Origin of the sequence: Paraburkholderia sp. GAS333, from assembly GCF_050435665.1 — a bacterium.
In the GTDB taxonomy this organism is placed as follows: Bacteria; Pseudomonadota; Gammaproteobacteria; order Burkholderiales; family Burkholderiaceae; genus Paraburkholderia; species Paraburkholderia fungorum_A.
The window spans coordinates 1-115,343 of the sequence record NZ_JBNDKS010000006.1 but is presented as its reverse complement, the minus strand read 5'-3'; the positions used below and the strand labels follow the sequence as shown (position 1 = coordinate 115,343).

102 protein-coding genes and 1 riboswitch (1 of these 103 running past the window's edge) are annotated in these 115,343 nt (G+C 63.7%); of the genes, 56 read left to right on the top strand and 46 right to left on the bottom strand.

Annotated features, from left to right (window positions below):
- The 7 genes in view from ABH945_RS27810 to ABH945_RS27780 are tightly spaced (at most 49 nt apart) and all read left to right on the top strand, a layout consistent with a single transcriptional unit that may run on beyond the window.
- Window positions 1–1,409: the 3' portion of a hypothetical protein gene (locus ABH945_RS27810; protein WP_429252694.1), read on the top strand. Its footprint begins 274 nt before the window's first position; 1,409 of the gene's 1,683 nt are visible here — the last part of the coding sequence; the start codon falls outside the window, past its left edge; its stop codon occupies window positions 1,407–1,409.
- The gene (locus ABH945_RS27805; RefSeq protein WP_083380157.1) at window positions 1,394–1,966 is read left to right on the top strand and encodes a low molecular weight protein arginine phosphatase; all 573 of its coding nucleotides are present in this window, start codon (window positions 1,394–1,396) and stop codon (window positions 1,964–1,966) included. Before ABH945_RS27810 ends, ABH945_RS27805 begins: the two co-directional genes overlap by 16 nt.
- Window positions 1,963–4,227: a polysaccharide biosynthesis tyrosine autokinase gene (locus ABH945_RS27800; protein WP_074771378.1), complete on the top strand. Its 2,265-nt coding sequence runs from the start codon at window positions 1,963–1,965 to the stop codon at window positions 4,225–4,227. The genes ABH945_RS27805 and ABH945_RS27800 overlap by 4 nt, the downstream gene beginning before the upstream one ends.
- On the top strand, window positions 4,224–6,377 hold the full coding sequence (locus ABH945_RS27795) for a glycosyltransferase (RefSeq protein ID WP_429252693.1): 2,154 nt from the start codon (window positions 4,224–4,226) through the stop codon (window positions 6,375–6,377). The genes ABH945_RS27800 and ABH945_RS27795 overlap by 4 nt, the downstream gene beginning before the upstream one ends.
- Before the next feature lie 49 nt (window positions 6,378–6,426).
- On the top strand, window positions 6,427–7,467 hold the full coding sequence (locus ABH945_RS27790) for an EpsG family protein (RefSeq protein WP_429252692.1): 1,041 nt from the start codon (window positions 6,427–6,429) through the stop codon (window positions 7,465–7,467).
- A gap of 6 nt (window positions 7,468–7,473) precedes the next feature.
- Window positions 7,474–8,637: a glycosyltransferase gene (locus ABH945_RS27785; protein ID WP_083380156.1), complete on the top strand. Its 1,164-nt coding sequence runs from the start codon at window positions 7,474–7,476 to the stop codon at window positions 8,635–8,637.
- Window positions 8,634–9,815: a polysaccharide pyruvyl transferase family protein gene (locus ABH945_RS27780; RefSeq protein ID WP_429252691.1), complete on the top strand. Its 1,182-nt coding sequence runs from the start codon at window positions 8,634–8,636 to the stop codon at window positions 9,813–9,815. The genes ABH945_RS27785 and ABH945_RS27780 overlap by 4 nt, the downstream gene beginning before the upstream one ends.
- A gap of 93 nt (window positions 9,816–9,908) precedes the next feature.
- On the opposite strand, the gene galU is transcribed toward ABH945_RS27780, so the two are convergent.
- On the bottom strand, window positions 9,909–10,790 hold the full coding sequence (gene galU / locus ABH945_RS27775) for a UTP--glucose-1-phosphate uridylyltransferase GalU (RefSeq protein ID WP_429252690.1): 882 nt from the start codon (window positions 10,788–10,790) through the stop codon (window positions 9,909–9,911).
- 390 nt (window positions 10,791–11,180) lie between these two features.
- On the opposite strand from galU, the gene ABH945_RS27770 reads away from it, so the two are divergent.
- The gene (locus tag ABH945_RS27770) at window positions 11,181–11,411 is read left to right on the top strand and encodes a flagellar transcriptional regulator FlhD (protein WP_074771372.1); all 231 of its coding nucleotides are present in this window, start codon (window positions 11,181–11,183) and stop codon (window positions 11,409–11,411) included.
- Window positions 11,412–11,750: 339 nt separating this feature from the next.
- Here ABH945_RS27770 and ABH945_RS27765 read toward each other — a convergent pair whose 3' ends face one another.
- The 8 genes from ABH945_RS27765 to ABH945_RS27730 form a co-directional block, all read right to left on the bottom strand.
- A complete protein-coding gene (locus ABH945_RS27765; RefSeq protein WP_429252689.1) occupies window positions 11,751–12,998 on the bottom strand; it encodes an enolase C-terminal domain-like protein in 1,248 nt (415 codons plus the stop codon).
- Between the two features lie 51 nt (window positions 12,999–13,049).
- The gene (locus ABH945_RS27760) at window positions 13,050–14,342 is read right to left on the bottom strand and encodes an MFS transporter (protein WP_074771370.1); all 1,293 of its coding nucleotides are present in this window, start codon (window positions 14,340–14,342) and stop codon (window positions 13,050–13,052) included.
- A 98-nt stretch (window positions 14,343–14,440) separates the two neighbouring features.
- A complete protein-coding gene (locus tag ABH945_RS27755; protein WP_429252688.1) occupies window positions 14,441–15,208 on the bottom strand; it encodes an SDR family oxidoreductase in 768 nt (255 codons plus the stop codon).
- A 120-nt stretch (window positions 15,209–15,328) separates the two neighbouring features.
- Entirely contained in the window at window positions 15,329–16,051 is a 723-nt protein-coding gene (locus ABH945_RS27750) for a FadR/GntR family transcriptional regulator (RefSeq protein WP_253189833.1), read from the bottom strand.
- 223 nt (window positions 16,052–16,274) lie between these two features.
- Complete coding sequence (locus tag ABH945_RS27745; RefSeq protein WP_429252687.1) at window positions 16,275–17,654, bottom strand: tripartite tricarboxylate transporter permease; 1,380 nt, start codon at window positions 17,652–17,654, stop codon at window positions 16,275–16,277.
- Complete coding sequence (locus tag ABH945_RS27740) at window positions 17,654–18,193, bottom strand: hypothetical protein (RefSeq protein WP_429252686.1); 540 nt, start codon at window positions 18,191–18,193, stop codon at window positions 17,654–17,656. The genes ABH945_RS27745 and ABH945_RS27740 overlap by 1 nt, the downstream gene beginning before the upstream one ends.
- Window positions 18,194–18,267: 74 nt before the next feature.
- Window positions 18,268–19,203 carry a hydroxymethylglutaryl-CoA lyase gene (locus ABH945_RS27735; protein ID WP_429252685.1) on the bottom strand — a complete coding sequence of 312 codons (936 nt, stop codon included), beginning with the start codon at window positions 19,201–19,203 and terminating at the stop codon, window positions 18,268–18,270.
- Window positions 19,196–20,482: a hydroxymethylglutaryl-CoA reductase, degradative gene (locus ABH945_RS27730; protein ID WP_074771366.1), complete on the bottom strand. Its 1,287-nt coding sequence runs from the start codon at window positions 20,480–20,482 to the stop codon at window positions 19,196–19,198. The genes ABH945_RS27735 and ABH945_RS27730 overlap by 8 nt, the downstream gene beginning before the upstream one ends.
- Before the next feature lie 164 nt (window positions 20,483–20,646).
- On the opposite strand from ABH945_RS27730, the gene ABH945_RS27725 reads away from it, so the two are divergent.
- Window positions 20,647–22,032 (top strand): PLP-dependent aminotransferase family protein, encoded by a 1,386-nt coding sequence (locus ABH945_RS27725; RefSeq protein ID WP_429252684.1) that lies wholly within the window; start codon window positions 20,647–20,649, stop codon window positions 22,030–22,032.
- A gap of 108 nt (window positions 22,033–22,140) precedes the next feature.
- Here the strand turns inward: ABH945_RS27725 and ABH945_RS27720 are convergent, their stop codons facing one another.
- The 4 genes from ABH945_RS27720 to ABH945_RS27705 form a co-directional block, all read right to left on the bottom strand.
- Window positions 22,141–22,428, bottom strand: a complete 288-nt coding sequence (locus ABH945_RS27720) for a hypothetical protein (RefSeq protein WP_429252683.1) — start codon at window positions 22,426–22,428, stop codon at window positions 22,141–22,143.
- Between the two features lie 102 nt (window positions 22,429–22,530).
- The gene (locus ABH945_RS27715; RefSeq protein WP_429252682.1) at window positions 22,531–22,689 is read right to left on the bottom strand and encodes a hypothetical protein; all 159 of its coding nucleotides are present in this window, start codon (window positions 22,687–22,689) and stop codon (window positions 22,531–22,533) included.
- Window positions 22,690–22,788: 99 nt separating this feature from the next.
- The gene (locus tag ABH945_RS27710; RefSeq protein WP_074771363.1) at window positions 22,789–22,986 is read right to left on the bottom strand and encodes a hypothetical protein; all 198 of its coding nucleotides are present in this window, start codon (window positions 22,984–22,986) and stop codon (window positions 22,789–22,791) included.
- A gap of 120 nt (window positions 22,987–23,106) precedes the next feature.
- On the bottom strand, window positions 23,107–23,655 hold the full coding sequence (locus ABH945_RS27705; protein ID WP_429252681.1) for a hypothetical protein: 549 nt from the start codon (window positions 23,653–23,655) through the stop codon (window positions 23,107–23,109).
- A gap of 441 nt (window positions 23,656–24,096) precedes the next feature.
- Between ABH945_RS27705 and ABH945_RS27700 the strand changes: the two genes are divergently transcribed.
- Window positions 24,097–24,303, top strand: coding sequence for a type II toxin-antitoxin system VapB family antitoxin (locus tag ABH945_RS27700; RefSeq protein ID WP_429252979.1), 207 nt, complete (start codon window positions 24,097–24,099; stop codon window positions 24,301–24,303).
- Window positions 24,300–24,680 carry a type II toxin-antitoxin system VapC family toxin gene (locus ABH945_RS27695; protein ID WP_429252680.1) on the top strand — a complete coding sequence of 127 codons (381 nt, stop codon included), beginning with the start codon at window positions 24,300–24,302 and terminating at the stop codon, window positions 24,678–24,680. Before ABH945_RS27700 ends, ABH945_RS27695 begins: the two co-directional genes overlap by 4 nt.
- On the opposite strand, the gene ABH945_RS27690 is transcribed toward ABH945_RS27695, so the two are convergent.
- Window positions 24,677–25,576, bottom strand: a complete 900-nt coding sequence (locus tag ABH945_RS27690; protein ID WP_429252679.1) for a LysR substrate-binding domain-containing protein — start codon at window positions 25,574–25,576, stop codon at window positions 24,677–24,679. The two genes, ABH945_RS27695 and ABH945_RS27690, sit on opposite strands and share 4 nt — an antisense overlap.
- 188 nt (window positions 25,577–25,764) lie before the next feature.
- On the opposite strand from ABH945_RS27690, the gene ABH945_RS27685 reads away from it, so the two are divergent.
- The 4 genes from ABH945_RS27685 (at window position 25,765) to ABH945_RS27670 (ending at window position 29,643) form a co-directional block, all read left to right on the top strand.
- Window positions 25,765–26,316: an L-2-amino-thiazoline-4-carboxylic acid hydrolase gene (locus tag ABH945_RS27685; protein WP_429252678.1), complete on the top strand. Its 552-nt coding sequence runs from the start codon at window positions 25,765–25,767 to the stop codon at window positions 26,314–26,316.
- Window positions 26,309–27,586 carry a Zn-dependent hydrolase gene (locus ABH945_RS27680; RefSeq protein ID WP_429252677.1) on the top strand — a complete coding sequence of 426 codons (1,278 nt, stop codon included), beginning with the start codon at window positions 26,309–26,311 and terminating at the stop codon, window positions 27,584–27,586. The genes ABH945_RS27685 and ABH945_RS27680 overlap by 8 nt, the downstream gene beginning before the upstream one ends.
- Before the next feature lie 72 nt (window positions 27,587–27,658).
- Window positions 27,659–28,372 (top strand): cysteine hydrolase family protein, encoded by a 714-nt coding sequence (locus ABH945_RS27675; protein ID WP_074771357.1) that lies wholly within the window; start codon window positions 27,659–27,661, stop codon window positions 28,370–28,372.
- A gap of 59 nt (window positions 28,373–28,431) precedes the next feature.
- Entirely contained in the window at window positions 28,432–29,643 is a 1,212-nt protein-coding gene (locus tag ABH945_RS27670) for a branched-chain amino acid ABC transporter substrate-binding protein (RefSeq protein WP_429252676.1), read from the top strand.
- 37 nt (window positions 29,644–29,680) lie between these two features.
- Here ABH945_RS27670 and ABH945_RS27665 read toward each other — a convergent pair whose 3' ends face one another.
- The 12 genes from ABH945_RS27665 to ABH945_RS27610 form a co-directional block, all read right to left on the bottom strand.
- Window positions 29,681–30,691 (bottom strand): MxaL protein, encoded by a 1,011-nt coding sequence (locus tag ABH945_RS27665; RefSeq protein WP_429252675.1) that lies wholly within the window; start codon window positions 30,689–30,691, stop codon window positions 29,681–29,683.
- The gene (locus tag ABH945_RS27660) at window positions 30,688–31,230 is read right to left on the bottom strand and encodes a tetratricopeptide repeat protein (RefSeq protein WP_429252674.1); all 543 of its coding nucleotides are present in this window, start codon (window positions 31,228–31,230) and stop codon (window positions 30,688–30,690) included. The genes ABH945_RS27665 and ABH945_RS27660 overlap by 4 nt, the downstream gene beginning before the upstream one ends.
- Window positions 31,227–32,213, bottom strand: a complete 987-nt coding sequence (locus ABH945_RS27655; RefSeq protein ID WP_429252673.1) for a vWA domain-containing protein — start codon at window positions 32,211–32,213, stop codon at window positions 31,227–31,229. The genes ABH945_RS27660 and ABH945_RS27655 overlap by 4 nt, the downstream gene beginning before the upstream one ends.
- Entirely contained in the window at window positions 32,210–33,178 is a 969-nt protein-coding gene (locus ABH945_RS27650; protein WP_429252672.1) for a calcium incorporation protein MxaA, read from the bottom strand. Before ABH945_RS27650 ends, ABH945_RS27655 begins: the two co-directional genes overlap by 4 nt.
- Window positions 33,175–34,038: a VWA domain-containing protein gene (locus ABH945_RS27645; protein WP_429252671.1), complete on the bottom strand. Its 864-nt coding sequence runs from the start codon at window positions 34,036–34,038 to the stop codon at window positions 33,175–33,177. Before ABH945_RS27645 ends, ABH945_RS27650 begins: the two co-directional genes overlap by 4 nt.
- Before the next feature lie 13 nt (window positions 34,039–34,051).
- Window positions 34,052–35,071: an AAA family ATPase gene (locus ABH945_RS27640; protein ID WP_429252670.1), complete on the bottom strand. Its 1,020-nt coding sequence runs from the start codon at window positions 35,069–35,071 to the stop codon at window positions 34,052–34,054.
- Window positions 35,072–35,291: 220 nt separating this feature from the next.
- On the bottom strand, window positions 35,292–35,840 hold the full coding sequence (locus tag ABH945_RS27635) for a DUF3280 domain-containing protein (protein WP_429252669.1): 549 nt from the start codon (window positions 35,838–35,840) through the stop codon (window positions 35,292–35,294).
- A complete protein-coding gene (locus ABH945_RS27630; RefSeq protein ID WP_074771348.1) occupies window positions 35,837–36,847 on the bottom strand; it encodes a LysR family transcriptional regulator in 1,011 nt (336 codons plus the stop codon). Before ABH945_RS27630 ends, ABH945_RS27635 begins: the two co-directional genes overlap by 4 nt.
- A gap of 13 nt (window positions 36,848–36,860) precedes the next feature.
- Window positions 36,861–37,625, bottom strand: coding sequence for a hypothetical protein (locus ABH945_RS27625; protein ID WP_429252668.1), 765 nt, complete (start codon window positions 37,623–37,625; stop codon window positions 36,861–36,863).
- Entirely contained in the window at window positions 37,622–38,533 is a 912-nt protein-coding gene (locus tag ABH945_RS27620) for a substrate-binding domain-containing protein (protein ID WP_074771346.1), read from the bottom strand. Before ABH945_RS27620 ends, ABH945_RS27625 begins: the two co-directional genes overlap by 4 nt.
- 34 nt (window positions 38,534–38,567) lie before the next feature.
- Window positions 38,568–38,987 (bottom strand): c-type cytochrome, encoded by a 420-nt coding sequence (locus ABH945_RS27615; protein WP_074771345.1) that lies wholly within the window; start codon window positions 38,985–38,987, stop codon window positions 38,568–38,570.
- 186 nt (window positions 38,988–39,173) lie between these two features.
- Window positions 39,174–40,976 (bottom strand): methanol/ethanol family PQQ-dependent dehydrogenase, encoded by a 1,803-nt coding sequence (locus tag ABH945_RS27610; protein ID WP_253189888.1) that lies wholly within the window; start codon window positions 40,974–40,976, stop codon window positions 39,174–39,176.
- Between the two features lie 491 nt (window positions 40,977–41,467).
- On the opposite strand from ABH945_RS27610, the gene ABH945_RS27605 reads away from it, so the two are divergent.
- A complete protein-coding gene (locus ABH945_RS27605) occupies window positions 41,468–41,866 on the top strand; it encodes a 4a-hydroxytetrahydrobiopterin dehydratase (protein WP_074771343.1) in 399 nt (132 codons plus the stop codon).
- Here the strand turns inward: ABH945_RS27605 and ABH945_RS27600 are convergent.
- Complete coding sequence (locus ABH945_RS27600) at window positions 41,829–42,152, bottom strand: hypothetical protein (RefSeq protein WP_429252667.1); 324 nt, start codon at window positions 42,150–42,152, stop codon at window positions 41,829–41,831. The genes ABH945_RS27605 and ABH945_RS27600 overlap by 38 nt on opposite strands.
- Before the next feature lie 47 nt (window positions 42,153–42,199).
- On the opposite strand from ABH945_RS27600, the gene ABH945_RS27595 reads away from it, so the two are divergent.
- From ABH945_RS27595 to ABH945_RS27560, 8 genes are all read left to right on the top strand, one after another.
- Window positions 42,200–43,225, top strand: a complete 1,026-nt coding sequence (locus ABH945_RS27595) for a beta-ribofuranosylaminobenzene 5'-phosphate synthase family protein (RefSeq protein WP_429252666.1) — start codon at window positions 42,200–42,202, stop codon at window positions 43,223–43,225.
- 199 nt (window positions 43,226–43,424) lie between these two features.
- Complete coding sequence (locus tag ABH945_RS27590) at window positions 43,425–44,351, top strand: NAD(P)-dependent methylenetetrahydromethanopterin dehydrogenase (RefSeq protein WP_074771340.1); 927 nt, start codon at window positions 43,425–43,427, stop codon at window positions 44,349–44,351.
- Window positions 44,352–44,354: 3 nt separating this feature from the next.
- Window positions 44,355–45,587 carry an ATP-grasp domain-containing protein gene (locus ABH945_RS27585; RefSeq protein ID WP_429252665.1) on the top strand — a complete coding sequence of 411 codons (1,233 nt, stop codon included), beginning with the start codon at window positions 44,355–44,357 and terminating at the stop codon, window positions 45,585–45,587.
- Window positions 45,562–46,590: a methenyltetrahydromethanopterin cyclohydrolase gene (mch, locus tag ABH945_RS27580; protein ID WP_429252664.1), complete on the top strand. Its 1,029-nt coding sequence runs from the start codon at window positions 45,562–45,564 to the stop codon at window positions 46,588–46,590. The genes ABH945_RS27585 and mch overlap by 26 nt, the downstream gene beginning before the upstream one ends.
- Complete coding sequence (locus tag ABH945_RS27575; protein ID WP_429252663.1) at window positions 46,587–47,633, top strand: ATP-grasp domain-containing protein; 1,047 nt, start codon at window positions 46,587–46,589, stop codon at window positions 47,631–47,633. The genes mch and ABH945_RS27575 overlap by 4 nt, the downstream gene beginning before the upstream one ends.
- Entirely contained in the window at window positions 47,626–48,546 is a 921-nt protein-coding gene (locus ABH945_RS27570; protein ID WP_429252662.1) for a triphosphoribosyl-dephospho-CoA synthase, read from the top strand. Before ABH945_RS27575 ends, ABH945_RS27570 begins: the two co-directional genes overlap by 8 nt.
- A 126-nt stretch (window positions 48,547–48,672) precedes the next feature.
- On the top strand, window positions 48,673–49,182 hold the full coding sequence (fae, locus tag ABH945_RS27565) for a formaldehyde-activating enzyme (protein ID WP_074771337.1): 510 nt from the start codon (window positions 48,673–48,675) through the stop codon (window positions 49,180–49,182).
- 153 nt (window positions 49,183–49,335) lie between these two features.
- Window positions 49,336–49,746 carry a hypothetical protein gene (locus tag ABH945_RS27560; RefSeq protein ID WP_429252661.1) on the top strand — a complete coding sequence of 137 codons (411 nt, stop codon included), beginning with the start codon at window positions 49,336–49,338 and terminating at the stop codon, window positions 49,744–49,746.
- A 140-nt stretch (window positions 49,747–49,886) separates the two neighbouring features.
- Here ABH945_RS27560 and ABH945_RS27555 read toward each other — a convergent pair whose 3' ends face one another.
- Window positions 49,887–50,381 (bottom strand): dihydroneopterin aldolase, encoded by a 495-nt coding sequence (locus ABH945_RS27555; RefSeq protein WP_429252660.1) that lies wholly within the window; start codon window positions 50,379–50,381, stop codon window positions 49,887–49,889.
- 411 nt (window positions 50,382–50,792) lie between these two features.
- Between ABH945_RS27555 and ABH945_RS27550 the strand changes: the two genes are divergently transcribed.
- The 3 genes from ABH945_RS27550 to ABH945_RS27540 are packed head-to-tail and all read left to right on the top strand — an operon-like array spanning window position 50,793 to window position 54,813.
- The gene (locus tag ABH945_RS27550; RefSeq protein ID WP_074771334.1) at window positions 50,793–52,811 is read left to right on the top strand and encodes a sigma-54-dependent Fis family transcriptional regulator; all 2,019 of its coding nucleotides are present in this window, start codon (window positions 50,793–50,795) and stop codon (window positions 52,809–52,811) included.
- 53 nt (window positions 52,812–52,864) lie between these two features.
- Window positions 52,865–53,452, top strand: coding sequence for a flavoprotein (locus tag ABH945_RS27545; protein WP_171910387.1), 588 nt, complete (start codon window positions 52,865–52,867; stop codon window positions 53,450–53,452).
- On the top strand, window positions 53,431–54,813 hold the full coding sequence (locus tag ABH945_RS27540; RefSeq protein ID WP_429252659.1) for a DUF6513 domain-containing protein: 1,383 nt from the start codon (window positions 53,431–53,433) through the stop codon (window positions 54,811–54,813). Before ABH945_RS27545 ends, ABH945_RS27540 begins: the two co-directional genes overlap by 22 nt.
- A gap of 32 nt (window positions 54,814–54,845) precedes the next feature.
- Here ABH945_RS27540 and rpe read toward each other — a convergent pair whose 3' ends face one another.
- The 7 genes from rpe to ABH945_RS27505 form a co-directional block, all read right to left on the bottom strand.
- Entirely contained in the window at window positions 54,846–55,550 is a 705-nt protein-coding gene (gene rpe, locus ABH945_RS27535; RefSeq protein WP_074771331.1) for a ribulose-phosphate 3-epimerase, read from the bottom strand.
- 21 nt (window positions 55,551–55,571) lie between these two features.
- Window positions 55,572–56,609, bottom strand: a complete 1,038-nt coding sequence (gene fba / locus ABH945_RS27530) for a class II fructose-bisphosphate aldolase (protein ID WP_429252658.1) — start codon at window positions 56,607–56,609, stop codon at window positions 55,572–55,574.
- Between the two features lie 124 nt (window positions 56,610–56,733).
- On the bottom strand, window positions 56,734–57,606 hold the full coding sequence (locus ABH945_RS27525) for a phosphoribulokinase (protein WP_074771329.1): 873 nt from the start codon (window positions 57,604–57,606) through the stop codon (window positions 56,734–56,736).
- Between the two features lie 49 nt (window positions 57,607–57,655).
- On the bottom strand, window positions 57,656–58,768 hold the full coding sequence (locus ABH945_RS27520) for a class 1 fructose-bisphosphatase (RefSeq protein ID WP_429252657.1): 1,113 nt from the start codon (window positions 58,766–58,768) through the stop codon (window positions 57,656–57,658).
- A gap of 26 nt (window positions 58,769–58,794) precedes the next feature.
- Complete coding sequence (gene cbbX / locus ABH945_RS27515) at window positions 58,795–59,775, bottom strand: CbbX protein (RefSeq protein WP_429252978.1); 981 nt, start codon at window positions 59,773–59,775, stop codon at window positions 58,795–58,797.
- An 82-nt stretch (window positions 59,776–59,857) separates the two neighbouring features.
- Window positions 59,858–60,286 carry a ribulose bisphosphate carboxylase small subunit gene (locus ABH945_RS27510; RefSeq protein ID WP_074771326.1) on the bottom strand — a complete coding sequence of 143 codons (429 nt, stop codon included), beginning with the start codon at window positions 60,284–60,286 and terminating at the stop codon, window positions 59,858–59,860.
- A 54-nt stretch (window positions 60,287–60,340) separates the two neighbouring features.
- Window positions 60,341–61,840: a form I ribulose bisphosphate carboxylase large subunit gene (locus tag ABH945_RS27505; RefSeq protein ID WP_074771325.1), complete on the bottom strand. Its 1,500-nt coding sequence runs from the start codon at window positions 61,838–61,840 to the stop codon at window positions 60,341–60,343.
- A gap of 234 nt (window positions 61,841–62,074) precedes the next feature.
- Between ABH945_RS27505 and pqqA the strand changes: the two genes are divergently transcribed.
- The 3 genes from pqqA (at window position 62,075) to ABH945_RS27490 (ending at window position 63,863) form a co-directional block, all read left to right on the top strand.
- On the top strand, window positions 62,075–62,386 hold the full coding sequence (gene pqqA / locus ABH945_RS27500; protein ID WP_366487155.1) for a pyrroloquinoline quinone precursor peptide PqqA: 312 nt from the start codon (window positions 62,075–62,077) through the stop codon (window positions 62,384–62,386).
- A gap of 106 nt (window positions 62,387–62,492) precedes the next feature.
- Window positions 62,493–63,095 carry a DUF447 domain-containing protein gene (locus ABH945_RS27495; protein WP_429252656.1) on the top strand — a complete coding sequence of 201 codons (603 nt, stop codon included), beginning with the start codon at window positions 62,493–62,495 and terminating at the stop codon, window positions 63,093–63,095.
- An 18-nt stretch (window positions 63,096–63,113) separates the two neighbouring features.
- Complete coding sequence (locus ABH945_RS27490; RefSeq protein ID WP_074771322.1) at window positions 63,114–63,863, top strand: (5-formylfuran-3-yl)methyl phosphate synthase; 750 nt, start codon at window positions 63,114–63,116, stop codon at window positions 63,861–63,863.
- Between the two features lie 68 nt (window positions 63,864–63,931).
- Here ABH945_RS27490 and ABH945_RS27485 read toward each other — a convergent pair whose 3' ends face one another.
- The 3 genes from ABH945_RS27485 to ABH945_RS27475 all read right to left on the bottom strand — a co-directional run bounded on the left by ABH945_RS27485 (window position 63,932) and on the right by ABH945_RS27475 (window position 66,878).
- Window positions 63,932–64,522 (bottom strand): aspartate kinase, encoded by a 591-nt coding sequence (locus tag ABH945_RS27485; protein ID WP_074771321.1) that lies wholly within the window; start codon window positions 64,520–64,522, stop codon window positions 63,932–63,934.
- A 188-nt stretch (window positions 64,523–64,710) separates the two neighbouring features.
- Window positions 64,711–65,820: a hydantoinase/oxoprolinase family protein gene (locus ABH945_RS27480; RefSeq protein ID WP_429252655.1), complete on the bottom strand. Its 1,110-nt coding sequence runs from the start codon at window positions 65,818–65,820 to the stop codon at window positions 64,711–64,713.
- On the bottom strand, window positions 65,817–66,878 hold the full coding sequence (locus ABH945_RS27475) for an ATP-grasp domain-containing protein (protein WP_429252654.1): 1,062 nt from the start codon (window positions 66,876–66,878) through the stop codon (window positions 65,817–65,819). The genes ABH945_RS27480 and ABH945_RS27475 overlap by 4 nt, the downstream gene beginning before the upstream one ends.
- Before the next feature lie 14 nt (window positions 66,879–66,892).
- Between ABH945_RS27475 and ABH945_RS27470 the strand changes: the two genes are divergently transcribed.
- From ABH945_RS27470 to ABH945_RS27415, 12 genes are all read left to right on the top strand, one after another.
- Window positions 66,893–67,639, top strand: coding sequence for a HisA/HisF-related TIM barrel protein (locus ABH945_RS27470; RefSeq protein WP_429252653.1), 747 nt, complete (start codon window positions 66,893–66,895; stop codon window positions 67,637–67,639).
- 283 nt (window positions 67,640–67,922) lie between these two features.
- On the top strand, window positions 67,923–69,341 hold the full coding sequence (locus ABH945_RS27465) for a formylmethanofuran dehydrogenase (RefSeq protein WP_429252652.1): 1,419 nt from the start codon (window positions 67,923–67,925) through the stop codon (window positions 69,339–69,341).
- The gene (locus ABH945_RS27460; protein WP_429252651.1) at window positions 69,338–71,032 is read left to right on the top strand and encodes a formylmethanofuran dehydrogenase subunit A; all 1,695 of its coding nucleotides are present in this window, start codon (window positions 69,338–69,340) and stop codon (window positions 71,030–71,032) included. Before ABH945_RS27465 ends, ABH945_RS27460 begins: the two co-directional genes overlap by 4 nt.
- A 12-nt stretch (window positions 71,033–71,044) precedes the next feature.
- A complete protein-coding gene (gene fhcD, locus ABH945_RS27455) occupies window positions 71,045–72,004 on the top strand; it encodes a formylmethanofuran--tetrahydromethanopterin N-formyltransferase (protein ID WP_429252650.1) in 960 nt (319 codons plus the stop codon).
- Window positions 72,001–72,831, top strand: coding sequence for a formylmethanofuran dehydrogenase subunit C (locus ABH945_RS27450; protein WP_429252649.1), 831 nt, complete (start codon window positions 72,001–72,003; stop codon window positions 72,829–72,831). Before fhcD ends, ABH945_RS27450 begins: the two co-directional genes overlap by 4 nt.
- Before the next feature lie 145 nt (window positions 72,832–72,976).
- Window positions 72,977–73,549, top strand: coding sequence for a cytochrome b (locus ABH945_RS27445; RefSeq protein WP_429252648.1), 573 nt, complete (start codon window positions 72,977–72,979; stop codon window positions 73,547–73,549).
- Window positions 73,546–74,553, top strand: a complete 1,008-nt coding sequence (locus ABH945_RS27440) for an alpha/beta fold hydrolase (RefSeq protein ID WP_429252647.1) — start codon at window positions 73,546–73,548, stop codon at window positions 74,551–74,553. Before ABH945_RS27445 ends, ABH945_RS27440 begins: the two co-directional genes overlap by 4 nt.
- Window positions 74,550–75,488, top strand: a complete 939-nt coding sequence (pqqB, locus tag ABH945_RS27435; protein ID WP_429252646.1) for a pyrroloquinoline quinone biosynthesis protein PqqB — start codon at window positions 74,550–74,552, stop codon at window positions 75,486–75,488. The genes ABH945_RS27440 and pqqB overlap by 4 nt, the downstream gene beginning before the upstream one ends.
- Window positions 75,489–75,603: 115 nt before the next feature.
- A complete protein-coding gene (gene pqqC, locus ABH945_RS27430) occupies window positions 75,604–76,344 on the top strand; it encodes a pyrroloquinoline-quinone synthase PqqC (protein WP_429252645.1) in 741 nt (246 codons plus the stop codon).
- The gene (gene pqqD / locus ABH945_RS27425; protein WP_074771310.1) at window positions 76,341–76,664 is read left to right on the top strand and encodes a pyrroloquinoline quinone biosynthesis peptide chaperone PqqD; all 324 of its coding nucleotides are present in this window, start codon (window positions 76,341–76,343) and stop codon (window positions 76,662–76,664) included. The genes pqqC and pqqD overlap by 4 nt, the downstream gene beginning before the upstream one ends.
- 4 nt (window positions 76,665–76,668) lie before the next feature.
- Complete coding sequence (gene pqqE, locus ABH945_RS27420) at window positions 76,669–77,907, top strand: pyrroloquinoline quinone biosynthesis protein PqqE (protein ID WP_429252644.1); 1,239 nt, start codon at window positions 76,669–76,671, stop codon at window positions 77,905–77,907.
- 2 nt (window positions 77,908–77,909) lie between these two features.
- Complete coding sequence (locus ABH945_RS27415) at window positions 77,910–78,572, top strand: response regulator (RefSeq protein ID WP_074771308.1); 663 nt, start codon at window positions 77,910–77,912, stop codon at window positions 78,570–78,572.
- Here ABH945_RS27415 and ABH945_RS27410 read toward each other — a convergent pair.
- Complete coding sequence (locus tag ABH945_RS27410) at window positions 78,542–79,540, bottom strand: ATP-binding protein (RefSeq protein ID WP_429252643.1); 999 nt, start codon at window positions 79,538–79,540, stop codon at window positions 78,542–78,544. The two genes, ABH945_RS27415 and ABH945_RS27410, sit on opposite strands and share 31 nt — an antisense overlap.
- 234 nt (window positions 79,541–79,774) lie before the next feature.
- Between ABH945_RS27410 and ABH945_RS27405 the strand changes: the two genes are divergently transcribed.
- Window positions 79,775–82,147: a TonB-dependent receptor gene (locus tag ABH945_RS27405; RefSeq protein ID WP_429252642.1), complete on the top strand. Its 2,373-nt coding sequence runs from the start codon at window positions 79,775–79,777 to the stop codon at window positions 82,145–82,147.
- Window positions 82,148–82,232: 85 nt separating this feature from the next.
- Here ABH945_RS27405 and ABH945_RS27400 read toward each other — a convergent pair whose 3' ends face one another.
- Window positions 82,233–83,339 carry a beta-propeller fold lactonase family protein gene (locus ABH945_RS27400; RefSeq protein ID WP_074771305.1) on the bottom strand — a complete coding sequence of 369 codons (1,107 nt, stop codon included), beginning with the start codon at window positions 83,337–83,339 and terminating at the stop codon, window positions 82,233–82,235.
- A 163-nt stretch (window positions 83,340–83,502) separates the two neighbouring features.
- Between ABH945_RS27400 and ABH945_RS27395 the strand changes: the two genes are divergently transcribed.
- From ABH945_RS27395 to gph, 5 genes are all read left to right on the top strand, one after another.
- Window positions 83,503–84,384, top strand: coding sequence for an energy transducer TonB (locus ABH945_RS27395; RefSeq protein ID WP_429252641.1), 882 nt, complete (start codon window positions 83,503–83,505; stop codon window positions 84,382–84,384).
- 86 nt (window positions 84,385–84,470) lie between these two features.
- Complete coding sequence (locus ABH945_RS27390; protein ID WP_074771304.1) at window positions 84,471–85,235, top strand: MotA/TolQ/ExbB proton channel family protein; 765 nt, start codon at window positions 84,471–84,473, stop codon at window positions 85,233–85,235.
- Complete coding sequence (locus ABH945_RS27385; protein WP_429252640.1) at window positions 85,226–85,648, top strand: ExbD/TolR family protein; 423 nt, start codon at window positions 85,226–85,228, stop codon at window positions 85,646–85,648. The genes ABH945_RS27390 and ABH945_RS27385 overlap by 10 nt, the downstream gene beginning before the upstream one ends.
- Window positions 85,649–85,772: 124 nt before the next feature.
- A complete protein-coding gene (locus tag ABH945_RS27380) occupies window positions 85,773–86,591 on the top strand; it encodes an HAD family hydrolase (protein WP_429252639.1) in 819 nt (272 codons plus the stop codon).
- A complete protein-coding gene (gph, locus tag ABH945_RS27375; RefSeq protein WP_429252638.1) occupies window positions 86,585–87,250 on the top strand; it encodes a phosphoglycolate phosphatase in 666 nt (221 codons plus the stop codon). The genes ABH945_RS27380 and gph overlap by 7 nt, the downstream gene beginning before the upstream one ends.
- A gap of 126 nt (window positions 87,251–87,376) precedes the next feature.
- Here the strand turns inward: gph and ABH945_RS27370 are convergent, their stop codons facing one another.
- Window positions 87,377–88,186 (bottom strand): SDR family NAD(P)-dependent oxidoreductase, encoded by an 810-nt coding sequence (locus ABH945_RS27370; RefSeq protein ID WP_429252637.1) that lies wholly within the window; start codon window positions 88,184–88,186, stop codon window positions 87,377–87,379.
- Window positions 88,187–88,365: 179 nt separating this feature from the next.
- Here ABH945_RS27370 and ABH945_RS27365 point away from each other — a divergent pair, with 179 nt between their 5' ends.
- A complete protein-coding gene (locus ABH945_RS27365; protein WP_429252636.1) occupies window positions 88,366–89,313 on the top strand; it encodes a GlxA family transcriptional regulator in 948 nt (315 codons plus the stop codon).
- Window positions 89,314–89,322: 9 nt separating this feature from the next.
- Here ABH945_RS27365 and ABH945_RS27360 read toward each other — a convergent pair whose 3' ends face one another.
- The 4 genes from ABH945_RS27360 to ABH945_RS27345 all read right to left on the bottom strand — a co-directional run bounded on the left by ABH945_RS27360 (window position 89,323) and on the right by ABH945_RS27345 (window position 95,011).
- Window positions 89,323–89,718 (bottom strand): tautomerase family protein, encoded by a 396-nt coding sequence (locus ABH945_RS27360; RefSeq protein WP_429252635.1) that lies wholly within the window; start codon window positions 89,716–89,718, stop codon window positions 89,323–89,325.
- A 150-nt stretch (window positions 89,719–89,868) separates the two neighbouring features.
- Window positions 89,869–92,988, bottom strand: coding sequence for a bifunctional diguanylate cyclase/phosphodiesterase (locus ABH945_RS27355; RefSeq protein ID WP_429252634.1), 3,120 nt, complete (start codon window positions 92,986–92,988; stop codon window positions 89,869–89,871).
- A complete protein-coding gene (locus tag ABH945_RS27350) occupies window positions 92,985–93,779 on the bottom strand; it encodes a substrate-binding periplasmic protein (protein ID WP_429252633.1) in 795 nt (264 codons plus the stop codon). The genes ABH945_RS27355 and ABH945_RS27350 overlap by 4 nt, the downstream gene beginning before the upstream one ends.
- Window positions 93,780–94,120: 341 nt before the next feature.
- Complete coding sequence (locus ABH945_RS27345; protein ID WP_429252632.1) at window positions 94,121–95,011, bottom strand: phosphodiesterase; 891 nt, start codon at window positions 95,009–95,011, stop codon at window positions 94,121–94,123.
- Between the two features lie 30 nt (window positions 95,012–95,041).
- Here ABH945_RS27345 and ABH945_RS27340 point away from each other — a divergent pair, with 30 nt between their 5' ends.
- The 6 genes from ABH945_RS27340 (at window position 95,042) to ABH945_RS27315 (ending at window position 103,175) form a co-directional block, all read left to right on the top strand.
- The gene (locus ABH945_RS27340) at window positions 95,042–95,413 is read left to right on the top strand and encodes a hypothetical protein (RefSeq protein ID WP_429252631.1); all 372 of its coding nucleotides are present in this window, start codon (window positions 95,042–95,044) and stop codon (window positions 95,411–95,413) included.
- 286 nt (window positions 95,414–95,699) lie between these two features.
- On the top strand, window positions 95,700–98,504 hold the full coding sequence (locus ABH945_RS27335) for an ABC transporter permease subunit (RefSeq protein WP_429252630.1): 2,805 nt from the start codon (window positions 95,700–95,702) through the stop codon (window positions 98,502–98,504).
- Window positions 98,501–99,202, top strand: coding sequence for an ABC transporter ATP-binding protein (locus ABH945_RS27330; protein WP_074771295.1), 702 nt, complete (start codon window positions 98,501–98,503; stop codon window positions 99,200–99,202). Before ABH945_RS27335 ends, ABH945_RS27330 begins: the two co-directional genes overlap by 4 nt.
- Window positions 99,203–99,298: 96 nt before the next feature.
- Complete coding sequence (locus ABH945_RS27325; protein WP_429252629.1) at window positions 99,299–100,519, top strand: ABC transporter substrate-binding protein; 1,221 nt, start codon at window positions 99,299–99,301, stop codon at window positions 100,517–100,519.
- Window positions 100,516–101,928, top strand: coding sequence for an LLM class flavin-dependent oxidoreductase (locus tag ABH945_RS27320; protein ID WP_429252628.1), 1,413 nt, complete (start codon window positions 100,516–100,518; stop codon window positions 101,926–101,928). The genes ABH945_RS27325 and ABH945_RS27320 overlap by 4 nt, the downstream gene beginning before the upstream one ends.
- The gene (locus tag ABH945_RS27315) at window positions 101,925–103,175 is read left to right on the top strand and encodes an acyl-CoA dehydrogenase family protein (RefSeq protein WP_429252627.1); all 1,251 of its coding nucleotides are present in this window, start codon (window positions 101,925–101,927) and stop codon (window positions 103,173–103,175) included. The genes ABH945_RS27320 and ABH945_RS27315 overlap by 4 nt, the downstream gene beginning before the upstream one ends.
- A 506-nt stretch (window positions 103,176–103,681) precedes the next feature.
- Here ABH945_RS27315 and ABH945_RS27310 read toward each other — a convergent pair.
- Window positions 103,682–113,758, bottom strand: coding sequence for an autotransporter-associated beta strand repeat-containing protein (locus ABH945_RS27310; protein WP_429252626.1), 10,077 nt, complete (start codon window positions 113,756–113,758; stop codon window positions 103,682–103,684).
- A 691-nt stretch (window positions 113,759–114,449) separates the two neighbouring features.
- Window positions 114,450–114,533: riboswitch (ZMP/ZTP riboswitch) on the top strand.
- Between the two features lie 21 nt (window positions 114,534–114,554).
- Here ABH945_RS27310 and ABH945_RS27305 point away from each other — a divergent pair.
- Entirely contained in the window at window positions 114,555–115,187 is a 633-nt protein-coding gene (locus ABH945_RS27305; RefSeq protein ID WP_074771291.1) for a LysE family translocator, read from the top strand.
- Window positions 115,188–115,343: the final 156 nt, after the last annotated feature.

Sequence of the window (115,343 nt, the reverse complement as noted above, 5' to 3'; positions counted from 1 at the left end):
CCGCCGGCCGCTATGGTCTGTCCGGAACGATCGACACGGCGCCGTGGATCAAGCTGCGCTCGGTGGGCGGCGTACTGCTCGACTTTTCTCTCCTGCCAGCCGGGTGGGATGGCTTGACGTGCAGAAACGAAACGACGCTTCCCGCGACCGCGTTGCGTTTTCCCGGCGACCGTTCGCCGTTTCTCGACGGCTCGGGCGGCACGATCTCGATACTCGGTCCCGGTAGGGAGCGTTCAGAGGGATCGGGCATCGTCATGGGCAACCGGCAGGCCGGATTCTCCGGCGCTGTACGCGATGCCGGTGGCCACAACGTCGTGGTGACAGGTTGGCGGGGTGCCTTGCAGATCGATCCAATCAATACCTATCTGACCGCCTGGTTTTCGTCGCGCTTCGAACAGAATCGCGACAGCAGCATTTATGTCGCACCGGGCGTGGGTAGAAGCGTGAACAGCGGGGAGCGGATGACCTTCGTCGACTGCACGTTTGCGGGTTCGGAACGCGCCGTCGACATCAACTCCGACAGCATGGATTTCGTCTTCGACGCGTGTTCGTTCGATTTCAACGGCGACGTGGTGCATTTCGGCGCCCACGCGCGCTACGGTACGGTGGCCATGAGCCATTGTCATGTCGAAGGAATCGACGGCCTGCTGGTCAACGCGACCGCCGCGGGCGAGCGTCTTCGCGTCGTGTTACGCGACTCGATCGTCCTGCCGAGACACTGGAAGCGCAAAGACCTCATCAATGCACCGCGTCGCCTTGTTGCCGGAACTGCGAAATTCGCCGCTTCGGGCGTCGAATGGCGTTTCGAAGCTCCGGAACAGAACACATTGACGGCGCTGATAGGCGACGAAGTGCCGGTCGAGTCATTGCAGACGATGAGCTTCCAGAAAACTCCTGCGTTGCCGTGGCGGGGCCGCCTGAGCAACCCCGATAGCGACTTCTCGTTCGATGGAGCCGGTACGCCCATGGACAAACTAAGCCATTGGAGCACGTCTAGCGCATCCGTCCACCTGGCGAGCGGCGAGCTGGTCGTCACAAATCCGCCACCCGTAGGCGACGCCGTGGTCAGATCGACGCAGACACTGCAAGTCTCGTTTCCGGAACAGAGCGACTCACCCTTCTCGTTGACCACGCGTCATGCTTTCCCGGTCGGGCCGGGCGAGACCGTATCGGCTGCCTGTATGGCAAATGCTACGGGTACGACGGGTCGCACGAACTTCTCGTTCCAGTTTTTCGCCGCAGCAGCCGTCCCCGTCGGCACAAGTGAAGTCAAAAGCACCACAAACCCGCTTCCGCTTGCACAAGCAACCGTCCCTGCCGGTGCCTCCGAGGCTCTCCTCACGGTGAGCTTCAGCGGTTGGACAGGGAAGCTCGAGATTAATGAACTGGCCATATGGCGTTCGTCGTGACGCCTGGCGCGCAAGCACCCCGTCGAGTCGACCACGTCTCAACACAAAGAAAGCAAAACCAGATGATTTCCAATGTTCTAACGGTGTGTCACGGAAACCTTTGCCGCAGCCCGATGGCTGCCGCCATGCTCAAGAGCCGCGACGAGACGCTTCAGGTACGTTCGGCCGGACTCGCTGCCGAGGTAGGACAGCCGGCAACGAGCGAAGCGGTCGCGGCATTGACAGAAATCGGCATCGACATACGCTCGCATCGCGCCACGCAGCTGACCCGCCAGCTGGCGAACGAGGCCGATCTGATTCTCACCATGACCTCCGCACAATCGCGCAGTCTGCAATCGCTTTATCCGACCATGCGGGGTCGGATTTTCACGTTGTGCGGCTTCGACGGTATCGATATCGACGACCCGTTCGGCTTACCACTCGCCGCATTCCGCACCTGTCGCGAAGCGTTGAGAAGCGGCGTCGACTATTGGGCGCATCGACTGAACGATCTGAATGAGCCGATCAGCGAGCGTGTGCATTCCGATGCAGTCTGCCGGCGCGGAGGTGTTCAATGAACCCGCCGTATGCTCCGCATGATGTGCGTACCGTCGAAAAGGAATTCAACCTGGCGGCCATGCTCGACGTGTTCTTGCTCTACCGACGCATGATGCTGTGGATTTTCGGAACCGTGTCGGTGTTGGGTATTGCAGCGGTATTCCTGTCGGACCCGCAATATCAGGTCAATATCATTACTCAAGTCGACGAAGGATCTGCCGCGACAACCGCTTCGTCGCTGCTGGGTCAGGACCTCTCGTCGATGCTCGACGTGAAGTCGTCTGCCGATACCGAAATGCAGGTGTTGCAATCACGCCTCGTCGTAGCCTCGGCGGTCGATAACCTGCGCCTCGATATCGAAGCATCGCCCGCGCGCTTTCCGTTGATCGGTCGTGCAATCGCACGATCGAATACGGGGCTAACCCGCCCGGGCTTGCTGGGAATCGGCGGTTACACGTGGGGTGGCGAGCGTGCAGTCGTCAAGCGCTTCGATGTCCCCACCGAACTGGAAGGAGAACCCTACCGCCTGATCGTGCTCGACGGCGGCCTGTACCGCCTCTCGGGAACTGGGCTGGCGCGCGACGTGATTGGGCGGGTCGGCACAAGCGAAACCTTCATCAGCGACAACGGGCCGATCACGCTGGAGATCAGCGATATCCATGCGGCGATCGGCGCCCGTTTCAAGCTCATCCGGCAATCGCGTCTCGAAGCGATCGATCAGTTGCAACGTAGTCTTTCCATCAGCGAGCTGGGCAAAGATTCGAACGTGCTACAGGTCAAGCTGCGCGGCAGCGATCCGGTATTGATCACCGCGATCCTGAACGATATCGCACAGCACTATGTCCACCAGAACGAAGACCGTAAGGCAGAGCAGGCCGCGCGTTCCCTGACGTTTCTGCGTGGTCAGGTGCCTGATTTGCGGCAGAAACTCGACGCAGCCGAAAGCGCTTACTCGGTGGTGCGGACCAGGCTGGGATCGGTCGATCTTGATGGCGAAGCCCGTGCCGTGCTGCAACAGTCGGCCGACAACGAAACCGCAATCAGCACGCTGCGACAAAAGCGTGCGGATGCGTTGACGCGTTTCGAACCGAACAATCCGACCGTGATCGCGCTCGATCACCAGATCGAGGTGTTGCAATCGCAATCGGCGGGATTCAATCAACGTATCGACCACCTGCCCGAGACACAGCGCCAGGTCGTGAAAGTCCAACGTGACGTCAAGATCGCCAACGATCTGTACGTCGGCTTGCTCAATAACATCGAACAGTTGCAGATTCTGGAGGTGGGACGAATCGGCAATGTACGCGTGCTGGATAGCGCACTGCTGCCCGATCAACCGATTCGTTTGTGGCGGCCCGTGCTGTGCGTGGTCGTGATCGTGCTGGCCTTCTTCGCAGCGGCGGGCACCGCGTTCGCGCGCGATCTGTTGTTCCGCGGAATTTCCGACCCGCACGAAATCGAGGAGCAGACCGATCTCAGCGTGTTCTCCGTCGTCCCGATGGCAAACCGCCGCGGGTTCCGCTGGACTGCGCGTGGACGCCGCAAAAACAGTCCGCATCGGCCGCTGGCATTCGTCGACCCAGCTGACCCGGCGATCGAGAGTTTGCGTAGCCTGCGTACCGCCCTGCAATTCTCGCTGGCCGATTCCGCCAACAATGTTGTGATGTTCACTGGGCCGGCGCCGAATATCGGAAAATCGTTTATCGCGTGGAACGTCGCGGCCGTCCTCTCACGTACCGGAAAACGGGTTCTACTGGTGGACGGAGACTTGCGGCGCAGCGGACTGAGCCGCGCTCATGGATGCTATTCGGCGGCCGGACTCTCGGATGTGATCATCGGGAACTGCACGCTCGACGCGGCGATCCGCAAGATCGAGCGCTCGACGCTCGACTTTCTGCCGAGCGGCTCGCTGCCGGCCAATGCCGCCGATCATTTGAGCAAGCCGGGTGTGGCGGACCTCTTCAAGACGTTCGCCGAACACTACGACATCGTGATCGTGGACACCGCTCCGCTTCTCGCGGTACCCGACGCCGCGATTCTCGCGCCCTATTCCAGCGGCAACGTCTTCCTGGTTGCGCGCGCCTCCATCACAAAACCCGCGGAACTGGAGGAATGCGCCCGGCGTCTGCGTCAGGTCAACGTCGAAGTGAAGGGTGTCGTGCTCAACGGCATCGATCGCCACGCAGGCCGTTTCCGCTACGGCTCGAGCTACGGAAGCTACCACTACGCAAATTCACGGGGAGAAGACCCTCGTCCCGTGATCGACGAGGTGGTGCAATGACGCAGCGGCGCCGCGACGCCTGGGCGGCGTCTTTATTGTCGGTTAGCGCACTGGGATCGGCTGCGCTCGCGTTTGCGGTTCAGGCCGTGCTGGCGCGCGTGCTCTCCTCGTCGGCGTATGGGCAGTTCGCGGCCGCGCTGGCGGTCGTGACGATCATTGCGCCGGCGGTCGGCTTCGGTGTGCCGTCTTTCTGGCTGAAGGCTTACGGTACCGAAGGCTGGGCCGCTACACGCTGGATGGAGGTGTCGGTACGGTTCATCACCCGCAGCGCGCTCGCGTGCGTCGCCGCGGCCGTGTTGTGGGCGTGGCTCGGTACGGCCGATGCCCGCACCGGCCAACTGTTGCTGTCGATGCTCCCGGTCGTGCTGACGCAGGGCGCCATCGAAATGGCTTCCGCCAGGCTGCAGCTCGAAGAGAAATTCAGCCGTGTCGCGATGTGGCAGATCCTGCAGCACGCCGGGCGGCTCCTGCTGGTCGTGGCTTGCTGGCGCGCCGGCGCAAATAGCGAAGCGATGGCGCTCGGCTTCGGTTGCATTGGACTGGTCATCACGTTCGGTGCGTGGCGCTCGATCGCCGCGCTGCGGCGCGGTGCGGCGGAACTGGTCGGACACGGACCGAACTCCGCCGCGTCACGCCCGCAGACGATGCCGCCGTCACCGACGCTCACCGAACTCTGGCGTAACGTCATGCCGTTTGGCCTGTCCAGCCTGCTGTTTTATGCCTATGGACAAAGCGGCATGGTGATCGTGTCTCACCTCGGCACCGCGTCGGATGTTGGTATTTATAGCGTCGCCGTCACGATTCTGAGTGCGCTCTATCTGCTGCCGACGGTGCTGTTCCAGAAACTGCTGATGCCGCGTTTGCACCGCTGGGCCGCCTCCGGCGACGCACGCCTCGAACGGACGTACCGCGACGGCAACAAGTGGATGTTCGCGTCGGGAATCGTCCTGGCCGGGCTGGCAGCATGGCTCGCGCCGCTCGTCGTGCCCATTGTGTTTGGGCGGCACTACGCGCAATCGGCCAGCGTCGTCGCGCTCATGACGATCAGCACGCCATTCAGGTTTCTCACCGTCAGCGCTTCGTCGGTGATGACCACTCGCGATCTGATTCGCGTGCGCAATCGCTGCGCGTTGATCGCCCTGCTCTTCAGCGTGGTGGCAACCATCTTCGGAGTGTCGCATGCGGGCATCATGGGTGCCGCCGTCGCATCGGTCGCGGGCGAAGTTGTGTGGGCTGTGTTGTCGGTGCTGTGCGCGCGTCACTTTCTCGCTCGCGCTCGCAGCAGGCAGAAAGCCGCTACGGGAACTCGCACCGTCCCGGCCGGCTTGCCTCTCTCGCGCTCCCGCTCGATCCCGGTCAGCGTCATCATTCCGTGCTTCAACTGTGGCGCGACGATTGCGCGAGCGGTCCAGTCGGTATTTCTGCAAACGTCGCGGCCGCACGAGTTGATTCTGGTCGACGACTGCAGCACGGACGGCACCCGCGCACTTCTCGCCGATCTGGTGACGCAGTACCCCGCCGACTGGATTCGCGTGATCCTCCAACCGCGCAATGCGGGCCCTGGCGCAGCGCGCAATGCCGCTTGGCGCGCGGCCACGATGCCTTACATCGCGTTCCTCGACTCGGATGACAGCTGGCATCCCGCGAAGATGGCAATCCAGTACGGCTGGATGTCGGCTCGCCCACATGCCGCTATCACCGGCCATCCGGTCGCGCAACTGGAACCGCACCAGCGCGCCGACGCGCAGCCGTGGCCTCCCGTTACGGTGCCGCGCCAAATGTCCCGGCAGCGGGTGCTGTTCTCGAACCGCTTCACGCCGTCCAGCATCCTCATGCGCGCGGATGTCGAAGCCCGCTTCGACGAAACGAAGCGGCATGCCGAAGACTATTTCATGTTGCTCGAAGTGGTTCTGGTGGATAAGGGCGAAGCCTTTCTGTTTCCGTTTCCGCTCTCCTACGTCTATAAGGCGCAGTTCGGCGCCCAGACCGGCCTGAGCGCGCAGCTCTGGAAAATCCAGCAAGGCGAACAGGACAACTACCTGCGATTTCGCCGGCGAGGATCGATCAGCCACGTGGAGTGGCTGTGCTTCTCGCTTCTCAGCGCCGCGAAGTACCTCCGGCGTTGCCTGCTGTCGCGGAAGTTGACATGAGCAATCGATCCGCACCCGACGCGCTGCACCGACATGCAAGGCAGGCGCCATGAGCTATTACCTCTTGCCGCTATTGATCTTCTACTTCGGCGTAGCGCTGTGTATCGCCTATGGCGGCACCAACCCCGTCGTCATACTCACCTGCTCGCTGCCGATCGTCGCGCTGGCCGTTCTGCGCGGTCACAGCGGCACCGATACCGCCGCGTATTACCAGGCTTTCACGGACCTCGGTCAAGGCAATGGATATGGCGCCGAGCCGCTATTCAATGCCTATGCACAATTGCTCTGGTCCGTCGATCCCGACCCCCGCTTCGTCGTCAACAGTATCTCGATGACAACCGCCCTGCTGCTGCTCTGGTCGGTTTCCCGCAGCCGCTATGGCATCTGGTTCGGCGGATTGGTCCTCGTACCGGGCATGTTCTACGAACTGACCATGAACGTGATGCGCTTCGGTCTCGCGTCGGCCATCTTTCTTGTCGCAACTCGCGTGGCGCCGCACCAAAGGCCGCTGCGATACCTCATCTTCGCGCTGATCGGCACCTGCGTGCACTTCTCATCCGCACTCCTGTTCCTGCTTTTCATTGCAACGACGCGGCGCGGACACACGCTCATGCTCGTCGGCGTCGCGGTGGCGGTCATCGGTATCTCGCTCGTGATGCCGGACTACTTCGCCGACAAGACCAGTCTTTACACCGGCATAGCGGCCCCCAATGCCTCGTCGGGTCTGCTGTTCCTGCTGATCCAGTTACTGATGCTGGCTGTGATGCTCATTTACAGACGGCAATTCGCGATTCCGCCCATTGGCTGGCTGATTTGCGCGTTACTGGCAATGGTGCTTTACGCCATGACGCAGGTCACTTACGCGGGCATCCGTTTCCAGCTGATTCTCGTGAACCTGATGCTGGTCGTGATGTGGCGTCAGTTCGCTCCGCCCAGCGGCCGAATGAAGGCGAACCTCGGAATGTGGCTATTCATCATTGGACTAGTCGCGCTCGCGGGACGAATCCACAACATGTCCGATGAGGAAGGTCAGGGTGAGTCTCCTTTCCTGCCTTATCAGGCGGCTCCAGCCATTCAGGAACTAGGGTGATCGACTATGCGACAGAAAATCGTACACGTAACAGAAGCACTGGGCGGAGGTGTGCTGCATTGCGTCGTTCTGCTCGCCAATCGCCAGGTCGCGGCAGGAGATGAGGTTGTAGTGCTGCACTCTGTCCGGCCGGATACGCCGACGGTCGGCAAGCTCGACAGTCTGTTCGATCCCAGAGTCCGACGTGAGATGGTGGACATGCGCACGCAGATCGGCGTCCATGATCTCGTGAGCATTGTGTTGCTTGTCGGCAGCCTGTTTCGCGAGCGCGCGGATATCGTCCATCTCCACTCGTCGAAGGCGGCGGCACTCGGGCGCGTCGCCGCGCGTCTGCTCGGTATCAGCTCGCGTACGATTTATTCCCCGCACGGGTTTGCCTTTCTCAAGAAGGACATCTCGCCACTCAAGAGCAAAGTCTATCTACTGGTCGAGCGGTGGCTTCACGCGATGGGTGGACATATCGTCGCGTGCTCCAAAAGCGAATTGCGTTATGCACGCATGCTTCTGCGACGGACGGAACGCACAAGCCTTGTAGAAAATGCGGTGAAACTCGACGGGTTTAATCCTGACCATTACAGGCAACCCGCCGAGCAGGTAGTCATTTGCACGTCTGCACGCGTAACCTATCAGAAGGCGCCGTGGCGATTCACGAATCTCGCGCAGCGGCTTGCCGGCCTACCGCGCACCCGCTTTGTCTGGTTCGGTGACGGCGAGGCCGACGCGATCGATCAATGGGTCGATCGCGAAGCGGTTCAGATCAGCGGCTGGATTACCGCGCTCGAACTCAGATTGCGACTTCTGGAGTGCGACATCTTCGTGTTGCCCTCGTTGTGGGAAGGCATGCCTATCGCACTGATTGAAGCTCAGGCAGCTGGATTGCCGGCTGTAGCCAGTCGGATAGTGGGCAATCGCGACGTGATCGTCCACGGCGTGACCGGGTTTCTTGCCAATAACGACGACGAGCTGGAGTACTACACCCGCCTGTTAATCGTCGACGCAGCGCTGCGCAAACAAATGGGTACGGCCGCGCGTGCCCATGCGCGCGACCGTTTCGGCGATCAGCAACTTTTCCGCGCTTATGTCGGCGTGTATCGACGTCTGCTGACGCCGGGGCATTCCCCACACTCGCGGCCCCGCGCACAAGCACTGTTAAATGAGGCCCTGAAATGAACACACCTGAAGTCGACGCCCCGCCCCGCGTCTCACCGGACCTGCGCCCCACTCAACGCCTTCATCGCGACCTGCAGGCAATCACGGCCGTCCGCGAAACACGCATCGCGTTCTTCGGATTCTACGGGCGTCATAACTTTGGCGACGATCTATTCGGCTATCTGCTGCAAGCAATTTCAGTCAGAACACCTGGTATCAAGCCGCTGATCGTGGGGGCGTCCCCTGCACAGGAATTGACGTATCTGTTCCACCTGCCTCTCGCTCGCAGATTGTGGACGCGTAGTGGCACACTAGGCGCCGCAGCACGGTCGCTCACCTATGTCGCGGCTATATGGCAAGCAAGAGCCGCCGTGTTCGGCGGAGGTTCGCTGTTTGGCGCCCACGCCTCGCTACCGTTTGCAAGGTTGATTATCAATATGGGACGCCGCCTCAATCGCCCGGTCGCGGCGCTCGGCGTGTCGGTCGGCCCCTTTAGCACGACTGAACGGCAACAGGCATTCGCGGAGATCCTGAGGGCCGTGCCTCGAATTGCGGTTCGCGATGAAGCATCGGTGCAGGCGGTTAAGGATGCGACGGGCTCGAAGCCTGCCAACCTTCGGGATCTCGCGTTCTCGCTTCCAGCAGTTTACACGCCGACGCTCAGTGGAAAGTCGCGGCGCACACTCGTGGTGTCGATTCACTTACGACAGTACATGGACGCAGTTCTTTCGATTCTCGCCGCGGTCGACAGACTAGGTCTCGTCGATCATGTGATATTCGCTTCTCTGGACGACGAGAGTGTCGCAGTCACGGGAGACATTGCGCGCCTGTTCTCGCCTTCAAATGTCTCGGTCGCCCGCTTTCAATATGGAGATTCGATTACCGGGGTCATTGATCTGCTCGCCGGAGCGACCTGCGTCGTGACTTCGAAGTTGCATGGCGCGATCGTCAGTTTTGTGTACGACGTCCCTATCATGCTGTTTTGCTACCAGTCCAAATGCTCTGAGTTCTTGCGCGACAACGCATTACGCGGTCCGCAGGAATCCCAACCGGCCAACGAGGTCTGTGTCGCGCACGTGACGGACCTGTTGTTTCGCGGTCGTCAGAGTCGCTATTCGAAAGCCGGATGGCACCTTGACCAGTTCACTCGCTTTGTCGCGGATATCGTGCGCGATGAAGCGAGTGAGCGGTCCGTCTGAATCACCTGCCGGGATGAGCGGGCGCCGAATCTGCAGAAGGCGTCCTTGCTTATCTCGCCGCCCGCCCCCTGCGGAGTTCGGCAAACCTCGATCCTATTCGTATAGCTCGGTCATTCTCCCAGCAAGATAGTCACGGAAGTCTATTGAGACTTCGGGATGGCGAAGCGCGAATTCCACTGTCGCCTTCAGATAGCCCAGCTTGCTGCCGCAGTCGAAACGCGTGCCTTTGTACCGGTACGCGAGGACCTGCTCATCATTGAGCAGCGATTGAATTGCGTCGGTCAATTGCAATTCACCGCCGCTACCCGGCCGCAGTGCACGCAAATGCTCGAAAATTCGCGGCTTGAGCACGTAGCGGCCCACCACGCCGTATCGGGACGGCGCGTCGGCGGGCATCGGCTTCTCAACAATACCGGACAGCTTGAAAACATTGTCTTCCCATTGTTTGCCGTCGATCACGCCATAGGACCCGGACTCCTCGGGTGCGATCTCTTCGACACCCAAAACCGACGTATGGTAGTGATCGAAAACGTCAATCATCTGACGCAGTACCGGCGGCTTGCCATCCAGCAGATCGTCCGCCAGCACGACGGCAAACGGACTGTCGCCAACGAGCTTTTCCGCGCACAACACCGCGTGCCCCAAGCCCAGCGCCTCCGCCTGGCGAACATAGAAGCAATGAACATGACTCGGCTTGATACTGCGCACGAGGGAGAGCAGCTTTTCTTTGCCGCGTGCCTCCAGTTCCGCTTCGATCTCATACGACTTGTCGAAGTGATCCTCGATGGCTCGCTTGCTGCGCCCTGTCACGAAGATCATCTCTGTGATGCCCGCCGCGATTGCTTCCTCGACGGCGTATTGAATCAGCGGTTTATCGACGACCGGCAACATCTCTTTGGGACTTGCTTTGGTCGCGGGAAGAAAGCGTGTACCGAGACCGGCAACGGGGAATACAGCTTTCGTTACGTTAAGCATTGGCTTGAATCTCGCGTGTGAAATGGTCGGTGTTTATTTGGAAATACAGGCTCTCTAATAAAAAGAACCTGCCCGCGTGAATCGAAAAAGCCGGGCAGGTTGAACCGAGGCCATAGGATTCGCGGGGGCGAATCCAGTGCCAGTATCTCCCTCCCGCAGGTAAGTCAGGTGAAGACCTGTCGGATCACACTGATCGAATGACGGAACGCTACACAATTCGCCGCGAAAAGCTCAGAGTTCATTTCTCTCGAGTATCCATAGCGAGACTTGAATGGCGGATCGCATCAAGGTTTTGTCAGAAACCGGCCAACTGGCGCGGATAAACTGCGAAGGAGCGTATCGCCGGAGAGTCGACGGTGATGGGCACATCAACCTTCGTATAAGGCAACAATGTTGAACGATCTGGAAAGCCTGCGGGCAATTGCCGCCTTCAATCAATCGTACCTGCTGCTAGCTCAGCGCATGCTGGGCGACGATGCCGAGCACGCAAAGTCGGCACTCGGTCTGTCGGATTCAATGGCCACCCGAATCCGCTCGTTGACCCCCGCTGAGATTGAGATACTTGCTGACAGCGGCGAACTGATCTGTCAGTTTCGGGCCGACGCCACATCTCTGGGCTGACTTGTTATTGGGCGTTGCCGATCAACCGTTGAGCGTGATGGATTCATGATCCGTCTGCAGCAGACGGATCATGTCGTAGGTCGGAAAAATACGAAATCGATACCGCCGCGCGGCTGCTCGGACGGATGAATCATCATCCATCGCACGCGACATCATCCTTTTCAAGCGATTAACACCTTCTGTTAATACACTATGACGATGTCGGGAGCCGACTAGGGAGCGTGGCGGGATGTGCACCATGAGCATGCGCGCAGGCGACCGGTGTCGACAACAAAGGACATCGCGTAATGACCGAAACGCCACCACGCACGCCCCCCCGGATCGCACTTCAAAGCACGATCACGGCGTTTGCAGCGTCCCGTCTTTCAATCTCGTCTGGGTCCACGTCGTGACGGTATTCTCACAGGGATATTTCGCCGCCTCGGTTTCGTCAATATCCACGCCGAGCCCTGGTTTGTCGTTGGCATAGACATAGCCGTCGCGAAACTCCGGAAGCCCCGGAAATACATCGAGCAACGCGGCTCTCGGCCCTTTGAGCTCCTGAATCACGAAGTTCGGCGGCTCTGTGCCGGACCACTCCTGCACGCCGAAATTGCGCGACGCAAGGTCGATGTGGATGTTGGCCGCGTGCGCCAGCGGCGACATGTCACCGGGTCCGTGCCACGCCGTCCTCACGGCGAACTGCTCGGCGAAGATCTGCAGCTTGCGTCCCGCCGTAATGCCGCCGATCTGACTCAAATGCACGCGGATGTAATCCACCAGCCGTTCGGTGATCAGGAAGCGCCATTCATAAGGATTGTTGAACAGTTCCCCCTGAGCCAGCGGCGTGGTCGTTTTCGCGCGCAACTGGCGCATCCATTCGCCCTCCTCCAGCGGGATCGCGTCTTCGAGAAAGAACAGGTCGTACTGTTCCAGCTCGCACGCGAAACGGATCGCTTCGACCGGTTTCAACCGTTCGTGAACGTCGTGACACAGCGCGACGTCGAAGCCGATCTTGCTGCGAATGCCGTCGAACAGTTTGAGCGTCTCGCGCATGTATTTCCTGCTGTCGAGATATACGCCGTCCGCCGATCCAGCGGGTGCACCCGCCGGCGCGCGACCGTAGCCGCCCCCGCCATATCCGCCGCTCTGACAGCGGATATGCGTGATGCCCTGCTCCCGATACTTCTGGATGTTCTCGCATAGCTCGTTCAGATCGCGGCCGTCGGCATGCCGGTAAATCGGCACAGCTTCACGGCACTTGCCGCCGAATAGCTGATACAGCGGCATATTCGCCTGCTTGCCCTTGATATCCCACAACGCCATATCGACGCCGGAAATCGCGTTGTTCTCGATCGGCCCGTTACGCCAGTACGCGTTCTGATGCATCAGTTGCCATAGCTCTTCGATCGCTTCGGCATCGCGGCCGATCAGCAACGGCCGCAAATACTCCTCGATGAGACACTTCACCGCCACGTGCCGGTAAGCGAACGTCGCGCACCCAAGCCCGACCAGACCTGGCTGGTTCGTCTCCACCTTCACGACGATCAGATTGATGCCTTCCGGCGCGGTCAGGATGACCTTTACATCGGTAATCAGAGTTGCCATTTCAGCCTGCCAAAAACGAATCAAGGGGAACAGATGTGCTCAACCGGAGCCTTACGTGCGATGCAGCGAGAGCGGCGCTTTATCCTTCGCGCGCTGACCGGAATGCGCAGGCACGGTGATCATCAGAATTACGGAGAGCAGCAAGCCGGCCGCCATGAAGATGTACGACGCCGCGGGGCTGCCGGTCACACCGTTCAGGTAACCCACCACCCACGAACCCGCGAACGCACCGAGTGCGCCGCACGCATTGATCAGGCCGATCGCGCCACCCAGCACGTTGCTCGGAATCAATTCGGGGACCAGCGCGAAGAACGGGCCGTAAGGCGCATACATGGTGGCCCCCGCGACGACCAGCAGCGCGAACGAAATCCAGAAATGCGAGCCACCGACCAGGTACGACGCGACGAACGCGATCGTGCCGACCAGAAGCAGCGGCCACACGAACAGCTTGCGGTTGCGCGTCTTGTCCGACAGCCACGACGCGAGCAGCATCAGAATGATGGCTGCGAGATACGGCACGGCGGCCAGCCAGCCGACCGAGACGATATCGATCGTCGAGGCGGCCTTGAGAATCGACGGCAGCCACATGATGAAGCCGTACACGCCGATACTCCACAGCGCGTGAATCGCGCAGAACTTCATCACGATCGACGAGCGGAACGCCGCCTTGTAGTCGCGCACCGGTGCGATATCGGCCTGCTCCGCTTTCAGACGTGCCGCGAATTCGGTCTTTTCGGCGTCGCTCATCCAGGGCGCGTCGGCCGGACGATCCTTCACGGTGAACCACCACACCACTGCCCAGATCAGCGCCGGGGCGCCTTCGAAGACAAACATCTCGCGCCAGCCGAAACTGCGAACCAGATAACCCGACACCACCGACATCCACAGCACCGTCACCGGGTTGCCGAGAATCAGGAAGGTGTTGGCACGCGAGCGTTCACTGCGCGTGAACCATCGGCTGATGTACATCAGCATCGACGGCATCACGGCGGCCTCCACCACGCCGAGGATGAATCGCAGCGCCATCAGCATCGGAATATTGCTGACCATGCCGGTGGCGGCCGCGCACACGCCCCACAGAATCAGGCTGAAGAAGATCAGTTTCTTGACGCTGTTGCGCTGCGCGTAGATCGCGCCTGGCACCTGAAACAGACAGTAGCCGAGAAAGAACAGCGAGCCGATCAGCGACGACGTGCCGTGCGTGATGCCAAGGTCTCTATCGATCCCGGCTGCGGCGGCGAAGCCATAATTCGCGCGATCGAGATAGGCCAGGCTGTAGGTGATGAAGATGATGGGCATCAGATACCACCATCTTTGAGGTGCTACGGGTTTGACGCTTTCCATGATGTCTCCGGATCGGTACGGCGTATACAAAGGTTGAGCGCGCGCGAGTCGATTTATTTGTTCTGCTGGACTTGCGCGAGCCTGCATTCGAAGCAGCGTCAGAGCACGGCCAGCCAGCCGCCATCGACGTAGATGATCTGGCCGTTCACATAGCTCGAAGCAGGCGAAGCCAGATACACCGCGGTGCCGACCAGTTCTTCCGGTTTGCCCCAGCGTTGCGAAGGATTGCTGCTCTTGACCCAGGCATCAAAGGCGGCGTTTTCGATGAGCGGTTTGTTCATGTCGGTCAGGATGTAGCCCGGACCGATCGCGTTCGCCTGGATGTTCGAGGCCGCCCACTCGGCGCTCATCGCGCGGGTCAGCATCTTGATGCCGCCCTTCGCCGCGGTGTACGCGCCGACGGTCGCCCGCGCGCCCTCGCTGGTGAGCGAACCGATGTTGATGATCTTGCCACCCGTACCGCGCGCGATCATGCGTCGTGCCGCCTGTTTCGCGACGATGAACGCGCTGGTCAGATTGGTATCGATCACGCGCTGCCAGTCGCTCAGTTCGAGATCGACGAGCGGTTTGCGGAACTGGATGCCGGCGTTATTCACGACGATATCGATCTGCACGCCGTCCTTGTCCCACTGTGCGAAGGCCTCGGCGACGGCCGCTTCATCGGTGACGTCGAAAGCGCGTCCCAGTGCGTTGTGCCCTGCGCGGCTCAACTTGCCGACCGCTTCGGCGACCGTATCCGCACGCGTGCCGTTGAGCACGACGCTCGCGCCGGCCGCCGCCAGCCCCTCGGCCAGCGCGTAGCCGATGCCGCGCGCCGAGCCGGTGATGAGTGCCGTGCGGCCTTTCAGATCGAATAATTGGGTCATGCTGTGAGTCCTCTGTGTTCACAAAAAAGGCGCGAGTGCGCCCGTCGCGATCGCTTGGGGTTGTCTGGATCGTCGCGTTTCAAAGTGGGTGGGTTGCGCTGCTGGCGAAACCTGATTGCGTCAGGACGGTGTGCCGTTCGCGGTGTCGTTCAATGCGGCGCGGTCCTCGAAATCCTGCTCGGCGCGCTTGATCAGCGTCAGCACGGCCTCTTCCGCGGCCTGCGGATCGCCCTGCTCGATCGCCACGCACAGCGCCTCGTGCATCGGCAGAGAACGGGCCGGGCCGCCGGCAATCTCGGAACTGAGCTCGAAGCTCGTGCGCAAGATCGCCGACAGCGCGTTCTGCATCTGCTGAACGAACTGGTTGTGACAGGCGGCCAGAATGGCGCCGTGAAATGCGAGGTCGGCAGGCACATAGTCGCCGTGGCCGGCCACCGCCCGCTCCATCGCCTTGAAGGCGCGGCGCACGGCGATGCGATCTTCCGGCGTCGCGCGCTTCGCGGCGAGCCTGGCCGCGTTCGGCTCGATGATCAGACGCAGTTCCATCAGATCTTCGATCAGGCCCGGCTCGATTGCGCCGGCGCGCGCGCGCCACGTGATCACGTCGGGATCGAACAGTTGCCATTGCGCGCGCGGCAGCACGATGGTGCCGTAGCGGCGGCGCACCTGCAGCATGCCCTTGGCCGACAGCGACTTCATCGTCTCGCGGATCGTGATGCGGCTCACCTGCATCTGTTCGGCGAGCACGGGCTCGGCTGGCAGGATGTCGCCCGGCATGAATTTGCCCGAACAGATCTGTTCGCCGAGCTGATTCAGGACCTGTCTGTGTAGCGTCGCCACCATTTTATCTCTATGTCATACGTATGATGTAGAAAGATAGGCGTGACGAAGGCTCCCTGCAACCAGGGATGACCCTCAAAGCATTTCCGTTGCTTCCCACCGATGCAATACGTCGCGGCGGCAAGCAAACATTATTCTGACCGGCTCCGGCTCAGTCGAACGTGCGCGCCGAATACTGTTTGAAGCAAAGCAGATATGCGCTAGAGGCGATTGCCAGTCAGAACAGTCAGAACAATCTGGCAATCGCCGGGACGCTCAACACGGCGACGTAGTAGCCCATGAACTGCACGCCCGCGTTAAATGCGAACAGCCGCGACAGCAGGCCGCCGAACAGGCCCACGGTGAGAATGACGGCCAGCCCGAGCAACTGTCCTTCCCAGAAGCTGATCACGACGATCAGTCCCGAGAACGTCGCGATAATCGCTTCGTGACTCAAACGACGCGCGACGAACGATGCCGCCCGGTGCGCATAATTCATGGCGAGCGGATACGCGATCAGCGCAGCGAGCAGGACCGACAACAGTCCATATCCCAGGAACTCGTGAACCGACATCAACGTATGCAGGTTGTTGATGTGCCCGGTTGCTGCGTCCACGGAGAAGCGCGGAGGCGCATTGAACAGCGGCGCGGCCGGCCCCGCCGCGACCGGACTCAGAGGCAAACCGAACGCAATCAGCGGAATCAGCGCTTCCGCGATATAGGTCGCTTCCGTCACGCCGTTGCGGGCCGCGATCACGGTGGTCAGCCGCTGATACGCATGCTTGACACGTGTGCCGACCAGTTCCCCCATCACCACGGTCATCGCCACCGGGCTGAACACGAAGGTCGCGCTCGACACGGCAGCCGTCGCCATCGTCCACGCCGTCTGCTGCCTGTCTAGCACGCGGAACGGATTGGGAAAGTAACCGCGCCACGCCTTCAGGTCCGGCGCAAGCGAGAAGGTCGATACATGCGGACGGCGCATCCGGTTCCGCTCGGCCGGAGAAAGAATCGAAAAGAGATCGGCGACGAGCGGGCCGATTGCGATTCCGAGGAAGTAGCTAACACTGAGCTTTACGCCGTATTTTCCGGTCAAACCCTGCAGGCCGACGATCAGAAGCACGAACGGCAACAGCAGCAGCACCGACGCCCATCGTCCGGCGGAAAAGTACGCGATGACAACCGCCGCAACGAGGAACACCCAAGGGGCCGCTTTGGAGATTGCGCTACCGAACGGTGCCAGCAGCACGGCGAACAGAACCGCAAGCGGTACCGCCACAAAAGCCGCGATGATCCCGCCGGAGATCATCTTGCGTAACGCAATATGCGGCACGCCGAGCGCGCGCAACATCGTCGCCTGCTGCAGCAACGGTGCGGCCATCGTATCGCCGGGTATGCCGAGCAGCGCGGTAGGGATGGCATGGGTCATGTGTTTCGCGACCGCGCCCGACATGAAAAACGTGAATACGCCAGCGGGCGGCACACCCAGCAGCGCAACAAGAAGTGTCAGCGGAGCGATGGTGGTCGTCTCGTCCGTGCCGGAAATCAGGCCGATACCGGCGAATACGATCGCGCCGAGCAGGCCCATCGACAGCGCGATTACCAGCTGGTGAAGAAGCGGGTCCATCAGTGTGCTCCTTTGCTCATGGCCAGATCGGCCGGACGGTTGGCTTCGTCGATATGCCGCTCATGCGCGTGCTCGCGCTCGTAGGCAGCGAACAGATCAAGCAGACCGAGTTCGTCCATTTCGGCTCGCGCGGCCGGCGAGAGATCCGCCACCGTGCCGAGTCCGCCGGATTCCGCAGCAAGCTGATCGAGTACTCTCATGCGTTCGGCAGGATTGACCGCGTGCTCGACAACCTCGCGCTTCGGTTTGAACAGGAACGCGCAAACCACGCCCGCCACGAGGCAGCCGGCGAGGCCGACCAGCATCGCGTACGCGCGAGCAATCGCCGCGTCGGGCACGAATGCCGACAGCAGCCGTTGACCCGCGAAGAATGCGCCGATGCTGATGCCCGTCCCGAGAACGACCGACCATGCAAGGTGTCGCAGATCGACTGTGTCGCCCCAGACTTCGACGAGTTCGAGTGACGACTCCGTTGCCGGATCGTCATGACGCTGAGTCGCGGTGGCCGGTGCCGCCGCGTGAGCGCGATAGGTTTCCATCTGTCTCCTCCGGATCGTTGTCGGAGTTGCAATTGACCGGCCGCGCGACTGGGCGCACTGTGCCGGCTCTTCGTCTATACGTTATTCGACATCGTGCGAGCGCGGCGCGCCGCCATCGCGCGGGCCACTCGCGACGACGTCACCCTGCCGAGCGCCGTCGAAATAAACTCACCTGCTTCGGCAAGCGCAGCGAGATCGATACCCGTGTGCAAGCCCAGTTCATCGCACAGGTAAACCACGTCTTCGGTCGCGACGTTGCCCGTTGCGCCGGGTGAATACGGGCACCCGCCGATACCGGACACCGAACTATCGAAGCTCGCCATACCTGATTGCAGCGCGGCGTACACATTCGCGATGGCCATTCCCCAGGTGTCGTGGAAATGGCCCGCAAGGGCCGATAACGGCACATCTTTCGAGCACGCTTCGATCAGACGTCGGGTCTTCGCAGGCGTGCCCGTTCCGATCGTGTCGCCGAGGCTGATCTCATAGCAGCCCATCTGGTAGAGACGTGACGTCACGCGCGCGACCTGCAACGGATCGATCTCGCCCTCGAACGGGCAGCCCAGCACGCAGGACACGTAACCCCGCACGCGCACGCCCTCCTGCCGCGCCCTCTCTACGACCGGCTCGAACCTGTCGATGCTCTCGTCGACCGAACAATTGATGTTCTTCTGCGAGAAGCTCTCCGATGCCGCTGCGAACACGGCAACCTCGTCACACCTCGCCTCCAGCGCCGCGTCGAAGCCTTTGAGATTCGGCACGAGCGCCGACAACACGACGCCCTCCCGACGCTCGATCTCGCGCAGCACCTGGGCGCCGTCGGCCATCTGCGGGACCCATTTCGGCGAAACGAACGCGGCGGCTTCGATCGCGGTGACGCCCGCCTGCACCAGTCTGCGGATCAGTTCGACCTTCGTCGCGGTCGCCACAAACGAAGGCTCGTTCTGCAAGCCGTCGCGCGGACCGACCTCGACGATTCTGACCTTGCCGGAAGCGGGCAGGTCAACCATGGCGGGACCCCGCGAGCAGTTCCACCGCGTAGTCGGTGCGCACGTCCTTCGCCGCGACCATCTGCTTCACGACCCAGTCGACGTCGGCGCCGGTCGCGCCCGCCGCCATCGCGATGTTGCGTGCATGCAGCGCCATATGGCCGCGTTGAATCCCCTCGGTCGACAGCGCGCGCAACGCACCCATGTTCTGCGCGAGACCCACTGCAACGGCGATTTCTCCCAACTCCTGCGCTGATTTCACGTCCATGATTTTCAGCGCAAGACGCGCGAGCGGATGCGTCTTCGTCGCGCCGCCGACCAGACCGACGGGCATCGGCATCTCGATCGTGCCGACCAGATCGCCGTTAGTCGCCTTCTCCCATGTCGTCAGCGACGTGTATCGACCGCCCCGGCTTGCATAGGCATGCGCGCCCGCTTCGACCGCGCGCCAGTCGTTGCCGGTCGCGACGATCACCGGATCGATCCCGTTCATGATCCCTTTGTTGTGCGTCGCGGCCCGGTAGGGATCGATCGCCGCGAACAGATAGGCATCGACCACACCGTCGATCACTTCTTCGCCCGAATACTCCTTCGTTCTGAGCGTGTCGGCCGAATAGCGGACCTGCGCGCGCGCGAGGCGCAGGTCCGCGAGATTCGACAGAATCCGCAGGCGCACCTTGCCACCGGTGATTTCCTCAACCCGCCCTGCGACGGATTCGGCCATCGTGTTGACCGTGTTCGCACCCATCGCATCCCTCACGTCGACGATCAGGTGCGCAACGATCATCGCGCCACGCGGCGTGTCGGGAAACACGTGCACTTCGATGTCCTTGCAGCCGCCGCCCAGACCGATCAGAACCTTGTCGCGGCTGTTCGCCAGTTCGATCAGTTCCTCCTTGTGTTTCAGCAACGACAGGCGGGCGCCGTACGGGTCGGACACGCCGAGAATCTGAACCTGCGCGCGCATCAGCGGGCCGGTGCTCGACGTGCGGAAGCCGCCCGCTTCACGAGCAAGCTTGGCCATGAACGATGCCGCCGCGACGATCGACGGCTCTTCAACAGCCATCGGCACGATCACGTCCTTACCGTTGATCTGGAAGTACCCGGCCACCGCCATCGGCAATTCGAAGGTGCCGATCACGTTTTCGATCATGCCGTCCGCTATTTCCACCGGCAGTGCCCCCGGCTTCGCGAGTTGCGCGTACTGCGCGTCGTCGAGGCCGACAGCCTTGGCGACATGCGTCCAGCGTTCGCTCGGAGAGAGTGCGCGGAAGTTCGGGAGGGCTGAATCGATCGTCATTTACGTCTCCATGTGTCATCAATGCCACGTCGTGCTGTCGGACTTGCGGCGGTCTGTAGATGCACGAATAATAAAGACCGTGTACCCATATAAAAGGTACAGTCTGGATCGACAGTTAATCATCTGTACCCGGTACAGTCCGCGTACCTTGCAGGGCAATAACCATGAATCGGCGTGAAAAGACGTCCCTGTCGGGATCGATGGCGGACAATCTGGCAAAACAGATCGAAGAAGGTCTGTTGCCGGCAGGATCGAAACTGCCGTCCATCAGGGAATACGCTGAGGCGTCGGGCTGCTCGAAGAACACGGTCATCAGCGCATTCGACATCCTGACCGCGAACGGGCTGATCGAACCGCGACGCGGTTCCGGCTTCTTCGTTGCGAGACGGGTTAAAGGGCACAGCGAAGTCGAGGAAGCGTCCACCCTCGACCGGGCAATGGACGTCGTCTGGCTGATGCGCGAACAGTTGCAGGTCAAACCCGACGTGCTAAACCTCGGCGAAGGATTCCCGCCGGTCGAATGGCTCGGCGAGACGCGCCTCGATCAGTACCATCAGCGCGTGGTGCGCACGGGCGTCGCGTCGCTTTTCCGTTACGGCAGCCGCTACGGATACCTGCCGCTGCGGCAGTCGCTTCAGCAGAAACTGGCCGCTTACGAGATCGAGGCGAACCCGTCTCAGATCGTCCTGACGCATGGTGCAAACCAGGCCATGGACATGGTGATCCGCTACTACGTGCGGCCGGGCGATACGGTTCTGGTCGACGATCCCGGTTATTACGCGCTGTTCGGCAAACTGAAGCTAAGCGGCGCGAACATCGTAGGCGTGCCTCGCGACGTGGATGGCCCGAACATTCCCACACTCGAAAAGCACCTCGGCACATACCGGCCCCGGCTGTTCTTCACGCAGTCTGTCGGACAGAATCCCACCGCGACGGATACGAGTGCCGCCAAGGCGCACCGCATCCTGCAGCTTGCCGAGATACACGATCTGACCATCGTCGAAAACGATGCGCTCGCCGATTTGCGGCCCCGCTCGCTCACGCGGATTTCGACGCTCGACCAGTTGCGTCGCACGATCTATATCGGCAGTTTTGCGAAGTCGGTGTCGGCTGCGCTGCGGGTCGGATTTCTCGCGTGCAACGCCGACCTTGCCAGCGATCTCGCCGACGTCAAGATGCTCACGCACGTGAGCAGTTCGGAATACTGCGAACGCACGCTTGACGCGATCATCAACGACGGTCACTTTCTTCGGCATACCAATCATTTGCAGGAGCGTTTGCAACGCGCGACGGCCACTGCCGTCGACGCACTCACCAGACTCAATGCCGATATCTACAAAGTGAGCGACCGGACCATGTATCTGTGGGCGTCGCTGCCCGGCCATGTCGACTCGATGAAACTGGCACAGGCGCTCCTTAACCATGGCGTGATTCTCGCCCCGGGCGCCGTCTTTTCTCCGTCGAGCGATCAGGTGTCCGCGTATTGCCGCTTCAATGTCGCCTATCTCGCCGACAAACGTTTTGCCGCAGCGTTAAGTGCGATTGCATGACGGACACCGCTAAGGCTCACAGTCCAGGCGTGCCGTCGATCGCGACGGCCAGCGTGTCGACGGCGGGCATGATGCTCTCGGCCGATTCGCGCGAGGACAGTGGCCGCGTTAGATTCCAGGTAGCGCGTCAGCCTTCTCCGTCTGCTTACGGCTGGCCACATAGCGTCGCTGTTCCCCGTTCAACCGGTCGAGTCGTTCGAGCAATGCTCTCGACTGTTTCTGGAGGCTGGCTGGCAGCAGCGGTATAGCGAGCACAGCTCCGATCCTTGAGCGCCAATAGTCGAGGCTGATCCCTCCGTTAGTCCCATCGGCCGATATCCGGTCATTCCTGTGCTCGAGATGAATCAACACGGCGCGGATGTGCGCCAGATCCTTTTCTGCAAGTGCGTGGCTCACGTCTGATTCCTCAACTTTTCCGCCGACTCCAGACATTCCGCGCCTTGTATGTGGCCCACAAGGGAGCGGCGTGCCCTGTTTTCGATGCGCTTGCGAAGCGTGTTACCGGTGCGGCCGCGTCCATCGACACCAGTCGTGGTGATCGAGATTCCGTAGAAGATCCGCGCGCCGCCGTTCCCGCCGGTAGTGAGCCGCTACGCCTGCTGCGGCGATGACCAGCGCGATCGTGCCAACCGCGATTCCCATCCAGGTTTGCTCCACGTCTGCCTCCTTGCGTCACATGAGTTTCCGGCTTTGTCCAGGCCAGACCGGGACTGCGACTTCAGTCCGTGTGGACGACAGAACTTCTTCTGTTGACAGTCAACGCACTCCCGCGATGGCGCGCAAAATCGCCTGTCCCCTGACGGTTATGCGTGGCAGCGGCAGGCTGGTATCGGACGACGCGGTATCGACCAGCTCCAATGCGCGCAATGCGCCCAGTTCCGCATGGTCCGCTCCGATACGTTCGGGCGAATCCTTGATGATCAGCAAGGTAGCCAGCTCGTGAAGACTCAGCATGTTTTCCTATCCAGAATGTTCTGTGCGGAGACGACAGGCAGATCTACTTGCCGGTCGCGACACCGCAACGCGTGAAAGTGGATTCCGAAAAATTCGTGGGACTGCCGGCGGGATGACCGGCTAGCGACGGCCCCGGGGAGGAGCCCGGCGCTTCGGCTCGGCCGGTGCAGGGTGCCGGGCGCGACTGGGATCGGCAGAAGCCGTATCCTGGGCGGCGGCGGATGATCGAACAGCGACGTCGCCGCCTGACGTGGATGGCGCAGGACTCACCGCGCTCAACATCGCGTCGACGCTCCGGGCGCTCTTCGCGATTCCGTCGAGCAAGGTATGCGCCTCGCGCGCGCCATTTTCGTCGCCTGCGTTCGCAGTCAGGTTCAGGTCGACCGTGGTGGTTGTCAGTACGTCAATCCAGCCTTGCGTGTAATCGGCGATCTGCGAAGCCAGCGTGGGCAATGTGTCGGCCTGGGCGCGGACCACCTGCTCCAGCGTCCGCGCTTGCAGCAGACACTCCCAGTGGCGCGCCGCGCTCGCGAGCATCAGTCCATATGTTCTGAAGTTCAGGCGCGCCAGTTCGACAGATCTGGAAAACAGATCGCCTGGTACACAGGCAACAGCAGTCGTACAGGTGTCGTATGTCGTCGGAAATGGCATCTTCTCTCGAGTGCTCATGATGTCTCTCAGGTTTTCGCTGACGGGGTGCTGCTACCTGCTAAGTCGGCAGACAGCTAGCTCTCCCAAATCAAATCGCCCTCTGGGTCGCAACCAGGCCGATTTAGAGTGTTTATTCTATCTTTGTGAAAGCGACGTCAATATTACGAACTACCCCAGGATTTTCCCCACTATATGGGATTTACTTCTCTATGCTTGCTGCAGAGCACAACGAAAATTGAACCCGGGCATTCGGCTCTGCGCCCGCACTTTTCAACCGGCTGGAATTGCCTTTGTCTATGACTTTGGCTGCAGAGTAGTCCCCCCGCGCTCCCCACTTTCACAGTCAATCAGCGTGGGGCAATTCCGATTTCTCGTGGACAGGATGGCTTAGCCATTGAGCCATCCAGTACCGAATGATGCTAAAATTGATGCACCATGGCATCACTTTTGAGGCGAAAAATGCGAACTACCGTGTCGATCGACGACAACCTTTATGAGCGCGCCCTTGAACTTGCTGATCCCGACATGGACAAGTCCGACTTGTTCCGCGTAGCGATGCAGACCTTCGTGCGCGTACAGGCTGGAAAGCGACTCGCCGCTCTGGGCGGCACTGTTCCGGAGATGGCTGACATCTCGCGCCGGCAGTCGGAGCCAGCAGCTCGATGAGCGTCCTCGTCGATACTTCTGTATGGGTTGATCACTTCCGTGGTTCCAACTCAAGACTGGCTCAACTTCTCTTTAGCGATCAGGTGCTAACGCATCCGGTCGTGCTCGTAGAACATGCATGCGGCACTCCACCCGCACCACGAGCGCGTACATTGCGCGATATCGGACTGCTGGAGCACGCGAAACACGCGACATGGGCAGAGGTAATGGAGTTGATCGAAGCAAGACAGCTTGACGGTCGAGGCTGCGGCAGTAGCGACATCACGCTTCTCGCATCGACCTTGATAACACCCGGCGCATTGCTCTGGACGCTAGACAAACGACTTGCCCAACTTGCAGGAGAAGTTGGCGTCGCTTTTATGCACGACATTCATTAGCAGCGATTCATCTCGCTCTGAATCCATTGCGCGAGGCGTCGTGCGCCGACAGGTAACTCCGTGTCGGTACGCATGCACAAGTAGTAATCGCGACCATCATCCAGTGTCGCTTCGGATAAACGAACCAGCTCCCCCGACGCGAGCTCGCGTTCAATCAGCGGCGCGCGCAGCAGCGCAATGCCTAGTCCTGCCTGCGTCGCGTTCAGCGTGAGTTGACCATCCTCGAAAAGAGGCCCAATTGCGTGATGCACGTTCGGCACGCCCTGCTGGCGCAGCCACGCGACCCATGTCGCTCGATCCTCGTCGTGAATGAGCGGCAGCGCGGCGATGTCGGCCGCGTTTCTGATTGGCCCATGCTGCTTCAGAAACGCGCGACTGCACACCGGCACGACCTGACCGGACAGCAACCTCGTGCGCGTATAACCCGTCCACTCGCCCGCGCCGAACCGGATCGAAATATCCGATGCGTCGCTGTGATAGTTGCGGTGATGCGCATACGACACGTTCACGTCCACGTCTTCGTTATCGGCGAGAAACGCGCTCAGCCTCGGGATGAACCAGCCAATGCCGAAAAGCGGAATCAGGCTGATCGTTACCTGCCGTAGCGCGGTGCGGCTTCGCACCACGCCTGTCGCGCTCCGCAGTACGGAAAACGCGGCGCTGATCGAGCGATAGTAGTCGCGGCCTTCGTCGGTCAGCACGAGCGCGCGACCTTGTCTGCGAGTGAGTGGCGTTTGCACGAAGCTCTCGAGGAGCTGCAACTGGTGGCTGATCGCCGACGGCGTGATGTCGAGTTCCGCACTCGCCAGGGTGACCGAGCCAAAGCGCGCAAATGCCTCGAAAGCGCGCACCGCACGCAGCGGCGGGTCATCCTTCAATTGTTCGATATTTTTCATGTATTGAATTATAAGTCAGATATCGGAGACACGTCACAACTCGTCGCACCCCGTCAGCATCGCGTAAAAAGCCCGTTTTTAGCGAGCTAATATCAAATTCGTCTGTCTATCTAATTATTTTTCATTTTGATCCAGTCAATCGACAACGTAATATTTCTCAAATATAAAGTTACCCACGCCGGACCTTCATGACCAACACAGCAAGCACTCCGATCGCTGCCCCCGCAGACAGCGACGATCGCCTCGGCATTCTGGCGCGCCGCCGTATCGAAGCGGAAATCATCAAACCCATCTATCAGATCCTCAAGCGCGATCTCGGCACCGAAAAAGCGCAGGCCGTGATCGGCGAGGCAGTACGGGGAGCCGCAGTGGCCGCCGGAAAAACGTTCGCTGCGCAGGAAAAAAACGGCACCAGCATTGCTTCGTTCATCGCCCTGCAGGTGCTGTGGGAAAAAGACGACGCGTTGAACGTTTCGGTGCAGCGCGAAGACGCCGTGCATTACGACTACGACGTGCACCGCTGCCGCTACGCGGAGATGTATCACTCAATGGGACTCGGCGAGATCGGACATCTTCTGAGTTGCGCGCGCGACGCGCTTTTCATCGAGGGCTACGACCCTCGCATTGAACTCACGCGCACGACCACGCTAATGCAGGGCGGACCGCGTTGTGACTTCCGCTATCGGCTGAAAGACGACGACGCGAGCGCGCGACTTTCTGTGGAGCACGGCGATGACTGACGCACTTGCCGTTTCCAGGCCGACGCTACTGCCTCGCGTTGACGGCGCACGCCTCTGGGCTTCGCTCGACCGTATGGCGCAGATCGGCGCGACGCCGAAAGGCGGCGTGTGCCGTCTCGCGCTGAGCGAGCTGGACCGGGAGTCGCGTGACCTGTTCGTCACGTGGGCGAAAGAAGCGGGCTGCCAGATTCGCGTCGACCGGATGGGCAACGTTTTTGCGCGGCGTGCCGGTCGGCAGGCAGATGCAGCGCCCGTCGTCACCGGATCGCACGCCGATTCGCAGCCCACCGGCGGCAAATACGACGGCATTTATGGCGTGCTCGGCGGGCTTGAGGTGATTCGTGCGCTGAACGATGCCGGCATCGAAACGGAACGACCCGTCGACGTCGTCATCTGGACCAATGAAGAAGGCTCGCGCTTCGCCCCGGCCATGATCGCCTCGGGTGTGTTCGCGAACGCTTTCTCGCTCGATTTCGCGTTATCGCGAAAGGACGCGGCGGGCACGACTCTGGGTGAGGCACTGCAGGCAATCGGCTATGCAGGCAGCGAGCCGGTTGGCGGCTTTCCTGTTCACGCGTTCTTCGAATTGCATATCGAACAGGGAGCGGTGCTGGAGCGCGCAGGCAAAACGATCGGCGTGGTGACGGCTGGCCAGGGGCAGCGCTGGTACGAACTGACGTTTCGCGGCACCGACTCTCATGCGGGCACGACGCCGATGGACCTGCGCCGCGACGCGCTGGTCGGCGCCGCGCGCGTGATCGATTTCGTCGATCAGCTCGGCCGGCAGCACGCACCGAATGGCCGGGCAACCGTCGGGATGATCGAGGCGCGTCCGAATTCGCGCAACACGGTGCCGGGCGAGTGCTTCTTCACGATCGAATTCCGTCACCCCGAAAGCGCCGTGCTCGATGCAATGGACGCCAGCATGCGTGAGGCGGTGCAGCGGATCGCTTCCGCGCAGCTTCTCGACGCCGAGATCACGCAGATTTTCGACTATGCGCCAGTGCCGTTCGCGCCCGAATGCGTAGATGCCGTGCGGCACGCTGCGCGTACGCTGGATCTGCCCTTTCAGGACATCGTCTCGGGCGCAGGACATGACGCGTGTTACATGGCGCGTGTGGCGCCGTCGGGGATGATCTTCATTCCTTGCGTAGGCGGCCTGAGCCACAACGAAGCCGAGGCTATTACGCCGGAATGGGCGACAGCGGGAGCCAACGTGTTGCTTCACGCCGTGGCTCAAGCGGCGGGCATCTGTTCCGTCGACATCTAGCCCGCGCATGAGCCGCGCACACCTTATTTCATCACAGCGTCGCTCGCGTGACGCTCACCAACAAGCTTCGATATGACTTCCCTACCTGCAGACCGCGTCGGTGCAGCGCCTTACGCATTTCCGCTGAACCGGGCGGTATCGGCTGCCACGACGGCCCTGATCGTGATCGACGTGCAAGGCGACTTTTGCGCGGAAGGCGGCTACATGGCCGGCTTCGGCTTCGATCTCACCGCGCTGCGCAAGCCTATCCCCAACATTCAGGCGCTGCTCGACGCGTGCCGCGCAAGCGGCATCACGGTCTGCCATACGCGCGAGACGTTCTCGGCGGATCTGTCCGATGTGCAGCCTCATCGTCTCTGGCGTGGCGCGGACGGCCGCGGCGTGGCCGTGGGCGATAGCGGTCCGAACGGCCGCTATCTGATCAAGGGCGAGCCATGCTGGGAGATCGTTCCAGAAGTTGCACCGCTCGCCAACGAAGCCGTGTTCAACAAACCCTCGTACGGCGCATTTTCGACGACGAATCTCGACACGTTCCTTCGTGAGAAAGGGATTCGGGATCTGATCTTCGCGGGCCTCACCACCGACTGCTGCATCCACACGACGGTGCGCGAAGCGCTCGATCGCGGCTACGACACGCTAACCGTTTCCGACGCCACGGCAGCCGGAACCGAGGACGTTCACGAAGCTGCATTGCGTCTGCTGATCAAGAAAAGCGGCGTATTCGGCGCGGTGGCGGACACCGCAGCCGTGCTGGAAGCGATTCGTCACGTCACACCCGCGCACTGAAGCGCCGCAGCATCGCACGCGCCATTCATCGAACTCAGCCTCGCCGCTCATACAACGATATGTCAAACCACACTTCCAAACCCGCTACGCCCTTCTACAAGCTGCTGACGCTCGCGCTTTCAGCCGCCCTGCCGCTGCTCGCAGCCAACCCGGTTCAAGCCCAGGGGACGTCGCCTGATGCGAACGACACACGCACGATCCTGATCGGGATCGCCGGACCGCTGACCGGCCCCTCCGCCCGAATCGGCAAGGACCTGGAAAACGGTGCGCAACTTGCGATCGATGACGCCAACGCGAAACATCCCACGCTGAACGGCAAGCCTGTCAAGTTTGCCTTGACCTCCGTCGACGATGCCTCGGACCCGCGTACCGCTGTGACGGTCGCCCAGCAACTGGTCGATCAGCACGTGGTGGGCGTGGTCGGGCACTGGAACACCGGTTGCAGCATTCCGGCTTCGCGCGTCTACAACGCGGCACACATTCCGGAAATCGCGCCCGCCTCCACGGGCCATCAGTACACGCTGCAAGGGTATGACACGTCGTTTCGCATCATGGGTCACGATGACCTGAGCGGCGCGATCACCGGCGCCTATGCGGTCAAGACGCTGAAGGGCAAAAGCATCGGCGTGATCGACGACCGCACGGCGTTCGGATCGGGTCTTGCGACACAGTTCGTCAAGGGGGTCGAGGCGAATGGCGGCACGATCGCCGCTCACGAGTATGTGGACGACAAGACAATCGATTTCAGTGGCGTGCTGACTGCGCTCAAAGCCAAACACGTCGACGTGCTGTTCTTCGGTGGACTCGATACCGAAGAAGCCCAGGTGGCGCGTCGCATGAAGCAGTTGAACATCAAGGCTACGCTGCTCGGTGCGGGCGGTACGAGCCATACGTTCGTGCAACTGGCGGGCGCCGGCGCCAATGGCGTGATCGCGCTCGAACCGGGCCGGCCGCTCGAAGAAATGCCCGGCGGCAAGCAGTTCGATGCAGCGTATCGGGCTCGTTACCATCATCCGGTCGAGTTGCACGCGCCGTTCGCCTACGACGCCGCCGCCACGCTCGTCGAGGCCGTCGAAAAGACTCAGTCGACCGATCCCGCCAAGCTGACAGCAGCCGTCCATGCGATCAGCCGCCAGGGCGTGACCGGCACGATTGCGTTCGACGAGCAAGGCAACCTGCGCAATCCGGCTTTCACGATTTTCAAGGTAGTGGACGGCGAGTGGAAGATCGAAAAGCTGCTCGGCGGAGAGACCGCTTTGGCCTCGAAATAAGTTGCGTTTTTCGCGTGAGGACTCAGCACATGAGTCCTCACGCCGTGGGATTCGGCTTTGCACCCCGTCTCCCCGAAGCTGTGTAGAAGCCGCGGGTCCTTATCCATCGACGCCGCAACCCTCCCCAAACAGCGTCCGGCATGAACCGCGCAATCAGCAGCACCAGCGCGATCAGCGCGGGCACCCAGCGCAAATCCGTCGGCACCTGCTCGCGATGCGCGAGGCGCGCGTCGAGCATCGCATCGCCCAACGCAGTCGGCGCCCATAACCGCCGATAGCCAAGGCCAGTCTGGCCGGCTACGAACGCGAGATACTGACCGTGCAACGCAGACTGTTCCTCGTGCGATTCCGCCTGCGCATCGGCACCTGAAGCTGCGGGAACCTGGATCACATCATCGGCCTGCCAGTATCCGATCCGGTTGCCGTTGCTATCCGACTTCGGAATCGCCGCAGGCTGATCGCCACCTACGCCGATCAGCCATCCATCGATCCGTGCCGGATTGATGTCCGGCATCAACGCACGCGACGACGGAAGCGGCGGCGCCTCCTGCCCATCGGTCGCGAATACGATCGCAATGCCATGACCCGCGTCCCTGGCGACGCGCACCGCCGAATACACTCCCCCCTCGGCGATCCGGCTCCAGTTGGTCCAGCGCATGCGGCCGTCGATGCCGTCGAGCGACATCAGCAGCGCGTCGTAGTTCGCGCACACCTCGAGCGGCGACAGCAGCAGCAAGGTCCGCTGCCCCGTGAAAATGCTCCACCCGACTTTCGAGCCGCACGGTAGCCGTCCGAGCGCGTCGCGCATCGCTGCCTGAGCGAATTTGAGGCGGCTCACCGGCGCGCCGTTCAGCACGACATCCTCGACGTCCATGCTCTGCGTGATGTCGAACGTGACGATGTACTCGAACGTATTGCGCGGCAACGTCATGTCCGGCATCGCGACCGCCGCCACCAGCGCTCCGAGCGCGAGCGGCGTCAGCCAGTGACGCAGGTTGCGAAAGCCGCGACCGGCGCGAGTCGCCGAACCTGTGCGTGTCCCGCTCATGGCAGATCCTGGCTTTGCGCGCCGCGCAGCTTCACGTTGTGCTGCTCCTTGACGTCGGGCTTATCTAGCACGACGGGCGTTTCCGGCGCGAGCCACAACGCACGCTCAAGGTTGTAGCGCGCGTTCCAGTCATCGGGCGCGACGCGCAGCAGCAGCCGGTAACGCGTCTTCGCCTCGCCGATCATCGCGAGAGACCTGACGCCGTGCGCCGCGCCGTCGCCCCGGCCTTCGCGCAAATACATATTGCCGAGGTCGAACAGCGCGATGTGACCGAGATCGTCAGGATAGTCGTGGATCAGGCTTTCGTAGATGCGCGCGGCCGAATCGTAATGGCCGGCTTTCGACAGCGCAGTCGCGCGCGCCAGAAGAACCTGCGGCGCTTCATCGGCGCTCGGGTTTTCGCGAGCGTCGGCTCCGGCCACAGCAATCTCACGATTCACACGCACGGCATGCCAAAGCTGAATGCCGTCATAGAGCGCAAAGCCGGCGCACACCAGTGCGAGCGTCGCGAAGATCGCATGAATGAAGGTTCGCGTCATGCCCAGCTCCTGACCTGCAGCACACGCATCGCCATCAACAGCACGGCGCAAACCAGCGCGACGACGAAGCAATACGGGCTCCAGTCCTGACGCGGCAAATGCTCGATGAACGAAGTCGGCGCATTCTGCTGCCGGTTGATTTCAGCGATGGCCGCCATCATCCCTTTCGCGTCGCCCGCCTGAAAAAGCCGGTAAGGCGTGACGAGCGACAGAAAATAACGATGCAGTTCCGCCTCCGCCGACACCTCGCCCGCCGGTAGCGCCGCGTTCAGATCGGGGCTGTAGACACCGCTGCGCAGATAGATGAAGTACAGCGAGATCCGGCTGCGCAGCAGGCTCTCGCGGATGCGGCGCTGGACGGTCTCGTCGAGTCGCGCGCCGCCGTCGGACACCAGCACGATGGCGCGTCGGCCCGACGACGCGCGTCCTTCGAACTGATCGAGCGCGGCCAGCATGCCGCGGTCGAGTTCGGTGTCGGGCGTGCCTCGACCGATCGCAGTCGCGGCAATCGCTTCGTCGATCGCGCGATGGTTGTACGTGAACGGCATCGCCAGCACCGGGCTCGTGCCGAACATCATGAACGCAAGCCGGTCGTTCGGTCGCTGGCTCACGAACGTCTCCAGCGACGCCCGCGCGACCTTGTTCTTCGAGTCGCCGCGCGGCGACTCGACGCCGGGGCTCGCCATCGGCTCGTCCATGCTCGCGCTGCGGTCCATCAGGATCAGGATCTGCGCGCCGCTGCCCGTGCGCAGCACCTGCTGCTGCGAGCGCCCCGGCCCGGCGAGCCCGACGACGATCGCCGCGATCGCCAGCACGCCGCACGCGCGCGCAAGCAACGTGGCCCAGCGTCCGGCGGGATCGGGCGGCAACCAGGCGACGCTCGAAAACGAAAGCGTGTCGCTGCGCCGCCGCAGCATCGGCAGCACGGCGAACGGCAGCAGGATCAGCATCCACGCAGAGGAAAAATCGAGCGTCGCGATCATCGCTGATGACGCCGTTCGGCCTGATACAGCGCGCGACACAACGCTTCGAGTGGAAAATCGGCAGCGCCCGGCGTGGGCTTGAAAAAGCGCTCCGCCGACATCCGGTAGAAATGGTCGAGCTGCGCGCGCAGCGGTTGCAGATACGGCGCGCGCGCAATGAGACCGGCCAGCGAACCGGCGTGCACGACTTCGCCCGCGGTTTCGTTCAGCGCACGATGCATGCAGAACCAGGCATCCGGCGATGCCGCGCCTTGTGCGCCACCCGCGCCGCGCCCACCATTCGCGCGGTCGAACCGGCGCATCTGGCGCAACTGTCGCCACGCACGCGCAAACGGCAGGCGCTGTGCTTCGCGCCAGTTGCGCCAGCACCACCAACCCGCCCACGCTGCCAGCGTCGCGAACAGCAGACCGAGCGACCATCCAAGCCGCCGATACAAGCCATCGGTATCGACGGGCGGCGCCATGCGATCGGGCCGCATCGGTTGCAGATCGCCGTCGCCGAACACGTCGGCAGGTGTCAGCGGACCGACGCTTGCGGGCCATTCGGCGACCTGCAATTGGGTGCCGTTCGCCGCACCGAGCGTGAGCGCGGGCAGCGCGATGCGCGTGAGCGTCTGCGGCGCGTTGACGATCTGATAGTCGATCACCATCCAGCGCCGACCGTTCGCATCCGTTTCAACAGAGGCCGGCCGACGCTCGAGCCACAGCCCGGTGCGCCCGACCGACGGCGGGCTGACCGAACCGAGGTCGGCGCCGTTTGCCTGCAGCAGCACACGTTGGGTCAGCACGTCGCCCAATACGTGGCCAAAAGCGCGCGGTTCGTCGACGGTTGCGATCACGGGCGCGGGTGCGGCCGTGACGGGCGCAGGCGCATAGCCGACGCCCAGCAGCGCTACCATCGGCGCGCAGCGAGTCGCCTGACACAGGCGTCCGCCGATCGCGTGAAGAAGTGCGCGAGGCCTCATGTGGCCGCCTCCAGGAAGTAACGCGACATCGCTTCCGGATCGAAACTACCTTCGATATAAAACGGCGGCATGCCGCGTGACCCGAAGAGCCGCGCCAACGTCGCGCGCCGCTCCATGACGCCGCGCTGCCAGCGCTCGCGTACGCTCGCGCGCAGCCACACGCTGCGCTCCTCACCGGATTCCGCGTCGTTGACGGCCAGCAGCGGACCGCGCGCGGGCGGCGCAATTTCGGCTTCGTCCCACACGACGACCGGCACCACGCACGCATGAATCAGCAGATCGAGCACAGCGGGCATCGACGCAAGCGGCCAGTGAAAATCGGAGACGACGAACACGAGCGCCTGGCGGCCGGCCAGCCGCGTCGCGCAGCGGCGCAATCCTTCCGCGCCACTGCGTCCGGCCTCGCGCGCGGCGCACGCGCGCAGCATCGTCGCGAGCAGGTTGCCGGTGCCCCGGCCGTAGCGCTCGGGCATGAACAGATCGTCGCGCGGGGCCGAGTCGAAAGCCTGCATGCCGAGCCGGTCGCCGACGCGAAACGCGCTGAAACCGAGCGCCTCGACGAAGTCCGCCGCGATCTCCAGCTTGCTGAGCCGCGTGCCGAACTGCATCGACGCCGACACGTCGACGATCACCACCACGGGAACCGCCACGCGCTGCAGATTGACCCGCACGAGCCATTCGGAGCGCGCCGCGCGCACGCTCGCGCGCAAATCGAGGCGACGCGGATCAGGATAGTCGAACAGGCGGCCGTGCATCGCGAACTGCTGGCCCGCGCCGAAGCTCGCGCCCGGATGCGAGCCTGGCCGCGCGCCGCTCGCACGCGTCGGCAGACGATAGTGAAATTCCGCGATCCCGTTCATGGCCGTGTGCGCATCAGGGAACCGCGACTTTCGCCATGATCTGCGCGATCAGCGCCTCGGCCAGTTCCTGACGACGCAACTCGTAGATCGGCGTAAAGAACACACGATGACCGAGCGCCGGCATCAGCACTTCGTGCAGGTCCTCCGGAATCAGATGCGAGCGCCCCGCGAGCCACGCGACCACACGCGCGGCTCGCAGCAGCGCGCTCATGCCGCGCGGGCTCGCGCCTGCGAGGATCAGTTGCTGCATGTCGACGCCTTCGAGTTCGATGCCGAAACGCTGCGGCGCTTCGGTCGCCTGCCAGATGTCCAGCGCGTAACGCTCGATCGTCGGGCTCGCCTCCACGTCGTGCTGAATCCATGCGCCGACGCTGTTCAGTTGCTCCCATGGCACGAGGCCGGGTGTCAGTTGCGCAAGCAGCGCATCCACGTCATGGAACATTGTCTCGAAGATCAGCGAGCGCCGGACGTCGGCATCGGCGGGAGTCGGCATGTTCAGCTCGAACAAAAAGCGGTCGCGCGCGGCGGAAGCCAGCTCGAAGGTTTCTTCTTTCTCGACCTTGTTGCGGTCGGCGAACACCGTCATGTGCGGAAAGCGGTATTCGCGGTCGAACGCCCACACCGAACGCTCGGCCATTGCACGCAACAGCAGCGACTGCACCTGCGGACGCGCGCGGTTGATCTCGTTGAAGAAGAACGTAGTCAACTGGTCGCCGTGGCGCAGCAGCGGACCGGGGTCGATGCGCGGCTTGCCGTCGGCGTCGACATAGGTGTGATAGACAAGGTCGCCCGGCATCAGGTCGATCGTGCCTTCCACCCGCTCGAATTCGCCGCCGACGACGCGCGCAAAGGCGCGCAGCACGGTGGTCTTGCCGACGCCGACACCGCCTTCGAGCAGCACATGGCCCCGGGCGAACAGCGCGACGTTGATGAGCCGCAGCATCTGCTGCTGGCCGATGACGACTTTCGCGACTTCCTTCTCGATCTGAAGTGCGTGAAGACGCCAGTCCTGAAGCTGTTCGCCAGAACCCATCGATGCGATCTCCTCCGTGTGGCCTGCTCGAGCCTGGGTCGTTATCGTGGCTTGCGTGCCGTGTCGTATCGGCGCTGCCTCTCAACGCTTTGCGTGCCGGCATCCGTTCAAGCATGCTTTGTGCCGGTCTCGAAGAGGCGCGCGGCGGTCCGTGCGAACGTGGCCGGCTGATCAGGCTGTCACGGCGTTTGGGGACACACTGTGCCATTTGCGGCCGGTGTCATCGGTGCACGCTGTCCGGCGAAACATCCTGCGACGATTGATCGACGAGCAGGCCGACGAGCGCTGTTGCACCGCGCCGCCATGACAGATCGGTGTTGCCGCGAATGTCCACCGAGCGCTGGAACAGCATCCTGCCGCTCGCCACGTCTTCCACGCGCAGATTCAGATTGAGAATCAGGTTGCTGACTTTCTGCACCCAGCACACGCCGACCTGCCCGACCCCCAGTGCGCGGCCGACCTGTCTCGCGCAACCGTCGCACGTCGCCAGATCCTGCTCCGCTTCGAGCTTTGCGATCAGATCGGCGGCACGGCTCGCATCCGCGACGCGATAGCGCCCGCTCGCCTCCAGCTGCGCGCGCAGCGCATCGCTGATCATGCCGATGCGCGCGTGCTGGATGCGGTTGGTATCGGCGTCGTTGTAGGCGGCGTTGTCATCGATCAGCGTGCAGTTCATCACCGCGATCGAAACCGGCTCGGCCCATCCGCTCGATATCAGCAACGACGCGCCGACGCCTGACATCACCCGCACCAGCCAGCGCCGGCTCATTCGCCCGCTCCTGTGTCGGCTCGAAGGTGCGTCGCCGCGCCGACGAACGGCGCGTACTCATGCTCCAGATGCGTGGCCGTGTGATCGAGCAGAAACTGGCGAAACACCACGCTTGTCGGCGACAGCTGTTTCGTGCGCAGATGCACGATCTGCCACGTGCGCTCGATCGGCGTGCCGTTCACGTCGAGCAGTGCAATCTCGCCAGTGCGCAACTCCAGCAGCAGCGTATGCAGTGAAATCAGGCTCACGCCCATGCCGGCCATCACCGCCTGCTTGATCGTTTCGTTGCTGCCGAGCGTGACGATCTTCGCGGGCGTGAACAGATGCTGGCGGAACATCGCTTCGGCGGCCATCCGCGTGCCGGAGCCGGGCTCGCGCAACAGGAACGTATCGTCGCGCAATTCCTGCAGATCGAACCGGCGCGCCGCGCGCAAAGCATGCGTGAGCGGCGCGACCACCACCTGCGGGTGCCTCGCCAGCGGCTCGGTGGTCGTATCGAGTTCGGGCGGCGGACGGCCCATGATCGCAAGATCGATCGCGTTGTCCTGCAGCAGTCTCAGCAAGGCATCGCGATTGCCGACCGAAAAATGCACGTCGACTTTCGGATAAAGACGCGAATAAAGCGCGAGCAGTTTTGGCGCGAAGTAAGTCGCCGAACTGACGATCCCCATGTTGATCGAGCCGCTGTCGGCGTGTCTGAGCGAGAGCATCGCGTCCTCGGCGTCCTTGATCTCGCCGAGGATGCGGCTCGCGTGATGCGTCAGCATCTCGCCCGCCTCCGTCAGCGTGAGCTTGCGCGCGACGCGTTCGAACAGGCGCAGGCCGATCGTCTCTTCGAGCTGATGAATCTGCATCGACACGGCCGGCTGCGTCAGATGCAGCTCCTCTGCCGCACGCGCAAAACTCGTGTAGCGGCTCGCGACGACAAAAATCTGCAACTGGCGCAGCGTCAGCGAGCGGATGAAGTTCAGCTTGATTGCGTTCGTCGCGAAGCGCGCGCTCTGCATGGGAAGCAGCCGCTCAGCGGCTGGCTCTCGGCGCATTCGACGACTTCGGCGGCGCGGTTGCCGGCGACGGCAATTTGCGCAGCACCGACTGGAAGCTCAGCGTCTCCGAATGCACAGGATGCGCGAAGTCGTTGTTCGCGCCGGGCACGTCGGTGCGAATCTGCAGCACCTGCCCCGGCACCGCATCGGCGATCAGGAAGGTATAGCGCTTGCCCGTCAGCTCCGCGAAGCGCGCCGCGTTCGGGTCGTTCAGATACGGCTGCACGACGACGCGATGCGCGCTGACAGATTTGCCGCCGGTTTCGCTCGTCACGTTCTCGATCTGCGGACCGGCCGCGAGCGCGAGGCGCAGCCGCTGCTGGAAGTAGCGCCGCTGTCCGCCCGTCAGCCCCTGCATCTCGGTGATGTCGCGTTCCAGAAAATAGATGATCACCGGATTGCACTGCAGACCGCCGCTCGGCAGCGGCACGCTGCCGGTATGGTCCGACACCTGAGCGTCACCCTTTGCGTTGTCCGGGCTCACCACCAGCACCTTGACCACGTCGGCACTGCGCGACGGCTGCTGCGAATCGATCATCGCGTAGTCGAGTTCGGTTTGAGCGGCGACGCCGTGCAGATGATCGGTCGTGAAGATCAGATGTTCGGCGGCCGTGATGTCGCTGCTGCCGGCCGGGTCCGCAGCGCGTGCGGCCGGCACGACGCACGCGCCGCTGAGCGATGCAGCGATGACGAACCGTGCTGCGACCGAACGCAGCCCGCTGCTGCGCGCAGCGGTCATGGCGAAGCGTCGCCGGACTTCGGACCCGGCACGTCGACCGGCTTGAGCAACGGCACCTCGTAGCTCGTCAGGATGCTGTCGATCTTGTCGTGATTCGCGCCGATCCATTGATCCACCTTGTCTTTCCACGCTTTTTCGCCGTAGCGCACACCCATCGAGATCGTGTAGTCGAAGCGGATGCCGGGGCCCGGCGGAAAAGGCACCAGCCGCACGGAGTCGCCGGCGCGCCTGGCGAAATAGCCCGCTATCGGCCCCCAAAGGAACACCACATCGACATTGCCCTTCGCAAGATCCTGCTCGATCATCTGACCGGGATATTCCTGCGGATCACCGCTTTGCACCTGATACGAAACCGCCTGATCGATCAGACCATGGCCGAGCAGCCAGTCGACCGCGGGGGTCTGCGAGAAGATCCCGAAGCGCAGTTTGTGCAACTGATCGGGCGGCAGCTTGAGAAGATCGTCGGGCGTATGGATACTGGCGAACTCGGGCCGGTTCGGAAACACCATCGCATACGTCGAGCGCAGATACGGCTGCGTCGTCGACGTCATGTCATAACCCTTCGGCACGCCGATGATCAGGTCGCACCTGAAGCGGTCACCGCTCTCTTCCTTCTCGCGCAACGTGTGGCGCACGAAGCCCATGCGCTGCGGAAAATACGTGTATTCGAGCTTGTAGCCGAAGTCGCTCGCCATCTGACTCGCGATCCGGTTCTCGTAGCCTTCGCCCTTATTGTTCGACAGGGGCATGTTGTTCGGGTCCGCACAGACTCTGAGGACGCCGTCCGCGCCGTCGTTATTCGGCAACGCAGGGCCGTCTGCCTGCACGGCCGCGCTCGCGAGCACGGCGCAACACAAGGCGGCCGCGCTGAGCGCGGCATGCACGGACATGCTTCTGGTTTGACGCATGATGATGCCTCCGGAAGAGTGGCGGCGCCGGCTTTTATTTGGAATCGATGGCCTGCAGATCGCCCGGCTTGATCTGTCCGTCTGAGCGTCCTTTCAGGTACGCGTAGAGGTTCTCCCAGTTCTTCTGCATCATCTGGCTCGTGCTGAAGTCGGGCATGCCTTTGGCCACCCGTCCGCCGAACACCGTGCGATGGAATTCATCCTTGTCGAGTGTCTTGAACGCGTCGATCAGCGAGGGTCCAACCATGCCCTGCTGCTGCGCGCCATGGCAACGTTCGCACGCGAGCGCACGCCATGTCTTCCACCCCTGCAGTGTGTCGGTGTCGACCTTGCTGCCGTCGACCACCTTGTACGCGACCTGCGCGATCGACGGATTGGTTTGCGCGTACCCGACGGGCAGCAGGAGGAGTGCCGCGGGCAGTGTCACCAGCAACAGGAATGATCGGCCTTTCATGCACATGTCTCCTTCAAGATAAGCGGCGCCCCGCTGCGTTCGACCGACGCATCGGCACAGATTCGAATAGGGGCGCGCTCAGGATGATGCTTCGATTCGTATGGAAACCGAAGCGTCTGCCGGTGTGCTGTTTGCAACTCATGCACCGGCAGCCGTTCGGATCCCATGGTGGTTTGCGTGGCTCGTTCAGCTCTTTTCGCTCGGAATCGCGAACACGAAGAGCGTGCCGCCGAGCGCGGTGTACTTCGCGAGTTCACGATAACCGCCGACCGCGCCCAGACCTTCAGTCGACTTTTCGAGTCCCGCCGCCATGCCGATGCCGGCCCAGCCGCCAATGCCCGAATACACGCCGACATACTGCTTGCCCTGATACTCGTACGTGAAGACGTTGCCGATGATTCCGGACGGCGTCTTGAAGCGCCACAGTTCCTTGCCGTCCCTGATGCGCACGGCCTTCAGATAGCCTTCGAGCGTGCCGTAGAACGCGACGCCGCCGGCCGTGGCAAGCACGCCCGACCACACCGAGAACTTCTCCGGCTTCGAGTAGACGATCTTGCCCTTGCTCGCATCCCACGCGATGAAGTTGCCCATCGCGTTGTTCTCGTTCGGGCCCGGATACATCGACAGCGTGGCGCCGACATACGGCTGTCCCGACACGTAGTCGACTTCGAAAGGCTCGTAGTCCATGCAGACATGGTTCGTCGGCACGAGGAACAGGTTCGAGTTCGGATCGAACGCAGCCGGCTGCTGGTCTTTCGAACCGAGCGCCGCCGGGCAGATGTTCTTCACGTTGTGATCCGAGCCTGCCGCCTGGGTCGAGTACGCCGCGTTGCGGATCGGCAAACCGCTCTTCAGATCGACGCGGTCGGCCCAGTTCACCGCCGGGTCGTACTTCTGCGCGACCAGCAGCTGTCCGGTTTCACGATTGAGCGTGTAGCCGAAACCGTTGCGATCGAAGTGGACGATCGAAGGCACCTTTTTGCCGTCGATGTTCAGATCGGAAAGGATCATTTCGTTGACGCCGTCATAATCCCATTCGTCGTGCGGCGTCATCTGGTAGACCCAGCGTGCCGTGCCGGTATTCAGGTCGCGCGCGAAGATCGACATCGACCATTTGTTGTCGCCCGGACGTTGCGACGGGTTCCATGTGCCCGGATTGCCAGTACCGTAGTAGATCAGGTTGAGCTTCGGGTCCCACGCATACCAGCCCCACGTGGTGCCGCCGCCCAGCTTCCACTGATCCCCCTTCCACGACTTGAGCGACGAATCCGCGCCAACCGGCACCATCTGCCCGTCGACATACGTCATGGTCTTTTGCGGATCGATCAGCATTTCGTTGTCGGGGCCGGTGCTGTAGGCAGTCCAGGCCGGCTTGCCGGTCTTGATGTCATAAGCGATCAAGCGCCCGCGCACGCCGAATTCGCCACCGGAAATCCCGGTCAGCACCTTGTCGCCGAAAACGTGCGGCGCATTGGTGTTGGTTTCGCCCGCCTTCGGATTACCGTTTTGCGCGGTCCATACCACGTCGCCCGTCTTCGCGTTCAGCGCGACGAGTTTGGTGTCGGCCTGTTGCAGGAAGATCTTGCCGTCGCCGTAAGCGAGGCCGCGATTCACGGTGTCGCAGCACATCACGGAGACGACCTGGTCATCCTGTTTGGGCAGGTATTGCCAGAGGAACGTCTGGTCCTTCAGGTTGATTGCAATGACCTTGTTGGGAAAGGGTGAATGGATATACATCGTGTCGCCGATCACGAGCGGCGCGCCTTCATGGCCGCGCAGCACACCGGTCGACATGGTCCATGCGACCTGCAGCTTGCCGACGTTGTTCTCGTTGATCTGCTTGAGCGGGCTGTAGCGGTGATTCGCATAATCGCCCGCCTGGGCCGCCCAGTTAGATGGATTTTTCATCAGGCTGTCGAGCTGCGGATCGGCCTGAGCGACGATAGAGCTAAAGGCTGCCGATGCGAGGATCGCGAGCCCAAGAACCATGTTGCGTAAGTTCATGTCTCCTCCAGAATTGTCCTGCTGTTCAACTCACGAATGACCCACGCTACCTCGCATGCATCGTGCGCGCCTTCTCGAGTGCAGGTAACGATCAACGCGCTGTCCCGATTCGATGTCGGGCTCCGCGGCGCATGAACGGCGAACGCATATTCCATGCCGATTGAAGTGCTCGCCACATGTCTCGCGGTTCGTCGCGTTCGCCGGGGGCGCGCGCCGTATCGCCAGCGCGGCGCGAGCCGTGCGCGCGAGGCGCCGCTGCGTCGCACGCTGTGCCACGCGCGAGCCGATTGCGCCACCCGGCGCGACACATACTGTGTCATGCGGGTGAGACGAAGCGTGTCCTTTGCGAGGCACGAGTCGAAGCACCAGGCGACCCGCGAATCGATGCGCAACGCAAGGCAGGACGCAACGCGACTGGCTCGCCACTTGCATCGCGATGAAGTTCGGCGGCAACGCCCGCTTCCGAGGAGAACATCATGGCAAACACGGAACATGTCTATTCCGACGACGAGGTGCGCGCGCGCCTCACGGGTGCGCTGCAGCACTGGTATCTCGAAGACGGCTGGCTGCGGCGCAAGTACCGCACCGAGGGCTGGAAGGGAACGCTGATGGTGGTCAATACCGTGGGCCATCTCGCGGAGGCTGCCTGGCATCACCCGGATCTGACGGTGTCGTATGCGTTCGTCACCGTGAAGCTCAAGACGCATAGCGCAAAAGGCATCACGGACAAGGATTTTGCGCTCGCCGGGATGATGGAATCGGTGATCCAGTGGCAGCCCGGACGCGAGGACGGCCCGCTGGAAGGCACACCCTCCGACGATCAGCGCTTTCGCTATATCAAGTACGACGCAGCGAAATCCGCGCAGGGCGAATGAGCGGTGCTGCGCGGTAGTGCGGATCGGCGGTGCTGTCCAGCAGCAGCCTGCCTGGGTCTCTGACACCGGCGATGAAACAACGTGTGACACAGTGCGCCTCCCGCGTCACACAGCGTGTACGCACCGGCGGCAGAAAATCGCGACGCAAGCGGGCTTGCGCCTGGTATGGCTTCTGCTTGATCTCGCCCGGCGCGTAGCCGCAGCGGGCCGCGCCGCCGCCATAGGTGATGACATGCGTGATGACATGCGCAGGAACGCGCGCCGTGTCGGCATTTTTCCGGCCCAACCCAGTCCGGCCAAACCCTGTTCAGCGCACCCACAAGGACACTTGCGATGCCGCTTCAGTTTCGCCGCGTTCCGCCCCACACGGCCATCACGATCGACGCCCCCGCGCGCCTGCATCTGGGATTTCTCGATCCGAACGCATCGCTCGGACGCGCTTTCGGCAGCCTCGGCCTCGCGATCGACGCGCACGGCACTCGCGTCGAAGCACGCCTTGCCGAACATCAGCAGATCAACGGTGCAATCGGCGACGCCGAGCGCGAACGGATCGCACACTGTCTCGCGCAACTGCAGGCCGCCTACGGCCCGGCGACGCTCGCGATCGACGTGCGCCACGCGCCTCGCGCACACACCGGCCTCGGCTCCGGCACTCAACTGGCGCTGGCAGTCGGCACCGCGTTCACGCAACTCGTCGGCCAGCCGGCCAGCACGGTGGAGATCGCCTCGCTGCTTGGGCGCGGCGCGCGCTCGGGGATCGGCATTCTTGGCTTCGAGTCGGGCGGATTGCTGCTCGACGGCGGCCCGGCCAGCGGGCTGCATCGCGGCGTTCCGCCGTTGCTCGCGCGTCAGCCGTTTCCGGACGAGTGGCGCGTGCTGCTGGTCAGCGATCATTCGCGCGAAGGCTTGCACGGCGTCGAAGAGCGCCGCGCGCTCGCGTCGCTTGCGCCGTTTCCACAGAGCCTCGCCGCGCACCTGTGCCATCTGGTGCTAATGCAGATTCTGCCCGGCGTCGCCGAGCGCAACTTCGCGCCGTTCGCGCTCGCGCTGACCGGGATGCAGCAGACCATCGGTGAATACTTCGCCAGCGCGCAAGGCGGCGTGTTTGCGAGCCCCGAAGTCGAGTTGGTGTTGCGCGCGGTCGCGGCCGAGCGCATGGCCGGAATCGGCCAGACATCGTGGGGACCGACGGGTTTCGCAATTCTCGCGAGCATGCACGATGCCAATGGCGCACTTGCCACTGCCCGGCACATCGCGCGTGCGTTGCCGCATATCGAATGCACGGTCGTCGCCGGCAGAAACAGCGGCGCGGCGATACGCAACAGCGCTGCGCACACGCGACGGATCGACGCTGCATGAGGCACCGCGCGCAGGGAGACGAGGCCGCTGATGTCGCTGCTGCAATCAAGGCGGCGGAAAGCGCGGTTTGCGGCCCAACCGGGACGCCGGTCGCGCAGCCCGTCCCGGAGACGAGGTACAAGCGCCGACCCTACGCGCCCCGCCAGGGCCGCCACCCCGGCCGCGACATTGTCACTGAAACCGAAACGAGCCTGAGCCCATGTCCGAAACCATTGAAAGACCGTACATCCTGCACATGTTCACGGCCACGCCGCAGATGAGTCCGTTCGACGTCAACATGGCCGCTGACGCGGGCTATCAGGTGATCGTGCCGTATTGCAACGTGCAGCCCGGCATGGTCGCGAATCTGACGCAGGACGCAATTTTCTCGCGCGGTCCGAAAGGCGTGTCACGCACCGGCATCTTCATCGGCGGGCGCGACGTGATGCAGGCCGCCGACATGCTCGACAGCGCGCGTCAGGCGATGGTGCCGCCGTTCGAGGTCTCCGTGTTCGCCGATCCGAGCGGCTCGTACACGACGGCGGCCGCCGCCGTCGCGCTGGTCGAACGGCACCTGGGCAAACAGTTCGGCATGGAACTCGGCGGCAGACGCGTGCTGATTCTCGGCGGCACCGGCGCGGTCGGACGCGTGGCGGCGGCCATGGCCGCCTCGCGCGGCGCCGACGTGACGATCGCGAGCCATCACGATCAGGCGCGCGCGCTCGGTGTGTCGGCGGAGATCGACCAGCGCTTCGGGATCGTCACGAAAGGCATCGGCGTGACCACGCCCGAGGCGTTGCGCGGTGCACTGGCCGACGCCGAGATCGTGCTCGCGACCGCGATCGCGGGCGTTCAGGTGATGTCCTCCGCCGACCTCGGGTTCGCGAAACGCCTACTGATCGCCGCGGACGTCAACGCTGTTCCGCCGGAAGGCATTGCCGGCGTCAACGTGATGAACGACGGCAAGCCGATCGAAGGCCTGCCGGATGCGGGCGCGGTCGGCATCGGCGCGCTCGCGATCGGCAACGTCAAATACCAGGTCGAGCACCGGCTCTTCATGCGCATGCGCACCGGCGGCAAACCCGTCTACCTGGGCTTTCCGCAGGCGTTCGACGAAGCCCGCACGGTCGCGGCCGGCCTCGGCTGAGCCGTGCAAACCTCCCTTCTCCAACCGTCCGCCCACGCGCCTTTTGTCGCGGTCGCCGGGCTGTCCGCGCGCCAGCTGGCGCAGTCGGCGGCGCGCGCCGGGCTGCGGGTTGCCGCGTTCGATCTGTTCGGCGATTGCGATACGCGTGAAGTCGTCGATGTATGGAGCCACATCGGCACGCTCGACAACAACCCGCTCGCCATCGATCCCGAGCGGCTCGCACTCGCACTGACTCGCGTCGCGCGGCTGCCGCGCTTCATTGGCTGGATCGGCGGCGGCGGACTTGAGCCGCTGCTCGCGCAACTGCACGCCACGCCGGGTTTGCCGCGCTTCATCGGCAACTGCGCCGAAGCGAGCGCGGCGGTGCGCGAGCCGGCGCGTTTTTTTGCGCTGCTCGACGAATTGCGCATTGCGCACCCGGCGGTGTCGTTCGAGCGGCCAGAGTCGACGCAAGGCTGGCTGTACAAGCGAGCGGACGGCTGCGGCGGCACGCACATCCGGCGGCTGACGGCGCCCGGCGCGCAGAGCACGTCGGCTCACGGCTATTTTCAGCGGCTCGCGAGCGGCCGGTCGCTGTCGACGCTGTTCGTGAGCGCGCAAGGCCGCGCGCACCTGATCGGCTTTGCCGAGCAGTTGACGGTCACAATCGGCGAGCTGCCGTTCGTGCACGCCGGATCGATCGGTCCGATCGATCTGCCGGCGCCTGTCGTCGCGCGCGTGCAGGACGCGCTCGACGCGCTATGCGCGCGCACCGGACTGAGCGGGCTGAACAGCTGCGACTTTCTGCTCGACGGCGACGGCTTGGCCGTGCTCGAAATCAACCCCCGCCCTTCATCGACGATGGGGCTCTACGAAACCGTGTCGCCCGATGCGTGGCCGCGCGGGCTGCTCGCGTGCCACCTCGACGCCTGCCGCTTCGGCCGCCCGCCGCCGCTCGCCAGCGTCGCGCTCGGCCGCCATCCACGCTGGCGAGCCGGACAGCACGTGCTGTTCGCGACGCGGCCGTTCACCGTGTCGGACGCGTTCAGCCATGCCTGTCTGCGCGATCCGCGCTGTTGCGACATACCGATGCCCGGCACCCGCATCGAAGCGGGACAACCGGTCTGCACGCTGCTCGTGCGCGCGGCCACTGTCGACGCCGTGCGGCGAGCACTCGACGCGCAGCGCGCGCTGGTTCTGCAACGAATCGAAACCTGCGAAGAATTCCATCATGTCTGCCTCCGATCTCACGTCTGATCTCCCCGCATCCTCCGCCGCGCCCAGCGTCAACGCGCTCAGCGAGCGGCTCGTCGATCGTCTGACCGGGGACGCGGCGCGCCTCGGCGTCGCACTCACGACGACAGCAGCGGGCACCGTGATCGCCGACGCGGGTGTGGCCGCTCGCGGCAGCATCGACGCGGGCGTGCTAATCGCGCGCATCTGCATGGGCGGACTCGGCCACGTCGCGGTGCGTTCTAATCTGGACGCGACACCGCTGTGGCCGACGATGATCGATGTGCGTACGTCGTCGCCGGTGCTGGCCTGCCTCGGCAGTCAATACGCAGGCTGGAGCCTCGCCGCGACGAAGGAGCAGACAGGCGGCAAGAAGTTTTTTTCTCTCGGCTCCGGACCGGCGCGTGCGCTCGCGCTCAAGGAGCCGCTGTTCGCCGAACTCGGCTATCGCGACCGTCACAAGCGCGGCGTGCTGGTGCTCGAAGTGGACCGCTTGCCGCCGCAGGTCGTCATCGACAAGGTGCTGCACGATTGCGGCCTCGCGCCCGACGGCCTCACGCTGATCGTCACGCCGACACAGTCTGTCGCGGGAACGGTACAGGTGGTGGCGCGTGTCGTCGAAGTTGCGCTGCACAAGACCCATGTGCTTGGCGTGCCGCTCGACGAAATGGTCGAAGGTTCGGGGTCCGCGCCGCTGCCGCCGCCCGCGCCCGACGGCATTCAGGCGATGGGCCGCACCAACGACGCGATTCTGTACGGCGGGCGCGTCCACCTGAGCGTCAGGAGCGACGAAGTCGCACGACGCCTTGCCGTCGAATTGCCGGCGTCGAATTCGCGCGACTACGGACGGCCGTTCGCCGATATCTTCACGGCGTTCAACTACGACTTCTACCAGATCGACCCGGCGCTCTTCGCGCCCGCCGAAGTGTGGGTCAGCAGCCTCGAAAGCGGCGCGACCTATCACGGCGGCCAGCTCGACGGCGCGCTGTTGCAGGCTCAATGGGGCGGCCGGCCCGTCGCGCCATGACACTTACGCCGGCGGGCACGCGCATCGCGATCATGACCGACGAAACCGGCTGGCACACAGGCCGCCTGAAAAAAGCGTTTCGCGCACGCGGTGTCGACGCGCGCTGCGTCGATCTCGCGGATTGCCGCATCGATACGACATGGCAACCGCACGGACTCGTCGTGCCCGGCTTCGGACGCACGCTGCCGGATGCCGTGTTCGTGCGCGGCATCGCGGGCGGCACCTTCGAGCAGGTGACGCTGCGTCTGGGCATCCTGCATGCGCTGCGCGAATCCGGCGTGCCGGTCTACAACGATGCGCGTGCGATCGAGCGCAGCGTCGACAAATCGATGACGAGCTTCCTGCTGCACCGCGCGGGCGTGCCGACGCCGGCTACGTGGGCCGCCGAATCGGCCGCGTTCGCAAAACGCGTATTGATGCGCGAGGCGGCGGCCGGCCGTCAGGTCGTGCTCAAGCCGCTATTCGGCTCGCAGGGGCAGGGGCTCAGACGACTCGGCGCGCGCCGTGGCGGACTCTCAGCGTTACCGGCGCTCACGCGTTATCAGCAGGTGGCTTATCTGCAGCGTTATGTGGCGGGCGGGCGACCGGGATTCGACTGGCGCGTGCTGGTGATCGGCGATCGCGCGGTCGCGGCGATGCGGCGCGTCGGCGGCAAAGGCTGGATTCATAACTTCGCGCAGGGCGCGGTGTGCGAGCCCGTTGCGCTCGACGGTCCCGACGAATTCGCGGCGCCTCTCGCGCAAATCGCCGTACGGGCAGCCGCCGCGCTCGGCCTCGACTACGCGGGTGTCGACCTGATTCCCAATCCCGACGACCCCGCCCGCCCGTTCGTGCTCGAAGTGAACGGCGTGGCCGCGTGGCGTGGCCTGCAATCGGTCACATCGCTGGATATCGCGGCGGCGCTCGTCGACGATCTGCTCGTGCGCAAACTCGCCTCCCGCGCCTCTTTTGACTCGCAACCCTGTCAGGCCTCCGGCCCTGCCGACGACACGGCGAGCGTCGGCACAGCGCCGCTCGCCGCCGTGAGTGCGCGTCGTGCGTGACAGCGCGGCACTTCCATCCGCTGTCGTTCGCGCGGCTTTCGTGGACGCCTGCACGCTCGACGTCGTCACGCCGAAACCGGGCAATGTCAGCATGCAAAGCCCCGGTCACGGGATGCGCGCAGAGCAGTTTCTCGCCAGCGCCGAGGCCTCGGCGGATGCGCTGCTCGTACCCGGCGCGCCGGTCGGACAACGCATTCTCGATGCGGTCAGCCGCACACGCGACACGGTCGGCTGCAATACGAATCTGGGCATCGTGCTGCTCGTCGCGCCGCTCGCCGCCGCGCTCGAACACTGCGTCGCCCCGCTGTCGGTGCCAACGTGGCGGGCGTCGGCGGAGCACGTACTCGCGGCCCTCGACCTCGACGATGCGCGGCTCGCGTATCGCGCGATCGCGCTCGCGAACCCCGGCGGCCTCGGCGACGCTCCCGAACAGCCGGTGCAGGCCGCGCCGAGCGTCGGTCTGCGCGACGCGATGCGGCTTGCGAGCGAGCGCGACAGCATCGCCCGTCAGTATGCAAACGGTTTCGCCGATATCTTTGAAACGGGACTCACGGCGTATCTCGCTGAACGGGCGCGGCATGAACCCGATGCCCGTCACGCTGCCGAAGCCGCGATGCTCAGTGTTTTTCTCGCGGTACTCGCCCGCTGGCCCGACTCACACATTGTGCGCAAGCACGGCGAGGCGCTGGCGCAGAGTGTCACGCTTGCGGCACGCGAGCACGAAGCGCGCTGGCGCGACGCACCGCATCGGGCGGGAAGCGCGCTCGCAACGGCGCAACTCGACGCGTGGGATGCCGATCTCAAGCGCCGCGCGATCAACCCCGGCACCAGCGCGGATCTCGCGGTAGCGACGCTGTTCGTCGCGGGCTGCATCGAGCGCGCCGGCAACGACGAATCGCATCGACGTGCATAACGCACTGGCACGGAACATGTTAGTTAGTACCGCCGTGCATCCGGTACGTCGCTGTGCAATGCAGGTTCGGGACACATGCACCGGCAGCCAATCAGCAGGTCCGTAACCACTCATCGGAGGAACAGAATGGCCAAGATCAACCGCGTCATGATCGGAGAGTCGCTTGTCGGCGACGGCAACGAGGTCGCGCACATCGACTTGCTGATCGGACCGCGAGGTTCTGCCGCGGAAACCGCGTTCTGCAATGCGCTCACGAACAACAAGGATGGCTTTACGTCGCTGCTCGCCGTGGTTGCGCCCAATCTGCTCACCAAGCCGAACACGATCCTGTTCAACAAGGTGACGATCAAGGGTGCGAAGCAGGCTGTGCAGATGTTCGGCCCCGCTCAGCACGCAGTGGCCCTCGCGGTCGCCGACAGCGTCGAGGACGGCACGATTCCGCAGGACGAAGCCGACGATCTGTTCCTGTGCGTCGGCGTGTTCATCCACTGGCAGGCGGATGACGACAAGAAGATCCAGCAGTTCAACTATCAGGCAACCCGTGAAGCGATAAAACGTGCGGTAAACGGCGAGCCGAACGCCGCGGAAGTGGTCGCGAAGAAAGGCACGGTCGCGCACCCGTTCGCACCGAATTGACGACACGCAAGCGGAGGATGTGGCTTCGCGTGCGCTTGCGCGGTCGCGTCCTCTGTTTCCGGTAAACCGTTTTCGCTGTTTGTGCGCACCGTCACCGCAAAGTCAGCGCGCAACGTTCGTGACGCAGGTTCAATGCTCCAGCAGAGGCATGAGATGACCACCAGATGTCGCCCGCTGTTCGTAATCGCCTGCTTCGCGCTGGCGGCCCCGCTCGCATGGGCGGATGGCGATGCGCCCAGCGCGCCCGCTCCGGCCGGCGGCTATAACTATCCGACCCAAGGCCGCGTGGAGTATGTGCTGACCTGCATGGACGACAACGGCCACGATTTCGCCAACGTCTACAAGTGCTCGTGCGTGATCGACAAGATGGCTGCGGCACTCCCCTACGACGATTTCGTCGCACAGTCGACCTTTTCCAAATACGCGACGCTCGGCGGCGAGGGCGGCAATGAATTCCGCGTCGATCATGCAAAGGCGCAGACGAAGAAATTCCGCGCGCTGCAAACTACCGCTTACCAGGCCTGCGGTCTCGGTCCGCAAAAAACGCCGACCGCTGCGAAGTAAGTAGTCGATACGTGCGGATGCAGATCGGATGGACTTCCGAGGTACTTCCGAGTTACGTCAATACGTGCACGTGAAAATGCATGCCGCGACGCAACGCCGGAAATATGTGCGGCGTCGCGTCGTGCTTTGTTCAGCGTCGTTCAGTTCGGCACCAGCCCTTTTCCTAACGACGCATAGCTGACCACACCGGCATGGCTCGCGCGAAGGTCGTCGCGACGCCGCTCGATCTGCACGCCAACGGCATCCACGTCGTCGAATTTTGCGGGCTTCGCGAGCGAAACGCGGACCCAGTGCGCACCGAAATCGTCGATCAGCAATCGCGCGACCGTTTCGGCGAGCGCTTCGAGCAACTGTACGCGGTGCGTTGCGAACAGCGCGAGCACGGCTTCCCGCACCGCAGCGTAATTGATCGTGTCGGCAATCTGGTCGGTCGTGCACGCACGGATCGACGGCACGCCGATCGCGAGATTCAGGCGAACCGGCTGCGGTACATCCAGTTCGCTCGCGTCGATACCGATGATGGTCTGGCCCGTGAAATTTTCGATGAAGACGATGTCCATGCACCCGGGCAGCGCGCCGGGGTCGGCGTGGCTGCGAGAAAAGGCCGCAAGGCGGACGGTATCGATACGATCCATGGTGTGGGTTCTCCGCCGCGCCGCGGCCCGGACTAAAAATGATTTAAGGGTTAATACTGTTTTTCCGAATTGACCGACTGCGATGAAACTGCGCACCTTTTCACGGCACACAGTGTGCCAATCCTGCAACAGGCTGGTTCAATCAGGTTCGCTAACGAAACAGCTCATTAGCAAAAGCAAATATCGGGCACAGTGGGTCGCGATAATGCGACTTCCTGTTGAACCAAACCGACATCGGGCGTAAAGTTTTAATGAAATTTTAAACAGCCGCCTGAGAGAGGCCGGTCGCGTGGGCGATGCGAACATACGAATTGCGAATATATTCGCAGCGCCTGGGGAATACAGGATTGATAAAGCAGCATGCGTGGCTTCCTGTAAGAAGCCCGAAATGCGGCAACGGAGACAAACCCCATGTCGTTGATCGCTGACAGCAATACGCATGTCCGAGAGGTGTTCAACGTGGTCAATCATCAATTGACCACGCGCCCGACGAGCGCACCCGTCGCCCAATCCTGGACGCGCTGTATTAACGAATTTCAGCTCGATCCATCCCGCTTCGTCGTTCCTCCCGTCCTCACGCAGTACGAACTAAATGCGCGACGCGAAGCGCTTGGCGACCTGATCGCCTGTTCGAAGCTGGAGATGACGACGCTCTACCAGCAACTGGCCGATCCCGAACTCGCGGTCGTGCTGGTCGATGCAGGCGGCGCGATCGTGCATCAGGTGTCGTCGGTGCCATTTGCCGAGGCCGTCGCCGACGACGGCTTTCGGGTAGGCGCAGTCTGGAGCGAACGCGAAGCCGGCACTAACGGCATGGGCACATGCCTCGCCGAGCGCGACTGTATTGCCGTCTGTCAGCACGAGCACTTCTATCCGCGCTATACGTCGCTTACCTGCTCCGCCGCGCCGATCTTCGACGACAGTGGCGAAATAGCCGGCGTGCTCGACGTCACCAGCCGCTCGAAGCTGCTGCAACAGCATTCGCTGGTACTCGTCGGCATGTCGCGGCAGATGATCGAGAACCGGCTGCTGGATGCGCGTTATCGCAACGCAAACATGATCCACTTCCACAGCCGCCCAGAATTCGTCGGCACGCTGCACGGTGGCAAGCTCGCGGTCGCCGACGACAGCACGGTGCTTGCCGCCAATCGCAGCGCGCTGTTTCAGTTGGGTTTCCGCTCGCTCAGCGAATTGCGCGGTCGCCGCATCGACGAAGCATTCAACGCGACGCTCGAGGACATGATCGCGCGCAGCATTCGCGGCTCGTTCCATCCGGTCACGGTGTATAGCGCCAACGCGACGAACCGCTTCTTTCTGGTCGCGCAGACGCCGCAGAACAGCAGCGGCCGCGTGATGCGCAGCAGCGCGCCCGAAAAACGTCCACCCGCGCCGAAGCTCGACGAGATCGCGCACCTCGAATTCGGCGATCCGCGTATGGCCTCGCAAATCCAGCTCGGCGCACGCGTGATCCAGCGCAAGATTCCAGTCGTGCTCCGGGGCCAGACCGGCACCGGCAAGGAAGTATTCGCGCAGGCGCTGCACAGCATCAGCCCGCATCGGGGCGGACCTTTCGTGCCGGTCAACTGCGCGTCGCTGCCTGAGAATCTGATCGAGAGCGAACTGTTCGGCTATCGCGCCGGTGCTTTTACCGGCGCGCAACGCGAAGGCCGGCGCGGCAAGATCGTGCAGGCCAACGGCGGCACACTGTTTCTCGACGAAATCGGCGACATGCCGCTGGTTTTGCAGGCGCGTCTGTTGCGCGTGATCGAAGAACAGGAGGTCACGCCGCTCGGCGCCGAAACGACCGTCAAGGTCGACTTCCAGCTGATCAGCGCGAGCCATCGAAATCTGCTCGAACTGGTGCAGAGCGGGCAATTCCGCGAGGATCTGTATTACCGGCTCAAAGGGGTCGAACTGAACCTTCCTGCACTACGCGACCGGCTCGACAAGCTGCCGCTCATCCATCATCTGCTCGCGAACGAAACCGACGATCCGCCCGAACTGACACCGCAGGCGGAACATGCGTTGCTGACGTACGCGTGGCCGGGCAACATCCGGCAGCTACGGCACGTTCTGCAAATGGCGATCGCGCTGTCGGACGGTCAGCCGATCCGCTGCGAAGACCTGCCGCCCGAAATCACACAGCGCGCGTCGGCGCTCGACATGCCGACCGCGCTCGGCCTCGCCACCGCCGACATGGACGCGCATCTCGCCGACGACGCCGACATTTCGGCGCTCAATGCGATCCAGCTGAACGAGCGCGAAACGGTGCTGTCGCTGCTCGACGAGCATCGCTGGAACGTCAGCAATGTCGCGAAGGCGCTCGGCATTAGCCGCAATACGCTGTACAGGAAAATGCGCCGGCTGCATATCCGGCTATCGCACGAAGGCTCGCCGTCCGACGGAATGCCGCTCGATCTCGACGCATGAGCGCCCCGTCCAGCAACAAGTCCAGTGATGAACCGGCTTGCGAGAACGCACCCATGCCCACGCGCGATCTCTCTGATTTCAGGGAAGACGCGCGCTTTGCGTGGTGTGTGACCGGTTCCGGTCATCAGCTCGAAGAATCGATTGCGCTCGCGCTGCAATTGCCGCGCGTCGACCTGTTTCTGTCGGCGGCTGCCGAAGAGGTGTTGCCGCTGTACGGTTGGCCGATCGAGCGTCTGCGCGATAAATTCCGCGTACTGCGCGATAACAGCGCGAGCGGCGTGCCGGTCGGCATGCTCTATAACGGCATCTATCACACCGTCGTGATCGCGCCCGCGACCAGCAATACGGTCGCCAAATGCGCATTCGGCATCTCCGACACGCTGCCGACCAACATGTACGCGCAAGCCGGCAAGCAGTGCATTCCGGGCATCGTCTTTGCATGCGACACCGAGCCGACCGTGATCACGGCGAGCCCCAAAGAATGGGTCGAACTGCGTCCACGGTCGATCGAACTCGACAACGTAGAACGCCTGTCGCGCTTCGAATATACGACGCTCGTGCGCTCGCTCGACGAACTCAGGGCGGCGCTCGATCAACGTCTGTCGGCACTCGATCTTGCATGGACCACATCCTCTTCCTGACCGGGCGGCTCGCCGAACCGAGCCTTCTGCGCGTGCTCGACGGCATGGCGCCGACGCCATTCAGCTGGGAAGTCCGCGAAATCGGCCTGCAGGTAGCCGCGTTGATGACAGCCGAGATGATCCTGCGCCGCGTGCCGGCGCCGTTGAACGCGCAACGCGTGATCGTGCCGGGCCGTTGCCGCGGCGAACTCGAACAGCTTTCCGCGCACTACGGCGTGCCGTTCGAACGCGGTCCCGATGAGGTGAAGGATCTGCCGCAATATTTCGGACGCAAGGTGAAGCGGTTCGATCTGAGCCGCTACGAGACGGAGATTTTTGCTGAGATAGTCGATGCACCAAGGCTCGATCTCGACGGCATCGCGCAACGGGCGCGCGATTACGCCGCGCAGGGCGCCGATGTAATCGACCTCGGCTGTCTGCCGGAAACGCCGTTTCCGCATCTCGAAGACGCGGTGCGGCGGCTGAAGGCCGAAGGTTATCGCGTGAGCGTCGATTCGATGCGCAGCGACGAACTTGTGCGGGGCGGCCGCGCGGGCGCCGACTATCTGATGAGCCTGAGCCTCGACACGCTATGGATCGCGGACGAAGTGCCGTCCACGCCGATCGTCGTCGCACGCGAGCCGGCCGACCCCGCTTCGCTCGACACCGCGATCGAACAGCTCGCTGCGCGCGGCCGCACGTTTCTCGCCGATCCGATTCTCGATCCGATCCCATTCGGGCTGGCAGCGTCGATCGCGCGCTATGTGCGGTTGCGCGAGCGCTATCCCGATCTGGCGATCATGATGGGAATCGGCAACGTCACCGAGTTGACCGAGGCCGACACCAGCGGTATCAACGCGGTGCTGCTGGGCATGGCCGCCGAGTTGCGGATTGCAGCGGTGCTGACCACGTCGGTGAGCCTGCATGCACGGCGCGCGCTGCGCGAGGCCGACGTCGCGCGTCGCGTGATGCATGCTGCGCGCGAAGCCCAGGTGCTACCCAAAGGCATCAGCGGCGATCTCGCAACGGTCCACGCGAAGCGCCCGTTTCCGTACAGTCCCGATGAAATCGACGAATTTGCGCGCGGCGTGCGCGATCCGAATTTCCGCGTGCAGATCAGCACGGACGGCATCCACGTCTACAACCGCGACGGTCACCGGCGCGCGGACGATCCGTTCGCGCTCTTTCCGCAACTCAATCTCGACGCCGACGGCGCGCACGCTTTTTATATGGGCGTGCAACTTGCGCGCGCGGAAATCGCGTGGCGGCTCGGCAAGCGCTTCGATCAGGATCAGCCGCTCGATTGGGGCTGCGCAATCGATCGGCCCGAAGAAAACCTGTCTGCCTGGTGCGCGCCCGGCGAGACGCTGAAAAAGCGCTGACGCGGGTCGACGGGCTCGCACGCGGCGCGTCGTCAGCCGAGCGCCGCGCCTTCGATTTCGACGACGGTGTCCAGTTCCGCGCGCAGCCTCGCGACCGCCTGCTTGCGATCGGCCGCGCCGAACACCGCCGAACCCGCGACGAATACATCGGCGCCCGCTTCGGCGATCCGCGCGATATTCGCCGCATTCACGCCTCCATCGACTTCGATCAGCAGCGTCCGGCCGGTGCGCTGCATCGTCGTATCGACCCGCCCGCGCAACAGTCGCAGCTTGTCCAACGTTTGACCGATGAAGGCCTGACCGCCGAAGCCCGGATTGACCGACATCAGCACGACCAGGTCGAGCATCTCGATGACGTGATCGAGCACCGCGAGCGGCGTCGAAGGATTCAGTGCGAGCCCGGCGCGCAAACCGTGCGAGCGGATCAACTCGATCGTACGATGCACATGCAGCGACGCCTCAGGATGAAAGCTGACCGAATTCGCCCCGGCCTCGGCGAATGCGGCGACCAGCGGATCGACCGGCATCGTCATCAGATGCACGTCGAACGGCATCGTCGAATACGGCCGGATCGCCGAGCACACCAGCGGGCCGACCGTGAGGTTAGGCACGTAGTGGTGATCCATCACGTCGAAGTGCAGCCAGTCGGCGCCGGCCGCGCTCACGTCGCGGACTTCGTCGGCGAGACGGGCGAAATCCGCCGACAGCAGCGACGGCGCAATCAGAAATTCGCGCATCACGTTCTCCTTCGTGGCGGCTCAGTGGTAGCGGTGCGCCATCGCGTCGAGCGGCAGCGGCTTGATGCGGGCCGCCTGGCCCGCGCAGCCGAACGCCTCGAAACGCTCGACGCAGATCGTGCTCGCGGCGGCCGTCGCGGCTTTCAACGCAGCGCGCGGATCGAACTCGGAGCGCGCGTTCGCCAGCGACTTGCGCATCGCGCCGCTCATCGCGAGCCGGATGTCCGTGTCGATATTGACCTTGCGCACGCCGTGTGCAATGCCTCGGCGGATTTCATCGACCGGCACGCCGTAGGTGGTCGGAATCTCGCCGCCGTATTCGCGGATCACCGCGAGCCATTCCTGCGGCACCGACGACGAACCGTGCATCACAAGATGCGCATTCGGCACCCGCCGATGGATATCGACGATGCGGTCGATTGCCAGAATGTCGCCGGTCGGCTCACGGCTGAACTTGTACGCGCCGTGCGATGTGCCGATCGCGATGGCGAGTGCATCGACGCCGGTCGCGTCGACGAAGCGCAGCGCTTCGTCAGGGTCCGTGAGCAGATCGTCGCGCGCGAGCTTGCCCTGCGCGCCGACACCGTCCTCTTCGCCGGCCGTGCCCGTTTCGAGCGAGCCCAGACAGCCGAGTTCGCCCTCGACCGACACGCCCACCGCATGCGCGGCCTCGACCACGCGGCGGCTCACGTCGACGTTGTAGTCGTAGGCGGCAGGCGTTTTCTGATCCGGCAGCAATGAGCCGTCCATCATCACGGACGTGAAACCCGAGCGAATCGCCTGCTGACAGACGGCGGGACTCGCGCCGTGATCCTGATGCAGCACGAGCGGAATGTCGGGATGCGCTTCGAGCGCAGCCAGCACCAGATGACGCAGATACGGCTCACCCGCATACTTGCGCGCGCCCGCCGACGCCTGAAGAATCACGGGGCTGCCGGTCGCTTCGGCGGCCTGCATGATCGCGTGAATCTGCTCCATGTTGTTGACGTTGAACGCCGGCACGCCGTAGTCGTGTTCGGCTGCGTGGTCCAGCAACTGCCGCAGGGTGATGAAGGCCATGACTGACTCCTCGAAATGAAAATCTGTTTCGGCGTGCAGCGCCCGTCGATCCGGTCGCGGCCGTAGCGTTGATGGCGGCGAACACGGCGCGCGTTGACAAGACATTTACCGCGCTATCCGCGAATTACGCGCGCGAACGCCGGTCGATCAGTTGAAGAATCATCGGCGTGAAAATCAGCTGCATCGCGAGCCCCATCTTGCCGCCCGGCACGACGATCACATTCGGGCGCGACATGAACGAGTCGTGCAGCATCGTCAGCAGATACTGGAAGTCGATACCCTTCGGCCGTGCGAAACGGATCACGACGAAACTCTCGTCGGGCTGCGGAATCTCGCGGGCGGTGAACGGATTGGACGTGTCTACGGTCGGCACCCGCTGGAAATTCACGTGCGTGCGCGAGAACTGCGGGCAGATGTAGTTCACGTAGTCGGGCATGCGCCGCAGAATCGTGTCGACCACCGCTTCGTGCGAATAGCCGCGCATGTTCTGATCGCGGTGCAGCTTCTGAATCCATTCGAGATTGATGATCGGCACCACGCCGATCAGCAGATCCGCATGCTGCGCAATGTCCACCTTGTCGGTCACGGCCGCGCCATGCAGTCCTTCGTAGAACATCAGGTCGGTGCCGGGCGCGACCTCTTCCCACGGTGTGAAGGTGCCGCCGTCCTGCTTGTAGTGCTGCGACTCGGCAGCGTCGTGTACGTAGTGCCGCAATTGACCGGTGCCGCTTTCGGCGTAACGCGTGAACAGCGTTTCGAGTTCATCGAGCAGATTCGCCTCCGGTCCGAAGTGGCTGAAATTCGGCGCGCCTTCGCGTTCGTGCTCCTTCATCGCCGCGCGCATGCCGTTGCGGTCGTAGCGATGAAACGCATCGCCTTCGACGATCTGCGCGTTGATGTGCTCGCGCCTGAAAATATGAGTGAAGCTTTTCATCACGGTGGTGGTGCCCGCGCCGCTAGAGCCCGTCACCGCGATGATCGGATGTTTGACTGACATGCGCTGTCTCCCGGGTCGTGTCCGTCGTTATATGCGTATCGGTTTGGCCTTACGCGGCGAAATCGGGCAGGAACAGCGAGCGCGGGCTAAACAGCGGCGACGAGAACGGCTTGTCCTCGCCACGATCGTATTCGCCGTGATAGCGCGCGATGCGCTCGACTTCGTTCTTCGAGCCGAGAATCACCGGCACCCGCCCATGCAACGCATGCGGACGCACATCGAGAATGCGCTCGCGCCCGGTGATCGACAGGCCGCCCGCCTGTTCGACCAGAAAGCTCATCGGGTTCGCTTCGTACAGAAGGCGCAGGCGCCCTTCCATCGCCGGGGTTTTCGAATCGCGCGGATACATGAACACGCCGCCGCGCATCAGGATGCGATGCACTTCGGCGACCATCGACGCGATCCAGCGCATATTGAAGTCGCGCGCGCGACAACCGCTACGGCCGTCCTTGCATTCCTGAACGTAACGGCGCACGGGCGGCTCCCAGAAGCGTTCGTTCGACGCATTGATCGCGAACTCGACCGTGTCCTCGGGAATGCAGATGTTCGAATGCGTGAGCACGAAGTTGCCGATGTCGCGCTCCAGCGTGAAGCCATGCGTGCCGTTGCCGACCGACAGCACGAGCATCGTCGACGGTCCATACACCGCGTAGCCGGCCGCGACCTGCTCGCTGCCCGGCCGCAGAAAATTCGCTTCCCGTACGTCAGCCGTCGTATCGCGGGCGGCGCCGCTTACGCGCATCACCGAGAAAATCGAACCCACCACGCCATTGATGTCGATATTCGACGAACCGTCGAGCGGGTCGAACGCGAGCAGATAGTCGCCGCGCGGATAGCCCGGCGGAATCGCATACACGTCCGCCATTTCCTCGGACACCATCGCCGCGAGCAGGCCGTCCCACTCGCATTGCTGCACGAAGATTTCGTTGGTCGCGACGTCGAGCTTCTTCTGCTCCTCGCCATGCGTATTGACGGTTTGTGCCAACCCGTAATGGCCGCCCAGGGAGCCCTTAGTCAGCATCGCGGAAATCGACTTGATTGCGGCCGCTACGTCGATCAGTAACGCGGATAGCCCCGCTGTTTCCGCGCAACCCTCGGGCGACGGCTGACGGTCGAGTGTGTCGATCAGGAACTTCGAGAGTGTCGTGCGTCCGTCCTGCATGGCGTGTCTCCTCAAGGTGAATTGATTCAGATTGCGGGCGCCGCATGCAAGCACGATGCCGGGCCGCCGGGCGGTGGCTCGTCGAACACGCGGCTCGCACGCACGTCGGCGGCGTCGATCAGCGTGAGCGCGGCGGCATCGATCGGTGCGGCACCGCGCAACGCAGCCACGAACAAACGATTCGCCTGACGCAGCCGCGCTCGATCGAGCGCGTTGCGCACCGAGCGCGCATTGGCGAAATTCGGCTGACGGATACGCCGCGCCAGGTACTCGGCAAACGCATGCCGCGCAGTCGCGTCGAAGCGGTAGTGCAGCGTGCCGAGCATTTTCTCGGCGATGTCGAGCAGTTCCGTTTCAGCGTAGTCGGGAAAGGTGATGTGATGCGCGATGCGCGAACGAAAACCGGGATTGCTCTCGAAGAAAACGTCCATTCGCGACGCGTAGCCGGCCAGAATCACCACCAGATCGTCGCGCTGGTTCTCCATGGTCTGCAGCAGGATTTCGATCGCTTCCTGCCCGTAATCGCGCTCGTTTTCCGGGCGATACAGGTAGTACGCTTCGTCGATGAATAGCACGCCGCCCATCGCACGCTTCAACACGTCGCGCGTTTTCGGCGCCGTATGACCGATGTATTGTCCGACCAGATCGTCGCGCGTTACCGACACAAGATGATTGCGGCGGATATAGCCAAGCCGGTGCAGCACCTCGGCCATGCGCAGCGCGACGGTCGTTTTGCCGGTGCCGGGGTTGCCCGAGAAGCACATGTGCAGCGTCGGCGCGCCGCCGGCGAGGCCCAGCGAATCGCGGGCGCGCTCGACAAGCAGATGGGCGGCCACTTCGCGAATGCGTGTCTTGACCGGCGCGAGTCCGATCAGGTCGCGATCGAGTTCGGCCAGCACGTCGCCGATGCCGGAATCGCGATAAAGCGCCGCGAGGTCGACCTGCGGCATCGGGGCCGCTGTCTTTGTCGCTTCATTTACCGCTGCATTTACCGCTCCATTCGTCATTGCACTCGTCGGTACGATCGGCTCCGCTACGACAGCGTCGTCTCTCATGATTCCTCCTCGCTGCGGTCTGCCGCGTTGCGCGTCAGCGCACCGGCTCGTAGCGCTCGCCCGCCGGGCGCTCGCTCGCATAACTCGACAGGCTGTAGCGCTGTACACGCCCTTGCGCGTCCTGTCGCGTGAGACGGAAGCCCGGCTCCGCATCTGGCCGGTTCACGATAAACGACAGCCGCATCGTCTCGAAGGTGCGCACCGAGTCGAATGCGTTGACCTTGATGTAGTGCTGCGGGCGCGCTGCGCGGCATGCCCGGACTTCCTGCAGGACGCCGGCCGCGTCGTGCAGGTCGAACATCGGCAGGCCCCACATTTCCCAATACGTATTGCGCGGATGCGGGTCGTCGGTGAATTCGACCGAACACGCCCAGCCCTGGCGCAGCGCGTAATCGATCTGCAAGCCGATTTCCTCGTCGGTCAGGTCGGGCAGGAAAGAGAACGTTCCTTGTGTAATGCGCATGACTAACCTCGTTGAGTGATAGCGATCGGCGGTCTGCGATCCGTAACAGGTGGCTCAGGCCGCCGTCGGCGTGGCGGCGAAATCCGGCGTATCGGTCGATGCATAGTTGAAGGTCACGTCGCGCCACGTATCGAGCGCCTGCTTGAGCGGCGTGCACCAGCGCGACGCGGCTTCGAGCACGTCCGGGCCTTCGTGCAGAATGTCGCGGCCTTCGTTGCGCGCCTTCACCATCGCTTCGAGCGCGACGCGGTTGGCGACCGCGCCCGCCTGAATGCCGGCAGGATGGCCGATCGTGCCGCCGCCGAACTGCAGGATCGCGTCGTCGCCGAACAGATCGAGCAACTGATGCATCTGTCCCGCGTGGATGCCGCCCGAAGCGACCGGCATCACCTTGCGCAAGCTCGCCCACGGCTGGTCGAAGAACAGTCCGCGCGACAGGTCCACCGCGTTGTGCGCTTCGCGGCACACGTTGTAATAACCCTGCACCGTCATCGGATCGCCTTCGAGCTTGCCGACCGCCGTGCCCGCATGCGCGTGATCGACGCCGGCCATGCGCAGCCACTTCGCGATCACGCGAAACGAGATGCCATGATTGCGTTGCCGCGTATAGGTGCCGTGTCCGGCTCGATGCAGATGCAGGATCATGTCGTTCCTGCGGGCCCAGCGCGACATCGACTGGATCGCGGTCCAGCCGATCACGAGATCGATCATCACGATGCACGAGCCGAGTTCTTTCGCGAATTCGGCGCGCTCGTACATGTCTTCCATCGTGCCGGCCGTGACGTTCAGATAGTGCCCCTTGAGCTCGCCGGTTTCGGCCTGCGCGCGGTTCACCGCATCCATCGCGAACAGATAGCGGTCGCGCCAGTGCATGAACGGCTGCGAATTGATGTTCTCGTCGTCCTTCAGGAAATCGAGTCCGCCGCGCAAACCTTCGTAGACCACCCGCCCGTAGTTCTTGCCCGACAGGCCCAGCTTCGGCTTGACCGTCGCGCCGAGCAGCGGCCGCCCATACTTGTCGAGCCGCTCGCGCTCCACAACGATGCCGGTCGGCGGTCCCTGAAAGGTCTTCAGGTAAGCCACCGGTATGCGCATGTCTTCGAGACGCAGCGCCTTCAACGGCTTGAAACCGAACACGTTGCCAATGATCGACGCGGTCAGGTTCGCGACCGAGCCTTCCTCGAACAGATCGAGGTCGTAGGCAATGTAAGCGAAGAACTGCGGCTCGTCGGAACGCGAAGCCGGCACCGGGTCGACGCGATACGCTTTCGCTCGATACATGTCGCAGGCAGTCAGACGGTCGGTCCATACGACCGTCCACGTCGCCGTCGACGATTCTCCCGCCACGGCTGCCGCCGCTTCCTCGGGATCGACGCCAGGCTGCGGCGTGATGCGAAACAGCGCGATGATGTCGGTCTCCTTCGGTTCGTAATCCGGTTGCCAGTAACCCATCTCGCGATATTTCATGACACCTGCCGCGTACCGTTCGCGCGGCGTGCGCGGCGTGGGCACACTGCGGTCGGGCTCGATTACCGGTTGACTGAAATCGTTCATGACGTGTCCTTGAATGTGGCAAGCGCGTGGCCGGAAGAACGAAGCGCTTGAGTTGCACTGTAGGCACGCTCGTCGCTATTGAAAATTCACGATTTTATTTGGCAGACTTAACCGATCCATTATCGATTGCATATCGCGAAGCGGATTTTCAGCAGCGCACGGAAATCCGGCGCAGAATATCCGACGAGGCGATACGAACCAGGCGTGACAACGTTGCGGGCGTTCCGCAGCGCGATGGAACACTTTGCTTCGTTTTCGCCACACCGCGCGGCATGCCATGTTGAATGGCTCGCGCAGGTGTCGCGCTGGCGCAATTCGGCGGATGCTGTATTGATCGGCTGCAGTTGCGCTGGCTCACCCGTGCGTTGCAACCGACAGGCATGGAGCTTGCGTCATGCCGGTTGCCGTCAAGGCCGGGCCTGTCGTTCGGCTTGCGGCGCAACGCTGTTTCAACTCATGGAGGAAGCACGTATGCAATGGACCACTCCGAGCTATGTCGATGTGCGTCTCGGTTTTGAAATCGTGATGTATGTCGCTACGCGTTAAGCCCGCTAGAAGGGCCGCGCGTTGCGGCCCATTTCGCGGTTGGTTGATCTTTTCAGTACGTTAATCGGCCGGCCTGTCGGCGCTGTCAGGACACACGTTCCCATCCATGATCCACGAAACGATTGTCACCACGGCAGCGTGCGATGGCCGTCCTCATATCGCCCCCATGGGGGCGCGTTTCGAGGATGATCGCATCATCCTCGCACCGTTCCGTCCGTCCACGACGCTCGACAATATCGTCGCGTCGCGTGCGGCGGTCCTGAATTTCACCACCGACGTGCGCGTGTTCGCGGGTTGCGTGACGCACTACGCGACCGACTGGCCCACGGTCGCCGCGAGCCACGTGGCAAGCGTGCGTCTCGCGCAATCGCTCGCGCACGCCGAACTCGAACTCGATCAATTCCAGGACGACGCCGAACGTCCGGTGCTGCGCATGAAATGCGTCCATCGCGAAAATCACGCGCCGTTCGGCGGTTTCAACCGCGCGCAGGCTGCCGTAATCGAAGGCGCGATTCTCGTCAGCCGGCTCTTCATGCTGCCGGCCGACAAGGTCGATCGCGAGATGGCCTATCTGCAGATCGCAATCGACAAAACCGCCGGCGAGCACGAACGCGTTGCATGGGACTGGCTCGTTGCCGCAGTCGCGCGGCATCGCGCGGAGCAGTCCTCATCCGATGGTCATGCCGCTACAGCCGCCGTCCATCACTAGCCTTTTCGGAGATCCCCGATGACCGCATTGCTTGCGAGCGTCCGCTCGGACGACGAGGCATTCGACGCCGCTCGCGCGGGCGCCGAACTGATCGACCTGAAAGAGCCGAACGAGGGCGCGCTCGGCGGCCTCGCGATCGGTGACATCGCGCACATCGCGCGGCAGTTGCGCGCGCGCTATCCGGTCAAGCCGATCAGCGCAACGATTGGCGACCTGCCCGCCGATGCATTCGACGAGATCGCGTCGCGTGTGATCGAAGTCAGCGACGCGGGTGTCGACTACGTGAAAGTCGGCGTGGCGCGCGGTCCGTCGGCGCGGCGTTGCATCGAGCAGCTGGCGAACCTGCCTGCCGCCGTCGTGCCGGTGCTGCTCTGCGACGGCGGCATGGACGACGAACTCGTCACGCATACCGCTGCGCTTGGCTTCATCGGCGTGATGTTCGATACGGCCGGCAAGGACGGCAGCACGCTGTTCGATCACGCCGACGTCGACACGCTGGCCCGCTGGCTGCGGCTGACCCGTGCGCGCGGCGCGATGGTCGGCATCGCCGGTGCGCTTGGCTGGGCACAACTGGAACAGATTCGCACGCTCGCGCCCGATATCGCCGGATTTCGCACCGCGTTGTGCGCCGACGGGCGCCGCTCGCGACTCGATCCGCAGCGCGTCGCGCAATGGGCAAGCGCGTTGCATGAGCCCAGCGTAGGATCGAGGACCGGTGGCAGCGCCATCCCGTTGCAGGACGGCGCGGACGCATTGCGCCGTCATTAGGCACACACGCGGCAAACACGCGGCAAAATACGACGCCGCGTCAATCCAATCCGGGCTGTGTTAACGCATCACGTGACCGGACTGTTGAGCAGCCGGTCGCGCATCAACGCGACGCTGTTCTTGTCCAGCAGTTCGACCACGTAGTTCGCGTCTTTCACGTAATCGACAAAACGACAGTCGACCACCCCCGCAGCGGCCAGTGTTTCGAGCCGATCGTCGGCGGCGATCGGACAGGATTTCACGACGATCAGACGCTCCGCGTTGAGCATCGTCGAGAGCCACGCAGCGAGGCTGTCGGAGGTCGTGTCCCAGTTACTCATCGCGTCGGGCGTATCGCGCATCAGCGCAGTCGGTACCCACACCGCTACATGGCCGTCCCGCAACGTGCGGCGTATCTTCGCCTCGCTCGACGCGAGCACGAGCTCCGGCACGACGCCCTGCATCAGCAGCGCGTATTGGGTCATTGCCAGCAGACACATGTTGTGCGCGGCGAGGTCGTCGAAACGCCATTCGCTTTGATATTGCCGCACCTTGTCCGCGAAATCGCCGCCGCCCGGCACGATGACCACCCGCCCTCCTCCAACTTCACCCAGTTCGGTGAGCCAGTGGCGCAGCGTCGACTCGTGACTGAGACTGCCTCCGATCTTGACCACCCACATGACGGTTATCCTCGCTTCGAGTTGTATGCCGTGTGCCAGTGTGTTCCATTACCGCACGCGTCGGCGCGTCGCCCGGTCGTTGCGGCTGCGCCCGGTGATAACGCGTGGCGCGCACCTGTCGATAAACGACCCGGCGCACCGCCGTTTTCAATCGCCGCGTCACCTCATGTGTCACCTCATGCCTCACCTCATGCCCCGCTCGACGCGATGCGCTGCGCGCCCAACGCAAGCAACCCCACCGCGACGCTCGGCGCGCAGGTCGCAGCCCACCCGGAACACTCGCCGGACGCGTCCGCCAGCGCGCCGAAGTCGAGATAGCCGCGTGCCTCGTCACGCGCGAGCGCGGCGGCCAGAAAACGCCCACAGCCGGCGCCGACGAGCGGCGCGGCGGCCAGTTCCGGGCGGCCCGCGACGACCCGCGCGAGATTCATGCCGATCTCCCGCAATTGCAGCGCGCGCCAGCGCTGCGCAAAGCAGCGCCATTCGGTCGCGCTCGCTTCGTGCGCGTCGCGGCCGATCATCCTCGCGAGCCGCGCGCAACTGGCCGCTTCGGTTTTCGGCCCCTGATCGGCGCTTGGATGCGCGTCGAAGAGCGGATCGAGTTCGCCGGTCAGGCGGTAAACATCCGCACTGGTCGCGAACCATTCGTTCATCACGTTGACCGTGACACCGGCGAACTCGATCCGATGTGCGATGCCGCACAACGGCGTGCGCACGACGCCGTGATAGACGAGTTCGCCGCTCGCGAGACGGCCCGCGTCGGTCGCGGCTCGCGCGACCACGCGGTGGTCGACGATCGGAACGAGGTCGGTCGTCGTGCTGCCGATATCGACGAGCACCGCATTCGGCACGCGCGTGGCGACCCAGCGCGCGGTGGCGAGCCAGTTCGCGGAGGCGACCGAGCGCCAGTCGGCGGCGCAGTCCTCGGCGGCCAGCCAGCCAGCGTCGCCCGCGTAAAACGCAAGACGGGCGTCGAGCCACGCGTCGGACTGCGCATCGAGACAGCCAGCCAGCGTCGCCACGATCGCGCGCACGCCTGCGGCGCGATCGGCGAACAGATCGACCATTTCGCCGGTCATCGTCACTGCGTGACGCGCGTGCGTATCGCGCGCCTGCGGCCAGCGTTCGATGACGCACCCGATGGTGCGCTCGAGATGATCGAGCCCCTGCCACAGCGGACATGCCCATTGCGCGACATCGAGCACGGTGCCGCCCTGATCAACCATCGACACCTTCACATGCGCGCCGCCGACGTCCCAGCCGAACACGCGCGCACCGGTTGCATGCGGCGCGCTCAAGACTGCGCTCCGAGCGTCGGCTGAGGCGGTTTCACGAGCGTCATCCTCGCAGGCGGAGTGATCTGCACGCCATGCGCCGTCAGTAGCGCGCGCGCAAGCTGGCCGCCGCGTGCGGCCGCGAGGGCGGCGTACGCGACCGTCACGCGTGGATTCACCTCGATCACCACCGGGCCACGCTGCGGATGCCACACTACGTCGATACCGACGAAACCGCGCAAACCAGGCAACGCCAGCGCGATCCGCAGCGCGAGTGCACTAAGCGTGCGCCCCTGGTCGCTAAAGCGGTCGATCTGATCGACCAGCACACCGTCGAATTCGACGATATGCGGCTCTTGCGACGTCTCATCTGCGTGACTCAAGCCGATCTGCTGACGATTGATGCTGATCACTTCGGCATGCCGTTCGCGGCACAGCAGCGACAGGCTCAACGGCTCGCCGTCGACCCATTCCTGCAGCACCGGATTGCGCGCCGCGGCCGCGCGCGTTTCGTATTCGACACATGCATCGGCGAGATGATCGAACACGAAGGTGTCGAGGCCGCCCGCGCCGTCGTCGGGCTTGACGACCCAGCGGCGGCCAGCGGTTTCGTCGGCCTGATCTGCCCCGCCAGGTTCCAGCGCGGGCGTCGTCGCAATGCCGCTCGCGGCAAGACACGCGGCCGTCGCGCTCTTGCTCGACGCGACGCGGATCGCTTCCTTGGCGCAACCGAGCCAGCGCGCCGCGCCGACCGCGTCGTACAGCCGCAGCAATAGCCCGTCGCACTCCGGCGCGATGATCCACGCGTAATCGTGGGCGCGCGCCTCACGCGCGACGAAGGCCGTCATCGATTCGCCGGGCGTGGCCCTACAATGACGCTGCCCAGGCTCGGGCGTTTCGAAGCGCGATGTCGCGAACGTCACCTCTACGCCGTCCAGTTTGCGCAGATCGGCCAGCAGCGCATCGCGCATCACGCGGCCTTCGACGATCAGCGCGCTCAGGTCGGCAAGCTTGCCTTCGCCCGCGAGCGCAGGATCGATGCCGCCGCCGGTGAGATACTCGTAGACAAAGATCTTGGTCAAAGGAACGCGCCCCCATGCAGGTGATACCGGTTCTCGATCTGCTCGACGGCCACGTGGTGCGCGCGGTGCGCGGCGAGCGAACGGCCTATCGGCCCATCCAGTCGCGTCTCGCCGCGGGCAGCGAACCGCTTGTCATCGCTCGCGCGCTGCTCGCCGCCAGCGGCGCGCGCACGCTCTACATCGCCGACCTCGGCGCGATCCTGCAGCGCGGCGCGCATGTGCAGGCGCTCGCCGCGTTGCGTACCGCGCTGCCGGGCGTCGACATCTGGCTCGACGCCGGCTACACGGATTACACGTCGATGCGCGCGCTGTTCGACCACATCGACACTCTCATCCCTGGCGACGCCCATCCCGCTCGTCCCTCGCTTGCGCGACTCGTGCCGGTCTTCGGCTCCGAATCGCTCCGTGATATTCACGCCCTTCAGACTGCACAAGCCGCCGGACTCGCGCCGATCCTGTCGCTCGATCATCGCGGTGGCGCGCTGCTGGCCGCCGCATCGCTCGACAACGGTTCGGCGTGGTGGCCCTCGCGCGTCATCGTGATGACGCTCGATCAGGTCGGCAGCTACGCAGGTCCCGATCTCGCCAGCGTCGGGCGCATCCGCGACAGCGCACCTGCGCACACCACGGTGATCGGCGCGGGCGGTATCCGTCATCGTGCGGATCTCGATACTGCGGCCAACACCGGCGCAAGCGCGTGGCTCGTCGCGTCCGCGTTGCACGATGTGCAGATGGACATCACGCCCACCGCGTCGCGCTAGCACTGCCATACAATTTCCATGCCATTCGGCGCGCGTGCCGTATAGGCAAATGAAAGACAGGCGGGCCACATCCACCGATGCCTGCGCGTGACACTCTGCTCCAGTCGCGAATACAACCTGTCCGACGTTTCAACACCGGCCGGGTCCTTGCAGCGCGCAGGAATCGTCACGCAGCAATCCCGATTCCGCTGAAAACAAAGCAGCACGACCGTTCAGGCGATGCCGCGTGCGCGCGGACGTAACCGGCGATTTAAATCGGCATGGAGCTTGCTAAAAATGCGCCATGCCCCTTTCGTCCAACGATCCGTCCACGTCCCGCACCAGCGCATCGAGCGCGTCGAGCGCACGCGCGCCGGTAGATAAGCGCGACTGGATCTGTCCGTTCTGCCCTCTGCTGTGCGATGACGTCGTCGTCGAATCGCGCGACGACGGCATGCTCGACGCTCCCGATACCGAATGCCCTCGTCTGTCGGCTGGACTCGCGCAGTACGGCGCGCATGACGCAAAGAGCGAAGCCTTCGTCGACGGCCAGGCAAGCGCGTTCGACACCGCGTTGACACACGCCGCGACACTGCTCGCGAACGCACGCCGTCCGCTTTTTGGCGGACTCGCCACCGACGTCGCCGGCACTCGTGCGCTATATCCGCTTGCCGCGGCATGCGGCGCGATGCTCGATCATCTGCATGGCGACGCGTTGGGCGCGGCGACGCTCGCGCTGCAGGATCGCGGTGCGTTCTTCACCACGCTCTCCGAAATACGCTCGCGCGCGGACCTGCTGGTGTTCTTCGGATGCCAGCCGTCGCAGCGCTATCCGCGCTTTTTCACGCGGATATTGGCGGGCACGGAATTCGAGCGCGAACTGATCTTCGTCGGCAGCGGCGTCGATCCGGCAAGCGCGGGTTTTGCACAGTGCCGCACGGGGTCGCTGCTGCCGCAAGCCGATCCATTCGACGTGCTCGCGATGTGGTCCGCCGTCGCCGAAGGCCGCGCCGCCGATGCGCTGCATCGCGACGGCGACACCGTCGCCGGACAGATGGCCGCGACGCTTGAGACGCTGCACGCGCGCATTGCCGCCGCGCGCTACACAGTGCTCGTCTACGAACCCGCCGCGTTGCCCGGCCCGCACGAGGCGCTGCTGATCGAAGCGCTGAACCGGATTGTCAAGACGATCAATCGCACGACACGCGCAGCCTGTCTCGCACTCGGCGGCGACGATGGTGCGTCGACGGTCAATCAGGCGCTGACCTGGCTCTCCGGCATGCCGCTGCGCACGCGCGTGTCGAAACCTGCGCGGATTGCAGGCAGCGCGCCGCTCGATCACGATCCGTATCGCTATCGCACGCACAGGCTGCTGGCCGCCCGCGAAACCGACGCGTTGCTATGGATCGCCAGTTTCGCGCCGCAACCGTGGCCGGCGGCCCTCGACCCCGGCCTTGCGCTGATCGTGCTCGGCCATCCGGCTCTCGCCGACGCCGCGCGAACGCGCGGCGCAAATACCGTGTTTGTGCCGGTGGCGACGCCGGGCATCGACAGCGGCGGTCATCTGTTTCGCGTCGACGGTACGGTGGTGATGCGGCTGGTTGCCGCGCGCGGCGAAGGACAGCACGAGACATTGCAAACTGTCGCGTCGATCGCCTCACGGCTGACCACGCTCGTCAACCAGCAAATCGCTGCCGTTTGCGCTGCGCAGGAATGCCCATGAGCGTCGTCCGGCTAAAAGGGGGCACCGTCTACGACCCGGCCAACAACGTGAACGGCGAGCGTCGCGACATCGCGTTTCGCGATGGACGTATCGTCGAGTTGCCTGCCCATGCGCCCGCCGATCGCGAATACGACGCCACCGGCATGATTGTGATGGCGGGCGGCATCGATATGCATTCGCACATCGGCGGCGGCAAGACCAACCTGTCGCGGCTGCTGCTGCCCGAGGATCATCGCGACGATACCGCGCGTGAGTCCGCCTCTGAATCCGCGCAGGACGCCGCAGGCCGTTACTTGCGCCTGCCGTCGTGCGGCGTCTGCACGCCGGGCACGCTCGCGACCGGCTACCGCTACGCCGAAATGGGCTACACGGCCGCGTTCGAACCGGCGATGATGCCGTCCAACGCACGCCACACGCACCTGGAAATGGGCGACACGCCGATCATCGATCACGGCGCCTACGTCATGCTTGGCAATGACGAACTGTTCCTGCAGATGCTCGCCGCGCGCGACGATTTCGCGCGGCTGCGCGACTACATCGGCTGGACGATTCATGCGAGCAAGGCGCTCGGCGTCAAAGTGGTGAATCCGGGCGGCATTTCGGCATTCAAGTTCAACCAGCGCTCGCTCGATGTCGACGAAGCCCATGCGCACTACGGCGTCACGCCGCGCGACGTGCTGCATACGCTCACGCGTGCGCTCACCGAATTGCGTGTGCCGCATCCGCTGCATGTGCATGCGAGCAATCTCGGCGTGCCCGGCAATATCGATTCGACGATTGCGACGATGGATGCCGCCGGCGGCCTGCCGATCCATCTCACGCATATCCAGTTTCACAGCTACGGTGTCGAAGGCCCGCACAAGTTTTCGTCGGGCGCGCAGCGTATTGCCGAAGCGGTCAACGCGCGGCCGAACGTGTCGATCGATGTCGGCCAGATCATTTTTGGACAGACCGTCACCGCATCGGGTGACACGATGATGCAGTTCCGCAACACACCGCTCGCGCGGCCGCACAAATGGGTGCTGGGCGACATCGAATGCGATGCGGGTTGCGGCGTGGTGCCGTTCCGCTATCGCGAACAGAGCTATGTGAACGCGCTGCAATGGATCATCGGGCTGGAGATTTTCCTGCTCGTCGACGACCCGTGGCGCGTCGCGATGACCACCGATCATCCGAACGGCGGCCCGTTCACGAGCTACCCGCATCTGATCCGCCTGCTGATGGACAAGACGTTTCGCGATGAGCAACTCGCGAAGCTCCATCCCGACGCGCCGGTGGCGAGCGCGTTGCCGGACCTCAAGCGCGAGTTCTCGCTGTACGACATCGCGATCATCACGCGCGCGGGGCCGGCGCGGCTGCTCGGGCTGCGCGATCGCGGACACCTCGGCGCGGGCGCGGCGGCGGACATCGCCGTCTACCGCGACGACGCCGATCGCGAGCGGATGTTCACGTCGCCCGCTTATGTGTTCAAGGACGGCGAACTGGTCGCGCGCGATGGCATGCTGGTCGCCGCGCCGACGGGCGGCATTCATTTCGTCGCGCCCGAATTCGACCGCAGCATCGAAAAGACGCTGCGCGCGTACAGCGAGACGAAACTCGCCACGCGCTTCGACCACGCGGCGATCAGCGACGACGAAGTCTGCGATTGCTGTCGCGGCGGCCGTCTGTTGCCGGTCGCGTGTCTCGCCTGATCGCCGCCCACGATGAACGCTCCGCCCACGCTCGAAATCAACGGCACCGCGATCGACGCCACCTTCGCCGAGGCTTTTCCGATGAAGGCGACGCGGCTCGTGATCACCGCGCACACACAAAGCTGGGCGATGAACGCGGCAAACTCGCTGACGGGCTTCGCGACGTCGGTGATCGGCTGCGGCTGCGAGGCCGGCGTCGAGCGACTGCTGGGCGACGACGAAACGCCCGATGGCCGGCCGGGGGTCGCCGTGCTGCTATTCGCGGTGTCGTCGAAGGAACTGGCGAAGCAGATCGGACGGCGCGTCGGGCAATGTGTGCTGACGTGCCCGACGACCGCCGTGTTCGGCGGCATCGATCCGGCAACAAGCCGCGCGCCGCTGTCCGACCGCGCGCCGCTCGGCAGCGGGCTGCGTTTTTTCGGCGACGGCTGGCAGATCTCGAAGATGATCGGCCCGACGCGTTACTGGCGCGTGCCGGTGATGGACGGCGAGTTCGTCTGCGAGGACACGGCGGCGACCGTCAAGGCAGTCGGCGGCGGCAACCTGTTGTTTCTCGCGCGCGACACCGATGCCGCGCTCGCCGCCGCCGAAGCCGCCGTCGCCGTGATGCGCCGGCTGCCGAACGTAGTCATGCCGTTTCCAGGCGGCATCGTGCGGTCGGGTTCGAAGGTCGGCTCGCGTTATGCAGGAGCAAGCGCGTCGACGAACGATGCGTTCTGTCCCAGCCTGCTCGGCCTCGCGGCACGCAGCGAACTCTCCGCGCAAGTGGGCTGCGTGCTGGAGATTGTGATCGACGGACTGACCGACACCGACGTGGGCGCCGCGATGACCGCCGGCATCGAGGCCGCAACGGCGCTCGGCGGCACGCGCGGCGTGCTGCGGATTTCGGCGGGCAACTATGGCGGCAAACTCGGGCCCTATCACTTCCATCTGCACGAACTGGCGGCCGGTCTCGACAGGGGACGGGCATGAGCACGACGACGTTGCGCGTGACGAGCGCACCCGGCTTTCGCGTCGACGCCGGTGCACTGCGGCCTTCGACGCTCGCGGGCATGAGCGTGGCCGACATCGAGCGTCTGGTGTTGCCGGGCGGCAACGAGCAATGCGCGATCGGCGACGTGTTTCACGTGACCCGTGCAGCGACAGACGGCCCCGACGACGGCGCCGCGCTCGTGATCGACGGCGCGGGGCCGTGGCTCGACCGGCTCGGCGCGCAGATGGACGGTGGCCGTCTCGACGTGAGCGGCCCCGTGGGCGACCACTGTGGTTTCAGAATGACAGCCGGCATGCTGACGATTCACGGCAACGCCGGCCACTTCACCGGCTGCGAAATGCGCGGCGGACGGCTGACGATCCGTGGCGACAGCGGCGATTTCGTCGCAGGCGCGTTGCCCGGCGACATGGAAGGGATGACGGGCGGCACGCTGACGATCTGCGGCAACGCGGGTGCGCGTCTCGCCGACCGCATGCGGCGCGGCCTCGTGCTGGTCGGCGGCGACGCGGGCGAATTTGCAGTATCGCGGCTCGTTGCCGGGACCGTCGGCGTGGCCGGTCGGCTAGGCCCGCATTATGCCTATGCAATGAGACGCGGCACGCTGCTGCTCGCGCAACGCCCCGCCGATCTACCGCCAACGTTCAGCGGCGGCGGCCAGGGATTCGACGTATTCTGGTCATTGCTCGTGCGCAGTTTTGCCGATGAAATCGCACCGTTTTCACACTGGCGTACCGCACCATTGCCGCTGCGTTTGACAGGCGATCTCGCGGTGGACGGCCGCGGAGAAATCCTGATCGTGGCATGAGGTGACGGCGTCCGATGCGCGCGGCTTGCGCACCCGGCACCGTGCAGTAGAACCGGTCGACGCGTCCGAAGCTACCGGAACCGGCGACGTACGCAAGATCGGCGCAGGCATCACAAAACACAGAAAGACAAAGAAGGAGACAGGCATGACGACAGTGCATACGTCGAATGCGACACCGGCTATGGGTGCCAGAGCGCGCCGCGAGCGTTATTCCGGCGTGCAGATCGCACTGCACTGGCTGATCGCGGCCGGCATCGTCGCGCTGCTCGCGCTCGGCTTCTACATGGTCGGATTGCCGAAAGGTTTGCCGGTCAAAGCGACACTGTTGAATCTGCACAAATCGCTTGGACTGACGGTTTTCCTGCTGGTGCTTGTGCGCATCGCGGCGCTCGCGGCCTTCAACCGGCCACCTCTTCCGCCGATGCGAGCGTGGCAACGCGCCGCCGCGCGCATTACGCAGGGTCTTTTATACGTCGCCATGATCGCGATGCCGCTCGCCGGTTATCTCGGCTCGTCGTTCAACCGTTTCGGCACGCGCTTCTGGGGCATCCCACTGCCGAAATGGGGCTGGGACGATCCGCACTTGCGCGAACTTTTTTTCGGTATTCACGAGGTGGCGGCGTATGTGCTGATCGCGCTGATCGTGCTGCATGTGGCGGGTGCGCTCAAGCATCAATGGATCGACCGGGACAATCTGGTCGCGAGGATGCTGCCATGACGAAGCGTCGCCGCGAAGCGCTGTCCGAGTCATTGCTCGAACCGCATACCCTGCGCACGCGCGACGGGCATCGCGTGTGGTACGCGCTCGCGGGTGCGGCCGACGGCGTGCCGGTCGCCGTGCTGCACGGCGGCCCCGGCAGCGGCAGTCAGAAAAGCGCGCTGCGGCTCTTCGATCTGAACCGCTTTCGCGTCGTGCTGATCGATCAGCGCGGCACCGGCGAGTCGACGCCGCATGGCAGCGTGCGCCATAACCGCACCGATTATCTGATCGCCGATCTCGAAGCGATTCGCGCGCGGCTCGGCTTCGAGCGCTGGAGCCTGCTCGGCGGTTCGTGGGGCGCGTCGCTCGCGCTCGCGTATGCCGGGCAATGTCCGCAGTCGATTGCGGGCGTCGTTCTGCGCGGCCTTTTTCTCACGTCGACGCGCGAAATTCGCTGCCTCTTCGTCACTTCACGTCGACGCGCGCCGCACGCATGGCGAAAGCTACGAGCAGCGGCGGCCTGTGATCAGTCATCCCAATTAAGCGCCGGCCGTTGCGCGACGCTTCTCCGCAACGGCGCGAATGCGGCGCGGCAACGCGCGCTCGCGCTCGCGTGGCGCGGCTATGAGATCGACGTGCTGGCGAGCGCCGCGACAGGTGGTGCCGTTTCGCCGCGCACGCGAGTGTCGCCTCGATTCGCGCGCGCGCTGACCGGCAAATACCGGGTTCAGAGCCACTACCTCGCCCATCGCTGCTGGCTCGGCGAAACGCGTCTGTTGCGGCTCGCGCGCCACGCAGCGGCGGCCGGTGTGCCGATCGCCGCCGTGCACGGTTCGCGCGATCCCGTCTGTCCGCCTGCGAATCTGCGGCGGCTCGCGCGCGCCGTGCCGTCTGCGCAGATCGAATGGGTGAAGGCGGGACATCTGGCGAGCGAGCCCGCGCTGCACGAACGCGTCGCGCAGGTCGTCGCGATGTTCGTTTCCACTTCTCACGAGGGGCGCAATCTGCGCCGCGCCGCATGAAGATCAAGGTGCTCGGTTCGTCAGCGGGAGGCGGCTTTCCACAATGGAACTGCAACTGCCGCAATTGCGACGGTGTGCGGCGCGGCACGCTGAAAGCGACGCGTCGCACGCAATCGTCGATTGCCGTGAGCGCGAACGGCGAGGACTGGCTACTCGTTAACGCGTCGCCCGATCTGCTCGCGCAGATTGCCGCGAACCCCGAGTTGCAACCCGCGCGTCGCGCGCGCGACAGCGGCATCGCCGCCGTACTGGTGATAGATGCCCAGATCGACCACGTCACCGGGCTGCTGATGCTGCGCGAGCGCGACACGCCGCTGCCGCTCTACGCAACCGACGCCGTCTGGCAGGACCTGCGCACGGGCTTCCCCGTCGCGCCGATCCTGTCGCATTACTGCGGCGTCGAACATCGTCGCATCGCGCTAGACGGCGCGCCGCTGGCCGTCGACGCGTTGTCGGGCGTGCGCATCGATGCGTTGCCGCTGTCGAGCAAGGCACCGCCCTACTCGCCGCACCGCTATGCGCCCGAGCGCGGCGACAACATCGGGCTCATGCTGACGAACCTGCAATCGGGCAAGCGCGTGTTCTACGCGCCAGGACTCGGTGCAATCGAAGCCCATGTGCTCGACGCGATGCGCGAGGCCGATCTGCTGCTGGTCGACGGCACGCTGTGGACCGGCGACGAAATGATTCGCCTCGGCCTGTCGAAAAAGACCGCGGCCGACATGGGCCATCTGCCGCAGACGGGCGCGGGCGGCATGATCGAAGCGCTTGACTCGCTGGATCGCACACGCGTCGGCAATCAGGACGCGGTGCGCAAGGTGCTGATTCACATCAACAACACGAATCCGATCCTCGTCGACGATGGCCCCGAGCGGCGCGTGCTCGCGGAACACGGGATCGAGGTCGCCCATGACGGAATGATGTTCGAACTTTGAGACCGCTGCGAGATGTGATGAAAAACGCAGGTGATGAAACGCAGGCGATGAAACGCGGTTGAGGACACACGGCTGGCAACGCGCGCGCAGTCGCGCGATAAAAAACGGAGACGGTATGAACGCGAAAGATACCTTTGGGACGAGGCCGGTGAACCACGTCAGCGCGGACGCGCCGCCGTGGAGCCGCGAAGAATTCGAGGCACAGTTGCGCGCGAAAGGCACCGCGTATCACATTCATCACCCGTTCAACGTGAAGATGAACAGCGGCGGCTGTTCGCGCGAACAGATTCGCGGCTGGGTCGCGAACCGCTTCTACTATCAGATCAATATTCCGCTGAAGGACGCGGCGGTTGTGTCGAACTGCCCCGATCGCGAAACGCGGCGCCGCTGGGTGCTGCGCATTCTCGATCACGACGGCTACGACGGCGCGGAAGGCGGCATCGAAACATGGGCGCGTCTTGGGGACGCGGTGGGTCTGTCGCGCGACGAACTCTGGTCGCTTGAACACGTCACACCAGGCGTGCGCTTCGCCGTCGACGCCTACGTGAATTTCGCGCGCCGCGCGCCGTGGCAGGAATCGGTCTGCTCGTCGCTCACGGAAATGTTCGCGCCGCAGGTTCATCGCGACCGGCTCGCTAGCTGGCCCGAGCATTATCCGTGGATCGAAGCCAGCGGCCTCGCCTATTTCCGCTCGCGTATTTCGCTCGCGCAGCGCGACGTGCAGCACGGTCTCGAAGTCACGCTCGACTACTTCACGCGACGCGATCAGCAGGAACGCGCGCTCGAAATCCTGCAGTTCAAGCTCGACATTCTGTGGACCATGCTGGATTCGATCGAAAAGGCCTTCCCGCAATGAACCCGACCAACGAATCGACAAACGCTCCTACAAACGACGCGGCCCGCGGCCGTGACGCCACCGGCGCCGCACTGCCGCTGACGATTGCGAAGCCCTTCCGTCTGCAATGGGAGCCTGCGCAGAACGCGCATGTGCTGCTGTACCCCGAGGGTATGGTGAAGCTGAATCAAAGCGCGGGGGAGATTCTCAAACGCTGTGACGGCACCCGCGACATAGACGCTCTGATCGCCGATCTGGAGCAGGCCTTCAACACCACGGGAATCGGCGCAGACGTGCGCGCCTTCGTCGCCGACGCGCATGCGCGCCACTGGCTGGAGTAACACAATGACCGATCTGGCGCATCCGGTTCACGAACCCGCCGCGCGGCCTGTCGTCGGTGTGAATCCGGACGACCCCGCAGCCGTGCCGCCGCCGTTGTGGCTGCTAGCGGAGCTGACTTACCGCTGTCCGCTTCACTGCGCGTTCTGCTACAACCCGCTCGACTACACCGATCACCATCGCGAACTGAGCACCGCGCAATGGATCGACGTGCTGCGCGACGCGCGCGCGCTCGGTGCGGTGCAACTCGGCTTCTCAGGGGGTGAGCCGCTCGTGCGCGATGATGTCGAGGTGCTGGTCGACGAAGCGCACAAGCTCGGCTTCTACACGAATCTGATCACGTCGGGCGTCGGCCTGACCGACAAACGTCTCGACGATCTGAAGGCGGCCGGACTCGACCATATCCAGTTGTCATTCCAGGATTCGACGCGGCAACTGAACGACTTCCTGAGCAGCACGCGCACGTTCGACCTGAAGCAGCGCGTCGCCGCGTCGATCAAACGGCACGGCTTTCCGATGGTGCTCAACTGCGTACTGCATCGCTACAACCTGCCGCACGTCGACAAGATCATCGAGATGGCGCTCGCGATGGGCGCCGAATACCTCGAACTCGCGAACACGCAGTACTACGGCTGGGCGCATCTGAACGAAGCGCAACTGCTGCCCACGCGCGAGCAGCTCGAAGAAGCCGAAGCGGTCGTCGAACGCTACCGGCGCACGCTGGGTGAGCGATGCAAGATTTTCTTCGTCGTGCCCGACTACTTCGAGACGCGCCCGAAGCGCTGCATGAATGGCTGGGGCGCGGTGTTTCTGGGCGTCGCACCCGACGGCGCAGCACTGCCCTGTCACGCGGCGCGCGGGCTCCCGGGGTTGACGCTGCCGAACGTAAAGGACACGCCGTTGCGCGAGATCTGGTACGACAGCGACGCATTCAACCGCTTTCGCGGGCTGCACTGGCTCAAGGAGCCGTGCTGCAGTTGCGACGAGAAAGATCGCGATCTGGGAGGTTGCCGCTGCCAGGCGTACATGCTGACCGGCGATGCGGCCAATGCCGACCCCGTGTGCGACAAGTCGCCGTTTCACGAGACCGTGGTCAGGGTCGTGCAACGGGCGGCGGCGTCCGCGATGTCCGAACCCACGGCGTCCCCGCGCGAGCAGCCGATCCTGTTTCGCGACGACGCCAATTCGCGCAAGCTCGCATCGGCTGCCCGCGAGCGTCACATCCACGGAGACAACGGAGGCTGATCATGACTGCGGGAACCATCTCCGTGCTGCTCGTCGACGATCACGCGGTCGTGCGCGAGGGCTACCGGCGTCTGCTCGAACTGAATGCCGACGTGCGGGTGTGCGGTGAAGCTGCCGACGCCGCGCAGGCGTATCAGCGCTTTTGTGCGCTACGTCCCGACGTGGTCGTGATGGACGTGTCGCTGCCGGGCGCGAGCGGGATTGAAGCGATGCGACGCATGCTCGCACGCGAACCGGACGCGCGCGTGCTGATTTTCAGCGTGCACGAAGAATCGATCTTCGTGCGCCGCGCCCTCGATGCTGGCGCACTCGGTTATGTGACGAAGGCGAGCGCGCCGGATGTGCTCGTCGAAGCCGTACGCTCGATCGCGCGGCGTGCCGGCTATCTGAGCCCCGACATCTCGCAGGCGCTAGCGATGCGCACGGCCTTCAGCGAAGGGCCGCCGGGACGTCAATTGTCGGCGCGTGAATTCGAAGTGCTGCGGCTGCTCGTGCAGGGCTACACGCTGCCAAGCATCGCCGAAAAACTGGGTTTGAGCCAGAAGACGGTGGCCAACCATCAGTCGGTGATCCGGCAGAAATTCGGCGCGGACAATGGTGTGCAACTCGCGCAGATGGCAAGCCGCCTCGGACTTCAATTCACCGGTTCGGCCAGTCCCGCGTGAGCGGGCACGCGCGCGCAGAACAGAAAACCGCGTTGCGGCTCGCTTGCCATATGAAATTCGCCGCCGAGCGCCTCGACGCGCTCACGCATGCCGATCAGCCCGAGCCCTGCGCGCGGCTGGGTCAGATCGGTGCCGGGACCGTCGTCGGCCATCGTCACGACGATTTCGTCCTGCGCCGTGCCGGCCGCATCGCCATCGTGCGACTCGCGCGGTGCGCGCACCATGAACACTTCCACACGTGAGCTGCTCGCGAACTTCGACACGTTCGTCAAGCCCTCCTGCACGAGCCGGTAGAGCGTGATGGTCAGCGCATCGCTCAGGCCGCTGTAATCCCCTTCGATCGCCAGCGAAAACGACGCGTCGGGCAGGCGCTCGCGCCAGCCGTCGACGCAATGTTCGAGCGCGCTCGGCAAACCGAATTCGTCGAGACCGATCGGCCGCAGACGTCGGGTCATGTTGCCGATCTGCCGATAGACGTGGCTCGCGCTCTGGATCAGACCGAGCGCGATGCGATGAATCTCAGGCTCGTGCGCCGACGTGCGTTGTTCGACGCCGCCCGATGTATCCGACAGATCGCGAATGCGCGCGGCGTCGAGCGAGATCGCATTCAGATACTGGCCGAGTTCGTCGTGCAGCTCGCGTGCGAGATGACGGCGTTCGATCTCCTGAGCTTGCAACGCCTGGCTCGCGAGCCGCCGGTTATCGGCGAGCAGCCGTTCGGCCTCCTGCTCCAGCGCGCGGCGACGGATCACCTCGCGACTCGCTTCGCGATAGCGGCGCCACGCAAACCAGGCGAGTCCGATAGACAGTACGAACAGCGTGCCCGGCAATTCGTCGAGCTGAAAGCGCTCCATGCCGCGCGTGAAGCGATACGCGCGTTCGCTGAGATCGAACGCGGCGCCGCAGACCGCCGCGAGCGCGGTTACCGCGACGACGCACGTGAGGTCGCGCCAGATCGACGAAGCCATGGTCGGATTGCGCATGAGGATGAGCGGATCGCTTGACGTGACGTTTGCATTCTACTCAGCGCGATCACACACGGCGGACTTTTGCGGAAGATTTGGGAGACGCTCCCTGACAGATCGGGAAAAGCTCCCGCGCGTGCAGCGCACTGCTTATGCGAAGCTTTTAACGCATACCGACAGAACGCGCGATCAGCGCGACAGGCGCACGACGCGCCCCGACGCGACAGGAGACACACGATGAACATGCGATCACAGGCTCGCCACAGACGTCGTATTCAACGCCGCGCCGGCATCACACTCTGTTTCGGCGGCGCGCTCGCGAGCCTGTCCACACTTGCATGGGCGCAGACTGATGCGCCGGTTGCGGCGTCGTCGGCGGGGCCGGCGGCCACAGCGGCGCCCGACGCAGCAACCGGAAGCGGCAGTGCCACCAGAGCCGCCGTGACGACGCTTGCACCGATCGTCGTGGTCGGCACGACGCCGCTGCTCGGCATCGGCACGCCGCTCACACAGGTGCCGGCGAATGTGCAGACGGTCAACTCGGAAGATCTGCTTCAGCAACGGCGCAGCACGCTCACCGAGTACATGTCGCGCAATCTGCCGAGTGTCGACGTCGCCGACGCGCAAGGCAATCCGTATCAGATGAACCTAACGTATCGCGGCTTCACTGCGTCGCCGCTGCTCGGCACGCCGCAAGGGCTGTCGGTGTTCGTCGACGGCGTGCGCGTGAACGAGCCCTTCGGCGACGTCGTGAACTGGGACCTGCTGCCGCAGCAGGCGATCGACACGATGCAGCTGATTCCAGGCTCGAATCCGACTTACGGCTTCAACACGCTGGGCGGTGCGTTGTCGATCACGACGAAGAACGGCAAGGACAATCCGGTCGGCGAGGCCGAGGTCGCGCTTGGTTCGTGGGGACGCAAGAGCGCGCAGATCGAACAGGGCGGCACGATCAACCAGAACCTCGATTACTACTTCACCGCCAATGCCGCGAATGACAATGGCTGGGCCGAGCAGAACGAAAGCCGCATCCGTCAGGCGTTCGGCAAGTTGCGCTATACCGATGCGGATACGACGCTGTCGCTGTCGGCCGGCGGCGCGGACAATGATCTGCACGGCACGCAGACCATCCCGCGTTCGTTCCTCAACAATTTCAAACAGCCGTACACGTTCCCGGACCAGAACGAAAACACCGTCGGCTACCTGACGCTGTCGGGCGACCACTATTTCAATGACCATGTCGAGCTGAGCGGCAACGCTTACTACCGGCATTTCCGTAATACCAACATCAGCAGCAACGTGAACGACGATTACGGCACAATCGACGACGACGGCAACGTCAACACGTTGCAGGCGACCAACGAGAAGTCCGTCGTGTCGACCGACAGCTATGGCGCGAGCCTGCAACTCACGCTGCTCGGCAAACTCGGCAGCATGCAGAACCAGTTCATCGCGGGCATGGCGGTCGACGCCGCCAATTCGCGCTTTCAGCAATCGTCGCAAGATGCCGCCTTCACCGATTCGCGCGCGACGATCGGCATCGGCGACTTCGAGCAGCAAACTTACGCGAAGACGCACAACACGAACTACGGGCTTTATCTGTCGGACACGCTGTCGCTGACGCCGCACTGGTCGGTCACGGTGGCGGGCCGCTACAACTGGGCAGATGCGACGATCGGCGACGAGAGCGGTCTACAGCCGGAATTGGACGGTCACCACACGTTCTCGCGCTTTAACCCGGCCATCGGCATCAACTGGAATCCGACGCCGGCGCTGACCGCGTACGCGAGCTACAACGAAGGCATGCGCTCGCCGACTGCAATCGAGCTGGCCTGCGCCGACCCGGCCGCGCCGTGCTCGCTGCCCAACGATTTCATCTCCGATCCGTCGCTCGAACCGGTGATCTCGAAGACCTTTGAAGTCGGCGCGCGCGGCAAGATCGGTGCGTCGACGACATGGAGCGCGGCCGCCTATCACACGACGCTCGACAACGACATCGAGTTCATCAGCAGCAACGGCGCGGGCAGTTCGCAAGGCTTCTTCCAGAATGTCGGCCGTACGCTACGCCAGGGGCTCGAGCTGTCGGGCCACAGCAAGCTCGGCCCAGTCGGCGTGACGGCAAGCTATAGCTACGTCGACGCGACCTACCGCTCCACGTGGACCGAAAGCAGTCCGAGCAATTCCAGCGCCGACGCCAACGGCAACATTACCGTCAAGTCCGGCGATCACATTCCGGGCATTCCCGCGACCACCGTGAAGCTGCGTCTCGACTACGCCGCGACGTCGAAGTGGAACCTCGGCACCAACCTCACGTGGCGCGGCAGCGTCTACGCGCAAGGCGACGAAAACAACGAGGACGTGAACGGCAAGATCTCCGGCTACCTGCTGATCGATATGGACACCACCTACCAGGTGACGAAGCAGTTGCAGGTCTTCGCGTCGGTGACGAACCTGCTCGACAAACGCTACGCGAGTTTTGGCGCGCTCGGGACGAACTACTTCACCGGGCCGAACCATACGTTCGACGGCACGAATCCCGTTAACGAGCAGTTCGTCGGCCCGGGTGCGCCGCGCGGCTTCTGGATGGGACTGCGCTACGCGTGGAAATAGGCGGCGGGGCAAGCGGGCGGCGGGGCCGGTCACGCGGTCGGCCCGCGTGCCGCCATCGCCGCTCGCGAGGCGACCGCTGCCGGCTTCAATGCGACTCGATCGAGCCGTCGCTGTGCGGATACGTGACGATGCCCCACGCAAGCGGCAAGTCGCCGATCTGTTTGATCGGCTGATAGGTTTTGGCGTCGAGCACGTAGACCGCATCGGAGCGCCCGCATGCGACCAGCAGTTTCGAGCCGTCGGGCGTGAAACTGAAATGCCAGCAACGCTGGCCGACCGGCACGTCGGCGAGATGGTCGAAGCTGTGGCCGTCGAAAACCTGCACCGCCTTGTCACGCGACGCGGCCACGAAAAGGCGTTGGCCGTTCGGTCCGAACGCGACACCGTAAGGGCCCAGTTTGGTATCGACGGTCTTGACCACGTCGAACGTGTGCGCGTCGATCACGACAAACTTGCTGAGCGATTCGAGCGTGACGACGTAGTACTTGCCGTCCGGCGACAACCGGATGCCGCGCGGACGCCCGCCTGCCGCGAGCTTCACCGTTTTCACCGGTGCGCCCGTGCGCGCGTGGTAGACCGATACCGTATCGTCGCCTTCGTTGGTGACGAGCATCGTCTGGCCATCGCGCGAAAATTCGATGCCTTCTGTTTCGTGCCCGCTCGTCACTGAGCGCACCACGCGCCACGTCTTCATATCGACGATTGCGATCTCGGCGGGCAGCTTGTTGTCGTCGTCATCCGCGCCGGGCTTGCCGCCGGGCCTACCGTCCGTTTTCGCGCCCGCCTTCGCTGTGGGTGGACCGCCCTCCTCGCCCGGTTCGTACGTCACGTAGACGTAGCCGTTGTGAACGCGCACGTACTCCGGGTTCTTGCCGATCTTCACGCGCTTCACGACCTGACCGGTCGCCGTGTCGATCACCGACAGATCGCCCGTGTTCTTGTTGGCGAGCAACAGACGCGAACCGTCCGCATTCAGGCTCAGTCCGCGTGGACCGTCTGCGCCCACCGCGATTGTTTTGGCAAGCGCCATCTGGTCGAGGTCGATCACGCCGACGCCGGCCTTTTCGCTCGTCACATACGCGAGCGGCGTGGCCGCGAGGGCGGTCACGGCAGCGCTCGCAGAGAGCATGCACGCGAGGGCCAGCGCCATGGAACGGCGGGATGGTCGGGGGAAAATCCGTGTCTCCAGCATCATGTTGCTCCGTGGTGAGATCGCTGCGCCGCGAATCGCTCGCGTCATCCATTCAAGGTATCCCACCGGGCGTTTGTTTGACAACGCGCAACGGGCGGGAGAATTTCCCGAATTGACGCGCGGCGGCGGACGCCGGTTCTAAAAGCGCTGACGCGGGAGGACAATGAACCCGGAGATGGCGCGCCGCCGCGAACTGTTTTCGCGAACCGTGCGACGGATCTTCAACTGGTTGCGAACGATGCTGCAAGCTGTCATGGCGAACCCCGCAAGACATCCGATGCCCGCGCCGCGTTACCGCCGCGGCGTGATCGTGCTGGGCGCAGTGATCGGCGCGCATCTGCTGTTGCTGCTTCTGGCGACGTCGATGCACGACAACGTCATCGAACGGCCGGTCGAACCGGTGACGATTACCGCGATGTTGCTGAGTCCCGAACCGGAATCGACGGCGCCGGTTGCGGCGGTTGCGCCGGCGACGAGGCCTGCGGCGCAGATTCCAGTGCCTGCACGCGCAGTGCCGAAAATGCCCGCGCACATGCCAACGCAGATGCCGGCACTTCCCCGCGCGCATGCATCTCGCAGTACAGCGATCGCTGCGGCCGCGGGGCGCTCCGCGCCGACGGACCATCCGCCTTCCACCACGGCCGCCGCCACCGATACGTCAGCGGCGGCGTCTGCGCCGACCACCGTCGCTTCCGCAAGTCCTTCCGCGGCCGCCGCAGCGCCGCCCTCGCCTGCCGCCGAACGGGCCGTCGCGACATCGTCGGCGCCGAGAAACGTCGCGCATATCGATTGCCGAATTCCCGCGCCCGATTATCCCGACCCGTCGAAACGGCGCCGCGAGAACGGCACCGCGATCGTGCGCTTCGTCGTGGGAACCAATGGCCGGATCGAGACCATGCAATTGCAGAAGAGCAGCGGCTATCCGCGACTCGACGACGCCGCGCTCGCTGCCGTTCATGAAGGCGTCTGCGAGCCGTACAGCGAAAACGGCGTGCCGGTTCGCGCCGCGTATTCACAGGCATTCGTGTTCGGACTGACCGACTGAATGACGATTGAACACGAGCGTCCGGGAGCGGCATGCAACACCGGAACACGACTGCACAACCGATCACCGCACAGAGGAAAACAGCCATGCAACATTACGGACTGGCAAATGTCTGGCAAACCGGCGACGTCGTCACGCGCTGCATTCTGGCCGTGCTGATGATCATGTCGGTGCTGTCGTGGACAGTGATCATCGTCAAGCTGTGGCAGGTGCTGCGACTGCGGCGCGCGACGATGCGAAACGACGCGCGCTTCTGGAACGCCGAGCGTTTCGAAGACGGCCTGAATAGCCTCGGCAATCAAGAGCCGGACGCGAACGACAACCCGCTGCTGTCGCTCGCGCTGGCGGGCCACGAAGCGGCGACGCATCACCGCCAGGCGCAGCCGCATCTGCAGGATCGCATTGACGTGTCCGACTGGATCACCCGGCGTTTGCAGGACACGCTGGACGACACCGTCGCGCGGCTGCAAAGCGGTCTGGCGGTTCTCGCGTCGATCGGCAGCACGGCGCCTTTCGTCGGCTTGTTCGGGACCGTGTGGGGCATTTATCACGCGCTGATCGTGATCGGCGAAACCGGGCAAACGTCGATCGAACACGTCGCGGGACCGGTCGGCGAATCGCTGATCATGACCGCGTTCGGCCTGTTCGTCGCGATTCCGGCCGTGCTCGGCTACAACGGACTGAACCGCGCGAATCGCGCCATCGTCACGCGGTTGAAGCGTTTCGCACACGGACTGCACGCGTATTTCGTGACCGGTTCGCAACTGCGTTCGAGCACGACGGGCACGCGCATGCACGCCGTGCAGCCCGGAACCGGCACGAATCGCGACGGAGATCTCAGATGGCAATAGCGCCTTTCTCCGACGATGACGACGCTGGCCTGATGAGCGAAATCAACATGACGCCGCTCGTGGACGTCATGCTGGTGCTGCTGATCATTTTTCTCGTCACGATTCCGGCATTGCAGCATGCGGTCAGGATCGACCTGCCGCGTGCGGGCAGTCAGCCGGAAGGGGGCCGGGCGGCGCACGTGGATCTCGCGGTCGATGTGCATGGCGCAGTACTGTGGGATGGCCAGCGCGTGACTGACGACGGTTTGCGCGCACGCATCGCAGAAGCGGCGCGTGCGACGCCGCAACCGGAACTGCATCTGCGCGCCGATCGCACGGTGCCCTACGAGCGTGTCGCCGAAGTCATGTCGGCCGTGCAAGCGGGCGGATTGACGAAGATGGCCTTCGTCACGATGCCGAAACCGCGGCACTAGCGTGGCGCCGCGTTCAACTTAAACCCGTGCTTATCGACCGCGAAAGAATCTCTGAATTTAAACTCGCGAGAGGCTCCGCTATCGTGATGCGTGTCAGAACGGCAATCATCACGAGGAGTGGATCATGCAGGCTCTGATCTTCGACGTCGACGGCACGCTTGCCGATACCGAAACTGCTCATCGGGACGCGTTCAATGCGGCTTTTTCAGAGGCGCGGCTTGACTGGTTCTGGGACGAGCCGCTTTACGCGCGTCTGCTGAAAGTGGCCGGCGGCAAGGAGCGCCTGCTGCATTACTGGCACACCATCGAGCGAGAAGAAGCCGAAGGACCGAATGCACGCGAATGCGTCATGGCGCTTCACGCGCTGAAGACCGCGCATTACGCCGGGCGTGTGCGCGACGGCGGCTTGCCGTTGCGTCCGGGCATCGCGCGTCTGATCGACGAGGCGCGAGCGCACGGCGTGCGGGTGGCCATCGCGACCACTACGACGCCGGCCAATCTCGACGCGCTGCTGCAAAGCCATTTCGGCGCGGCCTGGCGCACACGCTTCGCAGCTATCAGCGACGGAGGCACCACAGCCACCAAAAAGCCTGCGCCCGACGTCTATTTCCATGTGCTTGACCAGCTCGAATTGCCGGCCTCAGCCTGTGTCGCCTTCGAAGATTCGGCCAACGGCCTGCTCGCGGCGCGCGCGGCTGGCATTCCGACTGTCGTCACGCCGACCCGCTATACCGCTGCCGATCCGTTCGACGGCGCGCTAGCCGTGCTGCCGCACCTGGGCGATCCGCACGCACCGATCGATCGAACCGTGCGGGGCGAAGCGTTAAGCTGGCTCGATCTGGCGACACTGCGCCGTTGGCATCGCGACGCTGCGACGCCGGGAGGATCTCAGCCGTTCAGCGTGGGCAATCCGGTGCGCAGCCCGGCGCGTCCGTCATGGTGAGCGGGCGTCGTCGCGGGCTGCTGATCGATCTGGACGGCACGATGGTCGACACCGCGCCGGACATTGCCGCAGCCGTCAATCGCATGCTCGAAGAACTCGACGCCGCGCCGCTGCCACTCGATAGGGTGACCGGCTTCATCGGCAACGGCGTGACGAACCTGGTACGTCGTACGCTGTCGGCGTCGGGCTTGAACGGACGCTGCGAAATTGGCGTAGCGCTGCCGGTGTTCGAACGGCACTACGCAAACACGAATGGGCAATTCGGCGAGGTATTTCCCGGAGTCATGAACGGCTTGCAACAACTCCGGCGGCTCGGCTACCGGAGCGCTTGCGTGACCAATAAACCGCAGGCACTCGCTGCCGCGCTTTTGACGCGCAAAGGTCTTGCCGACTACCTGGATGTTCTCGTCGCTGGCGATACGCTCGCGAGCATGAAGCCGTCGCCCGAACCTTTGTGGCACGCGTGCCGGCTGCTGAATATCGATGTGGCCCATTGCACGCTGATCGGCGATTCGCCTGTCGATGTTGCTGCTGCGCGTGCCGCTGGCATGCCGGTGTGCGTCGTCGCATATGGTTATGCGGGCGCGGGCGGCGCACAGGCGTTATGCGCGGACGCGTTGATCCAGACGTTCGAAAGACTGCCAGCGTTGCTCGCATGACTGGGCACTGCGGTTCAAGACGACGGCTTGATGCCTCGAGTAAGTTGGCACGTTCTCGCTGACGAGCCGTGCCAACCGTCAGTCACGGAGGTTAAAAATAGCTGGTTTCGCAATAGGTTGGTGGTCTTACTGAGCGGTCGCGGCAGTCGACGTATAACGCGGCGCGGCCTCGGCATTCGCGAACCGGGGAGCCAGCGCACGACGCTCGGTTTCCCATTTCGTCCAGGCGTCGCCGTCGTGCAGCGTCGGGATAGTCACGAGTTCGCCCTGATCGAGGCCTGCGAGCGCGGCATCGACCAGATCGTCGGCAGTCATCGTGCTCGCGGCTTCCTTCTGCTTCGCATAGCCGGCGACGTCCCAGAACTCGGTTGCTGTCGCTGCGGGCAGTACGGTCTGCACACGCACGCCCTTGCCTGCGAGGTCGCGCTGAAGCGCATGGCCGAAGCTCAGCACGTACGATTTCGACGCGCTGTACACACCATTCAGCAATTCGACCGCAATGCCGACCACCGAACTGATGTTGATAATGGTGCCCGAGCCTCTGGCGACGAACGCAGGCGCCGCCGCATAGGTGAGACGCGTCAGTGCCGTGATGTTCAGGGTGATCATCGATTCCATCGTGTCGACCTGGCCGTCGAGAACCGACGCAACCGAGCCGACGCCTGCGTTGTTCACCAGCATCGTGATGCGCGGGTCTTCGCGAAGCACGCTCTCGACTTTCGCGAGCGCCGCCTTGTCGTTGAGATCGGCGGCAATCGTCTCGATCGTGCGGCCGGTCTCTTTCGCGAGGCGCTCTGCGTGCGCGCTCAGTCGGGACTGGTTACGTGCCACGAGAATGAGGTCGAAGCCCCGCCTCGCGAGACGGTCAGCGTAGATGGCGCCAATGCCAGCCGAAGCGCCGGTGATCAATGCGAAACCTTGCGTGGAGGAAGTCATTTTGAGTCCTTTGGGTAGGTGGCTGAACCAACAGGGCGTCAGTTCATGAAGCGAATTTTGACCTCCATCGCGTCCGACCTCAATGTCATATATGCAATGATTTCTGCCATTCTTTCGCCCACGTCGATGTCTGTTATGTGCTACCTTCAACGAATCAAGCCATGATTCGCGAGGCATCCATGCATACCGTCGGACTCGTCGTCTATCCCAACTTCCAGTCGCTCGCGCTCGCCGTGGCGAGCGTCTTCGAGTACGCCAATCTTCTGCGCGGCGAAGCGGCTTACGAATTCAGCATCGTGTCCGAGCGCGGTGGGCCGGTCGCATCGTCGCAAGGGTTTTCGGTTCATAGCGAACCACTTGCCGATGAGGGCTATGACACTCTCATCGTCGCGGGCGACAACGAATGCCGCCTTCCTTCGACTGCGCTGGTGGATTACCTTCGGGAAGCGCCGCACCATTCACGGCGAATTGCGTCGATCTGTACCGGCGCTTTTGTTCTCGCGGCGGCCGGTTTGCTGGAAGGAAAACGCGCCACGACACACTGGTTCCATGCGCGTGATTTCCAGAAGCAGTATCCAGACGTACAAGTCGAAGAAGACCGCATCTTCGTCGTGGACGGGCAGATCTGGACGTCCGCGGGCATGAGCGCCGGCGTCGATCTTGCGCTTGCGATCGTCGAAAACGACTTTGGGCTGGACACGTCGCGCATGGTGGCGCGCAAGCTCGTGCTGTATCAGCGTCGCGGAGGCGGTCAGTCGCAGTTTTCGGCGCTGCTGGAGATGGGCGCCCGCTCGGACCGCGTTCAGATGGCACTCACCTACGCGAGCGAAAACCTGGCGAGCGATTTGTCGGTCGAGCGGCTGGCGGAAGCGGCTCGGCTCAGTCCGCGTCAGTTCAGCCGCGTATTTCGTGAGGAAACGGGGCAATCGCCCGCGAAGGCGGTCGAGCGGCTTCGCGTTGAAGCCGCGCGTCTGATGATGGAGACGACGCGTCACCCGATCGAGATCGTCGCGCGAGAGACAGGCTTTGGCGACCGCGAGCGGATGCGTCAAGCGTTCCTGCGTGCATTCGGTCAGCCGCCGCAAACCATCCAGCGGGCGTCCGGTATCACGCCCCTTGCGTCGTAAGCGCAGTCCTTACTGCTCGCCCGGCGTCCATTCCGGGCTGTAGCCGCCTAGCGCCGGGTGATACATCTCATCGCCGGAATGCTGGGTAAATTCGACGTTGAGCCGGTCTTCACGCAGCCCAAGAATATCGATGCAGTGCGCGCACAACGCTTTGGCGACGTCCATGCGCAGTTCGGGCGCCCGGCCCTTTCTGATGTCCAGCATCATGACCGCGACCGGGGTGGGCTCCTCACCGGCGTCGGGAATCCGCCAGACCCCGCCTTCCCCCAGTTCCCGAATCGCGACGCTGATACGCCTGATGTCGACCGACATCATCCGCGCGTAGGTTTCGCTCATCTTCAGCGCAAGGCGCCGCTTGTCTTCCACGGAATAGTGGTCGTTTACGTCCAGTTGCAGATAGGGCATGGTCGTCGCACTCCTTGAAAGCCCCATTTTTTCACCGGACGCGGCGCCTCGCCAATGTCGGATGCGCAAGGTTTCCGGACACGCGAGCGTTCGCGTTAGCCCGCTGACGATCGCCTTGTCGAGACGCGGCGGGACCGTTCGGGGCGGCCATCATGCGCTTATTCTGCTATCCACCGACGGACATTGAGTTTGTCTGAACATCGCTTCGAAGTCCTCGATGGAGAGCGGGCGCGAGAAAAAGTAACCTTGATAGGCGTGGCAACCCGCCGCTGCGAGAAAGTCACGCTGCGCCTCCGTCTCGACCCCTTCCGCGATGACCCCCAGACCGAGACTGCGCGCGAGCGCCACGATAGCGCTGGCGATCACCGCGTCGTTGGGATCAACCAGAATATCGCGTACGAACGAGCGGTCGATCTTAAGCTGGTCTAGCGGCAGGCGCTTCAGATACGAAAGCGACGAATATCCGATACCGAAATCGTCCAGCGCGAACACAATGCCCTTCTCTTTCAGAGCCTCCATCTTGCGGATGATGTCCTGCACGTTGTCCACCAACACGCTTTCCGTCAGCTCCAGTTGCAACCTGTCAGGCCTCGCGCCGGTTCGATCGATGATGGTCAACACCTTTTCCACGAAATCGGATTCGCGGAACTGCTGGGCGCTGACGTTGACCGCAATCGTGAGGTGTTCCATGTCAGCGCGCGTTGCCCATTGCGCCAGCTGCGCGCACGCCGTTTCCAGAACCCAGTTTCCCAACGCGAAAATCAGCCCCGTCTCTTCGGCAAGGGGAATGAAGTCACTGGGCGAGATCAGCCCGCGCCGGGGATGCTGCCAGCTGACGAGTGCCTCCACACCGGTTATGTCGTTGTGGTTCACCTGCGCCTGATACTGGAGCAGCAACTGGTTGCCTTCGACCGCATCGCGCAATCCCGCTTCAAGCAAAGCCCGCTCTACCACGATGGTTTGCATCTCCGGGTCGAAGAAGCACATCGCGTTGCGTCCTCGCTCCTTCGATTTGTACATCGCCAGATCGGCCTGTTTCAGGAGTTCATCGATCAAGGTCCGATGTCCGTTGAACACGGTCGCGCCAATACTTGCGCCGCTGCGGTATTGAACGTCGCCAAGCTGGTATGGCGTGCCGAGCGTGGCGAGAAGTTTTTCGCACAGGGCTTCAGTCTGGGCGGCCGCTTCCCGCCGGTTTCGGTGCAAATTCCTCAGCACCACCACGAACTCGTCGCCTCCTACTCTGGCGACGGTGTCGCTATCTCGCACACTTGCGGCCAGACGTTGTGCGACGTGCTTCAGCAGCAGGTCGCCTTTGTCGTGGCCCAGCGTGTCGTTCAACGTCTTGAAGCGATCCAGATCGATGAACAGCAGCGCGCCGCATTCTCCAGTCTGGGCGCTGCCGGCAATCGCCTGCTTCAGGCGGTCCAGCAGGAGTGTCCGGTTAGGCAATCGGGTGAGGGCATCGAAAAACGCTAACTCCCTGATGCGCTCTTCCGCGATCTTGCGTTGAGTAATGTCATGATGTGTGCCGACATAGTGGCTAACGACGCCGTCATCGCTCACCACGGCAGAGATCGTGAGCCACTTCGGGTATTCGTCGCCATTTTTGCGGCGCCCCCAGATCTCCCCTTGCCAGCCGCCGACACGACGAATCGTGTCCCACATCTCCTCGAAGAATGCGGCTGCATGACGGTTGGATCGAAGCGCCCGAGGTGTCTGGCCGACGATCTCCTCGGGTGCGTAGCCCGTGCATTCGGTGAACGCCGAGTTCACGCGAAGAATCGTGGCGCTGGCGTCGGTGATCATCATCGGCTCCATCGAATCGAACGCAACGGCGGCGATTCGAAGTTCGGCCTCCGCCTGCTTGCGTTCGGTAATGTCCCGCCCGCTCGTGCGAAAACCGATGAAACCGCCCGTGGAGTCGCTAATGGGAACCCACGACGCAGACAGCCACATCAGCGAGCCGTCCTTGCGGATGCAGCGAAATTCCAGGTCGTCGCCACGACCGCCTTTCAGCGCCTTTCTGAATTCCGGCGCCACGCGCGGAATATCCTCCGGGTAGATCACGGCTCCGGCGAAATCGCGCATGCTCATGCATTCGTCGACGGTATAGCCGATGTAGTCCTTGACCGCCGGATTGATCCAACGCGGCTTGCCGTCCCGTCCCCACCAGATTTCCCAGTTGACCGTGCAGTCGGCGATCGCGCGGAATTTCTCCTCGTTCTCCCGTAGCTCTTTCGTCATCGCCGACGCAAGCCGTAACGTTCGTCCGCGACTGGTCATCATCAGCCAGGTGAGCAGCGCGAGGAGCAGACTCAAGCCGGTGCCGGTAACGGCGATCGGAAGCATCGCGTTACGGCCGAAGCGGGCGTAAAAGTCATCCTGCGCGCTCATCGAGAGCGTCCAGTTGTGCCCGCCGACGACAAGGTATTCGCTGGCCGATATGTCCGACGGGCGATGAAGGCCAGCGGCATCCGGCGTTCGATGAAACAGTGCGGCGGCCGAAGGCGTGACGCCGTCATAAACAGCGATGCTGAGTCCGGGCGGCTGCTCTCCATACAGACTCGCAATGACGTCGCGCATGCGGAACGACGCATACACCCAGCCGATCAGGTGGGCGCGACGCTGCTCGACGCTATTCTGCGGCTGGCCCGGCGCGTAGAGCGGCAGGTACATGATGAAGCCGGGGTGCGCATTGGTTCCGGCATCGACCGATAGATGAACCTTTCCTGAAACGGTTGCCATCCCGGAGTCGCGTGCCTGCTCCAGCGCACGCCGCCGCACCGGATCGGACCACGCGTCGAACCCCGGCGGAGCGCGATTGATGCCGACAAATGGCTCACGCTGGATGATCGGTGCGTAGTTGTCGTGCGAGCCTTGCGACTGGATCGCGTAGTCGAGCAGTCCCTGACGATGCATCGCGGCGACGTGGGCCGTCTTCTGGGCCGCCGGCACCCACGCGACGATCCCGATCGCCTGGATGCCGGAGAAGTTCGCATCGACATTGAGGGTGTCCACATAGGCTCGAAAGCGCTCGCGGTCTACGTCACCGCCAGCGACGACGAAACTCTGCACGCCACGCAGCAGAAGTTCATACGTGCCCATACGCTGTTCGATCCGGCTGACGGCGTCGCCGAGCGAGAAATTGAACTGGTTCTGGAGTTCGTGGCGGGAGGCTTGCCGTTCATGGTCCCATAGCATCCAGGTCACGCTGAGCGCAGCGGACAGGACCACGAGCGGCAACAGCACCAGGCGCGCCCAGTTCACTGGCGTGCCTGGAAGTTGACCATCGAGGTGGCGAGGTCGGGTTTGAAATACTTCTCGAAAATTCGCAGGACAGTCCCGTCCGCGCGCATTTGATTCACCAGAGCTCGCCATTTCTCGCGCTCGTCCGGCGACAGTGCTTTCTTCGACATGATGAGGCCGTGCGGCACGGCGGGGTCGTCGAACTCCACGATGGTGGTCACATCTCGGATCTTTTTGTCGTCGATCGCAGGGTAGTCGAAGGGCTCGATAATCATGCCCTGTATCTGCCGGAGGATCAGTGCCTGATACAACGGATCCAGACCGCCCGCCTGGCTCACCCGGTTTTCATTCGACAGCGAGTCGACGAGGCGGTTTGCCGATTCGCTATAGCGGAAGCTGCGAATTACGCCGAGTCGAAACTGGTCGTTGTGCTCGAAATCGGCAAGGCGCCGGATGCCTGCATCTTTACGGACGAGCAAATAGTATTTGTTGCTGAAATACCAGGCGAAGTCCGCGTACTGGTTGCGCTCGTCATTGGAAATACCCGACAGACTGAAGTCGAGTGCGCCGGACTCAATCAGCTTCCAGATTCTGGCCCGCGACATGAGACTGACTCTGATCTGGCAGCCGCTGCGCCGGCTCAACTCGTCGGCGAAATCCTTGTCGATGCCGGTATCCGTATCAACCGAATACAGCAGCCCGTGATCGTGCAACGCGAGCGTGAACGGGCGTGAGCAAACAGGGCTGGCCGCTACGGCAGTGCCCAGACTGCTCATCACCAGCAACATCCCAGCAAGGACATGTCGAATCACGGTAATTCCATCCTGTGAAACTTACTGAGTAGCGATCCCTCTGATCGGCGGTAACCTGACGCGCGCCGCAGACGTGTTGCCACGCTAACTGCGGGTAGTCAGATACCGTTTTTGGGGAAGCTGGCCGAAATGCATCTGTCTCGCCGGGTCAACATAATAGTTGATCCGAAATCTTCCTGCTCGATCTAACGGCATCCTGCTGTAATTCTTTAGGTATCGGCCAGGACGCAGGAAGTTGTCTCCCAACGGCTGGCGCCATCGGAAGAATTTGACAATTCACGCGACTGTGACGACCGGCTGAGACTGGTCGAACCCGCGAGATCGGGTGGCGGAAAATCTGGCTAGGCAAAAGGCAGCGGCCCTTCGAACTGCCCGATATAACACAGGTGAGAAACCGCTGGACCACGCAGTTCTCCCCAGCGATGCAACATAAAAGCAGGCGGCTCAAGATAAGAAGCCGGCTCGGCATCCGCTTCGACGCGCAACGCGATCTGCGTAGTCGTGCTGGGACAGGTCAATACCGGCACAGGTCCGATGCGCGTTTGCATCGAGCGGTGAACGTGGCCTGCGACGATACGGTCGACGTTGTCGTATCGGGAGACGAGTTCGACGAAAGCGTCAGCGTCTCGCAGGCCGTACACGTCGAGATACGGTATGCCGGTAACGAACGGCGGATGATGCATTGCAACGACGACCGGCCTATGCACGTTTGCAGCAAGCTCCCGCTCAAGCCAGCTTAGCGAAGCGAGGCTAAGTTCACCGTGGTGGAGTCCCGGGACACTCGTGTCGAGCGCGAGAATCCGCACCGCGCCGACATCGATGCCAAAGTTAAGCTCGCCTTCAGCGGGTAGCCACAACTGATCGGCAAAGGCGGCGCGCAAATGGTCCCGGTCATCGTGATTACCGGGCATTACAGCAAACGGATGTATTAACGGCGCGAGCAATTCACGCAGCGCCTCATATTCTGCGGGTGATCCCTCGTCTGTCAGATCACCTGTAATCAGGACGAGATTCGGAACGGGCTTCAACCGGTTGAGCGTTCCGATGGCGCGCGCGAACATCGCGTTGGAGTCGACGAGACCTTGATAGAGCAACCCTCGCGGCCGAACATGAATATCTGAAAGCTGCGCAATCACTGTCATGGGCACCCTGCACGCCGGTCGTGGACTATTCGGGACAATTCTTTGGTGCGAGGAGGCTAAACGACCAAAAAACTTTTGTGGAGGGTGCACGACCGCGCCGAAGTCGGAGCCCTTCCCCGGATGAACCCCGGCATGTCGAACCCGTATCGGCCGCGCAAGTTTGACGCGACTTTACGCACCGCACCGAGCCATATCGTCAATCGTTGCACGCGGTTGCACATCATTCAAAGCGTCGATGTATCTGTCTGCGCACCACTGCTCATCTATGTGACCGACGACAGTAGTCCGTTGATCATCGAATACGAGGATCAAGCACGTCGTGCTGCATCCAGTCGCCCTGATCCGCTTCAAAGGATAGCGATTACTGGCAATAGATTCCCGATCAATCGGCAAACCCGAAAGAAAAGCAATGCGAAGCAAATTCGCGCAACCGATCTACGCCTACTCAAACAAACTTCAATATCGAAAACATCAATAAGCAAAGCGAAATGATCCAACGGATCGCCCTCCACCGCTCACGCGAATACCCCCGATTCTTCGCAATGGGAAGCGAGAAATGGCCACTAGCTTCAAACAATTAGTCATTTAGCTATTAAGCATTCACCGAACATAATCGACTTTTCAATCGCTATTGCGCCACACGGGATAACGCAGAAACATCGTTACCCGCGCAATCGCAGACACCTCCGACAAAGCACTGGAGAAACCGCTGTGCCCACCTCTTTCGTGATCATCATGACGACGGCGCGCAGGCGTTCGCCGATCGACAGGACCTGACATGCAGTCGATTTTCGAATATGCGCTACTCGGCCTGAGCACAGGCGGAGCGTATGCACTGGTCGCGCTGGGACTCGTCGCCGTCTATCGCGGAACGGGCGTCGTCAACTTCGCGCAGGGCGGCATCGGCATGGCCGCCACCTACGTGTTCTGGAAGCTCTATGCGCACGCGGGCGTGCCGCTGTGGATCGCGCTTGCAATCGGGCTGCTGTCCGGCATCGCAATCAGCATCGCGTTCTATGCATTCGTCGGCAGGCGGCTAGTCGGTGCATCGACGACGATGAAGACGCTGGTCACGTTAGGTCTTCTGCTAGCGCTGCAGGCCGCCGTCCGGATCGTCTGGACCAACCAGCAGGAGCGTGTGCCCAGCTTTCTGGTATCCGGCGGCGCGACGCTGTTCGGCGCGCGCATCCAGTACCTGTCGACCGTGCTCGTTGTAGTCGCAATGGCACTGACCATCCTGCTGACGCTGCTGTTCGAGCGCACACGCTTCGGTCACGCGACGACCGCCTTGCAGGACAGCCCGCTCGGTGCGCAAGCGCTGGGATTTTCGCCGCATCCGTGGGGCGCGGCCGCGTGGGGCATCAGCGGACTGCTCGCCGCGCTGGCCGGGATACTGCTGTCGCCCGTCACGGCGCTGAGTCCGAACGCGCTCAGCAGCCTCGTGATTCCGTCGCTCGGCGCCGCGCTGATCGCAGGCTTCCGGCGCTTCTGGGTCGCGCTCGTCGTGGCGCTCGTCGTGGCGCTCGTCGCGGGCATTCTCGAATCGCTGGCGATCGGGCTCTCCATCGAGCCGGGTCTTGGAAAGTCGATCCCCTACATCGTCACGCTAATCGCGCTGATCGTCAGCGGCCGCAATCTGCCTGGCCGTGGCACGATCGACGCGCCGCGCCTGTTCCGGGTCGGCTCCGGCCGGCTCAGCTGGTTTGGTCTCGCAGCGGGCGTCGCCACGGTCGTCGTAGCAACCTTCGCCTTGCCGGATTACTGGTCGGACACGATCGCGCTGACCGGCATCTTTGCACTGGTCGGATTGTCGATGGTGGTCTCGACCGGCTACGCGGGCCAGGTCAGTCTGCTGCCACTGGGCCTGAGCGGCGCGACCATGCTGCTCGCCGGATGGATCAACCAGAACGGTGCGTCGTTGCTCGTCACGCTGTTGGGCTCGGCGCTCGCGGCGGGTGTCGCCGGCGCGATCATCGGTGTGCCCAGTGCGCGGCTGCGCGGGATCGGGCTGACCATTGCGACGCTGGCGGTCGCGGCGATCATCGAAACATGGGGCTTCACTACCGACCGCTTTCTGAACGGCGTGCAAGGCTGGACCACGAGTCACGTCGACCTGTTCGGCGTGTCGTTCGACAACGCGTTGCACCCTCAGCGCTTTGCATTGCTTGCATGGAGCGTGACCCTTCTCTCAGCCCTCGCTGTAGCGAACCTGCGCCGCAGCCGGGCAGGACGCCGCATCCTCGCCATGCGGTCGAACGAGCGCGCCGCCGCGGCATCAGGCGTATCGGTGCCGCAGGCCAAGATTGCTGCGTTCGTGTTCTCGACGATACTCGCGGGCCTGGCAGGTGCACTGCTTGCGCTGCAAAGCGGCACGGTCGGTGGTCAGCGTTTCGGCGATGGCTTTGCATACACGGACAGCCTCGCCGTGCTCAGCATGGCCGTGCTGTCGGGCGCGGGATTCATCATGGGCGGCGTGCTCGCAGCGATCTTCGCGCCTGGCGGCGTGCTGCCGCAGATCCTGTCGTTCAGCGGTCCGGTCAACGACTGGGTTGCCCTCGTGCTGTCGCTGAACCTCGTGTTCGTGCTGATCACCGAGCCCGACGGCGTCGTCGCCCAGATCCAGCGCGGCTGCGCACGGTTGCCTCCCGGCCTGCGACGAATCGGCAACCGCCTGATCCAGTGGCCGCAGCGCGCTGCCGGAACGGTTCGCGAATCCGCACCGGTCGAGCCAGGCCGCGCGCCGTCGCCGTCCACACTGCGCGGCGCAGGTGCAGGCGCGGGCGCGGGCGCCGCGCTGCAGGTCGACGGGTTGCGTGTTGCGTATGGTTCGGCGGTCGTCGTCGACGGCGTGAGTTTCAGCGTAGCGCCGGGCGAAGTGCTCGGCGTGCTGGGGGCGAACGGTGCGGGCAAAAGCAGTCTGATCGACGCGATCACCGGCCTTGTTCCGGCGCGTGCGGGGCGCGTCCTGATCGGCGGAGAGGACGTCAGCACCTTCATGCCGGAGCGCCGCGTCGCACGCGGTTTGACGCGTACCTTCCAGGACCATTTGCTGTTCGACGACCTCTCCGTGCGGGAAAATCTGCAGGCCGCCGCCGAGCGCAAGGATCGGCTCGCGTGGCTTCTCGCTCCGTTCGGTCTCGCGCCGCGCAAGCCGCTGCCTTCAGTAGATATAGCCGCCGCCTCAGCCGGCATCACCCATCACCTCGATGCAACCGTCGACACGCTGTCGCTGGGCTGGCAGGCGCGCGTCACGCTGGCGCGCGCGCTGGCCGCGAGTCCGCGCGTGCTATGTCTCGACGAGCCCGCCGCGGCGCTGAGCCCGGAGGCGCGGCAACACGCGATCGACGTGATCCGCCACGCGGCGCGCGAACTCGGCATCGCCATTCTGCTGATCGAGCACAACATCGACGTGGTCCTTGCAACCTGCGACGCAGCCATCGTCATGGAGGCTGGACGCGTGATCGCTCGCGGCACGCCATCCGAGGTGCTGCGTCTGCCCGCCGTACGACGCGCTTATCTCGGCGAACCACTCGAGGCCGACGACGCATCGTCGAGCCAGCTTCTGGCGAGGGCCGTCGCATGACACAACCCGTACTCGAACTTCGCCGGCTGCGCGCCGGCTACGGCCACCGCCGGATTCTCAACGACATTTCACTCAGCGTCGAAGCCGGCGAGATCGTCGCGCTGCTCGGCCGCAACGGCGCGGGCAAATCGACGACGCTGCTGGCCATTGCCGGATTCATCGCCGATGTCGAAGGCGAGATCCTGCTCGACGGGCGGCCGCTCACGGGCCCCGCGCATCAGCGCGCGCGTGCCGGAACGGGTCTCGTCATCAAGGGGCGCAGTCTGTTCGGCTCGCTGAGCGTCGCCGACAACCTGCGCCTGTGCGATCTGGCGCCTGCCGCTCTGCTCGACATCTTTCCCGAACTGGAGCCGCGTCTTGGCGTTGCCGCCGGTCAGCTGAGCGGCGGCGAACAGCAGATGGTCGCGGTCGCGCGTGCACTGCTGCGCAGGCCGCGCGTCGTGCTGCTCGACGAACTCACGTTCGGCCTGAGCCCGGCGATGGCGCGGCGCGTGGTCGATGCCGTCGTCAGCCAGTCGCGCAACGAAGGGATTGCGGTGCTCGCGGTCGAGCAGCACATCCACATCGCCGAGCGGATCGCGACGCATGCGGCCATCGTCGCCGATGGCGAGGTGAAACTGCATCTGCGCCGCGACGAACTGCTCGCGCGCGCACACGAAGTCGAAGCCATCTATCTCGGTCACGCGCTCGATGTGTGAGCCGTCTTCCATGCCGCGTCGAGTGTCCTGCGCGCATTTTGCGTTGGACGCCGTGCGCTTGTTCATGACTTTTATCGTCCCCATCAGACTTCGCCCATGACTCTACGGTCTCTTTCGCTTGGCGGCGTGCTTGCCGCCACCACCCTCGCCTGCGCACTCAACGCATCGGCCGAAAGCCAGCCGCCGGTGCTGGTCGGCTTCATCATCGCCGCGAGCGGCTCGCCGTTCGCGGTGACCGACCCGGGCCGCGTTGCGCAGATTGCAGCGCGCGCGGTCAACGACCAGGGCGGCATCAACGGCCGCAAGCTGGTCGTTGAAATCTGCGATACCAAGGGGCAACCCGCCGCCAGCATCGCGTGCGCGCGCCGCCTCGCCGACGAAGGCGCGATCACGCTGATCGGCGGCAGCAGCGCGAACGGTGTCGACAAGATCCTGCGCGCGAAGAACATGGCCGCGTGGTTCCCGATGGGCAGCGATCCCTCCGACGTGCGCAACCCGCTGTCGTTCATCACCGCGTTGAATGGCGCGGGCGCGGCGCAAGGCACTTATCTTGGCGCGAAACGTTTTGGCGCGAAGCGTGCCGTCTATGTGTCGATGCTGGGCAACAAGACCTATCAGGAAACCGCGCGCTTCGGCTACGAGCAGGCAGGCGTGACCGACGTTCAGATTGTGGAAGTGCCGCCTTCGACGACCGACTTCGCGCCGTACATCGCGAAGATCAAGGCACTGCACCCGGACGTCTGGGGCGGCATGCTTTATCCGCCTGAACAGCAGACGCTGCTGGTCGAAGCAGCCGCACAGCAGGGCATCAGGATTCCGTTCGTCAGCAGCAACAACGTGATCGAAGATGCGACCATCGCCGCCCTCAGCAAGGCGCCGTTTCCGAACTCGCTCGCGCTGGAAAAAGGCGAGGACGCGAAGCGTTTCCCGACGTGGTCCGAGTACGAGCGCCAACTGGCGAAGTACGACCCGAATCATGAAGTGAAAGGCCCGACCGACGGCACCACCACGACCGACTGGCTCGCCGTGTGGACCTTCGCGCAGATCGCCCGCAAGCTGCCGACAGTGACCGTGGACAGCTTCCGCGAGCACGTCGCGCACGAACGTAATTTCACGACCGACGTTCTCCATCCGATCGACTTCACCGCCGTCGCGCCGGTGCAGGGCATGCCACGCCAGGAGAACATCTGGGCGTTCGCCGGCCATGTCGAGGGCGGCCATGAAGTCGTCGACGATCCGGCGCCGTACAGCGCGTGGCAGAAGACGCCGGTCAAGCCGTGGTCGGCACAACAGATCGCGGAGGCGACCGGAAAATGAGCCAGCCTACTTCCAGCGCGGTACGTCCGCTGATCTACAACGCGTTCGCGCACGTTACGCCGAATCACCATAGTCACGGGCTGTGGCGTCATCCGCTCGGACAGCATCAACTCGACTTCCACAAGCTCGGGCCCTGGATCGAGCTTGCGAAGACCGCCGAGCGCGGTTTCTTCGACGTGGTGTTTCTCGCCGACGTCGCGGGTATTTACGAGACCTCCAGCGGACAGTGGCAACAGGCGGTGCGCACCGGCATGCAGTTTCCGTCGCACGACCCGGCGGCGCTCGTTTCGGCGCTCGCCGCTGCGACGAGCAATATCGGCTTCGCGGTCACCAGTTCGGTAATTCAGGAGCATCCGTTCAGTTTCGCCCGCAAATTCTCGACGCTCGATCATCTGAGCGAAGGACGTGTGGCGTGGAATATCGTCACCTCGTATCTCGACAACACGGCACGCAATTACGGACTCGACAAACTGCCTCCGCACGACGAGCGCTACCTGTGGGGCGAGGAATATGTGCAGGTGGTCTACAAGCTGTGGGAAGCCAGCTGGGAAGACGGCGCACTCGTGGCCGACCGCGAAAGCGGCGTGCTGGTGGACCCGTCGCGCCTGCACGCGATCAACCATCACGGCGAACGTTATCGGGTCGCCGGGCCGCATCTCGTGCAGACTTCGCCGCAGCGCACTCCCGTGCTGTTCCAGGCTGGCGCGTCGGAAGCCGGGCGCAACTTCGCCGCCCGCCATGCAGAGGTCACTTTCCTGCCTTCGCGTACCCCTGAGTCCGCGGCGGCCGACATCGCCGATCTCAGACAGCGTGCGGTAGCCGCCGGTCGCCGTGCCGACGACATTCGCGCGATCGTGATGCTCTCGCCGGTAATCGGCAGCACAGAGGCAGAAGCGAAAGCGCGTCGCGCGGACATCCTCGAATCGTTCAGCCTCGAAGCACTCGCGGCGTTCTGGAGCGGCAGCATCGGCGTGGACCTGACACACATCGACCCGGCCACGCCGCTGAGCGAACTGCGCCAGCAGAACGGCACGCGCGGCACTGTGCGCGCGTTCATCGACGCCGCGCCCGACGGCGTCGTGACCTTCGCGGACGCGCTGCGCAAGACGATCTCCGCGCAGTTCGCAGGCACACCCGAGCAGATCGCCGACGAAGTGGAACGCTGGGCCGCAGCGGGCGTTGCCGGCTTCAACGTGGTGCCGGTCACCACGCTCGGCTGGTGGAGCGAATTCGTCGATCACGTCGTTCCCGTTCTGCAGCGGCGCGGACTGATGCAACGCGAGTACGCCCCCGGCACACTGCGCGAAAAGCTGTTCCGCGGCGCCGCTCACCTGCCCGACTCTCACCCGGCGCGACGCCTGCGCCCATGGGCTCATCCCGCCACACAACAGGACGCCACACTCTCATGACTTTCGATCGATCGGCTCCGCCCGCAGGCTTCGTTATCGGCGACGCGTGGGGCCATGGAACCACTCACGCTTCCCAGGCGGCGTTGCCCGCCCCGGCTCTGGAGATATTGCGGCGGATTCGCAGCGGCAGTGTCGAGCGCGAACTCGAACGGCGGCTGCCCAACGAGGAAATCGGCTGGCTCCGCAACGCCGGACTCACCGCGTTGCGCGTCCCGAAGGAATACGGCGGCCACGGGATCGGCCTCGCGGATTTCTTCGACTTCCTGATCAAGTTGTCGGAAGCGGATTCCAACCTCACTCAGGCATTGCGTGCCCACTTCGGCTACGTCGAGCACATTCTCACCAGCTCGCCCGAACGGCGCGACGTGTGGCTGCCGAGGCTCGCCGGAGGCGCCATCGTCGGCGCGGCGTGGTCCGAGACCGGCGACGCGCGACAGGAACGCTTTTCGACCCGGCTGACTCGCGAAGCCGGCGGCTGGCGCCTGAATGGCGCGAAGTTCTACACCACCGGCTCGCTGTTCGCAGACTGGATTCACGTCGGCGCAAGCGGTGCGCAAGGCGAGCCGGTCGCGGTGACAATCGATCGGCATGCACCCGGCGTCGAGGTCGTCGACGATTGGGACGGGATGGGCCAACGCCTCACCGCGAGCGGCACGAGTCGGTTTACGGATACGCCGGTCGACCCTGCTGAAATCGTCAGCGAAGCCGCGCCGTTCTCTTACTCCGAGGCGTATTACCAGTTAGTGCATCTCGCTACGCTCGCGGGCATCGGCCGCGCAGCGGCAACCGATGCAGCCGCCGCAGTCGCGGCGCGCAAGCGCAGCTATAGCCACGCGCCGGCCGCAAGACCTGCCGACGACCCGCAGGTGCTGCAGGTGATCGGCCGCCTGCGTGCCCACGCGTATTCGGCGGGTGCGATCGTCGCGCAAGCCGCGCGCGCGCTCGAACGGGCGGCCAACGCGGATTCTGGCGCGACCGGCAATGCCGTGGCGCTGACGATCGAAGCGGAACTGGAAATATGGCAGGCACAGACGGTCGTTTCGCAACTGATCCTCGACGCCACTGCCGAAGTTTTCGATGCGCTAGGCGCGTCGGCGACGTTGCGGTCCGCGGGGCTCGACCGCTACTGGCGCAACGCGAGAACGATTACGTCGCACAACCCGCGCGTGTACAAGGACCGGATCGTCGGCAACTTTGCGGTGAACGGTGCGTTGCCGCCGGGGCAATGGCGGATCGGCGAAGCGTGAAGGCGGGGCGTGGATGTATCACACGGTCTGATTGTCGAAGAATCTCGACGCGCCGTTGAACAACCTCTTCTGTCTGGTCGGTGCTCTACCCTGATTGTTGCTATACCAGAACCTGCTGTTAACTCGGTTCGTCGCTGGACCTGATTTGCGCTTGACATGATTCGACACGGCACCGTCGCCGAAGCCCACAACAGATGTGTCGAGCACACTGCATCACGAGAAATCGCGCGGTTTGCGACTTTGTTGCAGCCCGAACGTATTCAGCAAAAAAAGCCCGCACAGCGGCGGGCGTAATCCACGTCGAGGAGACATGGAGGAGACAGCTTGCTCGAAAAACCGTGCGACGGATCACGACAAACCCAGGCGGTGAAACTGCGGAAAACGATCAGTCGCGCTCGTTCGCCATAACGTGTGAAACGGGGTGTGCGCCTCGCGCGTCGCCACGCCGTTTTTTTGCTGATTGACGCACATCCGGGACTCTGCTGCCTATCCGCACGTCCCTCCCTTCAGAACTTCCACGCGAAACGTCCCGAGATAGCATTGTCGTGCGATCCTCCCCCGTACTGGCCGCTATAAGCAATCCCCAACGTGACGTTCTTCGCGATGTTCGCGTCGACGCCCAGTTCCAGCACGGCGGTATCGCGTGCGATCGGTACGCCGCTCACGTTGAACGACGATCCGCCTGTCATGAACGCGAGCGTCGACGATGGTTGCGTACTGCCGAACGCGTGCCGCCAGCCCGCCATCGCGTGGCCGGTGAAAGCGGCAAGCGGCAGTTCGCCGAGACGCGTCGAAACGCGCAGGCCTAAAGTCGAGAAGCCGATGTTGTCGGTCTCGCCGTTGCTGCGCAGCGCGCTGTCACCGCCAGTTTCGCTGAAGCCGCTGGTGTGCAGGTTCACGTACGCGAGGCCGGCAAACGGTTCGAGTGCGAAACGGTTGAACGGCACCGCATAACCGACTTCGCCGAACACCTGTGCGGCTTTCGCCGAGTAGTCGGAGCTATTGTGATCGGCGAAACCCGTGAAGGACGGGTAACGGTTCATGTCCACGTCGTTCCACGTATAGGCTGCGCCGAGTCTCACGCCGATCGGCCCGTACTGTGCACCGCCGTACATCGCAATGTGATAGCTGTCCACATCCGCCGACGAGGCCAGATCATTGTCGAGCGAGCTATGTCCGAAGCCGCCCGCGACGCCGATGCGCCACCTGTCGTTGAGCGCCATGTCTGCGCCCGCAATGAAGCCGGCCATGCTGCGATCGATCCCGGACGTGTTGCTGTCACCTCCGAGCTTGCTGTCGGAGCCGTATGCCTGCGCCCAGACCACCGGCTGATAGCGCCGTGGGTCGACACAGGCATCGCGCGAACCGCTGTGCGCAGTATCGGCCGGCAACGCGCCCTGTCCGATCCGGCCGTCGCACTGCGCGGAACCCGCCGACATCGACGCGAGCGGACCACTCGAAGGCGCTAGCCCTTCCCGCAGACGATCGGTCACGGCGTCCCGGACATAACGGCTGTCGAGCAGCAGCATGCTCTTCGTGCTCGCATGCAGTTCGCCGTCGAGCTGGTTGAACGCGACGCGCGCGGTGCGCACGTCGCTCGAAAACAGGGCCGGCACCAGCGTCGCGCTGCCGCTGCCCGCTGCGGCCGCCGACATTCCGGCGAGCGAGGCGCTCACTGCAGTCTCGTTCGGCGTCGTCGCGACCGACGTTAGCGCTGCGCCGTTCGGCGTCAACTGAAGATACGCGTGGTCCGGGTCGTAGGTGAGCGTGGGGGTCAGGAACGGCAGATTCGACGTGGCGCCCGCGAAGGTGCCGCTGACGCCCTGGCCCGCCGTGACGATCGGATAGACGGTCGATGGTGTGTAAACCCCTTGTCCCGCCGAGACCTGCACCGTTCCGCCCAGCAGCGTCGTGCTGCCGGTCGTGGTCACCGAGCCGCTTTGCTGCGGCGTCACGGAAATGGCCAGCGTCGAGCCCTGATCGAACTGCGCATTGCCGGCGACGTTCAAAGCCTGACCGGGTTGCCCGCCGACTGCCGTCGCGCCGCTCTGCACGATCAGACCGCCCACGGTGCCGGTACCGGACAGCGTCGCCCCGTTTTGCACGGTCACCGTCGAGCTGGCCGTCGAGCCGGTCACCGCGAGCGTGCCGGACGATACGGTCGTCGGTCCGTTGTAGGTGCTGGTGCCGCTCAGGGTCAGCGTGTCGCTGCCACTTTTGGTCACCGAGCCGGTGCCAGTCAATGCGCCTGCGAAGGTGCCGCCACCGTTCACGCTCAGACTGGAGTCGCCCAGATCGATCGACGAACCCGGCGCTCCGTCGAGCGATGGCAGCGTCACTTGCAGCGGCGTGGCGGCTGCGGACGAGCCGAGGGTAAGCTGGCCGCCGTTCATCGTCAGACCGCCGGTGCCGAGCGCGCCGCCCGATGCGAGCGTCAGCGTGCCGCTGTCCACCACGGTGCCACCGGAGAACGTGTTGTTGCCGGCGAGCGTCAGGTTTGCCGCGCCGTCCTTGACGAGGCCGCCCAAGCCGGACACAACGCCGGACAGCGTGGTGTCGGCGCTGCCGCCGATCGTCGCCGTCGCGTCCAGATCGACCGGATTCGCGAGATTGACCGGCGCGCTCGCATCGAGCGTGGCTGGGGCAGCGACGCTCAACGCGCCGCTGCCAAGCGCAGCATCGTTGCCGACAATCAGCGCACCGCCCGCGAGCGTGGTGCCGCCGCTGTAGGTGCTGGCCGACGACAGCGTCTGGGAGCCGGCGCCGGTCTTGATAATTCCACCCGTGCCATTGATCGTGCCGCCGAACGCGCCGTCCGAACCGCCGCCGAATGTCAGCGTGTTCGCGCCGAGCGTCACGCTGGTGCCGCCGACGCCGGACAGCGAACCGACGGTCGGCGTACCGCTTGCGCCGCTCACGTCGAGCGCCGTGCCTGGATTGACGAGATTGACATTGGTTACGGCCGACAGCGTCCCAGCACCCGACAAAGCGAGCGTGCCCGAGTCGACCGTGGTCGCGCCCGTGTACGTGTTCGTGCCGCTGAGCATTTCGGTGCCGGTACCGGCCTTCGTCACGCCACCCGTACCGCCGATCGAACCGGCGAAGGTGCCGTCGTCGGCGTCGCCGAGCGTCAGCGTGTTCGCGCCGAGATTGACGGTGCCGCCGCCGGTCAGCGTGCCGACCGTGGGCGTGCCGCTGCCCGCCGACAGGTCGAGGGTCGCGCCATCGGCGATATTCGCGATGCCAGGCGCAAACAGGCTCGCGCTGGTGCCGAGTGCAAGCACGCCTTCGTTGATCTGCGTGCCGCCGGTGTAGGTGTTTGCGCCGTTCAACGTGAGTGTGGCCGCGCCGTCTTTCGTCAGACTGCCCGTGCCGGACAGCGCGCCGTTCAGTGTCAGGTCGTTGCTGCCCAGCACCGTCAGTCCTGAGTTCAGCAGCACGTTGTTGGCGAGCGTCGTGGCGGTGCTGCTGTCGAGGGTACTCGTACCGCTCACTGTCAGCGTGCCCGTGCCCAGCGCAGCGTTGTTGCCGACGACCAGACCGCCGTCATTCAGCGTCGTGCCGCCGCTGTAGGTGTTCGCGCCGGTGAGCGTTTCAGTGCCGCTGCCCTGTTTGACGAGGCTGCCTGTTCCGTTCACGGTGCTGGCAAGTGTCTGGTCGGTCGAATCGCCGAATGTCAGCGAGTTCACACCCAGCGACACCGTGCTGCCTGCTACGCCGCTCAGTGCGCCGACGCTCTGACTTGCCGTTGCACCACCGATGTCGAACAACGAACCCGCTCCCACGATATTCACTGCGCCCGTCGATGCAAGGCTGCCGCCCGCGCCGAGTGCGAGGGTGCCAGCATCGATTGTCGTGCCGCCGGTGTACGTGTTCGCGCCGGTCAGCGTTTCGGTGCCGCTGCCTGCCTTGACGATGCCGCCCGTGCCCCCAATCGTGCCGCCGAAGGTCTGATCCGACGCGTCGCCGAACGTCAGCGTGTTCGCGCCGAGCGTCACCGCACTGCCGCCGACACCAGACAGTGCGCCGATCGTCTGAGCCGCGCCCGACCCGCTGATGTCGAAGCCCGTACCGGCAGCACCGAGCATCACACTGCCTGTCGGTGCAAGCGTGCCGCCTGCGCCAAGCGCAAGCGTGCCTGCATCGATCGTCGTGCCGCCCGTGAAGGTGTTGGTGCCGGTCAGCGTCTCGGTGCCCGCGCCGACTTTGGTCAAACTGCCGGTGCCACCGATCGATCCACTGTAGGTGCCGTCGTTCGCGTCACCGAGCGTCAGCGCGTTGCTGCCGAGATTGACTGTCCCGCCGCCGGTCAACGTGCCGAAGATCTGCTGGCCGTTGCCCGCCGACAGATCGAAGGTCGCGCCGTCGACGACATCCACGATGCCGCTCGCCGCCAGGCTCGCATTCGCGCCGAGCGAGAGCGTGCCTGCATTGATCGTTGTGCCACCCGTGTACGTATTCGCGCCGTTCAGCGTCAACGTGGCCGCGCCGTCCTTGGTCAGTCCGCCGGTGCCCGACAGCACGCCGTTCAGTGTCAGGTCGTTGGTGCCCAGCACCGTGAGCCCCGAATTGAGCAGCACGTTGTTGGCGAGCGTCGTCGCGGTACTGCTGTCGAGCGTGCCGGTTCCATTCACTGTCAACGTTCCCGTGCCCAGCGCCGAGTTGTTGCCGATCACCAGACCGCCCGCGTCGAGCGTCGTGCCGCCGCTGTAGGTGTTCGCAGCGCTCAACGTTTCTGTGCCGCTGCCTTGCTTGACGAGCCCACCCGTTCCGGTGACGGTGCTGGCGAGCGTCTGAGCGGTCGAATCGCCGAAGCTCAGCGAGTTGGCGCCCAGCGATACCGTGCTACCTGCCGTGCCGCCGAGTGCCCCTACGGTTTGCCCGGACGACGCACCGCTGATGTCCAACGTCGATCCCGCGCCGGTCAGATTCACTGCACTATTCAATGCAAGGCTGCCGCTTCCCGACAACGCCAACGTACCCGCATTGATCGTCGTTCCACCGGAATAGGTGTTCGCACCGCTCAGCGTTTCGGTACCGCTACCCTGCTTGACCAGGCCGCCGGTTCCTCCGATCGTGCCCGCAAACGTGCCGTTGTTTGTATCGCCGAGCGTCAGCGTGTTGGCGCCCAGCGCGACCGTCGTGCCGCTCACGCCGTTCAATGCGCCGATGGTCGGCGCGCCGCTCGAGCCGCTGACATCGAGGCCCGCGCCCGCGCTGGCCAGCGTCACATCGGTCGCCGACGACAGATTCCCCGCACCAGCCAGCGCGAGCGTACCTGCATCGATCGTCGTGCTGCCCGTATAGGTGTTCGCGCCGCCAAGCGTTTCAGTGCCGCTACCCAGCTTGACGATGCCACCCGTGCCGCCGATTGCACCCGCGAACGTCTGATCCGACGCATCGCCGAACGTCAGCGTATTCGCGCCCAACGTGATCGTGCTCCCCCCGACACCCGACAGCGCGCCGATCGTCTGGGCCGCGCCCGCGTTGCCGATGTCGAACACCGAATTCGCGCCGCTCAGCGTCACCGCACCGCTTGACGCGAGACTACCGCTCGCGCCGATCGCGAGCGTTCCGTCGGCGATCGTCGTGCCCCCGCTGTACGTGTTCGCACCGGTGAGCGTTTCAGTGCCGCTGCCTGCCTTAATGATGCCGCCCGTGCCGCCGATCGTGCCGCCGAAGGTCTGATCCGACGCGTCGCCGAACGTCAGCGTGTTCGCGCCGAGCGTCACCGCACTGCCGCCGACACCAGACAATGCGCCGATCGTCTGATCCGCACTGGACGCGCTAATGTCGAAGCCCGAGCCGATCCCGTTGAGCGCCACGCTGCCGGTGGCGGCGAGCGTGCCGCCCGCGCCGAGCGCGAGGGTGCCCGCGTCGATTGCCGTGCCGCCGATGTAGGTGTTGGTGCCAGTCATTGTTTCGGTACCCGAACCGACTTTGACGAGACTGCCGGTGCCGCCGATCGAGCCGCTGTACGTTCCGTCGGCGGCGCTGCCCACGGTCAGCACGTTCGAGCCGAGGTCGACCGTTCCGCCGCCAGTCAGCGTGCCGAAGACCTGCTGGCCGTTACCCGCCGACAGGTCGAAGGTCGCGCCGCTCACCACGTCCACGGCTCCGCCCGCGGCAAGGCTTGCATTCGCGCCGAGCGCAAGCGTGCCCGCGTTGATCTGCGTACCGCCTGTGTAGGTGTTCGCGCCGTTCAGCGTTAGCGTGGCCAAGCCGTCCTTGGTCAGTCCGCCGGTGCCCGACAGCGCGCCGTTGAGCGTCAGGTCGTTGGTGCCCAGCACCGTCAGCCCAGAATTGAGCAGCACGTTGTTGGCGAGCGTCGTCGCGGTACTGCTGTCGAGCGTGCTCGCGCCGTTCACTGTCAGCGTGCCTGCGCCGAGCGCCGAGTCGTTGCCGGTCACGAGACCACCCGCGTTCAGCGTCGTGCCGCCGCTGTAGGTGTTCGCAGCGCTCAACGTTTCTGTGCCGCTGCCTTGCTTGACGAGTCCGCCTGTACCCGTAACCGTGCTGGCGAGCGTCTGGTCGGTCGAATCGCCGAATGTCAACGAATTCGCACCGAGCGACACACTGCCGCCCGCCACGCCAGATAGCGCGCCGACCGTCTGGTTCGCCCCCGCATTGCCGATATCGAAGATCGAGGTTGCGCCGCCTAGCGTTATCGCGCCGCTGGCCGCGAGACTGCCGCCCGCGCCGAGTGCGACGGTGCCGTCGTCGATCGTCGTGCCGCCGCTGAAGGTGTTCGTGCCGCTTAGGGTTTCGACTCCCGAGCCTTGCTTGAGCAGCCCGCCGGTTCCGCCGATCGTGCCCGCAAACGCGCCGTTGCTGGCGTCGCCGAGCGTCAGCGTATTCGCGCCCAGCGCGACGCTGCTGCCGCTCACGCCGTTCAACGCGCCGATGACCGGCGCATTCGTCGCAGCGCTCACGTCGAGACTTGACCCTGCGTTCGCCAGATTCATATCGGACGAGCCCGACAGATTGCCCGCGCCAGCGAGTGCGAGCGTGCCCGCGTTGACCGTCACAGGACCGGTGAACGTATTCACACCGCCTAGCGTCAGTGTCGACGCACCGTTCTTCGTCAACGCTCCGCTGCCTGACAGCACGCCGCCCAGCGTGAGATTGTTCGAGCCGAGTACTGTGAGGCCCGCGTTCAGTCCGACGTTGTTGGCGAGCGTGAGCGCCGCGCTGTTATCGAGCGTCGCCGCGCCGTTCACCGACAACGCGCCCGTCCCCAACGCTGTGTTGTTGCCCAGCGTGAGGCCGCCTGCGTCGAGCGCCGTGCCGCCACCATACGTGTTCGCACCGCTCAGCGTTTCGACGCCGCTACCCTGCTTGACGATACCGCCCGTGCCGCCGATCACGCCGGCCAAGGTCTGGTTGGTCGCATCGCCGAACGTCAGCGTGTTACCGCCGAGCGTCACCGCCGTGCCGCCGACACCGGCCAGCGCGCCGATCGTCTGACTCGCGCCGGACGCGCCGATGTCGAAGCCCGCCCCCGCGCCTGCGAGCGTCACGCCGCCTGTCGCCGCGAGACTGCCGCCCGCGCCCAGCGCGAGCGTACCGGCATTGATCGTGGTGCCACCGGTGTAGGTATTCGCGCCGCTCAGCGTCTCAATGCCGTCGCCCTGCTTGACGATCCCACCCGTGCCGTCGATCGTGCCGCCGAACGCGCCATTCGCCGCGTTGCCGAAGGTCAGCGTATTCACGCCCAGCGACACGTGGCTACCCGCGGCGCCGTTCAACGTACCGATGGCCCCGGCGCCCGTCGCGCCGCTGATATCGAAATCGCTACCGGCGTTGGCCAGTGTCAAATTGCCCCCGGTAGCCAGCGCGCCCGCGCCGGACAGCGCCAGCGTGCCCGCGTTGACGGTCGTGCCGCCGGTGAACGTACTGGCCGCCGTCAGCGTCTCAGTGCCGTTGCCCTGTTTGACGATACCGCCCGTGCCGCCGATCACGCCGCCGAACGTCTGGTTCGTCGCATCGCCGAACGTCAGCGTGTTGCCGCCGAGCGTCACCATCGTGCCGCCGACACCGGCCAGCGCGCCGATCGCCTGACTCGCGCCGGACGCGCCGATATCGAAGCCCGCCCCCGCGCCTGCGAGCGTCACGCCGCCTGTCGCCGCGAGACTGCCGCCCGCGCCGAGTGCGAGTGTGCCCGCGCCGACTGTCGTCCCGCCTGTATAGGTATTGGCAGCCGTGAGCGTCTCCGTGCCACTGCCCTGCTTGACCACACCGCCCGTGCCCGCGATCGCGCTGCCAAGCGTACGACTGGTCATGCCGCCGAAGGTCAGCGTGTTGGCCCCGAGCGAGATCGTACTGCCCGTCACGCCGCTCAGTCCGCCGATCGTTTGCGTCCCTGACGCGCCCGTGATGTCGAAGCCGCTGCCCGTGCCGGCCAGATTGACGAAACCGCCTGCCGCGAGAGAACCGCCTGCGCCGAGCGCAAGCGTGCCCGCATTGATCGTCGTGCCGCCGGTATAGGTGTTGGCGGCAGTGAGCGTTTCGCTGCCGCTGCCCTGTTTGACGACTCCGCCCGTCCCGTTGATCACGCCGCCGAACGCCAGGTTCGTCACGTCGCCGAACGTCAGCGTATTCGCGCCGAGCGTCACGCCTGAGCCCGTCACGCCGGACAGTGCGCCAATGGTCCTGGCGCCGCTCGCCGCGCCGATATCGAACTGCGCGCCCGCACCCGCCAGGTTCACCGCGCCGCTGCCCGCCAACGCACCATTGCCGGACAGCGCGAGCGTACCCGCGTTGATCGTGGTGCCGCCCGAGTAGGTGTTCACGCCGCTCAGCGTTTGGGTGCCGCTGCCCTGCTTGACGATGCGCCCCGTTCCGCCGATGACGCCGCTCAACGCCAGATTGTTCGCATCGCCGAACGTGAGGGTGTTTGCACCTAACGCGACATTGCCGCTGCCGGAGAGTTCGGCAAGCGTCTGGCTGGCCGACGCCGCGCTGATGTCGAGCACCGTTCCCGCTGCATTCAATAGCACCGCGCTGCTGGGCGACAGCGTGCCTGCTCCGCCGAGCGCGAGCGTGCCGGCGTTGATTGTCGCCGGACCGGTGAAGCTGTTCACGCCGGTCAGGGTGACCGTGGCTGCGCCGTTTTTTGTCAGCGCGCCCGCGCCGCTGATCGGACCGCCGAGCGTCAACGCATTGCTGCCGCCCAGCGTCAGCACATTACCAGCGCCGAGCGCGATCTGATTTGCCAGTGTCAGACCTGCAGCGCTCGTATCGAGCGTGCCCGAACCCGTCACGGTGAGCGCGCCCGTGCCGAGAGCGCTGCTGTTGCCGGCGACGAGCCCTCCGCCGTTCAGCGTCGTCCCGCCTGAATAGGTATTGGCACCGCCGAGCGTCAAAGTGCCGGCACCGGATTTCGTCAAGCCGCCCGTTCCGCTTGCCACGCCCGATAGCGTCGTCGCATTGGCGCCCTGCACGGTCAGCCCGCCGGTTCCGAACGCGAGTGTGTTGCCGAGGTTGAGCCCCGCCACCGCCGCCTGCACCGCCCCGCCGTTCGACGTGATCAGACCGGTGCCGAGACCGGCCGCGTTGTCGATGATCGACACCGAGCCGCTGCCGAGTGTCGCATCGCTCGCGGTGGACGCGCCGCTCAATGTCCACGTGCCGCTGTCGACCGCGAGATGCTGGAAGTTGATGTAGTTCGGGTTGCTTAGCGATCCCGTTGCGGGGCCTCCGCTTGCCTGTTGCAGATGCAGCGTATTGTTGCCGCCCGCGCCGCCGTCGACGACGCCGGCCGCTGCGAATCCCACCGACAATCCCACGATGCCGAGCAGATTGCCGCTCGCGCCAACGCCCGCGGATACCGACGAGCCCGTGCGGGCCGTGAACGAGTTGGTGCTCCCCGCGCCCAGCGACACGCTGCCGATAATCGTGCCTGCATTGACGAATGAATTGCCCGCCCCCGGAGTGCCGGACGCCTGGAACGCAACTCGCCCGTTGATCACACCCGTGCTGCTGTTGGTGAAGGCAATCTGGCCGCCGCCATACGCGACGATCGCCGCCATATCGCCCGGTGCGACCGTCAGGCCAAGCAGCGTCGCCACCCCCATCGTGCCGCTGTTCGTGATCGTAGTGACGCCGCCCGTGCCGTTCTGCACCGCGAGTGCGAGGCCGGTCAGATTGGCGAGATTGACTCCCAGCAAGCCGGTCGTCCCTTTCATCGTGCCGCTGTTGGTCACGTTGATCGTGTTCGCAGACGAATTGCCAATCGACGCGCCGCTCGACAGCAGGCTCGCCACGCCCAGCAACGATGGATCGATGACGCCCGCATTATTCAGCGTCACGTTGCTGCCGGTGAGCGTCAGCGCAGTTCCGCCGACTCCAAGCAGAACGCCGAGAGTCCCGGTCGAGCCGATGTTGACCGTCTGATTGCTGATCGAACTCGATAAGCTCGGTGCGAGCGGATTGGCCGCGCCAGTGCAGGTGACGATCGCGCCGGCCGTAGTACAGGTTGCGTCCGCTTCGCCTATGCCAACTATGCTGAATACCAGAAACGCGCTGGCAGCAAACGCGGTTTTTTGCAGACTGAATCTATTAAAATCAACGACGCCTTTCACGATCACCCCCAACGCCAATTCGCACATTAATAGGGTTAGTCACCGCCCATTTCAGAATGGCGAGCAATATCCGCCGAATCGAAAATCGACAGGCAAAAAATTGCATGAACCTGAATGTTTGGTTGCGTGCGCTACCTACGCGCAATGCCCTCAGGGCTGACGCCTGATCATGTGACGCACATATCAGAACCCTCGATTGATCGTCTCTCGTTAATGCATTATTAGATTCGGAATGTCTTTCATCAGCTTATACAAAACGCCCCCGTTCGCAAGTGCCGTTAATTAATATCTCGAAAGAAAATTGTATTGCATAAGATAGTCGGAAAATATGTCCGCGACTCAGTTAATCAGTATTATTGACGCAATTCCAGTGCAATTGAATTACGCTTGACGGCCCCAGACAAGTGGAAACGGATAGAAGACTAACTACACAGTGACTCACTTCAGCGTTTCATATGGGAATGCACTCCGCTTCCAAACGTTCTTGAGCGATCTGCCGTGCATCGGCGGTTTCGGGGTAGAGAGCGTACGTTCCGAAGAGGGCTCCGCCTGTCTCGGGTGCAGTGCGATATCTGCCCGGATTCTCCGTGGACCGCGAACGACGCTTAAACGGTCAGGGCGCAGGACGGAAGCCGAAACACTGCAGTCACCCGTCCCTTCTTTTCTGTGTATTTTGTCTATGCAATAATCTTCGCACTCATGTGACTGGCGCATACAGATAGAGTCCTATCGGGGAGCGTGAGGTTATTCGCCGCCGCGCGCCTGGGCATTACCTACTATCTCTGGAGAAGGGGTTATGCCTGATTTCGCAAATCTGCTCATGTTCGGCCTCGTAGCGTTGGGAATGGTTTTAACGCCGGGACCAAACATGATCTATCTGATTTCCCGCTCAATTTGCCAAGGTAGACGCGCAGGCCTTATTTCGTTAAGCGGCGTTGCTCTGGGCTTTGTGTTTTACATGCTCTGCGCAGCATTCGGGATTACGGCTTTCGTATTTGCGATACCTTACGCTTATGACACGCTTCGTTTCGGCGGGGCTTTGTACCTTCTATTTCTTGCGTGGCAAGCGGTTAAGCCCGGTGGGCGGTCCGCGTTCACAGTGCGCAATCTGCCGGTAGATACCCCGAGCAAGCTGTTCAGTATGGGATTCATCACTAACCTGGCGAATCCGAAAATAGCCGTTATGTATCTATCCCTGCTTCCTCAGTTCATTACGCCGGGGCATGGCAGTGTGCTCACCCAATCACTGGCGCTCGGCACCGTTCAGATTTCAATCAGCCTTGCCGTGAACGCTCTTATCGCCGTGACGGCCGGATCGATATCTACCTTCCTGTCCGGACGCCCGGTGTGGCTATTGGTACAGCGTTGGCTGATGGGAACCGTTCTGACAGGTCTGGCCGTACGCATGGCATATGAATCCAGAAAATAGCCGTGCTTTATCCGTCCGGTGATTGTTGGCGATCTATGAGGTGATGCTGAACGGCTGCTACCGGCCGAGGCTGTGTAAAAACGTGCAGAACAGCCGGTTAGTGAAGGCCTGTGGGAAGCACGATTGCGTTAGACCGATACGCAAGCGGACGAAGCC

Excerpts from the sequence above, each read along its gene's own strand:
- ABH945_RS27805 (WP_083380157.1), top strand. The coding sequence starts at position 1,394 with ATGGCGTTCGTCGTGACGCCTGGCGCGCAAGCACCCCGTCGAGTCGAC.
- ABH945_RS27800 (WP_074771378.1), top strand. The coding sequence starts at position 1,963 with ATGAACCCGCCGTATGCTCCGCATGATGTGCGTACCGTCGAAAAGGAA.
- ABH945_RS27795 (WP_429252693.1), top strand. The coding sequence starts at position 4,224 with ATGACGCAGCGGCGCCGCGACGCCTGGGCGGCGTCTTTATTGTCGGTT.
- ABH945_RS27790 (WP_429252692.1), top strand. The coding sequence starts at position 6,427 with ATGAGCTATTACCTCTTGCCGCTATTGATCTTCTACTTCGGCGTAGCG.
- ABH945_RS27785 (WP_083380156.1), top strand. The coding sequence starts at position 7,474 with ATGCGACAGAAAATCGTACACGTAACAGAAGCACTGGGCGGAGGTGTG.
- ABH945_RS27780 (WP_429252691.1), top strand. The coding sequence starts at position 8,634 with ATGAACACACCTGAAGTCGACGCCCCGCCCCGCGTCTCACCGGACCTG.
- galU (WP_429252690.1), bottom strand. The coding sequence starts at position 10,790 with ATGCTTAACGTAACGAAAGCTGTATTCCCCGTTGCCGGTCTCGGTACA.
- ABH945_RS27770 (WP_074771372.1), top strand. The coding sequence starts at position 11,181 with ATGTTGAACGATCTGGAAAGCCTGCGGGCAATTGCCGCCTTCAATCAA.
- ABH945_RS27765 (WP_429252689.1), bottom strand. The coding sequence starts at position 12,998 with ATGGCAACTCTGATTACCGATGTAAAGGTCATCCTGACCGCGCCGGAA.
- ABH945_RS27760 (WP_074771370.1), bottom strand. The coding sequence starts at position 14,342 with ATGGAAAGCGTCAAACCCGTAGCACCTCAAAGATGGTGGTATCTGATG.
- ABH945_RS27755 (WP_429252688.1), bottom strand. The coding sequence starts at position 15,208 with ATGACCCAATTATTCGATCTGAAAGGCCGCACGGCACTCATCACCGGC.
- ABH945_RS27750 (WP_253189833.1), bottom strand. The coding sequence starts at position 16,051 with ATGGTGGCGACGCTACACAGACAGGTCCTGAATCAGCTCGGCGAACAG.
- ABH945_RS27745 (WP_429252687.1), bottom strand. The coding sequence starts at position 17,654 with ATGGACCCGCTTCTTCACCAGCTGGTAATCGCGCTGTCGATGGGCCTG.
- ABH945_RS27740 (WP_429252686.1), bottom strand. The coding sequence starts at position 18,193 with ATGGAAACCTATCGCGCTCACGCGGCGGCACCGGCCACCGCGACTCAG.
- ABH945_RS27735 (WP_429252685.1), bottom strand. The coding sequence starts at position 19,203 with ATGGTTGACCTGCCCGCTTCCGGCAAGGTCAGAATCGTCGAGGTCGGT.
- ABH945_RS27730 (WP_074771366.1), bottom strand. The coding sequence starts at position 20,482 with ATGACGATCGATTCAGCCCTCCCGAACTTCCGCGCACTCTCTCCGAGC.
- ABH945_RS27725 (WP_429252684.1), top strand. The coding sequence starts at position 20,647 with ATGAATCGGCGTGAAAAGACGTCCCTGTCGGGATCGATGGCGGACAAT.
- ABH945_RS27710 (WP_074771363.1), bottom strand. The coding sequence starts at position 22,986 with ATGCTGAGTCTTCACGAGCTGGCTACCTTGCTGATCATCAAGGATTCG.
- ABH945_RS27705 (WP_429252681.1), bottom strand. The coding sequence starts at position 23,655 with ATGAGCACTCGAGAGAAGATGCCATTTCCGACGACATACGACACCTGT.
- ABH945_RS27700 (WP_429252979.1), top strand. The coding sequence starts at position 24,097 with ATGCGAACTACCGTGTCGATCGACGACAACCTTTATGAGCGCGCCCTT.
- ABH945_RS27695 (WP_429252680.1), top strand. The coding sequence starts at position 24,300 with ATGAGCGTCCTCGTCGATACTTCTGTATGGGTTGATCACTTCCGTGGT.
- ABH945_RS27690 (WP_429252679.1), bottom strand. The coding sequence starts at position 25,576 with ATGAAAAATATCGAACAATTGAAGGATGACCCGCCGCTGCGTGCGGTG.
- ABH945_RS27685 (WP_429252678.1), top strand. The coding sequence starts at position 25,765 with ATGACCAACACAGCAAGCACTCCGATCGCTGCCCCCGCAGACAGCGAC.
- ABH945_RS27680 (WP_429252677.1), top strand. The coding sequence starts at position 26,309 with ATGACTGACGCACTTGCCGTTTCCAGGCCGACGCTACTGCCTCGCGTT.
- ABH945_RS27675 (WP_074771357.1), top strand. The coding sequence starts at position 27,659 with ATGACTTCCCTACCTGCAGACCGCGTCGGTGCAGCGCCTTACGCATTT.
- ABH945_RS27670 (WP_429252676.1), top strand. The coding sequence starts at position 28,432 with ATGTCAAACCACACTTCCAAACCCGCTACGCCCTTCTACAAGCTGCTG.
- ABH945_RS27665 (WP_429252675.1), bottom strand. The coding sequence starts at position 30,691 with ATGAGCGGGACACGCACAGGTTCGGCGACTCGCGCCGGTCGCGGCTTT.
- ABH945_RS27660 (WP_429252674.1), bottom strand. The coding sequence starts at position 31,230 with ATGACGCGAACCTTCATTCATGCGATCTTCGCGACGCTCGCACTGGTG.
- ABH945_RS27655 (WP_429252673.1), bottom strand. The coding sequence starts at position 32,213 with ATGATCGCGACGCTCGATTTTTCCTCTGCGTGGATGCTGATCCTGCTG.
- ABH945_RS27650 (WP_429252672.1), bottom strand. The coding sequence starts at position 33,178 with ATGAGGCCTCGCGCACTTCTTCACGCGATCGGCGGACGCCTGTGTCAG.
- ABH945_RS27645 (WP_429252671.1), bottom strand. The coding sequence starts at position 34,038 with ATGAACGGGATCGCGGAATTTCACTATCGTCTGCCGACGCGTGCGAGC.
- ABH945_RS27640 (WP_429252670.1), bottom strand. The coding sequence starts at position 35,071 with ATGGGTTCTGGCGAACAGCTTCAGGACTGGCGTCTTCACGCACTTCAG.
- ABH945_RS27635 (WP_429252669.1), bottom strand. The coding sequence starts at position 35,840 with ATGAGCCGGCGCTGGCTGGTGCGGGTGATGTCAGGCGTCGGCGCGTCG.
- ABH945_RS27630 (WP_074771348.1), bottom strand. The coding sequence starts at position 36,847 with ATGCAGAGCGCGCGCTTCGCGACGAACGCAATCAAGCTGAACTTCATC.
- ABH945_RS27625 (WP_429252668.1), bottom strand. The coding sequence starts at position 37,625 with ATGACCGCTGCGCGCAGCAGCGGGCTGCGTTCGGTCGCAGCACGGTTC.
- ABH945_RS27620 (WP_074771346.1), bottom strand. The coding sequence starts at position 38,533 with ATGCGTCAAACCAGAAGCATGTCCGTGCATGCCGCGCTCAGCGCGGCC.
- ABH945_RS27615 (WP_074771345.1), bottom strand. The coding sequence starts at position 38,987 with ATGAAAGGCCGATCATTCCTGTTGCTGGTGACACTGCCCGCGGCACTC.
- ABH945_RS27610 (WP_253189888.1), bottom strand. The coding sequence starts at position 40,976 with ATGGTTCTTGGGCTCGCGATCCTCGCATCGGCAGCCTTTAGCTCTATC.
- ABH945_RS27605 (WP_074771343.1), top strand. The coding sequence starts at position 41,468 with ATGGCAAACACGGAACATGTCTATTCCGACGACGAGGTGCGCGCGCGC.
- ABH945_RS27595 (WP_429252666.1), top strand. The coding sequence starts at position 42,200 with ATGCCGCTTCAGTTTCGCCGCGTTCCGCCCCACACGGCCATCACGATC.
- ABH945_RS27590 (WP_074771340.1), top strand. The coding sequence starts at position 43,425 with ATGTCCGAAACCATTGAAAGACCGTACATCCTGCACATGTTCACGGCC.
- mch (WP_429252664.1), top strand. The coding sequence starts at position 45,562 with ATGTCTGCCTCCGATCTCACGTCTGATCTCCCCGCATCCTCCGCCGCG.
- ABH945_RS27575 (WP_429252663.1), top strand. The coding sequence starts at position 46,587 with ATGACACTTACGCCGGCGGGCACGCGCATCGCGATCATGACCGACGAA.
- fae (WP_074771337.1), top strand. The coding sequence starts at position 48,673 with ATGGCCAAGATCAACCGCGTCATGATCGGAGAGTCGCTTGTCGGCGAC.
- ABH945_RS27560 (WP_429252661.1), top strand. The coding sequence starts at position 49,336 with ATGACCACCAGATGTCGCCCGCTGTTCGTAATCGCCTGCTTCGCGCTG.
- ABH945_RS27555 (WP_429252660.1), bottom strand. The coding sequence starts at position 50,381 with ATGGATCGTATCGATACCGTCCGCCTTGCGGCCTTTTCTCGCAGCCAC.
- ABH945_RS27550 (WP_074771334.1), top strand. The coding sequence starts at position 50,793 with ATGTCGTTGATCGCTGACAGCAATACGCATGTCCGAGAGGTGTTCAAC.
- ABH945_RS27545 (WP_171910387.1), top strand. The coding sequence starts at position 52,865 with ATGCCCACGCGCGATCTCTCTGATTTCAGGGAAGACGCGCGCTTTGCG.
- ABH945_RS27540 (WP_429252659.1), top strand. The coding sequence starts at position 53,431 with ATGGACCACATCCTCTTCCTGACCGGGCGGCTCGCCGAACCGAGCCTT.
- rpe (WP_074771331.1), bottom strand. The coding sequence starts at position 55,550 with ATGCGCGAATTTCTGATTGCGCCGTCGCTGCTGTCGGCGGATTTCGCC.
- fba (WP_429252658.1), bottom strand. The coding sequence starts at position 56,609 with ATGGCCTTCATCACCCTGCGGCAGTTGCTGGACCACGCAGCCGAACAC.
- ABH945_RS27525 (WP_074771329.1), bottom strand. The coding sequence starts at position 57,606 with ATGTCAGTCAAACATCCGATCATCGCGGTGACGGGCTCTAGCGGCGCG.
- ABH945_RS27520 (WP_429252657.1), bottom strand. The coding sequence starts at position 58,768 with ATGCAGGACGGACGCACGACACTCTCGAAGTTCCTGATCGACACACTC.
- cbbX (WP_429252978.1), bottom strand. The coding sequence starts at position 59,775 with ATGACGAATGGAGCGGTAAATGCAGCGGTAAATGAAGCGACAAAGACA.
- ABH945_RS27510 (WP_074771326.1), bottom strand. The coding sequence starts at position 60,286 with ATGCGCATTACACAAGGAACGTTCTCTTTCCTGCCCGACCTGACCGAC.
- ABH945_RS27505 (WP_074771325.1), bottom strand. The coding sequence starts at position 61,840 with ATGAACGATTTCAGTCAACCGGTAATCGAGCCCGACCGCAGTGTGCCC.
- pqqA (WP_366487155.1), top strand. The coding sequence starts at position 62,075 with ATGGAACACTTTGCTTCGTTTTCGCCACACCGCGCGGCATGCCATGTT.
- ABH945_RS27495 (WP_429252656.1), top strand. The coding sequence starts at position 62,493 with ATGATCCACGAAACGATTGTCACCACGGCAGCGTGCGATGGCCGTCCT.
- ABH945_RS27490 (WP_074771322.1), top strand. The coding sequence starts at position 63,114 with ATGACCGCATTGCTTGCGAGCGTCCGCTCGGACGACGAGGCATTCGAC.
- ABH945_RS27485 (WP_074771321.1), bottom strand. The coding sequence starts at position 64,522 with ATGTGGGTGGTCAAGATCGGAGGCAGTCTCAGTCACGAGTCGACGCTG.
- ABH945_RS27470 (WP_429252653.1), top strand. The coding sequence starts at position 66,893 with ATGCAGGTGATACCGGTTCTCGATCTGCTCGACGGCCACGTGGTGCGC.
- ABH945_RS27465 (WP_429252652.1), top strand. The coding sequence starts at position 67,923 with ATGCCCCTTTCGTCCAACGATCCGTCCACGTCCCGCACCAGCGCATCG.
- ABH945_RS27460 (WP_429252651.1), top strand. The coding sequence starts at position 69,338 with ATGAGCGTCGTCCGGCTAAAAGGGGGCACCGTCTACGACCCGGCCAAC.
- fhcD (WP_429252650.1), top strand. The coding sequence starts at position 71,045 with ATGAACGCTCCGCCCACGCTCGAAATCAACGGCACCGCGATCGACGCC.
- ABH945_RS27450 (WP_429252649.1), top strand. The coding sequence starts at position 72,001 with ATGAGCACGACGACGTTGCGCGTGACGAGCGCACCCGGCTTTCGCGTC.
- ABH945_RS27445 (WP_429252648.1), top strand. The coding sequence starts at position 72,977 with ATGACGACAGTGCATACGTCGAATGCGACACCGGCTATGGGTGCCAGA.
- ABH945_RS27440 (WP_429252647.1), top strand. The coding sequence starts at position 73,546 with ATGACGAAGCGTCGCCGCGAAGCGCTGTCCGAGTCATTGCTCGAACCG.
- pqqB (WP_429252646.1), top strand. The coding sequence starts at position 74,550 with ATGAAGATCAAGGTGCTCGGTTCGTCAGCGGGAGGCGGCTTTCCACAA.
- pqqC (WP_429252645.1), top strand. The coding sequence starts at position 75,604 with ATGAACGCGAAAGATACCTTTGGGACGAGGCCGGTGAACCACGTCAGC.
- pqqD (WP_074771310.1), top strand. The coding sequence starts at position 76,341 with ATGAACCCGACCAACGAATCGACAAACGCTCCTACAAACGACGCGGCC.
- pqqE (WP_429252644.1), top strand. The coding sequence starts at position 76,669 with ATGACCGATCTGGCGCATCCGGTTCACGAACCCGCCGCGCGGCCTGTC.
- ABH945_RS27415 (WP_074771308.1), top strand. The coding sequence starts at position 77,910 with ATGACTGCGGGAACCATCTCCGTGCTGCTCGTCGACGATCACGCGGTC.
- ABH945_RS27410 (WP_429252643.1), bottom strand. The coding sequence starts at position 79,540 with ATGGCTTCGTCGATCTGGCGCGACCTCACGTGCGTCGTCGCGGTAACC.
- ABH945_RS27405 (WP_429252642.1), top strand. The coding sequence starts at position 79,775 with ATGAACATGCGATCACAGGCTCGCCACAGACGTCGTATTCAACGCCGC.
- ABH945_RS27400 (WP_074771305.1), bottom strand. The coding sequence starts at position 83,339 with ATGCTGGAGACACGGATTTTCCCCCGACCATCCCGCCGTTCCATGGCG.
- ABH945_RS27395 (WP_429252641.1), top strand. The coding sequence starts at position 83,503 with ATGAACCCGGAGATGGCGCGCCGCCGCGAACTGTTTTCGCGAACCGTG.
- ABH945_RS27390 (WP_074771304.1), top strand. The coding sequence starts at position 84,471 with ATGCAACATTACGGACTGGCAAATGTCTGGCAAACCGGCGACGTCGTC.
- ABH945_RS27385 (WP_429252640.1), top strand. The coding sequence starts at position 85,226 with ATGGCAATAGCGCCTTTCTCCGACGATGACGACGCTGGCCTGATGAGC.
- ABH945_RS27380 (WP_429252639.1), top strand. The coding sequence starts at position 85,773 with ATGCAGGCTCTGATCTTCGACGTCGACGGCACGCTTGCCGATACCGAA.
- gph (WP_429252638.1), top strand. The coding sequence starts at position 86,585 with ATGGTGAGCGGGCGTCGTCGCGGGCTGCTGATCGATCTGGACGGCACG.
- ABH945_RS27370 (WP_429252637.1), bottom strand. The coding sequence starts at position 88,186 with ATGACTTCCTCCACGCAAGGTTTCGCATTGATCACCGGCGCTTCGGCT.
- ABH945_RS27365 (WP_429252636.1), top strand. The coding sequence starts at position 88,366 with ATGCATACCGTCGGACTCGTCGTCTATCCCAACTTCCAGTCGCTCGCG.
- ABH945_RS27360 (WP_429252635.1), bottom strand. The coding sequence starts at position 89,718 with ATGCCCTATCTGCAACTGGACGTAAACGACCACTATTCCGTGGAAGAC.
- ABH945_RS27340 (WP_429252631.1), top strand. The coding sequence starts at position 95,042 with ATGAACCCCGGCATGTCGAACCCGTATCGGCCGCGCAAGTTTGACGCG.
- ABH945_RS27335 (WP_429252630.1), top strand. The coding sequence starts at position 95,700 with ATGCAGTCGATTTTCGAATATGCGCTACTCGGCCTGAGCACAGGCGGA.
- ABH945_RS27330 (WP_074771295.1), top strand. The coding sequence starts at position 98,501 with ATGACACAACCCGTACTCGAACTTCGCCGGCTGCGCGCCGGCTACGGC.
- ABH945_RS27325 (WP_429252629.1), top strand. The coding sequence starts at position 99,299 with ATGACTCTACGGTCTCTTTCGCTTGGCGGCGTGCTTGCCGCCACCACC.
- ABH945_RS27320 (WP_429252628.1), top strand. The coding sequence starts at position 100,516 with ATGAGCCAGCCTACTTCCAGCGCGGTACGTCCGCTGATCTACAACGCG.
- ABH945_RS27315 (WP_429252627.1), top strand. The coding sequence starts at position 101,925 with ATGACTTTCGATCGATCGGCTCCGCCCGCAGGCTTCGTTATCGGCGAC.
- ABH945_RS27305 (WP_074771291.1), top strand. The coding sequence starts at position 114,555 with ATGCCTGATTTCGCAAATCTGCTCATGTTCGGCCTCGTAGCGTTGGGA.